Raw genomic sequence first — 113,754 nt, 5'->3', positions numbered from 1 at the left:
ATGGCACGGAACCTTTTGCGTGCCGGTTACGAGCCCGTCGTCTATAACCGGAGCCGAGGCAAGGCGGAGGAGCTGGGGCGGGAAGGGGCCCGGGTCGCCGCCACACCGGCGGAGGCGGCGGAGGGGGCGGAGGTGGTGGTCAGCATGGTCTCCGACGACGTCGCGGCGCGGGCAGTGTGGCTCGGCGAGAACGGGGCGCTGGCGGCAATGTCGCCGGGCTCGGTGGCGGTCGAATCGAGCACGGTGTCGCTCGAGTGGTTGCGCGAGCTGCGGTCGGCGGCGGCGAGCCGTCAGGTGGAGGTTCTCGATGCGCCGGTCACCGGCAGTCGCGACCAGGCGGCCGGGGGACAGCTGCTCTTCCTGGTCGGGGGTGAGACGCAGGTGCTGGAGAGAGTGCGACCGGTGCTCGAGCCGATGGCGCGGGAGATCCTGTACGTCGGTCCAGCGGGCAGCGGAGCGACGCTGAAGCTGGTCAACAACTTCCTGTGCGGTGTGCAGGTGGCCTCCATGGCCGAAGCCTTCGCCATGGTGGAGCGAGCCGGCCTCGACCGGGAGCGCGCGATCAACATGCTACTGAACGGCGCGTGCGCGAGCCCGATCATCAAGCAGGTGGGTGAGCGCATGGCGACCCGCGACTACGATCCGCGTTTCGCGCTCAAGCTGATGGCGAAGGACCTGCGCTACGCGGCCGGCGAGGCGCGTCGGGTGGGTGTCGAGCTCGAGACTGCGCCAGCCGCCCAGCGGGTGATGGAGCGCGGCGCTGAGGCTGGCCACGGCGAGCGGGACATGGCAGCGGTGGTCGAGCAGTTTCGGAGCTGATGCTCCATACGACGAATTACGAAGAATTACGAATTACGAATTACCTAGGGCGTCCTCAGGAGATATCGGCTCGTTCTCTGCTCTCTTGCGTTGTCCTGACCCTGTGAACACTCGTCCGTAATTCGTAATTCGTAATTCGTAATCCCTCCCGCCCCGCCTTCCTCCCCCGCACCCCCCCGCCGCCCGCGCTGCACGGTTTTTGCCGCGCTCTGGGGAGCAGTTTTCTCTGCTGCTCTCAAGGTTTGTGAACCGTGAATCTCGAGAACCCCCTTCCCCGCCGGACGTGGGGGCCCGTGGTCGGGATCGCGCTGTTCATCCTCCTGGGCACCCCGCTCGTTGCTTTCCTCTGGGATACCCTGAACCTGCTCTTCGCGGGGATCGTGCGGCCCTGGCGTTTGGTCGGCCTCCTGCCTGCGGGCATTCTCTTCTATCTCCTGCTGCGGGTCATGGGGCGTACCGTGCAGAGCTGGGACGAAGACCGTGAGAGCCTTCGAACCGGGAGGCCGTGATGCGAGACGATCAGGACGAGGCCGGCCTCATTCCGGCCACGGGCTCCAGCGATCCGGCGGATACCGAGCTCCTGCCCGAGGAGGAGCCGACCACCACGGGAACGCTCTTTCTCGTGATGATCATCCTCATGATCATCGCGGCGATCTGGATCATTCTCTACGTCCGGCTGCTCGAGCGGTGAGGAGAGGATGAAGATCCACGTTTACGAAAAGGCATTTCTCACCGTGGGAATCTTCGTGCTGGCGGCATGCGCCCTGGCGCTCGTCTACGCCACCGTGGTGCACGGGCTTCACCTGCCGGGAGAGGCCGGACGCATCGATCCTGCCGAGGTCGCCACGACGCCGCCCTTCGACCGGCCGGGAGTCTACCAGCGTGGCGAAGGGCAATACGAGGTGGTGGTGGTCGGGCGCGCATGGAGCTTTCACCCGGCGGACATCCGGGTGCCCGCGGGCGCCGAGATCACCTTCACGGCCACCAGCGCGGACGTGATTCACGGCTTCCACATCGAGGGCACGCGGCTCAATCTGATGCTGATACCGGGTCAGATCTCCCGGAATACCTACCGGTTCTCCGAACCGGGGGAGCACCTGCTACTCTGCCACGAATACTGCGGCCTCGGTCACCACGTGATGTACGGTCGGGTGCTGGTGGAAGAACCCGGAACCGACATCCCGCTCGTGCAGACTGCGTCTGCGAGCGACGGAGGCGCCGCCCACCTGGCCACTCACTGATTCTGATTCGCGCGCAAGCATGGCCTCTCTGACCTCGATCGTCCTCGATCCCGAGGGCTACGATCTGCCTGCCGCACAGCGGCGGGTGCTGCGGTGGACAGTGTACATCGGCTATGCGGCTCTGATCGCCGGAGTCTTCCACGGCCTCGCCAACGCCCTTTCCTACGCGGGGATCAGCATCCTGGGGTGGTTCCCCGGGCTGCGTACGTACTATCAGGGACTCACGGCCCACGGCGTGGCCAACGTCCTCATCTTCACCTTCTCCTTCTCCAACGCTTTCCTGCCCTTGATGACGGCGCGCGCTCTGGCTCGACCGCTCCACAGCGGCCTGCTCTGGAGCTCGCTTGCCGCCCTGGTAGCCGGCAACATCCTCGTGATCTACGCGGTCGTAGGGAACCGTGCCAGCGTCCTGTACACCTCCTACGCACCGCTGCAGGCGCACTGGACCTACTACCTGGGCCTGGCTCTCGTGGTCGTCAGCACCTGGCTGGCGCTGGCGAACATGCTCATCGCGCTCAGGGGATGGAGGCGGGAGCACCCCGGTCAGCGGATCCCGTTGCTCGGGTACATCTCCGTGACCTCGTACCTGATGTGGTTGCTCGCCTCCATCCCCATTGCGGTGGAGTTCCTGGTCTTCCTTCTCCCCTGGACATTGGGCCTTCGCGCGGAGGTGGATCCGCTGCTCACGCGGACCCTCTTCTGGTTCACCGGACATGCGATCGTATATGCCTGGTTGCTACCCGCATACGTATCCTGGTATGCCCTGATTCCGCGGCAGGTGGGAGGCGTGCTGATCAGCGATTCCTACACGCGGATCGTGTGGATCCTCTTCCTGTTGCTCTCCATCCCCACGGGATTCCATCACCAGTACGCCGATCCGGGGATCAGCAACGTGATGAAGGCCATTCACGGCGTGCTGACGTTTGGTGTCTTCTTCCCCAGCCTCGCCACCGCTTTTTCGGTGATGGCGGCGCTGGAGATCGGCGGCAGGCGCGCGGGCGGGCGAGGGCTGCTGGGCTGGATCCGTAAGTTGCCCTGGGGTGATCCGTCCGTTGTGGCGCAGCTGCTGGCGATGATCACCTTCGTGCTCGGCGGGGCGACGGGGTTGATCAACGCCAGCTTCACCATGAATCAGGTGGTCCACAATACCACCTGGGTGCCCGGCCACTTTCACATGACGGTGGGAAGCGCGGTCGCCCTCACCTTCATGGGAGTGGCGTACTGGCTGATCCCTTACCTGACTGGACGCTCCCTCTTCAGCCGGCGACTCGCCCTCGCATCCGCGTGGACGTATACGATCGGCCTCCTCATCTTTGCTCGGGGGATGATCTCGGGGGGGTTGGAGGGGATGCCGCGACGGACCTTCATGGCGGAAGCAACCTACTCGAGCGAGGCCTGGCGGCTGCCGGGGATCCTCACCGGCGTCGGCGGCAGCATCATGTTCGCGGGCGTGATGCTCTTCTTCCTGGTCATCGGTCTGACGATCGTGGCGGGCCGCCAGCAGGGTGCTCCGCGCGACGTGCCGGTGTCTCGAACCCTCACCGCTCCAGCGCAGACCGGGTGGGAGCCGGCCCTCGACCGTCTGGGCGTGTGGGTCGCCGCCGCGATCGCGCTCATCCTTATCGCCTACGGTCCCTGGCTTATCGGGTACGACGTCGTGCCGGTTTCTCCCGGGTTCAGGCTCTACTGAGGGTCAGCTGCGGGAGTTTTCTACTGATTTCAGCGGGCGCGGCCACGCCTCTGCAGGGACCTCTGCCGATGGGCCGGTGGTATCCAAGCTCTCGGCGAACGCATATTCATTCGACAGGGAATGGCGCCGGGCGTGGTGGCTGCCCCGGGGCCGCATCCACTCGTCGGAACATCGAACCCCTGCAGGAATGACCCGCTCCGACTTACCGGTGATCCGGGTCCGCGAGCACCCGCTCCTCCGGATCGCGCCGTTCATCACCCGCTTTCCAGCTCCGCTCGGAGAGCTCTCCACGCCAGGTGAGATCCTGGATCTGCTGCGTCTGGACGCCGACGTTCCGCTCCAGCGCGACGAAGCTGTGCGTAAGGCGATCCGGGACCTGCTACGCTTCGGAGGGCATCGTCCCAGCGGAATCGGCAAACCCGCCTCGGAGTACCTCGTCCGGGCGGTCGAGGAGGGCTCGCTGCGGTCGATCAACCTGGCGGTGGATATCTGCAACGTGATCTCCCTCCACAGCGGCTTTCCCATCGGTGTGGTGGACTGCGCGCTCGCCAGGCCGCCATACCGCATCCGCATTGCCCCCAAGGGGAGCTCGTACGTCTTCAACCCTTCCGGTCAGGAGATGTCGCTCAGCGGATTGATCTGCCTCTATGACGCCGAGGGTCCCTGCATCAACCCGGTGCGCGACGCTCAGCGTACGAAGACGCGCCCGGAGACGGTGGAGACCCTCTCCGTGGTGTGGGGAACCCAGGCGCTCGCCGACCGCCTGGCCGAGGCGGAGCACTGGTACCGCTCGCTGCTGGAGGGTGTCGGCGCGCGGACGGAGGCCGTTCCGGTTGAGATCGTTCCCGCGCCTGTCGAGGTTGACAGCTGAGCGCGCCGCGGGCAGGATCTCTCGTCACCTTACAGAGTTCTCACACACGGACCACCATGAACAAGCCAGCTTCGTCGATTTGGGCCAGGGTGCTGATCGTGCCGGCGCTCCTGCTCGTGCCCATCGTTGCGCACGCTCAGCAGCAGGGTCAGAACCGGCCACGACCGGAAGACACGGAGGTGTGGGAGCCGGTACCGCCGGTCGTCACGCCGCCGCAGATCAGCCACGATGGCGTTCCGTCGGATGCGATCGTGCTCTTCGACGGAACGAACCTGGACGAATGGGTGTCGGTGCGGGACAAGGGACCGGCGGGGTGGAAGATCGAGAACGGCGTGCTGGTGGTCGAGAAATCGGCCGGGAACATCGAGACGAAGCGGACCTTCGGGAGCTACCAGCTCCATCTCGAGTACCGGATTCCCGAGGGCACCACGCAAACCGGCCAGTCGCGCGGGAACAGCGGTCTCTTCCTGGCATCGACGGGACCGGGTGACGCGGGGTACGAGCTGCAGATCCTCGACTCGTACCAGAACGAGACCTACGTGAACGGCCAGGCGGGCAGCATCTACAAGCAGTACCCGCCCCTGGTGAACGCGTCGTTACCGCAGGGGGTGTGGCAGACCTACGACGTGATCTGGACCGCGCCGACCTTCAACGACGATGGGAGCGTGAAGACGCCGGCGCGGGTGACCGCCTTCCACAACGGAGTGCTCATCCAGAACAACGTGGAGCTCAAGGGTCCCACCCTGTACATCGGGCAGCCGAGCTACAAGCCGCACGGCCGGACTCCCATCAAACTCCAGGCGCATGGAGACCCCAGCCCGCCCCTGAGCTTCAGGAATATCTGGGTGCGGGAGTTGGATTGAAGGAAGGGGCTGGAAGTCAGGAGTAAAGAAGTTGGGAGAAGGGAAGCCAGGAGCCAGAAGCGAGAATGAACAGGGGCTGAAGTGCGCACCGGGGATTCGTGCCGGCCCCTTCTGGCTTCTGGCTCCTGGCTTCTTTATTCTTAGCTCCTAACTCCTCCTCATAGCGTCCTCAAATACTCCACCAGATCCGCCTTCTGCCTCTCCGTCAATCGCAAGTCGAGCTCGGCATCGTAGTGCTCCACGACCTCCTCCAGGGTCGCGGCGCTACCATCGTGGAAGTAAGGCGGGTGCTGCCATAGCGCCCGCAGCGGGGTGGTGCGGTATCTGCCCGTGGCGGTACGCCGGGCATAGGCCGGATCCATTCCGGTTTCCTCGGGTCGGTGCAGCTTCCCGCGGTTCACGTCGGTGAAGTGATCGCCCGGAAGGTGACAGCTGCTGCAGCGGGCCACGCCTCGGAACAGCTTCTTCCCGCGCTCGGCCGCGACGGGGTCGAAGCTGCCAGGCGGGGGTCTCGGAGTGGTCAGGCTGAGCTGGTACTCCAGCAGTGCCCTCAACTTCGGGGTTACCTCGTCTGGAACGTTGATCACCCGGATTCCCAGCCGCGGGTCGACGAAGGTACCCTTCCCGTGCATCTGGGTCACCGCGACGTAGGCGTTCCAGTAGGAGATCGGTCCGTCTCCGGTGTAGGTTTCGAGCTCCACGCCGCGCAGGCCGAAGGCCGGCGGGATCACGAGCGGTGTGTTCTTGCCATCGATGTTGATGCGTGGGTCGTACCTGCCCGGCCCCCAGCTCTGGAGGATCGCCCTGAGTCCCGGGTCGATTGCCGGTGACAGTGCGACGATCGCTCCCACATTGAGATCGGTGTTCGGCCAGCCGTCCAGCCGCCTACCGATTCCGGCAGTGAACGAGTTGTCTACGGTGGAGTGGCAGAGCGCGCAGGTGATTCCCACGCTGGTAAGCGTGTCCCGGCCGTCGATGTTCTCGACCGTCCCCTGCACTCCCACCACCGAGCCCAGCTTGAGCAGGGTCACCGTGGTTTGCGGATCCTGAAGGTCGACGTCTCCCGAGACAATCGCGTCCAGCACCTCATCGGGCAGTGCGTCCACATCGACCTTCAGCCCCACGTCGAGGGCGAGTGCCGGGCTGACCGTGCTCGCAATCACCTCGTGCAGGCGCAGGGTATCCGTCCAGTAGACGTCGTCTCCGAAGGTGTCGAAGCGAAAGATCTCCTGCCCTTCGGCGACGAGGCGGCGGTTCAATGGGCGGTCTCCGTGCTTCCCCGGGCCTGTTCCCACATCGACACAGCCGGCGGCGACCAGAGATACGGCCGCCGCCGTAATCGAGGTGAGCGAAGCGCGGGAGAGCGCCCTCGGCCGGCGATCACGAGCTGGTCCGCGACGTAATGGGTTCATGAAGCCTCCGTGGATGAGCGTGCCGGCCGTCGAGAGCTATCTGTGTGCGGTCGTTCCTCCCTTCTGCAAGGCCTTTGCGTTCTCCAGATGTGCCGCAACCACCGGTCGCACCTCCTGCAGCAGGGCTTTCAGCTCGGCGTTGCTGGCGCCGGGGATGAGCGTCTGGTCGAGCGCGTCCAGCACCGCCTGGTGGAATTCGACCTCGCGCTGGAGATAGGCGGCGTCGAAGGCGGCACCTTGTAGCGACGACAGCTTCTTCTTCGCTTCCTCCGCTCCTTGATTGAGAGTGCGGCTGACGTCGTTGTCCTGTGGGGTCACGCCCAAGCGCTTTGCCAACGCGGCGGCCTTCTCGTTGACGGCGGTGTGCGTCGAGATCATGACGCGAGCGAACGCCAGTACGTCGTCGTTCGTGGTGCGGCCCTCGGCGAGCCGCGCGATGTCCGCATCGATGGTGTTGGCGGTGACTGCGATGTGAGCGATGGCGGGATCGCCCAACTTGGCTGCCTCCTGAGCATTCGCTCCACGAGGAACGACGAGGAGGAGGAGCGAGCCGGCGAGAGAAAGGAGAATCCTGGCAAACATGACGACCTCCGGTTGAGGAAAGAGCGCCGCCCCTTCGCGGCGCCATCCATCATGCAATGCCTATTCCAGTAAGTCAATAACTTTATTGTGAAAGTAGACAAATGCTGCTTTCCACCTTAGCTTGAAGGGACCGGACGCCTTTCAACGGAGACCTCAATGGACTGGATCGGTCGTCTACTCGGGGGAACGCGCGCGCAGCTCCTGCGACTGCTGAGGCGATCCCGACGGAGCATCAACGAGCTGGCGGCGGGGTTGGGGATCACGGACAACGCCGTTCGCACACACATCGCCTCGATGCAGCGCGACGGGATGGTGCGCTCGGCGGGGGTGGAGCGGGGCACCGGGGGGAAGCCGGCGCAGCTCTACGAGATCACGCCCGAGGCGGAGGAGATGTTTCCGAAGGCGTACGGGACCATCCTGAATCTACTTCTCGATCTCCTGCAGGAGCGGATCGGTCCCGAGGAGGTGCGCGAGCTGCTGCGTGAGGCGGGCATCCGCGCGGCGGGGGTCGCGCCGCCTGACGGGTCGGAGGAGGAGCGGGTGCAGTTGGCGGCGGACGTGCTGCGCCGGCTCGGCGGGGATGTGGAGGTGGAGCGGGTTCCCGAAGGATGGCGAATCCGCGGCTTCGGGTGCCCCCTGTCCGGCGTCGTTAGGGAACACGAGGAGGCATGCTCCCTGGCGGAGTCGCTCGTCGAGCGGGTCAGCGGCCTGCCTGCGCGGGAATGCTGCGAGCGGGGCGAGCGGCCGCGGTGTTCGTTCCTCATCGAGGCCGCCTGATCCTTTTTTATACGGTCTCGCCCGACGCTGGCAGGTAGCCGACGAGAGGCTTGTGCACCGCCCAGCCGGCGGACATAGTAGAAGTACCGTCCACGCTGAGTCGCTTTCCTGCCGGGTCCTGACAATCCGCCGGAAGCCCGGAACCCCCTCCGAACGCGACGAACCGCGACCGCCCGCGCCCCGGCCCGGGGGTTCTTCCCCGTACGCGGCTGGTGCTCATCGTGGCTTGCGGCTGCTTTCTAGCGGCCGTCTGCCTGCGCGGAGGGGTGCTGTGGGAGGCGATCGTGGCCGGTGGGAAGTCGTCAGCCACTGGTTCTCTCCTCACCCTCCAACCCAGGAATGCCCATGAGAAACAGTGCGTACGTTCCGGTGCAGGAGAACCTGCCAGGTATCACCGGGTTGCTGGAGTACCGGCTCGATACCGGCAAGCCGATTCGCGAGCTGACGCAGATTCTGCTTCGAGGGCCCTCGACCCTCACCCAGGCCGAGCGGGAGCTCATCGCCACACTCGTCTCTCACCGCAACTCCTGCCGCTTCTGCACCACCGCCCATACCGCCGCCGCCGAGTTGCTGCTCGGTGAGTCGGACACGGTGGAAGCGGTGAAGCACAATCCGGAAACCGCGCCGGTGAGCCCCAAGATGCGGGCACTGCTGCGGATCGCGGCAAAGGTCCAGGAGAACGGCCGCCTGGTCACCGACAACGACGTGGCTGCGGCACGGGCGGAAGGCGCAACGGACCGGGAGATCCACGATACGGTCCTGATTGCGGCGCTATTCTGCATGTACAACCGCTACGTGGACGGCCTGGCAGCGGTTACCCCCGAAGATCCGGCCTACTATCGGACGCTCGCAGAGCGGATCGTACATCGAGGGTACCTCCGGCCCGAAGGGGGATTCCCCCTGCCTTCTCCGCCCCCAACGCCAGCCTGAGCATGCCGCACATTCCGATCCCGGACGATCTCCCAGGCATCCGCGGCCTGATGGCCTACCGGCTGGAGACCGCGCTCCCCATCAACCAGGATGGCCTGGCCTGATCTTCGCCTCGTGGCACGAGCGGCACCGCCCACCCGTGCCACTGTCACTCCTAGCCTATGCCCATGCGACCCATTTCCAGGCGAGACTTCGTTGTGCGATTGAGCGCCGGCGCGGGTGGGCTGGCCGGTTATGCTACGCTCGCCGGCGCGTGCTCTCCGACCTCGGCGCGGCAGGCAGCCTCGAGCATGTATATCGGCACCTATACCAGAGGGGGCAGCCAGGGTATCTACCGCGCCTCCTTCGATCCGGCCAGCGGGGCCATCCGTCTCGACGGAGTCGCGGCCGAGCTGGAGAACCCGTCGTACCTGGCGGTGAATCCAGATCGCTCGAGGCTCTACGCGGTCAGCGAGGTGGATGACTTCCAGGGGACGGATGGCGGCGGCGTAGTTGCTTTCGCCATCGAGGCCGACGGCGGCCTGCGGGAATTGGGGCGGCAGCCGACTCACGGTGCCCACCCGTGCTACGTGAGTGTCGACCCGGCCGGGGAGTTCGTGATGGTTGCCAACTACTCCAGCGGCAATGCCGCGCTCTTCCGGCTGGAGGCGGACGGTTCGCTCCCTCCAGCTGCGGACGTGGTGCAGCATCGCGGCTCGGGTCCAGATGCGCAGCGGCAGGAGGGGCCGCACGCCCACTGGATCGCGATGGGACCGGAGCACCGGTACGTCTTCGTGGTGGATCTGGGGATCGACCGGGTGGTGGGATACGTGCTCGATCGCGAGGGTGCCCGGCTGGTACCGGCAGCCGACGGCGCGGGCGTGACGACCAGACCGGGGGCGGGGCCGCGGCATCTCGCCTTCCACCCTGATGGTCGCCGGGCGTACCTGATCAACGAGCTCGATTCCACTCTGACGCCGCTGTCGTACGATTCCGAATCGGGATCGATGGAATCGCTCGGGACCGTGTCCACGCTGCCGCAGGAGTTCACTGGTACCAACACCTGTGCGGACGTGCACGTTGCGCCCTCGGGTCGCTTCGTTTATGGCTCCAACCGCGGTCACGACAGCATCGCGGTCTTTGCCATAAGCGACGATGGCCGGCTGACGCTGGTACAGCACCAGTCGACGCTCGGGCGCACTCCGCGCAACTTCGCCATTGCGCCGGGTGGGGAGTTCCTCGTGGCGGCCAACCAGGATTCGAGCTCGCTGGTGACCTTCGCAATCGACCCGGTCAGCGGCCGCCTTTCACCCGTTGGCGACCCGGTCGAAGTGCCGACTCCGGTCTGCGTCGCCTTCCTGTAACCCCGGCTACCTTCCTCTAACCCCTGCCCACGGAGACCACATGTCCGAACCCGTCCTGCGCGATCCCTATGTGGAGGCCCCTGCCCATCGGGTCGAGATCTCCCGCGTATCCCCGCCGGCGGACGGTCGGCTTCAGTCGCTCGACGTCTTTCGCGGGATCACCATCGCCGGGATGCTGCTGGTGAACAACCCGGGGACGTGGTCCGCGGTGTATCCGCCGCTCCGGCACGCGGAATGGCACGGATGGACGCCCACCGACCTGATCTTCCCCTTCTTCCTGTTCATCGTCGGCGTGGCGATGACCTATTCGTTTGGCAAGCTGATCTCTCGGGGGCAGGCCAGAACGGCGATCCTGGCGAAGTCGGCCAGACGTGCGGCGATCCTGTTCGGGCTCGGCCTGGTCCTACACAGCTACCCGTGGATTGGATTCGACTACAGTCACCTTCGCATTCCGGGAGTCCTGCAGCGGATCGCCCTCGCGTTCCTGGCGGCGGCGGTGCTGGTCCTGTGGTTGGCCCCGAGAGGCCGGGCAGTCGCCGCGGCCACCCTGTTGCTCGGCTACTGGGCGCTGCTGAGTTGGGTGCCGGTCCCAGGTGGTGAAGCAGGCGTGCTCGAGCCAGGCCGCGACCTCGGCGCGTATATCGACCGGGCGGTGTTCGGGATCGATCACCTGTACGCGAACAGCCGCACCTGGGATCCGGAGGGATTGCTCAGCACTCTACCGGCCATTGCCACCGTGCTGCTGGGTGTGTTCGCGGGTGAATGGCTGCGCTCGGGGCGGCCGCGCGAGGTGATCGCGCGACGACTGTTCCTGGCAGGGATGGTGGGCGTGATCGCGGGGTTGGCCTGGAATGCCGTCTTCCCCATCAACAAAGGTCTCTGGACCAGCTCCTACGTCCTCTTCACGGGGGGCGCCGGCGCGATTCTGCTGGCGGCCTGCTACTGGGTGATCGACGTGAAGGGGAGCCGCCGCTGGGCATTCCCCTTCCTGGTTCTCGGCATGAATGCGATCGCTGCCTACTTCCTCTCGAGCCTGATGGCAGACGTGATCGACACGCCCTGGATCTCCTCCCCGGACGGTGCAATAGGCATCAAGCCGTGGGTCTACCAGAACCTGTTCGCCTCCTGGCTATCGCCGGTGAATGCGTCGCTGGCGTTTGCGCTGACGTTCGTTGCCTTCTGGGCGATAGTGATGTGGGGATTCTACAAGCGCGGCATCTTCGTGAAGGTCTGAGAGCGCACGAACTCGGGAGGATCGGGGGGTACGAAGGTCGCCGCGGCCGGCGAGCGGATAGAGCCGTCGGATAGAGCCTCTGTCTCCGGCGGGCGATTCGTGATTTCGCCCTGACCCTCGGCTTGCGATTTCACCCGACGCTCGGCGCAACGGTGATCTCGACGGCCGGATGACCTCCAGATATACTGGACGTCACCATCGGCCGGTCGTTCCCATCCCACCGATCCCGCCGGGAGACCTGCGGGACGAAGCCCGCCCCCGTTTCAGGAGCCAGAACATGCTGCTCACACTCGCACTCGCGTCCCTCGTCGGTGCCGTCCCCGCGGATACGATCACCGGGACCTGGCAGATCCAGGGCGACGTATCTGGCTATCCCGTGAACAGCGTCTGCGACGTGGTCGTGGCCGATACCGCGCTGACCGGTCACTGCACCTCGAGCGACGGCTCAACCTACGAGATCACCGGGTCGGTGAAGGACCAGAGCGTGACCTTTCAGCATGCCGGCGACTACGAGGGCCAGCCACTCACCGTGGTGTACACGGGCACCATCCACTCGCCGACGGAGGTCCGCGGCACGATCAATGTGCAACCGTTCGACGTGAGCGGCTACTTCACGGCGCGGCCGGCGCCCAAAGATCCGACGGCAGAAGGATAGAGGAGGGTGACGGCCGGGTCGGAACAACCCGTGGCGCCGCGAAGCACGCTCGTCGGTCGACCCGGCCGTTGGGGATCTCGAGGCAATGGAAAAGGCGGGCCTACGCCCTCTCCAGGCGTAGAGGAAGAGGGGATTCCGGGAGGGCCTGCACAGGTGCGACCTCCAGCGGCTCGCCGCCTTCGCTGGGGAAGAGCCGGAGCCGCCGCGGCGTGAGGTAAACACGCTCGTTCGCCTGCAGGGCCAGGCGGTCGAACTGGTCACGGGAGAGCACTACCTCCACCGTCGCCCCGCCTTCCTCACGCTCCAGCTGCACCCGCGCCATCGGCCCGGCGTTGTGCACGGTGCGAACGCGCGCGGGAATCGCTACCCCGTCGGTCCATTCGCGGGAGATCTCGATCTCGTGGGGGCGGGCGTAGCCGATCTGCTCCCCGTAGGAAGTGCCCGCCCCCGCCGGGACATTCACGGCCTCTCCCGGTGCGATGTATGCCCGCCCGGCGTCGACCCTCGCCGGGAAACGGTTCACTGTGCCCATGAAATCGTAGACGAACGGCGTCGCGGGCCGGTCGTACACCTCCTGCGGCGAACCCACCTGCTCGATCCTACCCTTGTTCATCACCACCACGCGGTCGGCCACTTCCAGCGCCTCCTCCTGATCGTGTGTAACGAAGACGCTGGTGACATGGATCTCATCGTGCAGCCGCCGCAACCAGCGCCGCAGCTCGACCCGCACGCGGGCGTCCAACGCCCCGAAGGGTTCGTCCAGGAGCAGGACCTTCGGCTCGACCGCCAGCGCCCGCGCGAGCGCGACCCGCTGACGCTGGCCACCCGATAGCTGGTTCGGGTAGCGCTGAGCGAAGCCGTCGAGTTGAACCAGCTCCAGGAGTCGCCGCACACGCTCCGCGATCTCCTCCCGCGAAGGCCGCAACCGCCGGGGCATGACCCTCAGCCCGAACGCCACGTTCTCGAACACGGTCATGTGGCGGAACAGCGCGTAGTGCTGGAAGACGAAGCCGACCCGCCGCTCCGCTACCGGGCGCCGTGCCACGTCCTCGTCCCGGAAGAGGATCGTACCGCCGGGGTCCGGATGTTCCAGCCCCGCGATGATCCGCAGCAGCGTGGTCTTCCCGGAGCCCGACGGGCCGAGCAGAGACACCAGCTCGCCGGTCGGAACCTCGAGGCTCACGTCGCGCAGCACCTCGACGGGTCCGAACGACTTGCTGATATGACGAACCGTAATGCTCATGGCTGCATCAAGGGCTCATGGAGTTCTGATGGGGTGAGCTTCCGCTCCACCAGGCTCTTCGCGATCAGGGTGACCAGCGCCAGCATGGCCAGGAGTGAAGCCACCGCGAAGGCCGCGGTGAAGTTGTACTCGTTGTAGAGGATCTCCACGTGCAGCGGCATGGTGTTCGTCCGGCCGCGGATGTGGCCGGATACCACCGAGACGGCGCCGAATTCTCCCATCGCTCGGGCGTTGCAGAGGATCACCCCGTAAAGCAGCCCCCAACGGATATTGGGGAGCGTCACCCTCCCAAACGTCTGCCACCCGCTCGCGCCGAGCACGCGAGCGGCCTGTTCCTCCTCGGTCCCCTGGGACTGCATCAGCGGGATCAGCTCGCGGGCGACGAACGGGAAGGTCACGAAGATCGTGGCCAGCACGATCCCCGGCGTGGCGAAGATGATCTGGATCTGGTTCTCCCTCAACCACGGACCGAGCCAGCCCCCCAGCCCGAAAAGCAGGACGTAGATCAACCCCGAGATCACCGGGGATACCGCGAACGGCAGGTCGATGAGGGTGATCAGCAGGCTCTTGCCGGTGAACTCGAACTTGCTGATCGCCCACGCAGCGGCCAGGCCGAAGATCGTGTTCAACGGTACGGCGATCGCGGCGGTCAGCACGGTGAGGCGGACGGCGGCGCGGGCGTCCGGTTCGGTGATCGCCATCAGGTAGACGCCGAAGCCGCTCTGCAGCGCCTGGGCGAAGACCGCCAGCAGCGGAAGGAAGAGGAAGAGGCCCAGGAACCCCAGGGCGACCGTGATCAGCAGTACCTGCACCGCCCGGCTCTCCGTGGTCGCCGGGCGGGCCACACCCTCCGTGCGGTGGGAAAGGGTCGCGATGCCTCCAGCCATCAGCCCCCTCCCGCGATCTGGTGGCGTAGGGTCAACCACTGCAGCCCGTTGATCACGAGCAGCAGGGCGAAGGAGGCGAGCAGCATCACCACGGCGATGGCCGTGGCTCCCGCGTAGTCGTACTGCTCGAGCTTGGTCACGATGAGGAGCGGCACGATCTCCGTCTTCATCGGCAGGTTGCCGGCGATGAAGATCACTGAGCCGTACTCGCCGAGCGCCCTGGCGAACGCCATCGAGAACCCGGTGAGCAGCGCCGGTAGGACGGCGGGGAGCAGCACCCGCCGGAACGTTTGCCAGCGGTTCGCGCCGAGACTCGCCGCGGCCTCCTCCAGCTCTCCCTCCAGCTCCTCGAGCGCGGGCTGAAGGGTGCGCACCACGAAGGGCAGGCCGATGAGGGTCAGAGCCACCACCACTCCCAGGCGGGTGAAGGCAACCCGGACTCCGAGCGGCTCCAGCCACGGCCCCACCCATCCGTTGGTAGCGAAGATAGAGGTCAGTGCGATGCCGGAGACCGCTGTCGGTAGCGCGAAGGGAAGGTCGACCATCGCATCCACCACCCGTCGTCCGGGGAAGGAGTAGCGCACCAGCACCCAGGCAACGATGGACCCGAAAACGAGGTTCAGGAGCGCCCCCGCCAGGGACGCTCCAAAGCTCAAGCGATACGCGGCCATCACCCTTGGCTCCGTGACGGCCCTCAGGAAGGCGTCCCAATCCAGCGTGGCCGTTTTCAGGATCAGCGCGGATAGCGGGATCAGGACGATCAGGCTCAGGTAGAGTAGGGTGAAGCCGAGCGTCAGGCCGAAGCCTGGCAACACCGACTCTCTGCGCAGGATATGTCTCATCGACTGGCCTCTCACTCGGTACTCGGTGCGTAGACCCGGTCGAACAGACCACCGTCGTCGAAGTGCTCCTTTTGCGCCTTCTGCCAGCCCCCGAAAACTTCGTCGACGGTCACCAGCTCCAGCTCGGGGAAGCGCTGCAGGTCTGCGGGGTCGACGTACTCCGGCAGGACCGGACGGTAGAAGTGCTTCGCCGCGAGCCTCTGGCCGGCGGGTGAGTAGAGGTGTTCCAGGTAGGCGGTCGCGACCTCGCGGGTCCCGTGAGCGTCGACGTTTCTGTCCACCACCGCGACCGGCGGCTGAGCAAGGATGCTCATCGGCGGCACGACGATGTCGAACTTGTCCGGCCCCAGTTCCTCCACCGCCAGGAACGCCTCGTTCTCCCACGCCAGCAGGACGTCGCCGATACCGCGCTGCACGAAGGTGTTGGTGGCACCGCGGGCGCCCGTGTCCAGCACCGGCACGTGCCGGTAGAGCTCGGCCATGAATTCGCGCGCGGCGTGGTGTGCCCGCTCCACCTCCTGGCTGTGCGCCGGATCGTTGAGGAGGCTCAGGTCCCCGAGCTCCTTCTTCAGCGCGTAGGCGTAGGCCGACAGGTGGTTCCAACGCGCGCCGCCCGAGGTTTTCGGGTTCGGAGTGATGACTTCGATGCCGGGGCGAATGAGGTCGTCCCAGTCGCGGATCTGCTTGGGATTCGCCTTGCGGACCAGGAAGACGATGGTGGAGGTGTACGGCGCGCTGCCGTGCGGGAGCTCGCTCTGCCAGTCGGGGTCCAGCAGGCCAGCCTGTTTGCCGATCGCGTCGATGTCGTACGCCAGTGCGAGCGTGACCACGTCCGCCTCGAGGCCGTCGATGACGGCGCGCGCTTGTTTGCCGGCGCCGCCGTGCGACTGCTTCACCGTTACCGTCTGGCCGGTCCGCTCCTTCCACACGCGAGCGAAGTCGGCGTTGAACTCCGCGTAGAATTCGCGCGTCGGATCATAGGAGACGTTGAGGATCTCCACCGACGCGGCTCCATCGCGGGCGGCTCCCTGGCTCTCCGAGGCGCAGCCGGTGAGCACCGCTGCCAGCGATAACGAGAGCAGCGAAGAGAGGTCGTGCAGTTTTCTGGTCATTGCAGTCTCCACGTGAGGTCGATCGTGGTTGAAGCGTACCGTTCGGCCGAGATCAGAAAGCCACCTGGATGCGGCTCGCGAAGACCGACTCGGTCGGCAGATGCGTCCCGCCGGGGGCGGCGTCGAAGCGTGTCCGCTCGTAGTTGGTCAGGAAGCGGACGTTGCGGTTGAGGTACCAGTTGAAACCGAGCGTGAAGCTCTTCGCCCGCTGCGCGGCCCGAAGCGGATCGGCCAGGGCGGGGAAGGCGTCGTCATCGGTCTCGAGAGCCTGGAAGCGGCCGGCGACTTCCCACGCACCCCACCCACCACGGGAGAAATCCAGCGGACGGGACGGAATCACCCCGCGATAGGAGGCATCCTCACCGGTCAGGACCCAGGAAGCGGCAAGTTGCCAGGCGCTCTGGCTCACCTCCGCCTGCTGTGCCTCGAGGCTTACCTCCGTCTGGGAGCGGATGTATTCCCCGAGCACACCGAGATTCCTCCAGTACCAGTAGCCCTGCGGGGAGAGGCGCGTGCGGCGGCCGTCGGCGATCACCGTTCCCGTGGGCGTGCCATCGCCGAGGAAGCGGTGGAAGGTGAGGCGTCCCAGCGGTGTGCGCGGGGCAGCGAGTCCCGGTGAGTCGGCTGTGCCCTCCTGCTCGCCAACGGTCCCCGCGATGCCAATTCCCAGGCCGCTCAGGGCCTCGACTCCTGACCTGGAGAAGGGCTGCAGGAAGATCCGAGCAGCGAGGTCCTTGCTGTCGGAGAGGTCCTGGTCGCCGCTAGCCCCATCAGCGACGCCGTTGAAGACACCGACCTGGTAGCTAGCCATTGATCCGCCCAGAGACCCGGAGAGCTGAATGCCGACATCTCGGTTCGGGGCGAGCGCCGTGGGAAAGCCCCGCTCAGCGAAGGTCAGGGCGAAGAGGCTCTGCAGTCGCTCGAGACCCACTGGAGCCTTGAACTTGCCGGCCCGGATCTGGAGCGCAGGAGCGAAGCGGGCGTCCAGGTAGGCATCGAGCACCTCCACGCGATTTCCCGCGTAGTCCAGGTTCACGCGGAAGTCGTAGATGTGGTAGACGGTACCGCGCAGGTCGGCACGCAGGCGGCGGAGCTCGAAACCATCGATGGCGGCATCCTCCGGGTCGTCGGGGAAGACGCGGCCGTCGTACTGCGCCCCACCGCGGAACTGGAGCGCGAAGGCGCCGTCGCTCGAGCGCAGACCGAAGCCACTTTCATCCGCTGTTGCGATCACCGAAGCTGCGGCTGAGTCCGCGGTGGCCGCGGAGGTCCGCTGCGGCTCCGGCGCGGGGGCCGGGGAAACCAGGGTAGACCGGTCCTGTGCCGCCCCCGGCGTGGCCGAGGCCAGCGTCATCACCGTGGCAAATGCGAGCAGGTGGCGAGCGCGCGGACCCGTAATGAGATTCATCGTCGTTGTCATCGAGGTCTCGGGAGAGCGGGGTTGCACGCGGCCCGGGCTGGCTGTCCCCCACCTTGCCGGCCGAAGCGTTCGCGGCGGCCGGAGTGACGCACCGGCTAAGTCAACCGCCGTGCCGGCTCTGCTCGATTTTCATAACCCGTTCATATGACGCCTCTTGGGCGATCGCCTGAAGTGAGAGGGCCTGGTGCCCCGTGATATTTCGCGGATATTTTCCGGGATATTTCATGGCCCTTGCTCGACGCCAGGATATTTCACGGGAGAGCGGATGCTGCTGCTGCTCGATGCATGGAGGGAGGCGAGCGCCTCCAGGCCGCTAGGGGAGACGGCGGAGCGGATCGCTCAGCGGGTGGCGTCGGAGCTACCGTTGCGCGCTTTGGTGATCCGCCGCCTGGAGCCTGAGAGGCAGCGACTGGACACGGTCGCGATCGGCCTGGTGGGGTCGGCGCGTCCGCTGCGCGTTCCGCGCACGGAGCTCTCGGCCGGTCAATTGGAGGCGCTGGTGGCGTGGGGTCGGAGAGGGAGCCCCCCGGAGCCCGGGAAGGAGGAGCTGGAGGCCCTGGTGGTGGCGGTGGGATCCGCGGGGGAGAGGCTGGTGGAGCCGCTGCTCAGTGAGGATCGGGTGATCGGCTTTGCCGTCGCGCTGGCGTCGGTTGGGCCCTTTCGCAATGCACACGCGGAGCTGTGGAGGCAGCTGCGTGAGCCGCTCGCCGCGGCGCTGCGCGCGGACCTGCAGCGCAGTGAGCTGATCCGCTATCGGGAGGCGCTGGAAGCAGACAAGCAGGCGCTGCTCACTCGCCTGGGCCGGCAGGAGATCACCGAGGCGATCATCGGGGCGCAGGGTGGTCTGCGCGATGTGGTGGACCGTGTGGAGCAGGTGGCGGCCACCGACGTACCGGTCCTGCTCCTGGGAGAGACGGGCACCGGCAAGGAGGTGATTGCCCGCGAGATTCACCGTCGCTCGGCGCGTGCCGCCGGGCCGGTGGTCCGGGTGAACTGCGGCGCCATCCCTCCCGGACTCATTGATTCCGAACTGTTCGGACACGAGCGGGGGAGCTTCACAGGCGCCATCGCCGACCGGGCCGGCTGGTTCGAGCGCGCCGACGGCGGGACCCTGTTCCTCGACGAGGTCGGGGAGCTACCCCCGGATGCGCAGGTGCGGCTGCTGCGCGTCTTGCAGGACGGCACCTTCGAGCGGGTGGGGGGACGCCGGACGCACACGGTGGACGTGCGCATCGTGGCGGCCACTCACCGGGACCTCCACGCCATGGTGCGCGAGGGCACCTTTCGCGAGGATCTCTGGTACCGCATCAGCGTCTTCCCCATTCCGCTTCCTCCGCTCCGCGATCGCCCCGGCGACATTCCTGCACTGGCCGAGCACTTCGCTCAACGAGCGGGCAAGCGTCTGGGTGGGTCCGGTCTGGTCCCGACGCCCCAGGACCTGGAGCTGCTGCTGCAATACAACTGGCCGGGAAACGTGCGTGAGCTGGCCGCGGTGATCGAGCGTGCCGCCATCCTGGGGGGAGGTCATCGGCTGGAGATCGCAGCGGCGCTGGGTGTATCCGGCCGGACATCCACTCCTGCCGGGGATCGCAGCGAGCCGATCGCGGAGGCCGCGACCCGGCGATTCGCCACGCTCGACGAGGCGGTTCGCCGGCACATTGAGACGGTATTGGCGGAGACCCGCGGCCGAATCGAGGGTCCGTCGGGCGCGGCGGCGATCCTCGGGGTCAACCCGCACACGCTGCGATCGCGTATGCGGAAGCTGGGGATCGACTGGAACCGCTTCCGCGGTCGCTGAGAGCCGCGGCGGGGGAGAATGCCGCGCCGACGTGCGCGCCGCTGGCGGGGCATGTGCCCGAGGATCATCGATTCGAGGCCGGCACCCTCAAACGAGCTGGTGCTCATAGGCATACGCCGTCGCCGCCGAGCGGCTGGCAAGTCCCAGCTTAGCGAAGATGTTGCTTACGTGGCGCTCCACGGTGCGCTCGCTGAGATGGAGCTGGGCGGCGATGGCCCGGTTGGTGTGGCCGGCCGCCACCAGGCGAAGCACCTCCAGCTCGCGGGCGGTCAGCCTACGGCCGCGCATCGGGTCTTCGCTGCGCGTCAGCCGGGCTAACCAGGCGAGATCGGGAGTGGCGCCCAGTCGCTGGAAGGTGGCTCGCGCCGCCTCCAGCTCCAGCTCGGCGGTGGTGTGGTCCTCCAACGCGCGGCTCGCAAGCCCGCATAGCGCCCGAGCCCGCGCGCTCTCGTAAGGCGCCCCGAGCTCCTCCCAAAGGGCCACCGATCGGTGCAGGAGGGGGAGGGAGGCCATGGCATCGCCCCCGGCCATCAGTACGGCCCCGGTCGACCGACTGGCGTGGGCGTGCAGCAGAGGCGTATCGAACTCCTTCGCCATCTCCGCAAGCTCCTCGGAGGCGAGCCTCGCGGTCTCGAGATCGGAGTTAGCAACCGCGATCTCGACGGCCGCGGGCAGTAAAGCGCACCGGTCGCGAGGCTCACGCGCCTGGTCGAGGGCGACCCGAATGGTCGAGGCTGCCGCCTTCACCTCGCCCTGCTCCAGACGAAGCAGTGCCATTCCCGGTTCGGGGCGTCGGCCCCACCGGCTCGCCTCCCTGTAGGCGACCTCCGCAGCACGCTGCTCACCGCGCACGCGGTGGAGCTCACCGAGCTGGTAGTACGCGGCCCCGACGGCGCGCTTCGGGGGTGGATTGAGCAGCCACTCGCGCGCACGGCTCGCCTCGGACGCGGCGTCTTCCCATTGCCCCCGCAGCCGTAGGATCTCCGCGCGACGGATCAGGCACTGACCACGGTAGGGAACCAGATCGGGTTGGGCCTCACACCAGCGGGTCAGGGCGCTCGTCCACTCCGCCGCGCGCCGCACGTCGAAGCTCTCGTGGCACGCCTCGATGACACTGCAGTAGATGTCACCGGCGAAGATCGGGCCTACTTCCCCGGCCTCCACCGCAGCCATGGCCTCGTCGAGCAGGGCCACCCCCTCCTCGCGCCGGCCCATCCGCAAAAGCGCGCGCCCCTGCCCGTGCCGGGCAAAGGCGACCAGCTCCGGATCCGCGAACCGCTCACCCAACTCTGCCGCCGCGACGAACGTGTCGAAGGCGCGCGCATAATCGCCCTCATACACGTGGCGCACCGCCGACGGTAGCAAGAGATAGCCCTGCTCCACGCAGCCCTCGACTTCATCGAGGATGCGGCTGGCGCGAGCGATCCACCCGCTCGCCGGGGCGGATTCGCCGCGCTCCATGAGGAGGAAGGCCAGCCGGAGGGCGCAGGAGGCGGCGCCTGCAGGCTCTCCGGCCTGTAGCCGCTCCTGGTGTGCCCTCGCCCAGGCCGCCTCGCTCTCGACCTCCTTGCCGACGAGGTAGGCAGCCGTGGCGAGCCGCTCCACATCCTCCGCATCGAGCCCTCGCTCCCGATCGACGTTGGAGAGGGCACTGAAGGCCTCCGCCCACTGACGGCCGGCGAACGCGGTGCGCGCACGCTCGAGCAGGTCCGATCCGGTCACGTCGCCTCCCGGTGGCTGGATACGCCCTCCCCACCGCGACGTGGGTGGAAATACCCACGGTCGATCCCACTTGCAAATTGGGGGATTTCGCCGATGTGCGCGATGCTGCCGTGCACTAACCTCCGCGAGCGGGGCGGAGCGGTCACCCCGCCTCGACAAAATCACCGCGTTGCCAGCCTCACCCAACCGCCGGCCGAATCAAGTTCCGGGAGGCTGGCGAGCCCCCCGAGCAAGGAGGTGTTTCGATGGGCATGCAAGCGCTGCGAATCTCCACACGGGACGGTGAATTCAGGGAGGTTCCTGCCACCGAGATCGAAAGACTGCAGGGACGGATCGCGGGCAGGCTGCTGCGCCGCACGGAGCCGGAGTGGGCCGAGTCGGTGCGGCTCTGGAACGGGATGGTTCGGAAGGAGCCTGCCCTCGTGGTACGGCCTGGTTCCACTCGGGACGTTGCCGAGGTCATAGACTTCGTCCGCGAGCGGGGCCTCCTTCTCTCGGTCAAGGGTGGAGGGCACAACATCGCGGGCACCGCCATCGCCGAGAACGGCGTGCTGCTCGATTTGATCGGGCTCCGTGAGGTGCGCGTACGTCCGGCAGCGCGCCTCGCAGACGTCGGTGCCGGCTGCCGCATTGCCGACGTCGACCGGGCGACCCAGGAACACAGCCTCGCGACCGTACTTGGCTTCATCTCTGAGACCGGCGTCGCCGGGCTGACGCTGGGTGGGGGCCTCGGTTACCTCGCACGGCGGTTCGGCTGGACGGTGGACAACCTCGAGGAAGTCGAGATCGTCACCGCCGACGGCAGGGTGCGCCTGGCAAATCGCCGGGAGCACGAGGACCTGTTCTGGGGAATTCGTGGGGCCGGCGCCAACCTCGGTGCGGTCACTCGCTTCACCTTCCGGCTGCACCGGGTGGGACCCACGGCCTTCGGTGGGCTGATCGCGTGGCCTTTCGACCGCGTCCGGGAGGTGCTGGACGTCTACCGCGAGACCACCGCTCGGGCTCCAAGAGAGCTGGCGGTCTGGATGGTACTACTCCACGCTCCGCCCACTCCCTTTGTCCCCGCCGACTGGGTCGGCAAGAAAATCTGCGCGATGGCGGTGACTTACACGGGCGACCCCGCGAGAGCAGACGCGGCGGCCGCGCCGATACGTCGGCTTGGAGACCCCGTCTTCGACCTCCTGCGCGAGCAGCCGTACACGGAGCTGCAGTCCTACCTGGACGGCACCGAGCCGGCGGGGATGCACAACTACTGGAAGACCGAATTCCTGCCCGGTCTCAGCGACCAGCTCTTCGACACCATCGTTTCGGAGTTCGCCGCCTGCGAGCTCGAAGGGGCGGAGGTGGGCATCCTCCACCTCGAGGGAGCGCTCAACGAGCGCCCGGAAGACGACGGGGCGGTCGGCAACCGGAACGCCAGGTACGTGATCGGCGCGAAGGCGTTGTGGGCACCGGACGATCCGGCCGGGAGCGAGTACCCGGTCTGGGTGCGGAATTGTTGGACACGCGTTCGACCCTTCTCCACCGGCCGCACCTACATCAACTTCCAGACGGCCGACGAGGGGGACGAGAGGATTCGAGCGACCTACGGCAGCAATTTCGAACGCCTCCTCGCCTTGAAGGAGAAGTACGATCCCGACAACATCTTCCGCAGCAACCGCAACGTCACGCCAGCGCTGCATCGCCCGATAGCGGCCAGCGGCAGCTCCTGATGCGCGCGGCTCGGTTGTAGATGGAGGCCGCCCAGCGCCCTGGTGGAACTGGGCGGCCGGCCACGCTGTTCAGCCCGCCTCATCCGCCGCACGTACGGACGTCACTGCGTGCCCTGCCCTGCCGGAATTACCCGGTACACCCCACCCGCCCGCGTCTCGAATTCCAGCACCCCCGGCTCGGTCGAACGTGTCTCGATCTCCTTCCCCTCGAGCGTGACGCGCACCGGCTGGGCGGCCCGCAGCCGCAACGGCTCTCCAGCGTCGGAACGGATGATCGCCTCCACGAGACGGCCTTCCTGCCAGCGCATGTCCACGCCGAAGCCCCCGCGGGCGCGCAAACCCGTCACGTACCCATTGCCCCATGCGGAGGGGAGCGCCGGCAGCAGGTGGACCTCGCCGCCGTGGCTCTGCAGCAGCATCTCGGCGATGCCGGCCACGCCTCCGAAGTTTCCGTCGATCTGGAACGGAGGGTGATTGTCGAAGAGGTTGTCGAGCGTGGACTTCTGCAGCAGGAGCTGCACGTTCTCGAAGGCCTTCTCCGCGTCCTCCAGGCGTGCCCAGAAGTTGATCAACCAGGCCCGGCTCCAGCCGGTGTGCCCCCCGCCGTGGGCGAGGCGGTATTCCAGCGTGCGGCGTGCGGCGGCCGCGGCCTCCGGGTCACGGCGCGGGATGATCTGCTCGCCCGGGTGCAGGGCGTAGAGATGAGAGACGTGGCGGTGTCCCGGCTCCGCCTCCTCGAAGGGCTCCGGCCACTCCATCAACCGACCGTCCGGGCCGATGCGCACCGGATCTGCCAGTTTCTCCCGGGCTTCACGGACCCGGCGTAGCAGCTCGTCGTCTTCTCCCAGCTCAGCCGCGGCGGTGAGGGTGTTGGTGAAGACGTCCCAGGCGATCTGCTGGTCCATCGAGGGACCCATCACCAGGTGCGACTGCTGCCCGTCCGGGGTGATGAAGGTGTTCTCCGGCGAGACGGCCGGGCCGCTGACCAGCTTGCCGGTTTCCGGGTGGGGTACCAGCCAGTCGAGCAGGAAGGCGGAGGCCTCCCGCAGCACGGGGTAGGCGCGGTTGCGGAGAAACTCGCGGTCGCGCGTGTAGAGCCAGTGCTCCCAGAAGTGGCGCGTGGACCAGGCGCCACCCATCACCCACATCCCCCACTGGGCACGCCCCTCCGGCTCGGTGTTCCACCAGGCGTCGGTCGTGTAATGAGCCACGAAGCCGTCGGCGCCGTAGGCCTCGCGCGCGGTGCGGCTGCCACTCACCCGCAGACTGTCCACCAGGTCGAAGAACGGGGCCTGCAGCTCGCCGAGGCCGGTCACCTCGGCGGGCCAGTAATTCATCTGGATGTTGATGTTGACGTGGTAGTCGGCTCCCCATGGGGCGTCGAGGTGCTCGTTCCAGATCCCCTGGAGGTTGGCCGCCAGGTCTCCCGGGCGGGAGCTGCCGATGAGCAGGTAGCGGCCGTACTGGAAGTAGAGCTCCACCAGGTCGGGATCGAAGGCACCTTCCCTCACCCTCGCGAGGCGCTCGTCGGTCGGAAGGGCGGCAGTGATTGAGTCGGTGGTGCCCAGCGAGAGGTGAACCCTGTCGAAGAGGCGCTGATGGTCGGCGACGTGCCGCGCGCGCAGCTCCGCGTAGTCGCGCGCCGCGGCCTGCTCCAGCGCAGCCTCGGAGTCGGCTGGATCACCCCCACCGTAGTCGCTCGCGGCGGCCAGGAGGATGGTCGCCGAGCGGGCGCCCTCCACGCGAAGGGATCTCCCGGTCGCGGTGACGTGGCCTCCGTCCGTGTGCGTCCGCAGGCGGGCCTCGAAGTGCACCCCCGGGGGATGACCTTCGTTCGTGGCGCGGCCGTACATGCGCAGACCATCCGATCCGACGGCCTCGACTGTTGCGGTGGCCTCCGGCCGGCTCAGCTCGATGTCGAACGCCGGACACCCCGGGTCACCGCACTCCACCCGCACCACCAGCACCTCGTCCGGTTTGCTGGCGAACACCTCGCGTCGGACTTCCACGCCGCCGGTGCGATAGGTGGTCCGCGCAATCGCGGAATCCAGGCTGAGCTCGCGTCGGTATTCGGTGATCTCCCCTGCGTCCCCGAAGTCCAGCCAGAGATCCCCCAGCGTCTGGTGGGTGCTGCGAGTTCCTCCCGGGCGGAGAATGCTGTCGTTGACCAGCGTCTCCGCCTCCACGTAACGGCCGGCAAAGAGCAGCCGCCGGGCCTCGTCGATGAGCTCGCGGGTGCGCGGGTTCAGCTCATGGATGGGCGCCCCGGTCCAGATCGTCTCCTCGTCGAGCTGGATGCGCTCGCGGCCGGTATCGCCGAAGACCATGGCGCCCAGGCGTCCGTTGCCCACCGGAAGGGCCTCGATCCACTCGTGTGCGGGCTCGGTATACCAGAGGACCCGCGCCTCCCGGGGTGGCTGCGAAGTCAGCGATACGCTCCCGGCATCCTCGCCGCAGGCCGAAAGGAAGCCCCAGACTGCGACAGCGTAGAGGCTCCGAAGCGTATGCCGGATGCCAGGGCCTGGACGCGCGGTAAGCCCGCCTCCGCCGGGTGCTGAGCGTCGACCCGACGGCTTGCGGGCCCTGCGCCGAGCCCTGGCCCGCTTCGCGGGCTGTCCCACTCCGTCACCTCGCCGCGTCCGACCGCTGTCGATCGAGCCCATGGATATCGTCGTCCTCCTAGCTGAGCAGTAGCGGCACCTGAGTGTAGGTCGTCAACACGCCGAGCACCGCGAACAGCGGCGTCGCCTGATGCGTCCGACCCGGATTCGGGTCTCGGGCCCGGCGATCTGATCGGTATCCGGCATCAGCCTCTCCCCGGTGAGCGGTGGGTGAGCTGCGGCGCCCGCGACAGACGGCGACGGCGCGGCCGGACCGGACGCGGACTCGCAAGGGGCGCCTGCGGCAGACCGAGCCGATCAAGGCCCGCGAAATCGATGGCTTTCCGATAATCGCCCCGTCGGGAGAAGAAGGGGATGGTACGCGCTAGTGGTACTGGATGTAAACCGGCTCCGGCTCCAGCTCCAGGATCTGCTCGGGCGTCATCAAGGGGTGGCCCGCCTTCGTGTCGTTATGATAGAAGAGCTTGAATCCGGTGAACTGGACCGGATCGTTGGCTACGAACGCCTGGTAGCTCCGCCGCTTGAGCGACGGGGAGCCGAATCCATCCATGTTGATGACCACCTGGACCTCCGGCCGCAGCCGGATGTCGTCCGTGTTGGTGATCATGTTGCGGGTGAAGCGATGCACAACCAGCACCTTGGGAGGCAGGTCATAGCGCCGAACGAGCGCTGCCAGGAAGTCGATGGCCAAGTTGATGTCGTCCGCGCTCATGGTGCCGATGCGAGTGCCCGGCCTGTGCCCCTGCTTCATCGAGAACTCGGGGTCGAGCCCGAGGTGCACCGTCGGCCGCCGCAGGTACTTCTCGAGTCGCGGCAACTCGTCCTGAACGGTGCTCAGCCCCGGCTGAATGTCGAGGAAGAGCAGGGCATCGTGATCCTCGGCCCAGCCCGCCACCCGCTCCACGACCTCGTCCGACACCCGCCCGCGATACTTGCCGTCCCAACCCGGGTCGGCGTGGGCAACCACCGCGATCAGGTGCAGGGCGGGGACGGCGGGCGTGCCAGGATCGGCCGCATTCCACTTTGCAACCTCGCCGTCGAGGCGCGCCAGCATCTGCTCCGGCGGCAGCGCGCCCAGGATCCCCATCCCCCTGGATAGCGGGTTGCCGTAATAGGCGACAATGCGGCGGGCGGGGAGCACTGCGCCTGGCAGAGGCGCCGGGCCTGGGCCCGTCCACGGCTCCGCCGTTGGCTCCCGTCGATCTTCCTCCTGTGGGGGATTAGCGGGCGCTGACGGCACGGCCGGCAGGTCCACCGGGACGGTCGCCACAGGAGGGGCCGGTTCTGGATCGGGCGCTTGAGCGGGCTCGGGTGAGGACGCGCACCCGGCTGTCAGGAGGAGTGTGGCCAACGGCAGTTGTCGCCGTGTGATGGAGCGGAGGAGGATCATGGGGTTTCGCATAGTCCCGCCGGTCAAAGCAATGCAATCCCTTCAACCCGCCACCACGACGATCACTCGCCGGTACCGGGTGAGGGCCGGATCCCCGTCGTCGCTCGCCTCGAGGACGAGGTGGATGGTGTCACCCGGCCGCGCGTCGTCGGGAATGCGGATGATGACCTCGCGCCCTTCGGGGCCGAGGGGAACCGTCCCATCATAGGTGCCCGCATCCGAGTACTGCCACCATCGCAACGACACTCGGTCCCCATCCGGGTCGCTGGCCGCGCCCTCGATTCGCAGAACCTCTCCGGGACGGGCTCGGCGGTCCAATCCTCCTCGCACCCGTATCTCCGGCGGGTGGTTGGCGTCCTCGTACCGCTCCGTCACCGACCAGCGAAGCCGTGCCGCGAAGTCACGCTGCGCCACCGCGAAAAAGCGGGCGGAGGGGTACTGCGAACTGGGCCCCTCCGGCCCGATATCGACTCCCGCACGGCCTCCCCAACCACCGAAGGCAGAATCCTCGTCGGCGCGCAAGCCGTTGTCCAGAAGGTTCAGGAAGGTGGGGGAATCACCCTCGGAAATCCAGGAGCCCGGCTCCTGGACCGGCATCCAGACGATGTAGCCCATGGCGCGGAGCTCCTCCCCGGTGCGGTCGCCGGCCAGGCCGAAGTAGTCGAAGCGATCGCCGGGCACCATCTGCTTGCCGTCGCCCCAGACCCGGTACAGCGCCCCCAGCGGCCCCTGCCTGGACACGTTGTCCCGCGTCCATTCCGCGCTCAGATAGACCTGGTCCTCACGCAGGACGGCCGACCGCGCGCTGTACCCCCACGTCTGCGTGGACACCTCCCGAAACTCGATCTCGGGCCAGTTCGGGCCGATGTAGGTCGCGTAGGTGTCGTCCTGGTCACCAAAGGCGTGGATGACCGCCTTCCGCGAGATCTTCTGATGCAGTGCCGGCCAGTCGGCAGTTCCTTCGAACTCCTCCTGGATCGACTTGAGGGCCCGGGCGATCGTGCTCTGGCCGCCCCAGGCCAGCAGGTGGATGGGTCCCTCCCCTTCGTCGAGCAGGAGCGAGCGGATCAGGTTCGATCCTGGCGAATCGCGCGAGATGTCGCCGTCGAACTCGACGTTGCCGATCCGGATCTTGGATCGCAGCTCCTGCGGGTCAGGGTAGCCGAGGTGATGAACGCGGAGGTTGTCGTACACCTCCGCGTAGGCTTCCACGGCGTCGTGGATGAAGCGTTCCTCTTCCGGCCAGCGCCACGATTCGCACGGGCACAGGTCGAGGCCGAAGCGGGTGTATTCGCGTCCGGGCACGTACCATTTGGTTCCCTTGCCGTCCCCCTTCCAGTGGAACTGGCTGCTCGCGTAGATCAGCCCCTCGATGCGGAAATCGGGGGCGTACAGAAGGAAGCGGATGAGCGAGTTGTAGTCGTCGAGCTCGGGATCGGTGGTGACCACCACGCGAGGTCGGACGCGCGCTTCGGGCGCGTCGTCACCTGTCGGCGCGAGGGCGTCGCATCCGGCGAGGACTGCCACCATTGCCGCAGCCGCAATGCCCACAGCGGTGGTGATCGCGCCACGGCGAACGGAATACGTCCGTCGGCGTCGGGCTCGCAGCTGCGTCATCCGGCAGTCGGGGGAGGATGCGCCGGGAAGATGCGCTATTGGCCGCTGCCCATCTCGGCGAGCACCTGGCCGATGAAGTTTCGCATCTCGTTCTCCCCCACCCGGCGCAGGAACAGGCCCTCGAAGTAGGCGGTGAGGGCATCGAGGAATTGCTGTGCCTCCGGATCGCGGAGCTGCAGGTCGCGGCCCGGCGGGAGGTGGTAGAGCTCGCCGATGGGACCGAGCACGGAGCGTACCTCTTCGCGGAAGATCTCGACGCCTTCCTGCCAGTCGATGCTGCGGTCGTTCAGCACCTGCTCGGCCGCGGTAGCGAAGCCTGCTCGCCCCGCAGCTTCGTCCAGGAAGATGTCGACCTCGTTCACCGAGCGAGGCATCAACATGCAGTCGGAGAACTCGACCACCAGGTGGCGCTGGAGCGCGCGGTTGGTGGTGATCTGGCTGGGAAGCTGTCCGTCGAACAGCAGAAACGAGGGGCAGGTGTGGCAGGCGTTGTACTCGGCTGTGCCCTTGTAGGCCTGCCAGATCGCGCCGGTCGGCTGCACGCTCACGCGGTGTGGTCGCAGGTGGGTCTTCTCCACCTCGCGCACGAGGGCGAGAAGCGCGAGGATTCGCGCCACCGAGTAGTGGCGGGCGTGACCGTACAGGGCGAGGTGCTCTTCCGTGGTGCGGAAGGGGACGCGCCTGGTCCGGGTTCCCGTGGTGTCGATGTGGATGCGGCGCGAGCCGGGCGAGGTCGGCCCGGTCCGGAGGATGCGCTCGATGCGTGCCCGGAAATCACCGACCTGCTGGCGGTACTTCAGCGTTCTGGACATGGGACGGCCGTCCGCTGAGGGAGGAGGGAGTTAGGAAAGGAGATATCGGCGATCGAGCTTTCGCAAGCGCCCTGGTCTCTGAAAGGTAAATCGGATTCGGGCGGCGGGAGAGGTCGCGGGGGGCGCCTCGCTGTATCCGCGTCATGCGACCGGACACTCCGCGGCGTTCGGCGGCTACCGGGCTTCCTCGGATGGCAAGGGCCCGGCGCCTGGCACGAGACCAGCCCGTGGGGACGCCCCTTGTGGGCGCCCGCACTAGAAATCGGCGGGACGGGCACCCTGGGGCGGGTACTGTGGCGGCTCCATCCTCACTGGTAACGCAGAGCCAGAGCGTCGATCTCGAAGGACTCCTGGAACCCGCGCCTTCCGGCGTGCGTCACCCGCAGAATCCGACTTCCGGCCGAGCGCTCGAGCCACCCCAGCTCGAGCAGCCGGCGCAGGAGCTCCGCGCCGAGCGCCCCCGCAATGTGATGCGAGCGCTCGGTCCAGTCGAGGCAGGCACGGGCGAACTGCCGCCTGGAGGCACGCGCTCGGGCCACGTCCACTCCCAGCCCGTCGGCGAGGAACCTGGAACCCGCCTCGGGAAGCTCATAATGCCCGTTGTGGCTATGAAGCACCCCCCGCTCCACGAGGGCGCGGGCGAGGGCGACGCCGAGAGTGCCAGCGAGGTGGTCATAGCAGGCGCGGGCGTGCCTCAGGTCTCGCGCGACGGCGGCGCGTCGATGGGGCAGGGCCGGTCCCGGGCGTGCCAGCGCACCGATGGCCTCGAGCGCCGTGACCACCCGCTCTCCGCTCACGCGGTAGTAGCGATGTCGTCCATGCCGCTCGACCTCGACCAACCCTCCCTCGAGCAACCGGCTCAGGTGCTCGCTCGCAGTCGACGCGCTCACCCCCGCCTCCCGGGCGAGCTCTCCGGCGGGTCTCACCCGCCCGTCCGCGAGGGCGCAGAGAATTACCGCACGCGTCGGATCCGCGATCAACGCGGCTACAGGCGCGATGGAAGCATCACTGATCATCTACCCCTCCCGCTGAATATGCGTGTTGGCCCGCTCGCGACTCTCTTCACCTGACCTCCCGGGGTCCGCTAGTAAGAGGTTCGCGCCCCCGGTGCACCACGAGCGTCCGGGAGACAGCCGGTCCTCAACACCCAAAGATAGGCAGGGACCTTTCGGCCGCGACCGAAGCAAAGCCGGGCCAGGTTGTCTCGTGGGATTGCTAATATCCACACGCCTTTCTGATTTCGGAGGAAAACGTGACCACCACCGCCGTCACTGGCCACTCGTATGCCGCACGCATCACCTGGACGGGCAACCGCGGCAGCGGCACGGAGAGCTACTTCGCCTATGACCGGGAATATGTTGTGGAGATCGAAGGGAAACCGACGATCGCCGGCAGCGCCAACCCCGCTTTCCGCGGTCGGCCCGAGCGACACGACCCCGAGGACCTCTTCGTCGCAGCGGTGGCCTCCTGTCACATGCTTTCCTACCTGTCGCTCTGCGCGCGGGAGGGAGTACGGGTGACCGCCTACCAGGACAATGCCCGCGCAACCCTGATGCTCGAGGCTGGCGGTGGTGGGCGCTTCAGTGCAATCGTCCTACGACCTGTCGTCACAGTCGCGGACGCCCAATCGGTGCGACGGGCGCAGGCACTGACGAGGCTGCACACGAGCGGTGCTTCATCGCTGCCTCGTGTAGCGTTCCCATCCGGATCGAGGCGACGATCCGGGTAAGGTGAGAGCCAGCAATGCCTCTGCCCAGCGTCTCTCTGAATACGGGCACAGGAGTGGTGACAAGCGGCTGCACCGCGTCTACTTTCCCGATCGTGCCCGCCACCGCCCACGCACCCGGTACCGGAGGTGCCCATGCGATTCCTCAGCCGCACCACACTCCGCGGCATCATGCCCGTGATCGGGCTGGTCGCCCTCGCCATGCCCCTGGTAGCTCAGGCTCCCGGCCGCCTGCTGGTACTCTCCAAGGGCGACGAGACCCTGAGCGTCGTCGATCCCGCCACCGGTGACGTCCTCTGGCGGGTGCCCTCGGGGCCCAACCCGCACGAGGTGATCGCTTCCGACGACGGCACGCGCGCCTACATCTCGAACTACACCCCCCACAACACCCTCACGGTCGTCGACCTGGTGAACCGGGAGGTGCTCCCCGTCATCGACCTGGGCGAGCTACGCAATCCGCACGGGCTGGCCTACGCCGACGGCAAGGTCTGGTTCACGGCAGAAGGTGCCGGCGCCATCGGCAGCTACGACCCGGAGACCAACCGCGTCGACTGGACCTTCCGCACCGGCCAGGACCGCACCCATATGATCGAGATGACCGCCGACGCCGGACTGGCCGTGGCCACCAACACCGGGTCCGGGAGCGTGAGCATCGTCGAGCTGGGAGCACCGGGTGGCCCCGCCCAGACCGTCGTCCCCGCCGGGCCGGGGGCCGAAGGCTTCGACATCTCGCCCGATGAACAGGAGGTGTGGGTGGCGAACGCGGGCGATGGAACGATCACGGTCATAGACCTCCCCGGAAAGCGAGTCGCTCAGACGATCGACGCCGACGTCCGCAGCGCCAACCGACTCAAGATCACGCCGGACGGGAGGCGGGCGATCGTGTCCATGCTGCGGAACCCGGAGGTGGCGATCTTCGACGTGGCGTCGCGGCAACCGGTGAAGCGCGTGCAGGTGGGCAGCGGCGCAGCCGGCATCGAGATCCAGCCCGACGGGGCGCGCGCCTACGTCGCGGCCACGCCGGACGACTACGTCGCCGTTCTGGACCTCTCTACGCTCGAGGTGGTGGGTCGGATTTCGGCGGGCCGCCAGCCGGACGGGCTCGCCTGGGTGGCGGGGCGGTAGGGTGCGCCGTTCACCCCATCGCCCTCCCGGGTGCATCCCTGCCCACAACCCTTTCGACACGGCGGTCATGAACGAATCCCTGCGCCCGCGCAGCCAACTCAGCTGCCTGGTCGCACTGGCGGCGATGATCCTCTCCGCGAGCTGCGCCACCACATCCACGCCCGCGCCGCCCTCCGCGGACGCTCCGGCGCCGATGCACCTCTTCCTGCTTGCGGGGCAGTCGAACATGGCGGGGCGGGGTGAGGTGAAGGCGAAGGACCGCGCCACCCACCCCCGTATCTGGATGCTCGACCAGCGCGGTGCGTGGGTACCGGCGGCTGAGCCGCTACACTTCGACAAGCCGGTCGCCGGAGTGGGGCCTGGACTCGCCTTCGCGCGCGTGCTGGTGGAGAGCGATCCAGCGGTGGTGGTGGGACTGGTGCCGACGGCTGTCGGCGGGTCGCCGATCTCGACCTGGGAGCCTGGCGGATGGCACGACCAGACCAACTCCCATCCCTACGACGACGCGCTCGCCCGCGCCCGAATCGCGGCGAGGCGGGGCGAGTTCAAGGCGATTCTCTGGCACCAGGGCGAGAGCGACGCGAATGCCGAGAGGGCGCCACTCTACGGCGAGCGGCTCATCCGGCTGGTCGAACGGTTCCGCGGTGACCTGGGTGCGCCGGACCTCCCTTTCCTGGTCGGGGGGTTGGGGTGCTTCGCCGGTGTGCCGTGGTCACCGTATCGGGCCGCTGTGGATAGCGTGCACCGCTCCCTGCCCACCATCCTCGACAACGTCGTCTTCGTCCCAGCCGACGGGCTGGGTCACAAGGGCGACAGCGTTCACTTCGATTCCCCCGCGACACGCGAGCTGGGCCGCCGCTTCGCCCGCGCGTACCTCGAGTCGACCGACCCGGACGCGGGCGAAGGCCGTCGCCGCGCCGTGCCTTACCCGCCGGGAGAGTGCGCCCGCGCGCGGTGAAGCGTGCGGGCGCGGCCACTCAGGTTCCCACCACTTCCGGCAGATAGATCTCGCCCCCCTTCTCCCGGAACTCCGCCGCCTTCTCCGCCATCCCCGCTTCCGCCGCCGCCCGCAGCTCCTGCGTGATCTTCATCGAGCAGAACTTCGGCCCGCACATCGAGCAGAAGTGCGCCACCTTCGCCCCCTCCGCCGGCAGCGTCTCGTCGTGGTACTCCAGCGCGGTCACCGGATCCAGCGACAGGTTGAACTGGTCGCGCCAGCGGAATTCGAACCGAGCTTTGGACAGCGCGTCATCCCACTCACGCGCCCGCGGGTGCCCCTTGGCCAGATCCGCCGCGTGCGCGGCGATCCGGTAGGCGATCACACCCTGCTTCACGTCGTCCCGATTCGGTAGCCCCAGGTGCTCCTTGGGTGTGACGTAGCAGAGCATCGCCGTGCCGTACCAGCCGATCTGTGCGGCGCCGATCGCGCTGGTGATGTGGTCGTAGCCCGGAGCGATGTCGGTGACGAGCGGCCCAAGGGTGTAGAAGGGCGCCTCGTGGCACCAGTCGAGCTGCTTGTCCATGTTCTCCCGGATCAGGTGCATCGGCACGTGACCGGGGCCCTCGCACATGGTCTGCACGTCGAAGTTCCAGGCGATCCGGGTCAGCTCTCCCTGGGTCCGTAGCTCCGCGAACTGCGCCTCGTCGTTGGCATCGGCCAGCGATCCCGGCCGCAGCCCGTCTCCCAGCGAGAAGCTGACGTCGTATGCCCGCATGATCTCGCAGATCTCCGGGAACTTCGTGTAGAGGAAGTTCTCCTGGTGATGAGCGAGACACCACTTGGCGATGATGCTCCCTCCGCGCGACACGATCCCCGTTACCCGGTTGGCGGTGAGAGGGATATAGCGCAGCAACACGCCGGCGTGTACGGTGAAGTAGTCCACCCCCTGCTCGGCCTGCTCGATGAGCGTGTCCCGATAGATCTCCCAGGTGAGCTCCTCTGGCACCCCGCCCACCTTCTCCAGCGCCTGGTAGATCGGCACCGTGCCGATCGGCACCGGGGAGTTGCGGATGATCCACTCGCGGGTCTCGTGGATGTGCTTCCCGGTGGAGAGATCCATCACCGTGTCGGCACCCCACAGGGTCGCCCAGCGTAACTTCTCGACCTCTTCCTCGATGGAGGAGGTCACCGCCGAGTTCCCGATGTTGGCGTTGATCTTCACCTTGAAGGCCCGGCCGATGATCATCGGCTCGAGCTCGGGATGATTGATGTTGGCGGGAATGATCGCGCGGCCTCGCGCCACCTCGCTGCGGACGAACTCCGGGTCCATCCCTTCCCGCAGCGCGACGAACTCCATCTCCGGGGTGATCTCTCCGCGGCGGGCGTAGTACATCTGTGTGACGGGGCCGGTCCCGCGTAGGGTCCGGCGCGTCAGGGACGGCGGAAGCTCGACGGAGGGCTTGCCCTCGATCGGGCGATAGCTGCGCTCCACCTCCTCGACGCCGCCCCGGGCTCGAATCCACGACTCGCGCAGGGGCGGCAGGCCCTCACGGACGTCGACGCCGAGCGGGCCGCTGGTGTCGTATACACGCAGAGGCGGCTCCCCGCCGCTCAGCTGGATCTCGCGCATCGGCACACGCACCCCGTAGCGTCCTTCGACGTAGACCCGCCGCGATGCCGGGAAGTTCTCCCCGTAGTCTCCGGCAGTAACTGTCGGCCCTTGCCGCTTCCTTCCGCGGACGAGGGTGGCGTTGTCGTTAGTCATGGCATTCCCTCTGGTTGCTGCGAGGAATCCGGTCCCGGGCATGACAAAAGCGCCATGCCCGGGAGGGAGGGCATGGCGCCAAGGGGTTCGGCCGCACGTCGCGGCCGCCTGCTCGTTCTACGCCACCGCGCTCCCTACGCCGGTCTGAACCGGATCAGGTTCCAAGGGACTCTCTCAACCCCGGCATCGACCGGAGTACCCCTGGCGGCTGCTCGCAACATAGCCAAAGGAGGTTGGAAAGGCAAAAAGCTCTATTACTCCGCCGGATCTCCTCCAGCCGCGTCGAGCTCGCGGATGCGCAGCTCGCGGAAGCGCACCTCCCCCGGCGGTCCGCTGTGGATCTGCAGACAGATCAGGCCGCTCTGGGCTATGTCGGGCTCGGTCTCGGTGTAGTCGACGGTGCGCTCGCCGTTGATGAAGAGCTGGATGCGCGGGCCCTGCGCCAGGATGCGGTAGTGGTTCCATCCCGTGGGATCGAGGGTGCGCTCGATCAGGCTGTCCTCGGGCGCGATCAGCACGCGGTTCCGTCGTGATTCGTCGTAGATCGCGCCCCAGTAACCGGCGCCCAGGTCCGCCTGATAGCCGATCGTCTCGTGCGAGTCGGGAATTCGCTCCGAGCGGATCTGCACGCCCGAGTTCACCCCCTCATCCAGTCGGAACTCCAGCTCCATCTCGAAGTCCCCGTACGAATTCTCGCTGCACAGGAACTCGTTCTGCGGTATCGGAGCCGCGGTGGTTCCTCCCACGATGACGCCGTTCTCGACCCGGAAATACTCCTCGTTCCCCTCCCAGCCGCTCAGCGTCGCTCCATCGAAGAGTGAGATCCACTCCTCCTGTCCGGAAGAGCTCGCCGCGCAACTACCCATCATCACCATCAGCAGCGCGAGGGTCGCTACTCTCATCAGCATCTTCTCCGCGTTCTTGGCGACTGGAGGTTCATGGCATGGTCCGGCGGGACGATCAACCCGGCGTCTCGCTTCCCCGGGCCAGCGCCGCCCGGACCGCAGGCGCCACCACCGTTCCCAACAGCTCGATCGACCGCAACACCTTCTGGTGCGGCATCGTGCCGACCGTCACCTGCATCAGGAATCGCTCATGTCCGAACAGCTCGTGCTCGTAGAGGATCTTGTCGATTACCTGCTGCGGATCGCCCACCAGAAGCGCCCCGTGCGGCGAGCACTCCGCCTCGAAGCGTGCACGCGTGGGTGGCGCCCACCCGCGCTCCCGACCGATGCGTCCCATGGTGATCGAGTAAGGCCCATAGGCGTCGTCGATCGCCTGCCGAGCGTCATCGGCGATGTACCCGTGTGAGTTGATGCTGACGGGCACCTTCTCCGGATCGTGCCCGGCTCGCTGGAGCGCCTCGCGATACAGCTCGACGAAGGGGACGAAGCGATCGGGCGTTCCCCCGATGATCGCGAGCGCCATGGGGATCCCCAGCGTCCCCGCCCGCACCACCGATTGAGGCGTGCCGCCCACTGCGATCCACACTGGCAGCGGGTTCTGGACCGGGCGCGGGTAGATCCCCAGCCCCTCGATCGGAGGGCGGTACCGGCCACGCCACGTGATGTGGGTATCCTCCCGGAGCTTGAGAAGCAGCTCCAGCTTCTCCGCGAACAGCGCGTCGTAGTCGTCGAGGTCGTAGCCGAAGAGCGGGAAGGATTCGATGAAGGAGCCGCGTCCCGCCATGATCTCGGCTCGCCCACCGGAGATCAGGTCGAGCGCGGCGAACTGCTGGAAGACCCGAACCGGATCGTCGGAGCTGAGGACGGTGACGGCACTGGTCAGGCGGATCCGCTTGGTGCGCGCGGCGGCGGCCGCAAGGATCACAGCCGGCGCAGAGGAGATGTAATCGGGACGGTGGTGCTCTCCGATCCCGAAGACATCGAGGCCCAACTCGTCTGCCAGCTCGATCTCCTCGAGCAGGTTCCGCATGCGCTCCTGCTCGCTGATCAGCGCGCCGGTTTCCGGATCGGGTGTGCGCTCGACGAAGGAGTAGATTCCGATTTCCATTGCCCGGTCCGCAGGAGTCGCCTACCCGGAGACCTCGTCGCCGCGGAGCATCCGCAGGTAGCTGTCGTAGCGTTCCCAGCTCACTTCGCCCGCCTCGACCGCATCCCGTACAGCGCAGTCCGGCTCGTGCGAGTGGGTGCACGAGTTACCGTAGCGGCACCGCCCGAGGAGAGGGCCGAACTCCGGGAAAAAACGGTCCAGCTCCTCCTGCGGAATTGCCCACAGTCCCAGCTCCCGAAGACCCGGCGTATCGGCGACGTATCCCCCTTCCTTGAGCGGGATGAGCTCGGCGGTGACAGTGGTATGGCGCCCCTTGCGCACCGCCTCGCTGATCGCCCCGACGCGTAGCCTCAACCCGGGCTCGATAGCGTTCAGCAGACTGGATTTGCCGACCCCGGAGGGGCCGGTGAGGGCGGAGACCCGGTCGCGCACCCGCGCCCGCAGATCGTCCAGCCCGAGTCCGCTCACCACGGAGGTATAGAGCACCGGATAACCGATTGTCTCGTAGAGCGAGAAGGTGCGCCGGGCTTTCGCCTCGCCGACAAGGTCGACTTTGTTGACCACCACCACCGCGTCCAGACCGCTGCTCTCGCACAGCACGAGAAAGCGATCGAGCATGCGCAGGTGCGGACTCGGCTCGGCCGTGGCGAAGACCACCAGCACCTGGTCGACGTTCGCCGCGATCACTTTGGGCCGGTTGGCTCGACCAGGAGCGCGGCGAACCAGGGCGCTGTGCCGCTCGTGCACCTTCTCGATCGTCCACGGGGAGCTTTCCCCTGCGTCCGGCGGAGCCACCTCCACCCGGTCGCCCACCACCACTCGCTCATCCGGCCGCTGCTCCTGCTTCAACCTGCCACGCAGCACCGCCTCGCGCACGCCGGTCGGCGTCTCTACCTGATAGACGCCGCCCTGCGCGCGGAGAACGATGCCGGTGGTGGTTCTCATGCGAACGACTTTACCGCCGGGGCGTGGAGGAGGGCAACTGCCGCGTAGACTCCGCGACCGTGTCATCGCTGCAATGACCGGAAGCGATTCCGAGAGTAGCCCCTGCGACGGGCGAGAGCGGCCGCGGGAGGGCGCAGGTCTATCGACAGCGGGGTCCCGGCCAGGTACAGGGGCGTCTCGTTCCGCGGGGACGGATTGCAGGAGACGCGGATTGCAGCAGACCCAATCTCCGGGCGGCACCTGACCGGAAAAAGAAAGCGGCACCCCCTCTCGGAGGTGCCGCAGTCGCGGGAGACGTATCGTCGCTCAGGCCGCGAACGACGCCAGCGCCTCGCCTTCCTCTCCCTCGCGAAGCCGCTTCAGGGCGCGGTCGCGCAGCTGTCGAATCCGCTCCCGCGTGACGCCCAGAATGTCACCGATCTCCTCGAGCGTGTGCTCGCGCCCGCCCTCGAGGCCGAAGTAGAGCCGCAGCACCTTCGCGTCCCGCGGCTGAAGGGTCTCCAGCGCACGGCCGATGCGCTCCGTCAACAGGTGCTCCTCTACCTCCTCCTCGGTGAGGATTGCCTCCTCGGCGATGAAGCGGTCCATCAGCTGCGAATCTTCCGAATCGCCGATCGGCGCGTCCAGCCGGATCTCCGCCGCGTTGAGCGTCTGCAGGCTCTCCACGATCTCGGGAGAGAGACCGGTCGCCTCCGACAACTCCTGCGGGGAGGGGTCACGGCCGATCTCCTGCTTCAGCCGCTCCCTCTCACGGAAGATCTTAGCCAGGTCGGACGCACGATTCAGGGGCACGCGCACCGCCCGACCCTGGTTCGCCAGCGCCGAGAGGATGGCCTGCCGGATCCACCAGACCGCGTAGGAGATGAACTTCACGCCCTGGTCTGGATCGAACTTCCGGGCCGCCGTGACCAGACCTACATTACCCTCCTGGATCAGATCCGAGAGGCTCACGCCCCGGTTCTGGTACTTTTTCGCTACCGAGATCACAAAGCGCAGATTCGCCCGCACCAGCGCCTGCACCGCCTCCTCGTCACCGCTGCGCGCGCGGTGGCCCAGCTCGATCTCCTCCGGCGGCGTCAGCAGGTCGTGCGTGCTGACTTCCTTCAGGTACTGATCGAGGCTGGACTGATCCTCCTGGGCGACCTCTGCGAAGCCCTCGCGCAGGCGCGGGGTCTGCCGCTTCCGTCTCCGGGTTTTCCGTTCAGCCGTTGCCATGTATCAACTCGCCACTTCCGTGGACTTTTTTCAGTGAACGCCCGCGTTCGCAGCGCGTGACGTAGGGTGCAACCCTGCAAGTCTTCTGCCGGGGGGCGCTCGCAAAGGGCGCGCAGTATAGTTGCACGCTTCCTTCACGGCAAGCGGTTTTCGCTCCCCCCTGCAGTCACGCCTCCACCATGTGTGTTTGGGATGCAGGGCTGTGTACCGCTGAAGGTGGGCCAGGTTCCCACGTTACAGCAGTTCTTCCGGCTTGCCAGAATTCGAATCCGGACGTACTATTCATGATACACTTCCGGTAAATTCTCAGCTTCCGGTAATTCTCGGCACAAACGGGTCTCGCCACGAGTAGTAGCCCCTTCCGCTCCTCCCTCAGCGCTGTTCGCGTCAGGCTAAACGTCGTTCCAGCATGAAGATCCGCCTCATCGGCCTGCTTCTGTTAGCGGCCGGCTGTTCGCCGGCGTTTCGCATCGCTCGCCCGGAGCCCCCGCCTCCACCGCCGATTCGCGTCATCGCCGCTGACAGCGCCGAAGCGGAGAACCTCGACCGGCGTCCGCCGGATGAGACCCGTCTGCGTCCGTACCGGCAGGTGATCACCTCCCGCGCCGTCACGCAGGAGGGCCTCTTCAAGGTACATCGAATTGGGGACCGGCTCTTCTACGAGATTCCTCGCGAGGTTCTCGGCAAGGACCTGCTGCTGGTTACGCACATTGCCAAGAACACGCTGGGCGAGGGGTACGGCGGGCAGCCGGTGGGCAACCGCGTCCTGCGCTGGGAACGGCGTGAGAACCGGATCCTGCTTCGCAGCCCTTCCTTTGTGCTCACCGCGGACACTTCACGGGCCATCTACCAGGCGGTGGAGGCCGCGAATTACAGTCCCGTGCTCGCGAGCTTCCCCATCGAGGCGATGGGCCCCGACAGCGCGGCGGTGATCGAGGTGACACGACTGTACACCTATCCGCCCCCCGAGATGAGCGTGAGCGGGGTCCTGCGTGGCAATCTCGACCGTGAGAGATCGTATATAGAACGTGTGTCGGTCTTCCCCACGAACATCGAGGTGGAAGCGACACACACCTTCGTCGTGCCTCCGCGCTCGTCCGGCGCCCCGGGAACCGATTCACAATCCCGTACCGCCAGCGTGCTCGTCCACTGGAGCATGGTGGAGCTGCCGGCCGAGCCGATGCAGCCGCGCCTCCACGACAGCCGGGTGGGCTTCTTCTCCGTCACCCAGCAGGATTACGGCAGCGAAGAGCACCGCACCGCCCAACGCTCCTTCATCACCCGCTGGCGCCTGGAATGCCCGCCTGAGCAGTCGATCCCGTGCCATCCGGTCCGTCCGATCGTCTACTACATCGATCCGGCCACACCGCTGAAGTGGCGCCCGTACATCCGGCAGGGGATCGAAGACTGGCAGGCGGCCTTCGAGGCGGCCGGCTTCCACCAGGCGATCGTCGCGCGCGAAGCGCCCTCCCCCGCCGAGGACCCCGACTGGTCGCCCGAGGACGCCCGCTATTCGGTGGTTCGCTGGCTCCCCTCGACCATCGAGAACGCCGTAGGGCCGCACGTGCACGACCCGCGTACGGGCGAGATCCTCGAGGCGGATATCATGCTGTATCACAACGTCCAGAACCTGTTACGGAACTGGTACTTCGCGCAGGTGGCGCCGCTCGACCCGCGGGCGCAGCGCCTGCCCCTCCCTGACAGCTTGATGGGGCGTCTGATCCGCTTCGTGGTTGCGCACGAGGTGGGGCACACGCTCGGCTTCCCGCACAACCAGAAGGCGAGCTCCATGTACCCCGCCGACAGCGTCCGCAGTCGCTCGTTCGTCGAGCGGATGGGGCACACGCCGTCGATCATGGATTACTCGCGCTTCAACTACGTTGCCCAGCCCGAGGATAGCCTTCCTCTCCACACGCTCATTCCGGGCGTGGGGCCGTACGACCGCTTCGCCACCATGTGGGGCTACCGTCCGGTTCCGGGAGCCCGCACGCCCGAGGAGGAGTTGCCGACGCTCGATGCCTGGGCTCGTCGCCAGGACCATGAGCCGTGGCTTCGGTTCTCCACCACCGATACGAACGGCGCGGACATCGCCGACCACACCGAGGCGGTGGGCGACGCCGATGCGGTCCGGTCCACCGAGCTGGGGCTGCGCAACATCCGCCGGACCGTGCCGATGTTGATCCCGGCCACGGAGCGGCCCGGATATGACTATTCGGATCTGGCCGAGCTGTACGAGCGACTGATCGGCCAGTGGACCACCGAGCTGAGCCACGTCGTCAGCCTGGTGGGAGGCGTGGAATCGCAGGAGAAGTACTGGGGGCAGGAGGGTCCCCGCTTTGCCCCGCTGCCGCGAGAGCGTCAGGAGGAGGCAGTGGAGTTCCTCAACCGCGAGGCATTCACCACCCCTGATTTTTTCCTCGACCCGGACGTGCTCCGGCGGATCGAGGTCGATGGAGCGCTGACTCGGATCGGCAGGGCGCAGGCGCGGCTGTTGTCGCAACTGCTGAGCAACCCGCGGCTGCAGCGGATGACCGAATTCGCCGCGCTAGCCGAGGATCCGGAAGAAGCGTACACCCCGGCCGAGATGCTCACCGACCTGCGGCGCGGCATCTGGAGCGAGCTGCGTTCCCGGTCGGTGAAAATCGATCCCTTCCGGCGGAACCTGCAGCGGGCGTACCTGGACGAGGTGGATTCGAAGCTGAATCCTCCCGCCGGCGGTAACAGCTCGTCCATGCCCCTGACTGCTTCGCCGGCGCCGGGAGACATCCCCGCGCTGCTACGCGGAGAGCTGCGCACGCTGGACACGGAAATCCGCAACGCGATCTCCCGCTCCGCCGATCGGACTACCCGCCTGCACCTCGAAGACGCACGCGTGCGCATTCAGAGGATCCTGCGCCCTACGGCGTGAATGACGCCGTCAGGAACCCCGGGGTCCGCAGTCGGCAACCAGATCCGCCTGTAGGGGCGTCACCTTGTGGGCGCCCGCACTGCAGGAAATGAGGGTTCCGGGACGCCATCTCCAATCCGGTCGACCGCCCAAGGGCTCGCCGCCCGGGCAAGAGCCAATCTGCGCTCGCCCCCAGCATCTCCGTGGGGGCACCCACAAGAGGCGCCCCTGCAGAGTAACCCGCACCCGCACCCCCAGCCGGTATCCGGCAATTAGTAATTCGTAATTCGTAATTCGTAATCCCGGCCGCGGCGCCGGCAGCCGCCGTGAGTGCTGCTACTCCTCCTCCCAGCGCAGCACGATCTTGCCGAACGTCTGGTTGGCCTCCATCACGGCGTGGGCCTGACGGATCTCCTCAATCGGGTACACGCGGTCTACGACCGGCTTGATCCGTCCGGACGCAAACAGTGGTAACACGCTGTCCGAGAACTCTCGCGCAAGAGCGATCTTCTCCTCGACCGGGCGGGTGCGCAGAACGGTCCCCATCAGGGTCAGTCGACGCCGCAGGAGCAGCCCGAGATCGAGCTCGGCAGAAGCTCCGCCGACCAGTCCCACCACGATCGCCTTCCCGCGCGGCGCGAGCACTCTCAGGTCGTCCTGGATGAACCTGCCGCCCACCAGATCCAGGACCGCGTTGACCCCTTCCCCTTCGGTCGCCACCTTCACCTGCTCCCTCCAGTCCTGCTGCGAGGAGTCGATCCCCACGTCGAGGCCGAGCTCGAGCACACGCTGCAGTTTCGAGGCGGTGCGCGAGGTCCCGATCGTGCGCACCGAGGCGGCCCTGGCGAGCTGCACCGCGGCGGTGCCGACCCCGCTCCCGACGGCGTGGATCAGCAACCGGTCGCCCATCTGCACTTCGAGCTGTCGGAAGAGGGCGTCGTACGCGGTGAGAAAGGCTTCGGGAATTGCGCCGGCTTCCTCCCAGGAGAGGTTGTGGGGGATCCGCATCGCTTCTCGTTCGTGCACGCAGACGTATTCCGCGTGTCCGCCCCCACCGACGATGCCCATCACCCGACTCCCGACCGCCCACAAGCCTGCTCCAGACCCGAGCGCGTCCACGACGCCCGCGTACTCCAGCCCCGGAATGTCGGGTGGAAAATTGGCCGGGGCGGCATAGCCGCCCCGGCGCTGCAGAAGGTCGGCCCGGTTGAGCGCCGTCGTGCGTACCCGCACGCGGATCTGCCCGGGCCCCGGCTCCGGCACCTCCCTTTCCTGGATCTCCAGGACCTCCGGCCCACCCGGCCGGGTGATGACGACGGCTCGCATTCCGATCAGCGGATTACCATCGCATCACCCTCTCGGGCCGTGCAGACGCGGCTCCGACTCGGCCGCGCGCGGGCCGCCACTCCCCGCCAGCGGCGGGAAGCGGAGCGTCCCCTCGGCGCTGAAGGAGGCTCCCTCCAGCGCCAGGGCCAGCACCTCATCGATCGTCTCGACGGGGTGGATCTCCAGAGCCTTCAGGACCTCAGAGGGCAGATCCTCCAGGTCCGCGGTATTCGCCTTGGGGATGATCACCGTCTTGATCCCCGCGCGATAGGCGCCCAGCAGCTTCTCCTTCACCCCGCCGATCGGCAAGACGCGCCCGGTGAGCGTGATCTCGCCGGTCATGGCGACGTCCGAACGCACCGGACGGTCGGAGAGCGCCGACACCAGCGCCGTGGCCATGGCCACACCGGCGGACGGTCCGTCCTTCGGAATCGCACCGGCCGGCACGTGGATGTGGATCTCAGATCCCCAGGCCTTCCGGGGATCGATTCCGTACCGCACGGCGTGCGCCCTTGCGTAGGTAAGTCCTGCACGCGCGGACTCCTTCATCACGTCCCCGAGCTGCCCGGTGAGCACCAGGTTACCCATGCCGGTCGCACCGCTCTCGGCCTCCCCGGCAACCTGAGCACTCCGCTGCGAGGCGCTGACCTCGATGAACATGATGTCACCACCCATGGGCGTGTAGTACATGCCCGTAGCCACCCCGACGAGGTTCTCCCCACCGGCCTTCTCGGGGTGCACGCGCGAGCGACCCAGGAATTCCCGCACCTGCTTCTCACTGACGCGCACGCGCTTCGTCCGCCCGGCGGCGATGCGACGGGCCGCCTTGCGGGCCAGCTTCCCGATTTCCCGCTCGAGCTGCCGCACGCCCGCCTCACGGGTGTACTCCGAGATCACCAGACTCAGTGCCTTGGGGCTGATGCTGAACTCGTCGGCCTCGAGCCCTGCCTCCTCACGCTGGCGCGGAATCAGGTACCGCTCGGCAATCTGCTGCTTCTCCTGCTCCGTGTAGCCACGGAAGTCGACCGTCTCCATCCGGTCCAGGAGCGGCGCCGGGATGTTCTGGACGTAGTTCGCCGTGGCGATGAACAGGACCTCGGACAGGTCGAACGGCACGCCCAGATAGTGATCGGTGAACTCGTGGTTCTGCGCCGGGTCGAGCACCTCGAGCAGGGCGCTCGACGGATCGCCCTGCAGCGACACACCCAACTTGTCCACCTCGTCCAACAGGATCACTGGGTTGCGCGACTTCGCCTGCTTCAGCGCCTGCACGATACGCCCCGGCATCGCACCCACGTACGTCCGCCGGTGGCCGCGGATGTCTGCCTCGTCACGCACACCGCCCAGAGCGATGCGCACGTACTTTCGTCCCAGCGCGCGGGCAATGCTCTTGGCGATGGAGGTCTTACCAACGCCCGGAGGCCCCGTGAAGAGCAGGATCGGCCCCTTGGCCGTGGCCCGCGAAGTGGCCTCGACGCGCTCCCGGGTACCGTCGCTCGGCTCGGACTCTGCCGCCGGAGCCTGCTCTTCCACCGGCTGGTCCTCCTTCTCCGCCTCACTGTAGGCGCCATCCGAGCGGTCCGCGGAAGCCGCCGCTTCGGACGCTGCCGCTTCGCCAGCCGCATCGGCAGCCTCGGCCTCCGCCCGGGCGCGCTCTTCGTCCACCTCCTCGACCGCCCGCCGCGCGGCGAGCTGCCGCACCGCCAGGAACTCGAGCACCCGGTCCTTGACGTCCTGCAGGCCGTAGTGATCCTCCTCGAGGATCTCCTCGGCGGCTTTGAGGTCCAGCTTGTCCTCGGTCCGCTCGTTCCAGGGCAGGTCGGCGACGGTCTCGAGGTAGGTGCGGATGACCTGGTATTCCGCGCTCTGCGGACTGGTGCGCTCCAGGCGCCCGAGCTCGCGCTCGACCTCTTCCCGCGCTGCCTCGGGGAGCTGCAGCGCCTCGAGGCGACGACGCAGCTCCTCTGACTCGCGTCCCTCCTCGTCCTCACCCAGCTCGCGCTGAATGGCCTTGAGCTGTTCGCGCAGCAGCATCTCTCGCTGCCGCTCGCCCAGCTCCTCCTGCACCTGCTGCTGGATGTCCTCCTGCGCCTCGATCAGGGCGAGCTGCCGCTCGATCAGGACCAGCAAGGTGCGCAGCCGCTCCTCCACCGAGAGCATCTCCAGTAGACGCTGCTTGGTCGCGGAATCGACCTCCAGGTAGAACGTGACCAGGTCCGCAAACGGTCCCGGCTCCGTCACCCCGTCCAGGAACTGCTGGAGCATCTCGGGCGGAATTCCCCTCCGCTTGCCCAGCTCGGCCGCGCGCTCGCGTACCTCGCGGAAGAGCGCCTGGAACGCCGCGTCCTCCGGCGCCACCGGGTCGAGCTGCTCCATCGGCACCACGCCCGCGCGAAGCCCCTGGTCCGGCGTATCGGTGTAGTTGAGGGCCAGCGCTCGCTCCTCGCCGTGGATGAGGAGCTGCATGCCGCCGACGCCGCGCTGGACCTGAGCGATCCGCACGATGGTACCGACGGTGTAGAGGTTGTCGATCTCTACCTCGTCGCGATTCTCCTTCTGAGCCACGGCGAAGACCCTGCGATCCGCGCCGAGTGCCGCTTCGATCGCCTTCAGCGTCCCCGGCCGGCCGGCCGAGATCGGCACGGCGACCCCCGGGAAGACCACGGTCTCCCGCAGAGGCAGGACGGGAAGCATTATTCTTTCGCTCATGATCTATCCTTTCTCACAGTCGACTTCCGGCAACCTTCACCGGACGTCGTGTGCACCTTCGCCATTCTTTCTGGCCCGGGCGGCGTGTCCCGGAGCAAGTGCATAGCACAATCGCTGCCACCGTCGTACCCTCCCTCACAGGTGTTGTGCCGGGCCGAAACACACTGATTTTCTTGAATTTAAGTGCATTCCCGCCGGTTCTGCCGTATCGGCGGAACCAGCAAGATAACCGTGCCGCAACGGCATGGAAGCGCGCGTTCGTGGCAGGCCGGTCTCCGCGAGCCGCGCGCGTTTGCAAGCGGACAGCGCTGCGCCTATCCTGTCCCTGGAACCTGTTCGCCGCTGCTCGAAGGGAGAGCGATTGCGGAACGACTTCGTCCGAAACGATTCGCGCCCGGACACGATCGTACCCTGAACCGATTCGCTGATGCGTCCCACCACTGTCGGTGAGCTCCGTCGATCCGGATATCGTCCGCGCACGGTCAAGCAGGAGCTGCGCGAGAACCTGATCCAGCGCCTCCGGTCGGGGGAGCCGGTCCTGCCCGGCATCATCGGGTACGAGGACACCGTGGTGCCGGCGCTCGTCAACGCCATTCTCTCGCGGCACAACTTCATCCTCTTGGGGCTCCGCGGGCAGGCCAAGAGCCGAATCCTCCGCCAGCTCGTCGATTTGCTCGACCCCGAGATCCCGGTGCTGGCCGGCTCGGAGGTGAACGACGACCCCTTCAACCCCATCTCCAAGCAGGGCAGATTGCTGCTCGAGCAGCAGGGCGACGACGCTCCCATCGAGTGGATCGGGCGCGACTCGCGCTACGTGGAGAAACTCGCCACCCCCGACGTGACCGTGGCCGACCTGATCGGAGACGTGGACCCGATCCGCGCCGCGCGGGGAGGCCATCTTCTCTCTGACGAGCTCACCATCCACTTCGGCCTCCTCCCGCGCGCGAACCGGGGCATCTTCGCCGTGAACGAGCTCCCGGACCTGGCCGGGCGCGTACAGGTGGCCCTGTTCAACGTCATGCAGGAAGGGGATATCCAGATCAAAGGCTATCCCGTTCGCCTACCTCTGGACGTGCTGCTCGTCTTCAGCGCCAACCCTGAAGACTACACGGCGCGCGGAAAGATCATCACTCCCCTCAAGGATCGGATCGGAACGGAGATCCTCACCCACTACCCGCGCTCGATCGAGGACGGGATCGGGATCACCCTGCAGGAGGCCTGGCTCGATCGCGACGGTCGGCACATCGACATTCCGCCCTTCATTGCCGAGCTGATCGAACGCACCGCCTTCCTCGCCCGGGAGGACAAACGCATCGATCGCCGGAGCGGCGTCTCGCAGCGGATGCCGATTACGATGATGGAGACCGCCGTGTCCAACGCGGAGCGCAGGGCGGTAATCACCGGCGAAGAGGTCATCGTCCCGCGCGTGGCCGACGTCTATGCTGCACTGCCGGCCATCACCGGCAAGGTGGAGCTGGAGTATGAGGGGGAGCTGCAGGGTGCCGACAGGATCGCCCGCGACCTGATCGCCGCGGCGGCCAGGGATCTCTTCGACCAGTACTGGGACCCCGATCTACTCGGGGAGGTCATCGACTATTTCGACCGGGGCGGCGTCCTCCAGATCTCGGATACTGCCGGCGCTGAGGTTTGCTGGAAAGCCCTGGTTGCTGTGCCGGGGCTGGAGGACGCGTACCGCGAGTCCGCTCTCTACCCTCAGGAAAGTCGAGCCGCCGACGTTGCCGCGGTAGAGCTGATACTGGAAGGCCTTGCCGCGCATCGGCGCATCTCCCGGGCGGACAGCGGGGTCTTCACCCGCGCCCGGCAGGAGCGGCGGGGCAAGGGCGGAAGCTCAAATTTTCCTTACGGCCTGGATCTGGAGTGAGGGAGGATCAACTCAGGGCCGGGTAGAAACCTTCATCGCAGACCAGACACCACTTGGCTCCGTCGGCGGGGCGGAGCTTGACCGGGTGGGTCAGATCCCGCGGGCAGGTTTCCGAAAGGGCGAAGCCGCTCGGCTCAGGCGCCTCCTCGGGCGGGGGCAGGAAAGCACGACCTCGGGCGAGGGCCTCCCGCCGCGGTGCGAGGCTGGCGGCATCGAGGTAAAGGTACGCGAGCGCGAGCAGACCGACGAACCAGACGTCGCGATGATTCATCCCATACTTCTCCAACACGGGAATGGTCGGGGGAGCGGATGCGGATTCTACCCACCCCCATTGGAGAAGTTTCGGACGGCGCCCTCACTCCCTGTAGAGATCCGCTCGTGACCAGGGGAGCCCCGCGCGCCCATCCACCGGGCGCACCAGCAGGGACTGATTGACGCTGATGAGGGCGGTGTCGAAGTGGTAGATGCACCCCGCCAGGTACAGCTCCCACAGCCGGTAGAGCGGCTCGCCCGCGATCTCGATCGCCTCTTTCTGGCGCTGCCGGAGCCGTCGCAGCCAGTGCCGGATCGTCTCGGCGTAGTGCTCCCGCAGATTCTCCACGTCGCGGACCTCGAATCCGGCTGTCTCCGCCTCCAGGTTCGCTTCGCTTACCGGCATCAGCTCGCCATCCGGAAAGATGTAGCGCTTGCGGAAGTGCTGCTTCCCGACCATCACCGTCTCCAGCGCTCTGGAGACCATGTCGGTCAGACCCCGCGGCGGAATGTGTGGGCGGTCTGAGATCGCGTGGTTCAGGAAGAGGCCACCGGGCTTCAGCAGTCGAAACGCCTGCGAAAAGTACTCTGCGCGCCCCTGCCGACCGACGTGCTCGAACATTCCGATGCTCACGATCTTGTCGAAGGGCGGGCCGGTGAGGTCGCGGTAGTCGAGCAGCTCGAGGCGAATCAACTTCTCCAGACCCGCCTGCCGGACCCTCTCCCTTCCCAGCTCCAGCTGCGCGCGACTGAGCGTAACCCCCACGCCTTCCACGCCGTAGCGCTCCGCGGCGTAGATCAGCATCCCACCCCATCCGCAGCCGATGTCGAGCAGCCGCTCGCCAGGCTTCAGCCTGAGCTTCCGGCAGATCAACTCGAGCTTGGCTTCCTGAGCGGCGTCGAGATCCTCCGTTCCTGTGGGAAAGTAAGCGCACGAATACACCATGCGCCGGTCCAGGAAGAGCTGGTAGAAGTCGTTGCCTACATCGTAATGGTATTGGATCGCCGCCTGGTCCCGGCTCCGCGTGCCACGACGGCCTCTCAGCCGCGCCGGCGGATGAATTCCGTACTCTATGTCATTCCTGCCATCCGGGAGGCGTAGCCACCGCACGGCTAGTGAGGCGACCTCGGAGGGCGAGCTGAAGGCAGCCCGCGCCGCGGGGACGATGTCGAAGGCGGCGCTCATGTCCCCTTCGACATGAAAATCCCCCCGCAGGTACGCTTCCCCCATCGAAAGCTCCACAGGCGGGGTGAACATGCGCCGAAGGCTGCCCGGCGAGTTCAACACCAGCGTGAAGGCAGGCGTCCCTTCGACCGGCAGTGTCTCACCCGTCCAGAGGCGGATGCCGAATCTGCGAGGGGGCGGAAAGACCCGGTTGAGGAAGGCCGTGGTGGTGCGGATGGCTTTCGTGCTCGCGGCGGGAAGGGCCACCAGCGATGTCTCACTCATCGATTGCCTCCGTGCCCAGTCGGTGATGGGAATCGCGGGGGGACGGCGAGGGAGATCAGGCGACGCGGCGATCTCCAGTCGAGTTACGCGCTGCTTCGGCAATGGCAGCAGACGACGCCGCCCGCGGGTGGACCGTCACGCCCGCGAGCTGCATTCCCCATTGTGTGGCGGGCCCGATTGTCAGCGCGAACACGATGGTTCCGATACCAACCTGAGCGCCCATCAACCAGCCCGCGACCAGAACGGCCAGCTCGATGAAGGTGCGCACCCGACGGACGCTCAGCCCTCTGATCTCGCTGACGGCGATCATGAGCCCGTCCCGGGGGCCGCTTCCGAGCCCCGCGCCGAGATACATCCCCGTGGCGAGCCCGAAGACGATGATCCCCGCCCCGTAGTAAACGAAAGCCGTCAGGATGCCTCCGGCCTCAGGGGTGACCAGCAGCAGCAGGTCCATGAAGACGCCGATCATCACCATGTTCACCAGCGTCCCCAACCCGGGCCGTACTCCCAGAAACCAGGTTCCGAAGAGGATGGCCACCCCGACCAGGATGCTGACCGTGCCGACGGTAAGGCCAGTGATCCGATGCAGCCCGACGTGGAACGCGTCCCAGGGACCGAGCCCCAGGCGGCTCCGAATCATGAGCGCGACGGCGAGGCCACACCCGAATAGCCCGGCCATCAACTGGATCCACCGTTTTACCAGCTTGCGATCCACGGCGGATCCTCCGGGTTTTGCGAGCGTAGCCATCCACCTCTCTCGTCGATTGTGAAAGTACCAAGATATTCCGCCACCTCGCCACGATAAAGGGACGCCGGACGTTCGCCGTGGATGGCCGAGAAGTTGCGGCCGCGCGAAGTCGGGCGAAGTCGGACGAAATCGAGGCTTCGGAGGTGGCGATGCAGCGCTATGCGAGAGACTATCGCGGTCGGTACGACGAGTCTTTCAGCGGCCGCGCTCGGTTCGGACGGAGCCGTGAAGCGGGGCCGTGGCAGGAGTACCATCGGCGTTGGCAGGAGTACGATCGGCCGTTCCGGGGCGCCCTGCGGCGAGAGAGGTTCGGCTACGCCGCCAGCTACGATGCGCCCTTCCGGACGGGCAGCCGATCGCGCTACGAGGCGCGGTCACATGGACCGGTCCGCGATCAGGCGTTCGAACCCGAGCCCGGAAGGATGGAGTGGTATGGAGGGGGAGGATGGCGTCGGAAGCTGGAGGAGCCTGTCCGGGGCGAAACGGCGGACACGGTTCGTGCCGCTGAAATCATGACGCGCAATCCGGAGGCGGTCACAGCGGACACTCCGGTTCAGGAGGTTGCCCAGCGCATGCGCGACCTCGACGTGGGGGTGATGCCGGTGATCGAGAGCGAAGAATCGCAGCGCCTCGAGGGAATCGTCACCGACCGGGACATTGCCATCCGGGCCGCCGCGGAAGGGAAGGACCTGAAGAAGACGGCGGTCCGCGAGATCATGTCGAAGGATCCGCACACCGTCTTCGAGAACGATCATGTGCGGGATGTCTTCGCGCTGATGAAGCGCGAGCGCGTGCGTCGCGTTCCGGTCACCGGCAGGGACGGGTCGCTGGTGGGCATCATCTCACAGGCCGATCTGGCCGTGAACTACGCCGGTCTCGATCTGCAGCGCGAGACCGAAGTCGAAGAGGTGATCGAGCGGATCTCCGAGCCGGCGCGTCCGCGGTGGGGACGAGAGGGTGCGCCCGACGACCGCCGCGTCGGACGACGCCTGAGGCACACGATCGACGTGGATCTTCCCGGTCGGGTGCGAAGTGGTTGGCAGGCGTTGCGGCGCGAGGCGCGCGGGTTGATGCGGCGCGGGTACGACGCGGGGTGGCGCTGATGCCGCGGGGCTGACCCTGATTCGGCCATCGATTCTGGTCCGACACTTCTCGACCGTCGCTGGTGCGGGGCGCGAGTAAGCGCCCGCACCGGTTGCCGGCTCCCTCCCTCCTGCCAACATTAGCCATGCGTTGCGTGTACCACTAGCGGAACGCCCTCGCGGCAATGTGCGATCTGACGATTCGAGGGAGGAGATGCGACAAGCCTGGTGGTGGCTCGGTATCGCGCTGCTCGTGGTGCTTCCCATAGAGGCGGAGGCACAGAGGGGCCACAGCGAGCCACACCGGGGGCTGAACGGAGCGGTCGAGAAGCTCATCGAGCACCGTCAGGAGCTCGGAATGACCGACGCGCAGCTCGCCCGGGTACAGGAGATCAAAGACACCGCGGATGCGCGCAAGCAGCCGCTCTGGCAGCAGATCATGGCCATCCGGCGCGAGCTGAAGGAGCGTCGCAGGGCCGAGCCCAACATGGCGGAGGCGGAGAAGGAGGCTCTCCTCCGGCGCAGCGGTGAGCAGATCGAAAGCCTCCTGAATCAGGTGCGCGCGATCGATCACGCCGCCATGCGAGAGGTTGGCGATGTGCTCACCGACGCGCAGAAGGAGAAGATCCGCGACATGGTGTCGAGGGACCGACGCGATCGCGACCACTCCGAAGAAAGACGGAGGCGTGAGGGCGCTCGCGACTGAGGTGGGGCGCGGCCCCGCGGTGCTGTCCGTCGCGAGTGAGGACGGACGCGCGGCTCCGGTCGTCGAGCTCGACGACACCGAGCTGGTCGAGCGCGTGCGTGCCGGCGACGTGGAGGCCTACGACCTGCTCGTCGTGCGGCACATGAAGCGCGCCTACTCGGTCGCGTATCGTTTGCTCGGGCAGAGAGAAGACGCTGAGGATCTGGTCCAGGACGCCTTTCTGGCCGCGCTCGAGAAGATCGACACCTTCAAGCAGGGACGCAGCTTTGCTCCCTGGTTTTATCGGATTCTGGTCAATCGCGGGCTGAATTCCCGCAAATCGCGGTCATTGCGCAGGATGGACGCACTCCCGCCGGAGATCTCCGACGCCAGTCGGTCTCCGCTGCGGGATACCGAACGAGCCGAGCTGAAGGAACGGCTCGCGGAGGTTCTCCGAACACTCCCGCCCCGGCAGAAGTCGATCGTGGAGCTGTTCGAGCTGGAGGGGTTCAGCAGCCTCGAGATCGCGGAAATCCTCGGGCTCTCGGATGGTACCGTGCGGTGGCACCTGCATCAGGCGCGGGCGAAGTTGAGGGAGGCGCTGGGGCCTTTCGTCCGGAGTAACAGAGAGGCATGAGATGAATCACCACGAGGAGCTGAAGCCGGATCCCTTGATCGGAGCCGCGTTGCGCTGGGTGGAGGGGGAGGTCCCGCTGGAGGAGGTGGACTGGGCGGAGATGCGCTCGAACATCCGGCAGCGAGCATCGCTTCCTCTGGCGCGCCGGCGCGCGCTGCAGGTTGCTTCACCCCGCTGGGTGAAGCCCTTGATCCCCCTGGCCGCGGCGGCGGGGCTCGCCACCGTCTTCTGGTTGGGGATCGGTCGAGAGGATTCCTCGCTGCCCGCGTCGACTCCGGTTGCCGTCGCCACCCCGGTTTCCATCCAGGAAGCTCTGCTCTCGGACGTGTCCGACCAGGAATTTCGGCTGCTGGTCGCGGATCGCGATGCCGACGAGCTTCTCATGATCGCCGCCAGCCAGCGCTGACCCCCGCGGCCCCGACCGTCGCTCCCGATCATCGCTCCCCGCTGCCTCGGGCGAGAACCCGCGCCCCGGGCCACTTTCCTTGACAGGACCGGGGGCCCCGCTTACTCTGCGCCGCTGCGAGCGTCACCGAAGGCGAGGTACCGGGTTCTTCCCCAGGCGTCTCCATTCGTTGCGACTCCGAGTTCCCCGCGCGGCGCCTCCGCCGCGCCATCGAGTCGGGATGTACGGAGACCCGGAACCCGACTTTCTTTTCTCGCCGAGGGCAGCATGCGCAACATCGGTACGGTCAAGTGGTTCAACGACGCCAAGGGTTTCGGCTTCATCACTCCTGAAGGGGGAACCCGCGACTGTTTCGTTCACCACTCCGCGATCCAGATGCAGGGATTCAAGTCCCTCACCGAGGGAGAGCGGGTCGAGTTCGACTTGGTGGAGGGCCCCAAGGGACCCGCCGCCGAGAACGTGGTCCGGCTCGGCTGACCGGGCGGTCATCCTCTCCGCATCCCGAGACGAACGGGCCGCCCCGAGCGAAATCGGGGCGGCCCGTTCGCTTGGCACCCGTCATTCTGCCGACCAGCGATGTCCAGAGACTCGAAGCCGGATTCATCGCCTGACCCCACCCGCGCACCGGGGGCAGCGCCGCTCACCGAGGACCACCGCCTCCTCCACCCGGACGACATCGTGCTCTCCGGCCCCTACGTGCGCCAGCACGTGGACGAGGAGGAGCTGGCGTCCCTGACCGAGTCGATCCTGGCCGGAGGAGAGATCAAGCAGGCGATCGGCGTGCGGGTGGAGGGCCCCGAAGAAGCCCCCAGCTACGTGCTCGTTTACGGCATGCGCCGGTGGCTCGCCTCCAAGCGCGCCGGGCTGGACCGGATCCCGGTGCGGGATCACGGGCGGATCTCGGTGGTGGAGGCCCTTGCGCTGCAGGTCGCCGAGAACGAGGCACGCGTGGATCCTCACCCCGTCGACACCGCGGTGAGCTACCAGATGCTGGTGCAGGAAGGAGGCATGAGCCAGGCGGAGGTGGCGCGAATAGCGGGGAGATCTCCCGCCCATGTCTCCTACATGCGCGCGGTCGGGGAGGCGATCCTGGCCTTGACCGACGAGGAGCGGGCGGCGCTCTATCGCACGCCCGAGGCGACCGTGCCGCGCTTTCAGCGCATTGCTCCCCTCAAGACTGTGGAGGAGCGGGCGGAGGCGCTGCGCTCGCTTCTCTACGAGGCCGGCCCGGCGACGAAGCGCGAGCTGAAGGGGATTGCCCAGGTGCGGGCGGGGGTGTCGAAGAAGACGGGCGCGTGGACGGTGCGTCTGAGCTATCGCGACGAGGATCTGCGTACCGATCCCGAGCTGGCGGCGCGGCTGGAGCGCTTCCTCGAGGACCAGCTACGGCGGGTGCGTCGGCTGCGCCCGGCGCCTCAGCAGAGGCAGCCCGTCACCTGGGAGATCGAGAGCGGCTGAGCCGGAGGGCGCCGATCAGGGCGAGTCGCCGACCAATGCGGGTCGCCGTTCAGCGTGGGTCGAAGGTGAGCGGGACCGCCACCCACACCGCCTTCGGCGTCGTCCCTTCGGGAAAGCGGAACACCATCCGTTCGGCGACCCGTTGCGCCGCTTCGTCGAGGCGCTCGTTACCGCTGCTGCTTACGACGTTACTCCGCTCCACGCTTCCCTCGGGAGAGACCAGCACGGTCAATACCGTCGTTCCGCCTACGCCCCGACGTCGCAAATCGGTCGGATACCGCTCCCTGAGAAGCTGGCCTACGAGGTCGCGGTTCTGCAGTTGCGGCGCAGGCGACTCGCTGGTTCTCGCCTCGAGGGGCTGCAACACCCGCGACGGCGTTACCGACGGCGCCGTATCGGTCGGAACGGTCACGTTGAGTGACGGGAGCAGGGCCGGCGGCGTGGTAGGAAGCTCAGCCTCGCCCTCCTCACCCGCGGGCACGGCCGAGTTCTCGGCGGTCGGCGGGGGCCGTGCCGACGATGGGGACCTTGCGGGTTCCTCTTGCCCCTGAGCAACGTTTCGAGGACGCGCCGGCGGCTCCTCCGGCTGGGTGACGCGCTGGGTCGCAGTGTCGGGCGGTGGCGGATCGGAATCGACGATCGGCTCGACCAGGGCGAAGCTCGGAGTGTCGACGGCGGCTGGCTGCGCCTCGCGGGTGGCCGGCGGCAGCGAGAGCGAGCTCGTCTCGTCTGCAGCATCCCGAAGGGTTCTCAGATCGAAAACCGTCTCTCCGTCCAGACTCCTTCCGGAGAAAGCCAGCGCTCCGGCGCCGCCGCTGAACAGGAGGACCACCACGGCGGCCGCCATGAACCGGCGCCGCCGACGTGGCTTGCGAGCCCGCTGGGCCAGAGCCTCCTCCACCACGATCTGCTCGATCTCGAGAGTCGGATACTCCGAGAGCGGGAGCGAGGACGCCGGCGCGGGCGCCACCGGTTGAGGCGGCACGGGGATCGGTAGCGAGGACGGAGCGGAACCCCCGAGCGCCGCGAGGAACTCGGATGCGTCGGACCAGCGCAGAGCCGGGTCCTTCTCCGTCGCCTTCTCGATCAGGCGCCGGAGCTTCTCCGGCGTGTCTGGCCGTCGCGCGAGCAGAGAAGGAAGCCTCTCCGTCTTCTGTTTGTAGATGACGTTGAAGAGATTCTCTCCCTCCCAGGGGCGCTCGCCCGTGAGCATCTCGTAGCCCACCATCCCCAGGCTGTACAGGTCGCTTCGACCCGTCAGCTCCCCACCGTCGATCTGCTCGGGCGACATGTAGGCGGGCGTGCCGATCACCACGCCCGTCAGGGTCACGCTCGTGGCCGCATCTCCCGATTTCGCAATGCTGAAGTCGGAGAGCAGGGCACGCCCGCTGTCGCCATCGATGAAGATGTTCTCCGGCTTGACGTCACGGTGGATGACGTTGTGCCGGTGGAGGTAGTCCAGCGCCGAGGCAACGTCCCTCAGTACCCGCTCCACCAGCTCGAGGGGAAGAGCCCCCTTCTCGAGAATGACCGACTTGAGCGTGGCCCACCCGCCGTGCTGCATCACCAGGGCAAGCGTACCGCCAGGGAGCTGCTTTGCAGCGTAGAGCATCACGATGTTCGGATGCTGCAGCGAGGCCAGCATACGCGCCTCTCGCTCGAAACGAGCAACCGCCTCGGCGTCCCCCGCGTGCGAATCCCGGATGACCTTGATGGCGACTTCTCGACCCAGAACGCGATCACGCCCGAGGTAAACCACGGACGCACCCCCGCGGCCCAGCTCCCGCACGATCTCATAGTCGGAGCCGAGAGCCAGCGCGACGTCATCGCGGACGGAGTGTTCGATGCTCATCGTTTCACCAGCAGACGGACAGGGGCGCAATCAGCGGGGGCTCAACTGGCGAGTAGCCGGAGGGCTAACCACATCACCAGGATTCCGGTGCACAGGCCGAACAGCACATTCTCGCTCAGGATGAACTTCATGATTCGCCGCAGGTCGGTACGGCGACTCGAGCTGCGCCGACTCCCGGCCACGATCTGGCTCTCCGGACCGGCGGTCAGTGATGCGGAGGGAAGCACCCGCGGCGCCTGTGCACGCCCTCGCATCTGTCCCATCGTGCTCCCGATCCATCCGGGTTGAAGCGGGGAGGCAGTGCCCGAAAACTGCACCACGGCGACCGACACGTTGTCGTCGCTACCGAGCCGCAACGCCTGGTCGATGAGGATGCGAGCTCCCGAGGCCGGATCAGGCGCGGCGATCAGGTGGTGCCAGGCCGCGTCATCGCTCAGCGCCCGATAGAGCCCGTCGCTGCACAGGAGCACGGTGTGGGCACTGCCGGAGATCTCGAACGGCCCGAAGAGATCGACCTCCACCGACTCCTGCGTGCCGATCGAGCGGGTGAGCGCGTTGCGCCAGGGCGAGCGCGCGATCTCTTCGGGGCCCATGAGCGATTTGCTTGCCGCTTCCTCGGCAAAGGAGTGATCGCGCGAGATCCGCTTGATGCCGTGCGTGTCGATGCGATAAGCGCGGCTGTCGCCGACGTTGGCGATCTCGTACACCGCGTCCGTTCGCAGCAGGGCCACCAGCGTGGTTCCCATTCCGGCCCGCGTGGGGTCCCGCAGGGCCTCCTCGTATACGGCCTGGTTGGACGCGATCACCGCTTCTTTCAGCCGTGCACCGGCGCGCAGCTCACGCGTAAGGACCTCCAGCGCCAGTGCACTCGCGATCTCTCCCGATTGGTGGCCTCCCATGCCGTCCGCGACCGCCACCACGTGCCGCCCATCGGGGAGCTTCAGGTCGAGCACCGCATCCTCGTTTCTGAGTCGACGGCCCTGCACTGTGGTGGCCGCGCTGCGGCAGTGGAAGAAATTCATCACGACCCCTGCAGGTAGCTCAGCTCCACCTCACCGAGCTGAATGCGATCTCCGTTCGCCAGCGGTGCATCCTGCATCGGCGGAAGCTCGCGACCGTTCAAGCGGAGCGGGTTCGTCGTGGAGAGGTTGGCGAGGAGCCACCTCCCGTCCTGATATCGGATGCGGGCATGCATCCGGCTCACCGTCGCAGCCGTTAGCTGGATGTGCCGGTACGGGGGCCCGCTCGCACGCCCGATGGTCACCTCGGGGACGGGTTGGTTACCGACCCGCAGAAAGCGAAATTCCCGGCCTACCTCCGGGCCTTCCAGCATCACCAGCCGACCGGGCAGCAACTGGATCGTGCCGTCTGCCGCAGTCGGCAGACGGATCGTCTCGCTGGCCTCGTCCACCCCCCTCGAGCCGTTCCCTCCGTCCAACGGCTGCCGCTTCCAGAGACCGGGTTCGATCGGCGCCGGGGTGTTCGGGCGACGCACTTTGCTGTCGGGGAAGACCAGTAGTGGTTCCGGCTCGGCCGATCGTTGGCTCCGGTTCCGGCGACGAATCGCCACCCCCACGAGCGCGGCCCCCATCACCACCACGACCCCGCCGAGGAGTGAGACCTCGATGACACTGCGTCCGAAGATGTCAGCGAATCCCACGTGAGCCTAGCGTCAGAGGAGTCGGCAATCAGAGCGCCTCCCCGCTCCAATCCAGGCAGCTGCGCAGGATCGTTCGTGGAATGCCGTTCGTTGCGGGGAGGGTGCAGGCGTTGCGCGGCGGCTACATGCTCGGGCGGCCGCGATCGCATGTGCAGCACCGGGGGCCGCTCGCGAAACCCCGGACGTGGCCGGAATCCGCCCGGGAGTGGGCAATCCGCATGCCCCCCATTCCGGCGGAAAGGCGCGCGAGGATGACTCGTCATTGAAGTATCGGCTGAGTCGGTCGGGATTCCGATGCGCGATCCACTGCAGCGGCCCACTCCGGGTGTCGGGTGAATCCCGCAAGCGGCGTGGCGCCCAGAAGACGCAGGTCCTCGTTCGCCGGGTGATCCAGGCAGTGCACGGGGATTTTCCAGGAGGCGCATTCCCGCGCGAGGCGCGCGAGCCGACCCCCGACCGTCGCGTGCAGGATCAGCAGGCGAGCAGAGAGCGCCGCCGCGAAACGGTTGCGCAGCTCGGCGGTGGCCGAGGTAGGGCGGATTGTGCCTGGTGGGAAGGGCGAGACGATCAACAGCCGACCAGCGCCCAGCGCCCGGCGCCAGCTCCTCGGCACTGCCGTCGGTGTCGATCGACGCGCGGGACAGATGATCACACTGGCAGATCCCTGCAGCAGGTAACTCAAGAGCTCTCGCTCCATGGGGGAGTGGAAGCCTCCCACCACCACCTCACCCGAGCTGGCCAGCGCCCTGGCAACGTCGTAGCTCTCGACGATGATTCTCCCGGGCGCGCGTTGTGAGCAGAACAGCCCGAGCGCCGGCTTCAACATCAGCTGCTCCGCCCCGACGACCTCGAGCCCGACGGGCGCCTCCGCACCGAGCCGCTGGAGCCCCGCCGGCCAGCCGGGATCGCCAGGGCTCAGCCGCCGCACCGCCTCGACGCGACGCATCGATCCGCCCCTCACCTTGCCGCGGGCTCGGCCCGCACCAGGTCGAACCCTCCGCGCCGAGCGATCTGAAGATACTCCAGCCACGGGTGCGTCCGGCGCCCGTCCCCGTCACCAAGGCCCGTTCCCAGCTCGGCCCGGAGGCGAAGCCGACGTGCCTGGATCTCCTGCTTACCCTCCGCGACTTCCTCCAGGGTGCCCCCCAGCTCCAGCCGGAGGCGCGTCAGCTCGTTCTCGGCTCTCGCCAGGTCGCTCGCCCGTCCCCCAGCCTCCCGGAGGGCTTGCTGCCGCTCTCGGTGACGCCCATTGCGGCCCGCTGGCACCCGCGGCCTTGTCAGGAACGGCGCTCCGCTTCCAACCCGCACATCGATGAGCGCGCTACTGATCCAGGAGGCATCGGCTCCGCCTCGGGAAGGCACGCAGGCCGCCAGGCGTGTGCGGCACACCCGCGCCTCGTCTTCGGTTGCAGCCACCCCGTGCAGGCACCGCAGGAGCACGGTCTCGTAGGCCAGCCGCTCGCGTCCCCCTTCCGATCGCAGCTCGTCGCGCCGGGCGAGCAGCCGGCGAAAATCGGGGCAGCAGCGCCTGCCTCTGCCACCTGCCCGGTCGATCTCCCACTCCAACCACGCCTGCATACGCTCCAGGCACGCAAGCGCCAGTGTAGCCAGAGCCTCGAGACACCCGACCAGCCACTCACCACGACCGCACCGCGGGTCGAGCACTGACAGCCGGCCGAGCTCGCGCCAGCAGGATCTCACCCGCTCGGGATCCTCGGAGGTAGTGACCGCACGCAACAGGGCCCCGCACGCCGACTCTCCCCGCCGCCGCTCCGGGCCGGGCAACCACCGACCTCGCGTCTGCAGGCGCCGGAGCATCACCACGGAGACCTCCTCCGCACCAGCAATCGCCTGCGCAACGGGCTCAGGCGGTTCGCGCTGGCTACCGTCCCGCCAGGGAACCGGGAGCCGATCCGCCAGCCCTCCGGCGCGATACTCCTCGACCTGAATCGGCGGAGCCAGAGGCGAAGCTCGGCGCCAGCTCCAGACCTCCCTCGCGCCCGCCGCGTCGGTGCAGACGATCGCCGACCACGGCGCCCGCTCCGCCATCCGTGATCCGATGGCTTGCCGCGCCTGCCACTCGGGAGGACCCGTCCCGCGGGCGGGTCCGACCGGCTCCGCCAGGAACACCGATCGCCCTTCGCCTCGCGCCAGGGGGGTCAGGCGATAATCCCTCCCCCTCACGCGCAGCCGGATCTCGTCGCCGATCAGCGGCTCCCACCCGGGCCGGCCGAGCAGCGCCTCCGCCAGAGCGCGTCCGTGCCGAGGGAGCCGCACGGCTGCGGCGACAGACGTTCCGTCGGATGGCGCGCTCGTCGATTGCACGGCCGCGGACTGGAGCATGATGCACCTCCGGGGCAAGCCGGCCGGCTGATTCCTTCTCAGGGCTCGAGCGGTGCGCCCATTGTACGCGGCGCCCGCTCGCTCTAGCCCCACTCTAGGTGGTGGGCCGTAGCGGGGGCAACGCACGGTCACACAGGCGCTTGGTTATGCTGGGACTAGCCACGAGGGGGCTGTGGGGGCGTGAGAAGCGCCTGCTGCCCACGACAGGCATCGGCCGTTCGGACCCCTGCGGTCCTGCCGGGTGCGAAGACACTGCGGACGCGGTCTTGGCGCTGCCTCCGATCCCATTCCTTCCTTGCGGATCGCGACCCAGCGGTCACCCGCGGATGCGCATGAGCCCTTCCTGAGCGACGGATGCCACCAGCTCTCCGTCACGTGTGTAGACCAATCCACGGGCATAGCCGCGCGCTCCCGCAGCACTGGGACTGTCCATCACGTAGAGCAACCACTCGTCCGCCCGGAAGGGACGGTGGAACCAGATGGAGTGATCGAGCGAGGCCACCTGCAGGTGGGCCATGCGGATGGAAAGGCCGTGCGGCAGGAGGGCGGTAGCCAGGAGGCCGTAGTCCGAGGCGTAGGCGAGCACCGCCTGGTGCTCGAGCTGCGCCCCCGGGACCTCGCCCTGGGCGCGCAGCCACATCATCTGCCGGGGCGGGCGTGGCTCCGGTAGGAAGAAGTCGGTGGGGTCGACGGGGCGGAAATCGATGGGCCGATCCTGCGTGAGCACCTCGCGCAGGCGCGGCGACAGGCGATCGGCAATGTCGCGGATCATGTCCAGCTCGCTCACCAGCGATTCGGGCGGTGGCGCCTCGGGCATGGGTGCCTGGTGACTCTCCCCCTCCTCACTGCGATGGAAGGAGGCAGTCATGCTGAAGATCGCCTGCCCGTGCTGTATACCGGTCACCCGGCGCGTGGTGAAGCTCTTCCCATCCCGCAACCGGTCGACGAAGTAGACGATGGGCGTGCTCACGTCGCCAGGAAGGATGAAATAGCCGTGGAGCGAGTGCGCCTCGCGCGGTTCGTCGACCGTCCTGCGCGCCGCTACCAGCGCCTGTGCCAGGACCTGTCCGCCGAATACACGTCCGGAGCCGATTTCGTGGTTGTAGCCGCGATAGATGTTGTGCTCCAGGGGCTCGAGATCGAGCAGGTCCAGCAGCTCCTTCAGCGGATCGGACATGGATCGACGTAGACGAGAGTGGGTCGATGAGTTCGCCGAAAGCGGCGCGAGTGCGCCCTCCGCCATGCAAATCGCCCGCCCGCCGCACCGGCACGCGGCCGGATGGGCGGGCGGGCGCACAGGACGGCACCGCTTGAATTCTACCAGATCTTCATCGAGCCTGTCGTGCTGAGGTGGCAAGCTCTGGCGACCTCAGGCGCGGGAGCCCCCGCGGGGTCACTCGGAAGCGGCCACCGCAGTCGATTCGGGCAGGACCACCGGAATTTCCTGCGCTGCACCGGCGTACGCCGGCGTCGCGATCGGCTCCGTGAACGCCGCGCGAACCGGGGTCCCCGCATGTTCGGGGGGAAGGCTCAGCCCCAGGAGGCCGAGGGCGGTCGCCGCGGTGTCGAAGGTTCGGATGCCCTCGGGCAGCTCCACACCGGGCTTCACGCCCTTCCCCCAAGCAATCCAGGGAATGGTAACATCCGATTCGGCATCCGTCCCGTGCGTGCGGCCATGGCCTCCATGATCGGCGGTGACGATCACGGTGTAGTTCCCCTCACCGAAGGCCTCGTCGGCCTTGCGCAGCACGCGCTCCGCGGCGCCGTCCGCGCGCCGTACGGCCCAACGGTAGACGAAGGTTCCCCAACCAATGGTATGGCCGGCGTAGTCCGGTTCACCGAAATGGACGAACAGCAGGTTCGGTCGGTGATCCTCGAGGTAGCGCTCGACCGATTCGGCGGTGTAGCCCGCGTACCAGCGACCGTTGCCCTCCGGCGCCTGACCGTAGTCCAGGGTCCCCGGAGCCATCAGGTGCTGGAACTTCGGCTTGGAGAAGAAGGCGGCGGTGTGGTAACCTGCCTTCCGGGCGATCGCGAACATCGTGGGCGTCTGGATCACGCCCTCCTCCTCCACCCGCTCATCGTTCCAGTCCACGCCGTGCATCGCCGGCGTCGCACCGGTGAGCATGGAGGTGTGGGAGGGCAGGGTGATGCTCGGCAGGATCGTGCGAGCCTCCAGCGAATAGGCGCCTTCGCGCATCAACCGCTGGAGCGTCTCGGCGTCTGCCCTCTCGATGGCGTCGGCACGTAGGCCGTCGATCGAGATCACGATGACGTGTTCGGATACCGCGCGGTTCTGTACTTCCGGCGCGGTGGAAGTGAGCGACACATAGGAGGGGCCGCTCGCCGGCGCCTGCATGAGGTAGGCGGGGGCCGGAGCGCACATCGCGAACGGAACGGCGGCGGCAAACACCGCGGCTCCGCGCGCCAGGCGTCCGAAGCTTCTCGGTGGCGTCATACTCCCTCCCCGGTAGCCAGCGGACGAAAGAGAGCACACCGAACGACCAGCCACCCTCTGGGAAGACAGCTTCGCCCGGCGGCGTAACTGATTGTCGATCTTGGATATCAGCGTACCCTTCCAAAGGGGCGTGGTTCCCGCGAGGGCTCAGAAGGGAAGGCCGAAGTCGACATAGAACTCGTGGTCCTCACCGCGGGCGTAGGTGAAGGAGACGGAGACTGCCGGCGTCATGAACCAGATGGACCCTCCCTGGGCGTGGTGCCAGCCGCCCGGGGATTCACCGTCGACGAAGACCCGTCCCGCGTCCACCAGCCCGGATATCCCCAGATCCCCGCGGAGCAGCAGCTCCAGCTCCACCAGGGGGACCCGCAGCTCCGCGTTCCCGAAGACCATCGCCTCCCCCGCAAAACGCTCCCGCTCGAAGCCGCGCAGGGAGTGCGAGCCACCGAGAAAGGCGGATTCCTGGAAGGGGAAGTCGCCCCAGGCGCGTGCGCCACCGCCACGCAGCGCGAGCACCGGACCCGAGCCAAGCGGCAGGGGGAGATAGGTGGCTGCGCTGGCCTCCAGCCGGCTGTACGGGCTGGTGATGTCCCACACGGGTGGAGCGAAGGTGGCGATCACCTCCGCGTCGAAGCCGCGCGTGGGGAACCACCGCGAGTCCCGGCTGTCCACCTCCAGTCCGGCTGTGGCGTGCGCCCTGCCCAGTGACTCTGAGCCGAAGGGGCGCGCGGCCGCCACGGGTGAGCCTGGCATATAGCGCGGATCGGTATGCAGCAGCAGGAGACCCGTAACGAGCTCCGTCGCGGGGCTGAGTGGAACGTGCCACACGGGCCCGAAGGAGAGCTCCCGGAGCCACACTCGCGACACCGAGCCCGCGCCCTCGCTGTTGTTCCCAAAGCCGTTGAAGCGCACCGCGTTCATGGTTGTGAGGTCGCCGCGCAGCTCCAGCCAGCGAGCACTTCCCTCGCGGGGCAGGGCTGCCCGGTATTCGAGGGCTCCCCGGCCGCTGAGCGGCGAGACGAGCGCGGTCAGGCTGTGTTTCGCTTCGTACGGTCGGTGCCGGAAGGCGTAGCGAGTGCGGCTCAGCTCTGCCCCCACGACAACCCCTACATGGGAGCGCCAGTCCCCCGTCGGCCCGATGGAGAGGCTCGACCCCCAGTCCTCGTCGCGGGACGGGAGCAGCCCGAGGGACCCACCGACCTCTTCCGGCGGCTCGTACGATCGCGTGTCGACGCGCGTGCGCCGCCCACCCTCGAACCGGTTCTCACCGCGATCATCGTAGAACGCTGATCGCCCGCGCCCCTTGTCCGCCAGATGGTCATCCCCTCCTCCTCCCATCACCCGCACCACCACCTCACGGCCGGGGCCGTCGATCACTGCCTGGTCGTCTCCCCCGTGAAGGTCGATCCGGAGCTCTGCTGTTTCCGTGGGATGGAATCGGCGTCGGTACACCGCCGTGCCCTCGCGGGTCTGAATGTCCACCTCCACTGATCCATCGGCTCGACGCTCGATGTGAGCAACCTCGTCCGCGTCGGTGGCGTGGATCTCCACCATTTCGGTCATGGAGGCATAGAAGGCGTCGGCGAGCTCGTGCAGGCGGTCGCGTCGGGCTCGCAGATGGCTCCGCATGGCTTCGGCGGTTTCCTCGCCATATCCCGACGGAAGGCGTGTCAGCGCATCGTCGATCACTTTGTCGGTAATGCATCCCTGCACGAATGCGGCGACGGAATCCCAGGCGGAACGCGGCAGCTCAGCCAGAATCCTCCGGTTGAGATCGACCGAGTTCGCCATCAGTGCCTCGACGGAAGGGTACTCCGGATCGAAGCTGATGAGGCGGTCGACGCCGATCATGCGTGCGCCGCGTGCCACGAAACCACCATAGTCCACGAACGCGTAATCGCGATCCTCCGGGATCGGCACCCACCACCGCTGGCCGTCGCGATCGTAGCGGGCCCACCTCCATTGGCCGTCGTGCCGATCCCAGTCGCCGATCAGCATGTCGACCAGGCGGGCCGTGAGGAACGTGCGGGCATCGACGCGGTTCGACGGATCGTCCTCAATCTCCTCGAGCATTCCTTCCGTGTCCTCGACCTCGACGGAGCCGGCGAAGCCCTTGCCCTCGTCCACCTCGTCCGGGTGAGCCTCGAATGTGCCGAGCATCCCTCCATATTCCTCGCGGAACTCGCCCAGCTCCGGGACGTCGGCGAGGACCACGAGCTTCGGGGCAGGGTTCAGCACGCCCACTGCGTCCAGCAGCGGGGTAGCTATGATGGGGGCGAGGGGCATCTGCGCGCTGGTGATGTCCTGGCGCACCCAATCCGCCACCGTTTCGCGCGCGTACTCAGGAAGGGCGGGGGTCAGCTCCTTGTCGACGGAGCGGAAGTTGTACTCCGTACCGTCTGGCGCGCGAAAGCGCAGCGCCTTTGTCTGGATATTGCCGCCACGCTCCACCGGGACGAGGCCGCCGTGCACTCGGCGAAAGTCGAACACCTCCACGCGGATGGGCTGCGTCCACAGCTCGCGGTACCCGTCTCCCAGTAACCATCGCTGGAATTTGCCCGCCTCGTACTGTGGGCCGGGCACCACGGTAACCGAGTCCTGTGAATGGAGAGGGGTCGCACCGAACGCCGCTGCCAGGGAGGTGGCGAGGCAGGAAAGGGTACGGCGGCCGGTCAGGTGGGTGCTCACGATGGTTCGCAGGGGTTGGTCGTCGTCGCGCGAAGCGGCGACTGACCCCTTCGAAAAAACCAGGCCAGCGACGGATCGTCGCTGGCCTGGTGAATGTGCCTCAGGCTGCCGCGGGGGGCTTCAGTCGCTTCACTTTCACCCGCCAGACTTCCGGACCGTTCTCCAGGTACTCGAAGGTGAACGTTTCCTCTCCGTGCAGTGCTCGGAGCGTGTAGTACATGCAGGAGGGTTCGTGGTCGACGGTCAGATCCAACACCCCGTCCAGCGGCAGTTCCTCGTACGCCGCCATGATGGTGGTGAAGCGGTCCTTGGGCTCCACTGGACGCACATCCAGGGTACGGTGCAACGAGTTCGTCATGAGAGGTTCTCGGTCGTGGTTGGGACGCCGCTCGCCGGTAAGGTCGTCAGCCCCGGGTCGGACTGCTTGCTTCCACATCCCCAGCCGCCGGCCCGGCCTAGCCAGGCGCTCCAGGCATAGTGGTAGCTGGGGGTACTGGGCGTGAGCACGATCGGACCTTCGTAGCGCGCGAGCGTGAGCCTTGCCATCACCGCTCCGATCCCCATCCCTGATTGGGCGTGGGACTCGGGCCCTCCGCCGTGCAGCCGCACGTACCGCAGCGCATCACCCGCCGCATCGATCACATCAGCCAGCTTTGCAACTTCGTCCACGCCAGGGCGGATTTCCCAGGCGAGCCCGATGACCTCGGTGTGCGGCAACGGGGTCAGCAGGTAGCGAATCGCCTCGACCACCCGTGCGTCGGACCCGTGTGCCAGGTAGAGTCGTCCGCCCGCGGACTGGAATAACTCCGCCGCGCGGGGAACCACCGGCCGGTCGAGCCCGCCGATCGGGACCACCACCGGAATATTCGCGAGGCCGCTCAGGCGCGCGGCGTCCTCCAGGAGCTCCGGCTCCAGTCGCGGGCAGTAGAGCCCGGTCACCGCGAGGCCGACCGATGTGGCGGCGGAGTTTGCCTCCGCCGCCGAGAAGCCGTGAGCAAGGTGCAGCCCGGGCCCGTCGGTTCGCACCAGTTCCAGGCCGGAGAGGCCACGCCGCACGCAGCCGGCGAGCAGCTCCCGGAGCGAGGCGTCGCGAACTGCTGCGGAGCTGAGGGCAAGACGCATCAGAGCTTCGAGATCTCGACTCGCCAGACCTGCGGGCCCTTCTCCAGGTACTCCCAACCGAACTGCCCCGGCCGCTCCGCCTCGAACTGGTAGCGCAGCGGGAAGGGATCGTGGTCGTTCACCAGGATGAACGACTCGCCAGAGGCGAGTGCCTCGAAGGTCTGGAAGATCGTCGGATGCTTCTCCCGCGGTGGAATGACCCGCACGTCGAGCTGCATCGGAGTCCGTTCTGACTGCGCCATGGTCTGTCTACCTGTGTTGGTCTGGTGTTGTTGTTTCCGGCGTCGAGCGGCCGTGCCACTCCGCATCCCGCCGCCCGTTACGTCATTCTGCGTCACGTCTGCGGATGAAGACCCGCACGATGCCTTCAGCCTGCTCCCTGATGTCGTAGGCGTAGCCGAGCTCGTCGAGGCGCGGCAGCAGGAAGTGCGGAATCCGCTCGTTGATCTGGAGGAGTGTCTGGCCCGCGCCGAGGGTCTCGAGGGCCGCCAGCGTCCGCACCATGGGCTCCGGCGGTTCGAGGCCGCGGACGTCCAGGATCACGAGGTCGTTGTCGGCTTCCGCCGAGGTTGGGGTGGCCTCGCCCGCCGAAGCCGACCGGGGCGGGGCACTCCCGGCCGCGTCGGCTCCGCCTGGGGCGGAGGCGGTCGACGCGGCGTCCGCCACGTCGGCCATGCCTCGCGGGTAAAACCACACCCGCCAATCGTCCTCGGCGAGCCGCTCGGTCCAGTGATCGAAGCCCTGCTTGCCGAGGACCGCATAGAGCGGCACGGGCTCGAAGGTCGCCCGTAGCCGCAGCACGCCACCCTCCGGCAACGCGGCCTTCGCGGCCATGATGCGGCTGAAGGGTTCGCGTCCGTTGCGAAGATCCTCCCGCACGTCGAGGTCGAAGAGCCGCTCCGGTGCGAGGCCGGCGAGGTGCGCCGGAAGGGAGGCGCCGGTATCGATCATTTCGCTTTCCTGTTTGCTTATCTCTGGCGGTTCGGGCTCCCGGTCCGGCGCGGCCGCGGCGGTCGCTGGTTTCGGTTCTCTCGTACCCGAGCCCTCTCCCGCGAGGGCGGCGTTGATCCGTCGCACCAACAGGTCGGGCTCGAGCCCGGCCATTCTGGCCACTTGCTCCACCGTCGCGAGCCTCCCCATCACTTTGCGGGTTACAGGGTTACGAAGCCCCTTCAGGCTCGGAGTGGTGGCGAGGATCACCTCCAGGACGCGCTCGTCCCGAGCCAGAACCTCGATCAGCCGGTCCGATGCCTTGATCACCACGCACCCTCCTGGATCATGCCTGGATGCCAGCGAGGCTCCCAGACGAGTTGCGGAATTACTTCCTCCACCCCCTCCACGTACGAGACGGCATTCAGCACACCGCTGGTGATCGCCTCTTCCATCGGACACCCCGGCGTGGTGAGGGTGAAGGTGACCTTCACGGTCGAGCCCTCGATTTCGAGGCTGTACACGAGCCCGAGGGTCACGATGTCGAGACCGATCTCGGGATCGATCACCGTGGAGAGGGCGTCCCACACCGCCCCACGATCGACCTTCTCTTCTCTAGCCTCCGAGCTCGCCTCCGAGCTTTCCCCCGCGACCGGCGGCGGGTCACTTGCTCCCGTGGGCGGTGAATCGAGGGCGGCCGCGGCCCGGAGGAACGCGTTTCGTCCGCTCATAGGGGTCTCTTTCGTGAGATGTGGATCATCTGGATGAGCAAAACGCTCACGCCGAGCAGCAGCAGGGCTGCACCGGTCCGCACCACCGCCTGCGCCGCCAGCAGGATCCCCAGCCCCATGGCCAGGATCCCCGCGGTGGCCGCCACGACCACCACCTCCGCTGGGCGATGCGCATACAGCTCTGCCACACGGGGGACCTGCTGCTTCCCGACCAGCGGGCCGAAGCGGTGGAACCAGATCAGGAAGGGGAGGATCTTGTAATAGTGGCCGCAGACGAAGAGCGTGATCCCGCCCAGCAACGCGACCACGTACGCGGTTGCGATCCGAGGGGCAGCCAGGCCGCTCGCCAGGTGAACCGGGGCGATGAGGAGCGCCACCCCGAGCAGTGAGAGGCCGCACGCGGCCAGGCGCATCCCGGGATCCAACTGCGGCTTGCGGCGATGACGGAAGAAGAGCGCGCCCTGGAGAAGCAACGCCACCAACCCTCCCCCGAGCAGCGCCGCAATCGTCCATACCAGCCAGGGATGCAGCGCGTGGTGGCCGGCCAGCAGCACCGCTACGCCGGTGCTCAGCAGGATTGCGGCGATCTTCCCGGGCACCTCGGAGGCACCGTGCGCGAGCAGGAACATCGGCAGCAGCCGGTGCGCGACGCCGACGATCGTGAGCAGCACCCAGCCGGCGATCGCGACGTGCAGGTGCACGGCGACCGCGAGATAGCGGTCAGCTCCCAGGTAGCCCCAGCGAAGGTTGCCGGCGAGCGAGATGCCCAGGATGACGGTGCTGGCGAGCGCGGTGGCCGAGCCGACCAGGCACCACCAGGTGAGGTTCCGCTGTGTCGCGCGCTTCAACGTCGCGGCCAGGTTGCCGACAAACGCAAGCAGGGCGGTGCCGAAGAGTGCCGCGCCCACCAGCGCCAACGGCACGCGGCCGAGTATGAGCCCGATGACGAACAGCGCGAGCCCCGGTGCATAGAGCAGGAGACCCGCGGCCGCCAGCCGGGTGGAGCGGATCGGCGTCTGCAGCGCGACGGGAAGGAACTGGTAGAGTGCGCCCTTGATGCTCGTGGTGATCCAGCCGAGCGTGAACAGGTGGGTGATCGCCACGACGCGCGGCATACCGAAGCTCCCACGCGCTAGATCGGGTGCGGCCCACACCAGTCCCAGCGTGCCGGCCAGCAGGAACCCTCCCGCGACGGCGAAGTGCGCTCCCGGCAGGCGCAGCGGCGGCGCCATACGCGTCGCCAGCGAAGGCGCAGGCGGCACGCTGGGAGGAGCCGTCGTCTGGGGGCGCAGCGAAGGCGTCGCACCCGATCCGGGGGAGACTTTCTGCTTCATGAGAGGAAAGGTGCGCGGCGGGAGAGGGTGCCGCTGTGACAGAGATCACGGGAGGGAATCGGGCGCGACCACGAAGGCCGCGCCCGGCAGGTCGACCTCTAGACTACACCTCTAAATTACCCCCTGCGCGACCATGGCTCGCGCCACCTTGAGGAAGCCCGCGATGTTCGCCCCCACCACGTAGTTCCCCGGTGCGCCGAACTCCTCCGCGGTCTCATAGCAGAGGTCGTGAATGTTGACCATGATCTCCTTCAGGCGCCCCTCGGTGTACTCGAAGCTCCAGCTGTCGCGCGAGGCGTTCTGCTGCATCTCGAGCGCCGAGGTCGCCACGCCACCGGCGTTGGCGGCCTTGCCCGGGCCGAAGGCGACGCCCGCTTCGTGGAAGACGCGAATTCCCTCCGGAGTGGTGGGCATGTTCGCCCCCTCCCCGACGGCAATGCAGCCGTTCTCCACCAGGCGCGCGGCGTCCTTGCCGTTGAGCTCGTTCTGCGTCGCGGACGGCAGTGCTACCTGGCAGGGCACCTCCCAGATGTTGCCCCGCTCGGTATAGCGGGCCTTGGGGCGCTCGCACACGTACTCTTTGATGCGCGCCCGCTCTTCGAGCTTGATCCGCTTGAGGAGCTTCAGGTCTATCCCGTCTTCGTCCAGGACGTAGCCGTTCGAGTCGGAGCAGGCCACCACCAGCCCACCGAGCTGGTGGACCTTCTCGATCGCATAGATGGCCACGTTCCCGGACCCCGAGACCACACAGCGCTTTCCGGACAGCCGGTCGCCGCGCACCTGCAGCATCCGGTCGACGAAGATGGCGACGCCGTAGCCGGTGGATTCAGTGCGTACGAGCGATCCTCCCCAGTCGAGGTCCTTGCCGGTGATCACCCCCGACTCGTGGCGGTTGGTGATGCGCTTGTACTGCCCGAAGAGGTACCCGATCTCCCGGCGCCCCACGCCGATGTCTCCCGCCGGCACGTCGGTGTATTCGCCGAGGTTGCGATACAGCTCGGTCATCAGGCTCTGACAGAAGCGCATCACCTCGTCGTCCGAACGGCCCTTGGGATCGAAGTCGGAGCCGCCCTTGCCGCCTCCCAGCGGCATCCCGGTGAGGGAGTTCTTGAAGACCTGCTCGAAGCCAAGGAACTTGATCACCCCGAGGTTCACGGACGGGTGGAAGCGGAGGCCGCCTTTGTAGGGACCCAGGGCACTGTTGAACTGGACGCGGAAGCCCCGGTTGATGTGCACCTCGCCCCGGTCGTCCTGCCAGGGAATGCGAAATATGATCTGCCGTTCCGGTTCGCAGATCCGCTCGATGATCTTGTGCTGCGTGAATTCCGGGTACTTCGCCAGCACCGGTCCGATCGTCTCGAGGACCTCCCGAACCGCCTGGTGAAATTCCGGCTCGCCCGGGTTCCGGGCGAGGATGTCGGAGTAGATCGCCTCCACCTTCTCGTCGAGTTGCACCACTGGCTGCCTCCTGGCGTGCAGGACGCCGCGCTACGGACGTCGGCACATGTGCGTGCATCCGCCGTGAGCGCGGCGACGTTGAACTATCGAATCAGAACCGCTCCCCCTTTGCCTCCCGGATCTGGCTGCCGACCGGCCGGATCCGGCTCCACATGGTCCAGAAATAGACGGCGAGGCCGACCGCCTGTCCAATTCCACCCGCCAGCACCACCCACCCCAGCCAACCGGCGTCACTGCTGGCGCGAGCGACTTCGCCCAGGAATCGGCCGGCGGTGGAGGGCATGAGGATCCAGTACGCCGCTTCCGCCCTCTCCGGGCGATAGCGCTCGTCGCCCTTCTCCGGCCGGGGGAAGAGCCAGAGCCCCACACCCAGGATCAGAAACATGACGAACCCGACCAGCACCGCGTGCGCGTGGGCGGAAACCAGATAGGGGTTGGGCCACACGCCGGCCAGCTCACGGCGGGCGAGCATGTAGACCCCCAGGGTCAGCCCGACCATGAGGAAGGCGATGCCGGTTTTTATGAAGCGGCGGACGAGAGTGTACATTCCTCCGGTGGTTTCAGGAAGAGGTGGCGTCGGCACACCGACAATGCGAAGCTCTTCGCAGGACTGATGTGACGTCCGTCACAGCAACACGCGGATTGCTGGTGCAGCTTCCGCCTGCGGAAGCAGCGAGACGCCTTGGTCCGCGGCCCGAACGCGAAACGGAATGCCACTACTCTATTATGTCAGCGTCACCGTGCACGTACTGGCCGCTCTCCTCTGGTTGGGCGGGATGTTCTTTCTCGCCGTGGTCGGGGCGCCGGTGCTCCGTACGGTGGACCCTCCCCAGCTGCGCAGCGAGCTTTTCCGCCGGCTCGGAGAGCGGTTCCGCAGTGTGGGGTGGGCGGCGATCGCGGTCCTGCTGGTGACGGGGATCGTCAACCTTCACTACCGGGGGCTGTTGACCCGGCAGGTATGGGGGAATGCCGACTTCTGGAGCACGTCTTTGGGCCAGGCGCTCGCCTGGAAGCTCGGTGCCGTCGCAACCATGCTGCTGATCAGCGGCATTCACGATTTCGTGACAGGTCCGGTGGCGTCTCGCCTGCGACCGGGCACGCCGGCCGCGCTGACTGCCCGTCGTCGGGCAGCCTGGCTGGCTCGCATCAACGCGCTGGTGGGGCTGGTGGTGGTGGTCGCGGCGGTTAGGCTCGCTCGAGGAGGCTGAGATGAGTTCTGAAGCGGTCGCCCTGCTCCGTCAGCTGTCGATCTTCAGCCGACTGAGCGACGACGCGCTGGGAGCGGTCGCCCGCCGGACGGTGATCCGCTCGCTCCCGCGCGGGCGCCAGCTCTTCCGGCGTGGGGATCCCTGCCAGGGCCTGTACGTCGTGGTGTCCGGAATGGTGCGGGTCTACCGCTCCAACCAGGACGGGAAGGAGCAGACGCTGCACGTGCAGGGGCCGGGGCAATCCATTGCCGAGGTGCCCCTGTTCGACGGTGGCCCCTACCCCGCCTCGGCGCGGGCCGACGTGGACTCGCGCATCCTCTTCCTGCCGCTGAACGACTTCCAATGGCTCTACCGGCACCACCCGGAGATCGCCGACTCCGTGATCCAGGAGCTGGGCAGGCGGTTGCGCAGGATGGTGCGTCTGGTGGAGAAGATCTCGCTGCGCGATGTGCCGTCGCGCGTGGCCATGACGCTGCTGGAGTACGCGGAGAGGCAGGGGGGATCTGGGGAGCTGGAGTTCGAGCTGCCGCGTACCCAGGAGGAGCTGGCGGCCGAGCTCGCCACCACCCGGGAGAGCGTCGCCCGCGCCCTCTCGCAGCTCAGGAAGTCAGGAGCGATCGCGCAGAAGGGCTCGCATGTCCGCGTGTTGGACCTGCGCCGGCTCGAGTCAGTGGCCTTTTCCGGAGGGAGAGAGTGATGGAGCCGTTCGTAAGAGGCTTCATTCGAGCCAGCCTGATCTGGCTCGCGGTCGGGGTGACGATCGGTGTCTCGATGGCCTTCTGGCCCCAAGGAGCACTCGTCTACCGCACGGCTCACATACACGCCAACCTGCTTGGCTTCGTGAGCATGATGATCTTCGGTGTCGCCTACCACGTGATGCCGCGCTTTACCGGCAACCCGCTGCACTCGCGGCGCGAGGCCGCGGTTCACCTCTGGTTGGCGAACCTGGGCCTCGTGCTTCTGGTGGGTGGCTGGATCACCCGCGTCTGGACCTGGCCGGCGGGGGACGTGGCGCTGCGCGCGGGCGCCGCGGTGAGCGCGCTCGGAATCCTCCTCTTCATCCATAACCTGTGGCGCACGCTGGGACCGTCCGTGGCCGGAACCGGACGGCGCGCACCGGTGCCGGCTGTCGCGCAGCCTCCGGCCGTTCACAGTTGAGGCGCCACCATTTCGATCACGCCAATACCGTTTCAACCATACTGATCCATGAGCTCGACAATTTCCCCCGCCGACCTACCGGCATCGCTGACGGTAAACGAAGTGATCCGAGCCGTGCCCGAGTCGGTGGAAATCTTCAATCGCTTCGGCATCGACGCCTGTTGCGGAGGAGGCGTCCCGGTCCGTGAGGCGGCGGAGCGCGACGGTGCGGACCCCGACGCGCTGCTGGCTGCCCTTGCAGAACTCATTCGCAACGGCCGATGAATCAGCTTTCCGGGCGCGCGGCGCCGTTCCGGACCGACCGTCCCTCTACCCAGCTCCTTCACGATTCGGAAGACCTGCGCGTCGTCGCCTTCGCCCTCGAGCCCGGCCAGGAGGTGAGGCCGCACCGCAGCACCTCTGCCGTCCTGCTCCAGGTGATCGAGGGGGAGGGGGAGTTCTCCGGCGCCAATGGGATCCAGCGCGTGGTGGCGGGAGACGCCGTGGCTTACGACCGCGAGGAACTGCACGGGATCCGCGCAAATGCGGGGCGGCTCCGCTTCCTCGCGATCATCACCCCTCGTCCGGGCTGATAACAGGTCAGGCACCGAGGCGCCACCCCGGCTCGGCTTCGGCCGGGCCGGAGGATCCGGCCCGTTCACCGGCCACAGGTTTCCTACGATTCAAGCGTGTGCGGTGAAGAGGGCGTCGCGCACCTTCATGCGGGCGCGGTGCAGTAGCACGCGCTGGTTCGCGGGGGTGAGGTCCAGCGCTTCGCACACCTCCTCGGCGCTCCACCCTTCCAGGTCCCGCAATGTGATCACCTGCTGCTGACGCGCGGGGAGCGCCCGAATCGCTTCCTCGATGCGTTCGCGTAGCTCGTTGGTGGCGAGCCGGGTGTGCGGGTCCGCCCCGTCCAGTGAGGAGCCGTGCCACGCCAGCGGTTCCACGCGCTCCAGGTCCACCAACCAGTCGCCCTGTCCGGCCGACGTGCCGCCTCCCCCCGATAGTTCGGGCGCGGGCAGCGACGAGAGCGGGACCGTCCGGGCTTCGCGCCGCGCGCGCGTGCGCGCCCGGTTGACCAGGATGCGGAAGATCCACGTTCGGAGAGAGGATCGGGCCTCGAATCGCTCGATGCCCGAAAGCACGGCAAGCCACGTGTCCTGCACCACCTCTTCGGCGTCGGCCCGGCTGCGGACGTAGCTCCGGGCAAGACGCAGCATGGGGGAATACCAGCGGTCGAGGAGCAACTCGAACGCCCGCTCGTCGCGCTCGCGAAGAGCGCGAATGAGGAGGTGCTCCTCGTTGTCCGGCGTCGAACCGAGGGCGGGGGGAGGTAGATCGGCATGAGAAAGCGTACCGACCCGTTCACTGGGGCTGCGGAGCCACTTGCGGTTGTTCGAGCTCACGACCCGATCTCCAGGGAAGAGGGCGCATGAAGCAAACGAATCGTGGTCCCGCTGGGCGGTTCCACGATCCTCCATCGACCGGCTGCAACGGGCCGGTGCCACGCAGCACCGACCCCGCCGGCTCCGAAGCAGCGATAGCAGGAACCGGACCGGTGGGCAGGCTGGAGGGAGTTTGCGAACGATCCCGGAGGAGACGAAACGAATGGGCGGATAAAGTACGGTATTGTCAGCGGCAATTTCGTTACGGCGCGGCGTGGGCCGGACGAATGTGACGAGTGTAACGCGAGCGGAGGTTCGGAGACAGAGACCTGTGCGCTGAACGGAGGGCTTTTGGAGCGCCTCCTCCTGAGTTGACCCGGGTCGACGATGATCGGATGATAGAGCCGCTCTGCTGCGAGCGCGTCGAGATCGCGCTGGGAGATTATCTCGAAGGGGATCTTCCACCGCAGCTCCGAATGCGAGTGGAATCGCACCTGGCCGCCTGCCCCGAATGCTGGCGGGAGGTCCAGAAGCTGCGCCACACCGTCACCTACCTGGCCGACCTCCCCCGCCGCCGGATGCCGCAGTACCTGAAGGAATCTCTCCTCCGCGCCCATCGAAACGACCGCTCTACTCGATCGCTCCAAGTCGGATCAGGCCTTCTTCCCCTCTCGCAGGGCTCGTAAGAGTGTTGCTTTGGTATCTGGTGGCATGGGTTCGGGGGGAATGTCAGCCGCGGCGGCGATGATCAGCCGCAACTGATCCAGGTGGGCTCGGCAGGACGCGCATTCGGCGAGGTGTCGTTCCAGGCCCTGCCGCCGTGCCGGCGACAGGGCGCCTTCCAGGTACTCGGTCAATCCCTCACGCGAGCGTCGGCAGGGCGCAGGTTCCGTCATCGCAACTCTCGGAGGTTGGGGTCGACCGATCTCCCGGTCATGCGGTTCGTGCTTCGCGCATCTGATCGATCACCCACTGCATCTCTCTCGCGACCGCAGTGACGACGCCACCGGCGCGGAATTCTTCGGGAAGCACGTCCCAAGTATACGTCTCCACCTCCCAGTGCTGCCCCGCGGAGCCCCCCTTGAGCAACCCGATGAGCTCGCGCAGATAGGGCTGGGTGCTCTGGAAGACGCCGAGCTCCTCGCGGAAGAGAGGGACGTGGAAGTGGATTCGCCACTCGCGCGGGCCGTGCTCGTCCGCGGTGGCGTGCAACGCTTCCGGCAGGTCGACGTAGCGCCGGACCTGCCCGTCGGGTCGCCGCTCCACCACCTGGTGCAGGTAGACCGGGTCGGCGAATCTCTCCAGGTGACCTCGGAGCTCGGCGTCGCCTGCACGGTCGCCGCTGAACTCTACATGCAACCCCGCGCTGATCTGGAACTTGCCGATGCCGATCCCCGCCTGGCGAAAGGCGGCCAGCGCCTCGCGGGGCTCCTCGAACTCCACGGCCATGTGACAGGCGTCGAAGCAGACGGTCAGGTGCCGGCGGAGAATGGCCTCCGCGTCCTCGCGCCGCACGCCGACCTCGTTGACCAACGTCTCCACTGCGCGGTCCCCGAAGAGGTAGCGCTCGAAGAAGCGGACCGTCTGGGCGACCGTTTCCAGGTAGCAGCATGGCTCCGGTTCCAGAGCCAGCGAGATCTCTTTCCCCGAGCGTTCCCGAATTCCGTAGAGGTGGCCGGCGTGCCGCGCGAGCTGCACCACCATCCGCTCTATGTCTTCGTCCGACGCGACGAGCGGAGCGTAGGCGCCGGGTACGGTACTGATGGTTCCCTTCACGCCGTCGGGCAGGAGGGTCTCCAGCAGGGTCGCCAGGGCATCGGTGTAAGTGAGGCGCTCCGGCTGCATCCAGTTGGGAAGATAAACGTCTTCCTTTACCGGCTGCCCGTGGAAATGACCGTAGGGGAAACCGTTGATGGTGAAGACGTAGAGGTCGTGCTGGCGCAGGAAGTCGCGGAAGGCGGCGAGCTGTTCCGGCTCCCGCAGGGTCTCGGTGGCCTCGGCGGAGAGACGCAGCCCCACCCCGAAGCGTTGACCGGGAGCGACCTGCTCACGAACCGGAAGCACATAGCGGTCGAAGTTTTCGCGAACCGTTGCCCAGGTCTGTCCGGGGTGGATGTTGGTGCAGTAGGTGAGGTGGGGGCCTGCGACTCCGTCCGGCTGCATTGCTCTCCGTGGTCGGGGGGAACCTCTGGTCAGGCCGGGAAAGCTACGGCAGCCGCGGGCGGAGGCGCAAATTCGGCAGATGGGGGATGGCCGCTGGCGGTCCGCTTCAGAGTGCCTCTCCCTGGCACTCCGGGCACTGGATGGCCAGGAAGCGGAGCCACTCGACCACCTCGTCCGGCGCGGGGAAGTCGTGCGAATCCGGTTCTCCGGCGTAGACGTGGAAGACCTCGCCCCACTGATCGGCGATGATTATCGATCCCCCACCCACGCCGCACGCCTCCCGGCAACGGCCGTCGGGGTCGGCGAGCACCAGGAACGAGGGCTCGACCGCCTCGCGCACGCGGCCCGCTTCCGAGACTCCCGCGGGTACGACCGCGACCACGCGTCCGTCCCAGTCCTGAAGTCCCTCGCGCGCCGCGACAAGGGAGCGCAGATAGTCGATGCACCCTCGGCAATCGGCCGAATGCAGGAGGATGAGCACGGTATTCTCCCGGCCCGTCGTTCGAAGCCGAGTCGGGACGCCGTCGCTCCCGCGGGGAAGGGTCAGGTCGGGGATGCTGCGAAGTGCCGTATCCGAAGTCATGAGGTCCTTCCAGGGTTGAGCGGATCCGAGCGATGGGACAGTTTGCGAAACGGTTCGGATTGTCCCTCCCATCGTAGTTGCTGTACCCCGGGTGTCGAGATCGGCTCCGCAGGGGGGAGCGCTGCCGGCTTGTAGGTCCTCGTAGTCATCAGCTGCGGGTGTCGCGCCCAAAGATGGCTCACAGAGCACCTCGGTTGCGAACCGATACAAGGCGCCATTCCCGCGAACCGATTCAGACTCCCTCCGGGCCGCCGACATTATAAATAAGAGAAGCCCCGGGAGCGTTCCCGCTCCCGGAGCTTCCAATCACCACCAAGCGCCCGCTCCAGGACTCGAACCTGGGACCCTCTGATTAACAGTCAGATGCTCTAACCAACTGAGCTAAGCGGGCAGGCGTAGACAATAAGACTAACCGCTACGCGACCGCGCTGTCAAGCCCGTTTCCGCGCCATCTGTTTACCGGCCGGAAGGAACAAGCGGGGTGATTTCGAGTAGACGTAGGTGCAATCCTCCCCTGAGGTTGGGCAGTCTCCAGCCATTCCGCAGTACACCGCTTCGACATGAAAAAGAGAGTTCCGGCCTCGTTGTACCTTTTCGCCGCGGCGGGCATGCTCACCGGCGCGCTGGCGAGCACGCTCCTCTCGGAGGAGCGGCCGCATTGGCCCGGATCGCTCTTCACAGAGATGCAGCAGCTCACCCGCCTAGAGCCGATCCGCGTTCTCCCGCACCTGGAGGCGGCCGCGGTGGCCCTTGAGGCCCGCAGCGTGTTGGAGGCTGGCAGGCCCTGGGCCGCGTGGCGCATGCTCCGTGGCCTCCTGGACGAGGCAGAGGTCACCTCGAGCTATGTTCTGCTCACCGCCCGCGCCGCGGCGGAGTGGGGAGGGTGGGACCACGTCCGTGAGGCTCTGGAGGGTCGGGAGTGGCTGGAGACGGCCGAGGGTGGCGAGGGGCTCTACCTGTTGGCGCGGGCGAGCGAGGAGCTCGGACGCGACAAGGAGGCGGCGGAGGCGTACGCCCGCTACGCAGAGCTGCCCGCCGCGCGACACGTCGCCTCGGCGCTGGCCCGTCTCGGGGAAGTGCTGGCCGAAGAGGGGCAGCACGCCGAAGCGGCGGAAGCGTTCGGCCGGGCCGCCGCGGCCGCGCCGGAGATCGCGGACTGGCTGCGCACTCTGCAGATCGAGCAGCTCGCCGCCGCCGGCGAAACGCTGCCGGTGTCGCTGACCGCGGCGAGCCCGCCCCGGAGCGCGCCGGTGCGCCTTCGCCGGGTGCAGGCGGAGGTGACCGCACGGCGCACGGCGGGCGACCTGGCCGGCGCCCTCCGCAAGCTGGAGTGGGAGGAGCGCGTGCTGCGGGCGCAGGGGGCGGTCGCGGAGGCCTCGGTGCTGCGCCTCGATGCGGCTCGCCTGCTGCTGGAGCAAGGACGGGAAGGCGAGGCGCGCGAGCGCCTGCGCACCGTAGCGTGGGAGGTGCGCGCCCTCGCTTCCACCCGCACCGAGGCGGCAGACCTGCTCGGTCGCATCGACTCCTCTGAGCCGGCCGACGCGCTGGCTCGCGCCTCTGCTTACGAGGCGGCCGCCCGACCCGGGCTCGCCGCTCGCGCGCTCCGGGACGCGATTGCGCGCGGCGCCGCGGACGTCCCGGCACTGCGGCTCAAGCTGGCCCGCCTTCTCTACCTGGAGCGAGACTATCCGCAGGCACGGGAAGCTTTCCAGCGAGCCGCCGCGGAGCTCAGGGATGACGAGCAGGTTGCCGAAGCTCACCTGTACGCGGCTCGCTCGCTCTACCGTACCGGCTCGCGCAGCGCCGCCGTTCGGGAGCTGAAGCAGGTGGCGGAGCGATATCCCCGCACCGCCGCGGCGGGCACCGCGTTGTTCCTGCTCGGGGACGACGCTCCCTCGTTGCGGGAAGCACTCTCCTATTACCGTCGCGCGGCCGCGGTCGAGCACTCTCCCGATGCGCGCGAGGCGCTGTATCGGGTGGGCGATCGGAGCCTGAAGCTGAAGGATCCGGCCGGCGCCATCGAGGCGTGGGAGCGCTACGTCAGCCGCTATCCGCGGGGGGAGGCGACGGTCCGTGTGGCGTACGAGACCGGGAAGCTGTACGAGAAGGCCGGTCGCACGGAAAAGGCGAAGGCCATGTATCGCGCCGCCCTCGCGGCGGACCCGGTCTCCTACTACGCCCTGCGCGCGGGAAGTCGGCTGGGCACCCATCCGGTGGACGTGATTCTGGCGGAGCCGCGGCCCTGGGTGGGCCTTGCCTCGGACCCCACGGCGGGAACGGAGGTCCTCCGCCGACTGGACGCGCTGGAAGAGGCGGGCCTGGAGCGCGCGTGGGAACAGGAGCTGGAGTCGGCGGTACGGGTGCTGGACAATCGGCCCGCCGCTCTGCTTGCGGTCGCCGAGGGGCTCCGCGACCGCGGGCATTCAGTGGAGGCGATCCGCCTGGGCTACACCCTGCTGCAGAAGCGCAACGGGGAGTGGGATCCGCGTCTGCTGCGCGTGGTCTTCCCGTTCCCCTATCGCAAGCTGGTGGAGGCCGAGGCTCAGCGCGCCGGCGTCGACCCGATGCTGCTGGCGGGGCTGATCCGTCAGGAGTCGACCTTCCGGCCGAAGATCCGCTCCTGGGTGGGAGCCACCGGATTGACCCAGATCATGCCGGGCACCGGCCAATGGCTCGCTTCGCGGCTCGGCATTGGCGACTTCGAAGAGCGGCTGCTGGAGGTTCCGGAAATCAACCTCCGACTGGGCGCTCGCTATCTCGGCGACCAACTCCGCGCCTACGACGGCGCCAGAGATCTGGCGCTTGCGGCATACAACGCCGGACCGGGCCGCGCGAATCGCTGGAGGCGGACGCTGGGCTACGGAGGCGACACCGACGAGTTCCGCGAGGCGATTCCCTTTGACGAGACCCGGAACTACATCAAACTGGTGCTCCGAAACGCCGCGATTTACTCGCGACTGTACGCGGAAGAGCGCCCGGTCGGCCTGGTTCTTGACGAGAATCGCTGACCGCGTCGAAGTCAGAAGTTAAAAAAATCTTGATCTGGCCCGACCCCGGGAGTACTTTAGGTGTCTCCCGGGGCGTTTCCAATCCTCGCCGGCTCCCCGCCGGCGCGTTTTCCGTACAGCAGACAGATGTCCAGATTCGTCGCGGCGCTGGTGCTCGGGTTCACCCTCACCTTCCCGACTGCGAGCGGAGCACAGTCGCTTCGCGGCTCGCGCTCCAGCGTCGACCGGATGTACGAGACCGCCCAGCGGCAGAACCTCTACTTCTACCAGACGTCCAGCGGAGTGCGCCGCGCCGCAGATCGCGGCACCTTCGTGCGGCTCACCGGGAACGACAACTACCAGCTCGCCGCGGTGAGCCATCCGTATGTGCTTCCCGCTACGCGCACGTTCGTGGAGCGGCTCGCCGCCCAGTATCGTCGCGCATGCGGCGAGCGGCTCGTCGTGACCAGTGCCGTCCGCCCCAAGTCCCAGCGGCTCATCAACAGCGTCGATCGGTCGGTGCACCCCACCGGCATGGCCATTGATCTGCGACGTCCCCGCTCGTCCCGGTGCCTCGAGTGGCTGCGTTCCACGCTGCTCTTCCTCGAGCGCAAGGGGGTGCTGGAGGCCACGGAAGAGCGCAACCCGCCCCATTTTCACGTGGCGGTCTTTCCTGCCGAGTACCGCACGTACGTGAACGGCGGCGACACCCGCCTCGCCAGCGCTGCGAGCTCAGCAGGGGGAGCAGAGCCGGAGCGCTATGTGGTCCGCAAAGGCGACTCCATCTGGTCCATCGCGCGCCGCATGCAGGTCAGTATGGAGGACCTCCAGGTCTTCAACGGTCTCACTTCGTCTCGCATTCTGGCGGGGCAGGTAATCCTGATCCCTCGCTGATTTTTTTTCGGATCTACAATCTGTCGGTACGGTCTCCGAGGCCTCGGAGGCCGATGGCTCGCGCCGCGTCCGGACGCGGCTGCGATGCCCCCGCGTGGCTATGCCTTCCTCCCGGCGACAAACGAGAGGAGTGGGCGGGGATGTCGTGTGCCGGAGACGGTGCGCCGCTTCGAGCGCGAGGTCTGCTACCGCGGTCGGGTTCTCCTCATGCGATGCTTGTAACCAGCGGCTTGACCCGTTACCCTGCCCGCGAGCCGGTCAGCGTGTAGGTGTGGTGCTCGCGGGTGCGGGCAAGGTCGCGGAGGAAGGCGCGCGCCGCCGTGGCGAAGGCCCCCTCACGGCGCAGGGTCGTGGGGGTGGTATCGAGGAAGTCCTGTAGTGCGCGCCGCAGGCTGTTGTCGGACGAGTACCCGCATGCGTGTGCCACGCTCGATACCGTGCGGCCGGGGTCATCGAGCAACTCGGCCGCCATCAGCACGCGCATCCAGACCAGGATGCGACGCGGGGGCGGGAGCTCCGCTCGTTCGCACCAGCGGAGGAGCGTGCGGGGGGAGAGGTAGAGCATGCGGGCGAGCTCGCGCGCCTGGCCGCCGGTGGAGACGACTTCTGCGGCGGCCATCAGCAGTGCGCGAGCCTGCCCGGAGGTGTTGGCGGGGAGGGAACGCTCGAGCAGGCTCTGCAGAGGGCGACCTTGAATGCTGCGGATGCGGCGGCCGATCGCCTCTGTCGTGTCGTCCTCGCCGCGCACGATGATCTCTGCCACCCCCCAGGCGCCCAGGGTGCGCAGATCGCGATAGCGATCGGGGTGCAGATCGAGCGCCGCCACCACCGTGATGGACGGAAACTCCAGGAGTAGCGCGCGCAGCGGCGAAGCCAGCTCGTCGCGCGACTCGTAGGGGTCGACGACAATCAGGGCAGCAGGGGGTGAAGTCCGGACGAGCTCTCTAAGCTCGTTCCAGTCCTTCACTTCCACGTACTCAAAACGCTTGCCTCCCGCCCTCCGCACCTGATCGCGAAAGCGCGCATCAGGATGCAGGACCAGGAGAGGTCGGAGAACCTGGCGCATAAATCAGCGGGAAATATGTGGTTACGTTCCGCTCGCGCCGTGGCCGGCTTGGTGGAAAGGTTTCAAATTGAGAGCAGATCCCCCGACATAATCGGTTCACTGCACTCCTGCACAGACCCAGGACGATCTATGAAGCGCTTCCGCCTGCTCATCGCCGCTGCCCTTGTTGGCCTCGTGACCACTGCCTGCTCGTCGGACCTGGTTGGTCCCGATCCGAGCGCGCCGAGCTACGACGCGGTTCAGGGGCCGACCGGCCAGGGCGGCTTTGGCTCCGGCGGCTGAATCAGCTTAGCTGAGGAAGCGCCCGGTGGGGGCGGAAGGCCAACTACTAGGCCTCCGCCCCCACAGCTGTAAGTGCCTGCAGAAACTCCTCAACAATCTCTGCATCTTCTGGCAACTGATTGTCCGGAGCACTAACGGACGCGGCTGCATGATGGTGAGTCTGAGCGCAGGAGAGAACGGCTTCGGCCTCGAAGACGATCTGCGCTTCTCCACGCATCGTTGCCTGCTCGAGGGCAGCGCGCGCGGCGCTTTCCGCGCGATCCCACAAGCCCAGCCCCGTGGCTCCTCGAGCCAGGTTGAGCAACGCCTGGGCTCGACGCGGTGCGGTTTGAGGAAGAAGCATGAGATTGTGAGCATTGTTCCAGGCCTGCTCGAACAGCTCCATCTGACCGAGACCGCCGGCCGCACGGGCAACGTTGGCCTGGACGAGCAACTGCTCGTCCACCGAAGTAAAGCGTGGCATCAACGCCTGGAGTACCGGCAACGCCTGCTGGAACTGGCCTTCGCGCATCCAGAGGACCGCAAGGTCGTGAGCCAGGTAGGGTATCCGGTCGTGGGTCGGGCCATAGGCTCGGAAAGCCTGCCGGGCGTAGCGCTGGGCCGTTGCAGCTTCACCGCTGTCGAGAGCAATCAGGAAGAGGTCGTGCAGCGCCATCCCCATCACCTCGCCGAGGGCGTGGCGCTTGGCGGCACGGTATGCCTTGATCTGGCAACGCCGGGCCAGCGGGAAGTTACCGCGGTGGCTGGCGAGGTTGCCCAGGCTGACGTAGGAGCGCGCGTACGGTTCCCAGGCGCCGGTCTGCCGTCCGAGCATGATCGCCCGGCGGTGCCAGCTCTCGGCCCGAGCGTACTCGCCCTCGGCGCGGGCGAGCCGGCCCACCTCGTGGGCCAGCTCCGCGTCCGCGGGGCAGACGAGCGCAGCCGCTTGCGTGAACGCCAGCGCGGTTCCGCTGTAATCGTGCGCCATCGCCCACTGCGCCACCTGGCGACAGGCGAGAGCCACCGGCTCCCGCCGCATCGTGCTCGCCTGGCCGAGTACCGCCGCAAAGGTGCGTAGCGGCTCCACCAGCTCCTCGTCCATCTCCGTCACCAGGATCTCGGCGATGCGGCGCTGTTCCGCACCCTCCGTGAACAGCTCGCCCAGCTCCCGCGGATTCGCCGACGCCCACAAGGTGATGCTGCGTAGGGACTTCCATAGCAGCACCGCCACCTCCCCGCTCATCTCACGCAGAATGTCGGCTCCTTCGAGGAGCTCCGCTCCCCTGGTGAGCGGCGGGGGGACCCGCCACCTTCGTGTACGGCCGGGCGCCGGAACGGCGTGCGATGGGGTCATGGCTCTTCCCTGCGGTTCTCGTGATGGGCCTGGAAGGTGGACAGCCTGGTGTACTGTAGTTTACGGCGAAAAGCCGAAAAACGCCACACTCCCCGTCTCTCGGTCCGTACTCGCCCGTGGCCAGAGTATCGGCAAGGGTGGCGCAACGCTTGAGCAGGAGAAGGGTGCACCCGGGTATGGAGCGTGCAAGCCTCTCGTGCCGGATCCTCACCCGCCCACGGGCGGTCAACAAACCGGATGGGAACCACGGCTTCTCCTGACGACCGACGCGCGCAACGAAGTCGGGTCGCGCATGACCTTCCGTTGCAGCGCTTCCTGCAGCCGGACGATGTGACCTGCGGCCCGACCTGCCTCCGCAAGGTCTACAATTTCTACGGAATCGACCCCGGGCTCGAAGAGATCCTGCGCGAGATCGACCGCAACGAGGATGGCGGAACGCTCGCCGTCTACCTCGCCATCTCGGCATTGCGTCGCGGATTTCGTGCCCGGATCTTCTCCTACGACCTGCGAATCTTCGATCCCACCTGGAAGGGACTCGGACGCAGGGAGCTTCGGGCGAAGATCGACGCCCGTCTGCCCTATCTCCGTCAGGCGAAGGCGCGGCGGGCGGGCGAGGCCTATCTCGAGTACCTGCGGCTCGGTGGCTCGCTCGGCTTCAACGAGCTTACCCCCCGCCTGCTGAAGCAGATCCTCGACCGCGATCACCCCATCCTCGCGGGACTTTCCGCGACTTACCTCTACCGCATGCCGCGGGAGCGCCATCTGCCCGGAACGCACGAGATGGTGGAAGACGACGTCGCTGGCGATCCGGTCGGCCACTTCATCGTCGTCTCCGGTTACGAACGCTGGGGAAGGCGCTTCATCGTCCGGGACCCGTCTGAGCATGTGCCCGTAAGCCCTGACGGCCGGCTGGTGGTGGAGGCCCAGCGTCTCATCAACGCGATCCTGCTGGGGGACCTCACCTACGACGCAGTCCTCCTGGAGCTGTGGCCGGGACCCGAGCTCGCGGGAGCCGAGTGAGCGACACAGTTGTGATCGTCGTCTCATCCCTCGACGACCTCCCGGAGCTTCCGGCTGAACGCTTGCTCACCGCCGACCGCTACCTCGCGGGCGTGGAAGGGATCGCGCGAGGAGCCACGGTGGTGAACCTCTGCCGCTCCTACCGCTACCGCTCCAAGGGTTACTACGTGTCGCTGATCGCGGATGCCCGCGGGCAGCAGGCGCTTCCCACCGCGGAGGGCCTGGAAGGACTCTCCGAGCGCTTCGGCGTGCTGCGCATCCTGCACGAGGCCGGCGTGCCCACTGTGGAAACGAGCGAAGGTCTCGCCCGGCGTCGCGCACCGAACGGGGGGAGCGGTCCCTCGGGAAAGCGCGCGAAGGAACAGAACGGCGCGCGGAACGAGCTCGAGGTGCTCGCCTACTTCGGCCGCTGCGCAGACCCCCGTGCGAGGGCGGCCGCCCAGGCGATCTATCGCGAGTGGCCTACCCCGGTCCTGCGTCTCACCCTGGTGGAGGACGGCAACTCCTGGCTGGTCGACCGCGTGGTCGCGGTACCGCTGTCCCAGCTCGACCAGGCGGAGCGCCCGCCGCTCATCAAGGCGCTGGAGGACGAGCGTCGCGTGCGTCGCCGCGGCGCCGTCGTCGCGCCCGAGCTCAAGCGGGCATCGATGGCCATCCTTTTCGATCCTGACGATCCCTTCAGCCCCTCGACGCCCGAGACCCTCGAGCGACTCGAGCGCGTGGCCGGCCGCTTGAGAGTGCACGCCCACCGCATCGGCATCGACGAGCTCGATCGGCTGGGCGAGTACGACGCCCTGTTCATCCGCACCCTCACCGGCGTGCGTGAGCCTTCCTTCCAGTTCGCGCTGCGGGCGGAGATGCTCGACATGCCGGTGATCGACGATCCGCAATCGATCATCCGCTGCAGCAACAAGGTCTTTCTCGAGGAGCTGCTGCGGCGCGAGGAGATCCCCACCCCGCGAACCCAGGTGATCACGCCGCGGACCGGTTGGAACGGTCTGGAATCGCTCGGCAGCCCGGTGGTGATCAAGCTCCCTGACGGCTCCTTCTCGGCGGCGGTGTACCGCTGCTCCACTCCGCGGGAGTTCGAACAGGTGACCGCGGATCTGTTCAGGCGCTCTCCCCTCCTGATCGCGCAGGAGTACCTTCCCACCGACTTCGACTGGCGGGTGACGGTCCTGGGCGGCCGCGTCCTTTTCGTGGCGCGCTACTTCATGGCGCGGGGTCACTGGCAAATCCGAAGCGAGCACGAGGGTCACGAGCGGTTCGGAAAGGTGGAGGCGGTCCGACGGCAGGATGCGCCTCCCGCGGTCTGCGATCTCGCGATCCGCGCAGCGGCCCTCATAGGCGCGGGCCTCTACGGGGTCGACATCAAAGAGACGTCGCGTGGCCCGGTCGTGATCGAGATCAACGACAACCCGAATCTGGACATCGGCTACGACGACGCCGCTGACGGAGAGCAGATCTATGAGGATATCGTAAAATACTTCCTGCATCGTATCGAGGAGCCTTCAGGAACCGCTCCCGCACCTCTTTCTTCCGAGCCTGCCCCTGCCTTACTCGCCCACGCGGCATCGGTCCGCGCGGACGACCGTCGGCATTTCCGGCCCTTCGAAGTCGCCGGGCTGGAGATCGAGTACGCGGTGGTGGACCGGGACCTGAACGTCGTCTCCATGGTGGCGCCGGCGCTGCGCGAGCTCGCCGGTCGTCCCACTTCTGACGTGGATCTGGGGCACGTGGCGTTCTCCAACGAGATCGCCGATCACGTCTTCGAGGTGAAGACGCCGCAACCCACCCGCAGCCTGCGCGATGCAGAGCAGCGGCTGGTGGAGGGCGTGCAGAGGTTCACGGCGGTGCTGCGCGATCGGTTCGGAGCGCGACTCCTGCCCACCGGCATGCACCCCTGGCTGAATCCTCGCCGCGCCCGGCTCTGGTCCCGCTCCAACACGCGAATCTACGGGACCTACGCCCGCCTGTTCGACGTCCACACCCACGGCTGGCTCAACGTCCACTCCACTCACCTCAACCTGCCAATGGGCCGGAGCGAGGAGGCGGTGGCGATGCTGAACGCCGTGGCTCTGGTCATCCCCTATCTGCCGGCGCTGGCCGCCAGCTCCCCCATGTACGACGGGGAGCTGCAGGAAGCGGTAGACAATCGTCTTGCCTGGATCCTGAAGCACCAGGCGCGGATTCCTGAATCGCAGGGGTGGATCGTTCCCGAGTTCGCTTCCAGCCTGGCCGATTATCGCCGTAACGTACTCGGTCCCATGTACCGGGCGCTCGATGCTCTCGAGGATGCCGGCGCGCTGCGCCACGAGTTCTTCAATGCCCGTGGCGCCGTGTTCAAGTTCTCCCGCCGGTCGATGGAGCTCCGCGTGCTGGATACGCAGGAATGTGTACGCATGGACGTCGCCATCGCCGTGTTCGCCCGGGCAGTCCTTCGCGCGGTCACCAGGGCGCTGCGGGCTGGACGGCTCGAGCTGCCTCCGCATGCGCTGCTGGTGGACGACTTTCACGCCACCATCGGTGCCGGCAGCGAGGCGCGGGTATGGGCGATGCACCTGGCGGGAACCTCGGATCGCGACAACGAGGGGAAGGCCTCCGTGCGCGACGTGCTCCGTGGCCTGCTGGAGCGCGCGCGCCGCGACGCCCGTAGAGACGAGGGGGAATACCTGGACCTGGCCGAACGAATCATCGCCAGCGGGAGCCTTTCCGAACGCATTCGTGATGCCCTGCTCCCCCTGACCCACGATGACGACGCGTTCACCGAAGCTGCCCGACGGGTGTACATAGAGCTCGCCGACTGTCTCGACGCGAACGAGCCCTGGCGCGGACGCGACCTCTAAGACGCTCGCACGAACGGATTCGGGGGTCGCTATTGCCGTCGATCCGAGCCCGCCCGCACATTGGCGATGGCGACCGCATTGCTCGCAAACCTCTGGCCCGTAGACACATGCTTCGCTGCGCCCTGATCCTACTGCTTACTGCCGGTTGCTCCGGTGCGCTGGATGCCGACGACGATCCTGGTAGCCCAAACAACCCGCCAGACAACACCCCGCCGACCGAGGTGGGTGTTCGTCTGCAGGAAGTGGTGGATGGCCTGACCCGGCCCGTGCACATTGCTTCGCCCCCGGGAGACGACCGCCTCTTCATCGTGGAACAGCCGGGGCGGATTCGCATCGTCCAGGATGGACAGCTCCTGCCCGAGCCCTTTCTCGACATCGACTCGAAGGTAGAGAGCGGCGGCAACGAACAAGGGCTGCTCAGCGTAGCCTTCCACCCGGACTACGCGACCAACGGGTACTTCTTTGTAAACTATACCGACTCCAACGGGGACACGCGGGTCGAGCGGTACTCGGTGAGCTCCAGCGATCCGAATCGCGCCGACCCATCCTCAGCGAAGCTCGTAATCGGCTTCGATCAGCCCTTCCGAAACCACAACGGTGGGCACCTCCTCTTCGGTCCGGACGGGAGGCTCTACATCCCCACCGGTGACGGCGGCAGCGGGGGCGACCCGCAAGGGAACGGTCAGAATCTCAACACGCTGCTGGGCAAGATCCTGCGCATCGACGTCGACGGAGGAGATCCTTACGCGGTCCCGCAGGATAACCCCTTCGCCAACCGCTCGGACGCGCGCCCCGAGATCTGGGCCCTGGGGCTCCGCAATCCCTGGAGGGTCGCCTTCGACCCCGAGGAGAACCTGCTCTACGTCGCCGACGTGGGGCAGAACGCCTGGGAGGAGGTATCGGTGGTACCGGCCGACGAAGGGGGCCTGAACTTCGGCTGGGACCGGATGGAGGGAACGCACTGCTTCGAGCCTGAAACCAACTGCGATCAGGAGGGCCTCGTCCTGCCGGTCGTGGAGTACCCCCACTCCCAGGGAATTTCCATCACCGGGGGTGTCGTCTATCGCGGAGAGGCCATTCCGGAGCTGCAGGGGCGGTACCTGTACGCCGACTTCGGGCGCGACTGGATCCGCTCTTTCCGCTACGAAGACGGTGAGGCGCGCGGCGACGCTCCGCTCGACCTCGACGGCGTGTCGAACATCTCCTCCTTCGGGGTGGACAACGAGGGTGAGGTGTACGTGGTGAGTCTCTCCGGCAGCGTCTACAAGCTGGTGCCCGACGCCTGAACCCTGATGGATGCTCTGGCTCCCTCGTCGCTGCCGACCTCCAGACGGCCGCGCCGGATCCTCCACGTCGACGTGGACGCGATGTTCGTCCAGTGCGCGAGCCTGGAGGATCCGGAGCGACTCGCGAATGAGCCGCTCATCCTGGTCGGCGGCAGCCCGACCGGCCGCGGCGTGGTCACCTCGGCGAGCTACGGCTGTCGCGCGTTCGGCGTGCGGAGCGCGATGCCGATGGCGACCGCGCTCCGGCTCTGCCCGAAGGCGGTTGTGGTTCGGGTCCCGGGAGCCATGATTCGACAGAAGAGCCACGAGCTGCGCGAGGTGCTGGCGGACTGGACCCCGGTGATGGCCGTCGCCTCGGTCGACGAAGCCTACCTGGACCTGACGGGCACGGAAGAGCTCTACCGCCACGAGTCCCTCGAGGCGATTGCCCGTGCGCTGCAGCGACAGGTGAAGGAGCGCACGGGGTTGGACGTCTCCATCGGCGGAGGGACCAATCGCCTGGTAGCGAAGCTCGCTACCGGGTTTGCGAAGCCGCGCGGGGTGTTCGTCGTGCCTCCCGGCGAGGAGGAGAGCTTCGTCGCGCGGCTGCAAATCGGTGATCTCATCGGGATCGGTCCTTCCTTCGAGGCGGAGCTCCGTCGGCGCGGAGTGACCTCGATGGAGGCGCTTCGCGCCCTGGACATCGCCACGATGGCGGGTTGGTGGGGACGCGAGCGGGCGGAGTGGCTGTGGCGGCGCTGCCGCGGCATAGACGAGGCTTCGATCGGCGGGCGCGGGGTTGGCTCGCGCAGCATCTCCAGCGAGAGGACCTTCGGCCGGGATCTGAGCTCCGTGGTGGAGCTCGAGGAGGCGCTGCTCGCGCTGGTGATAGACGTCTCCTCGTCGCTGAGGAGGAAGGGATTGTTTACCCGGACCGTCACGGTCAAGCTGCGCTACGCCGACTTCCAGGACCGCTCTCGGAGCCGGACGCTCGATGCGCCGATACAGACCGAGCGAGCGATCTTCACCGTCGCCCGCGAGCTCCTGCACAGCTTGCGAGCCCGGCGGGACGATCCGGTGCGGCTGATCGGCGTTGGCCTTACCAACCTGGACACGCACGGAGAGAACGCGCAGGGCCGCCTGGTGGACCTGATTCCTCCTCCGGAGAGCGCGCGGGATCGCGCGCTGGCCAGCGCGGCCGATCGCCTGCGCAGCCGATTCGGGGCGGATGCCCTGCGTCCCGCGCGGCTGCTCTACCGCCAACGGAGCGAGCGGCCCGGCGGGTCTCGTGGAGGGGCGAGTGGGGGGCGGCCGAAAAGGGAGGGCAGGGGGAACGATCCACCGAAATCGTCGCCATGAACTCCTCGATTTCCCTCCCCGTCTGGCTCTTCCTCCTGCTGGTCCTGCTGTCGCTCTGGGCTCTCTTCGACGGGCTCTTCGTGCCCGGGGTCCGCTGGTTCGTGCGGCAGCGGACCAACCGCATCATCGATCGGGTGAACACCCGCCTGCGCATCCGTATTCCTCCCTTCGAGCTCACCCGGCGCGAGGTGCTGATCGAGCGCGTCATCTATCATCCGCGCGTCATGGAGACGGCGGAAGAGTATGCCCGCGCGCAGGGCATGCCGCGCGATGTGGTGGTCGCCCGAGTCCGGCGCTACGCACAGGAGATCGTTCCGGCCTTCAACGCCTATCTCTACTTCCGGGTGGGGTACGCGATCGCTCGCAAGATCGCCCGGATGCTCTATCGGGTTCGGCTCGGTTACTCGGACGAAGCGGGGCTGGCGCGCATGGCGCCGGGGGCGACGGTGGTTTTCGTCATGAACCACCGCAGCAACATGGATTACATCCTGGTGGGTTACCTCGCCGCCAAACGTGCCGCTCTGAGCTACGCGGTCGGCGAATGGGCGCGCATCTGGCCGCTCCGTAGCCTGATCCGTTCCATGGGCGCCTATTTCGTACGGCGGAAGTCGGGCGACGAGCTATATCGCCGCGTGCTCGAGGTGTATGTGCACATGGCCACCGTGGGGGGCGTCACGCAGGCGGTCTATCCGGAGGGAGGCCTCACCCGCGACGGGCTCTTGCGCGAGCCCAAGCTGGGCCTGCTCGACTACATGCTGCGCTCCTTCGACCCGCAAGGGGTGAAGGACGTGGTCTTCATCCCGGTTGGCATCAATTACGATCGCACCCTCGAGGACCGGACGCTTCTGGCCGAGCTCGATCCCGGCGCACCTCGCCCCTCCCGCGTGACCGCGGTCGCTCGCACCGTCCGCTTCATCCTCCACAACCTCGCCCTGATGGCGCGCAACCGCTGGCACCGCTTCGGCTACGCTTGCGTCAACTTCGGCGCGCCGATCTCGGCAAGGGAGTTCATGCTCCAGCGAGGACTCGACTTCCGTCGCATGACTCGAGACGAGCGCGCGCCCCACATGGAGGCATTGGGCCGGACGCTGATGAGAGCGGTAGGCGCGGTGATACCCGTGCTACCGGTGCCGGTGCTCGCGACGGTTCTGCTGCGCAACGCGGGGTGTCCCCTGACGTCCATGGAGCTGAAATCGCAGGTTCAGTCGCTGTTCAGCGAGCTGGAGGCGTCGGGGGCGCACGTTTACATCCCCCGCCGAGACCGGGAATACGCGGTGGAGGTTGGCCTGCGCATGCTGCGCCTCCGCCATCTGGTGGACGAGAACGAGGGCTTCCTGCAGGCCCGTCCCACCGAACTTCCGCTGCTGAGGTACTACGCGAACTCGATTGCGCACCTGCTCGCCGGGTCCGCTTCCAGCTCCCGGCCCATCCAGGTCGTGCTCGCTTCGCCGAAATAAACGGTGCGTCTGCCGGGCAGGGCCTCGGCGGCTTACCTCGGGCGCCCCGAGGCACGGGCGATTGGACGCTGGCCTTCAAGCTAGCCCTCCGTCGGACGTCGCCCCGAGGTACTGCCAGTCCCTGAACCCGTCGTCCCGGAGGACCTGGCGGTTCACGCGGAACGACCACTCGGTGTCGCTCGTGTCCTCCCAGGTGACGTCGATTCGGGTCGGTGAAACCGCCGTCGCCACGATCCCGGTCGGTGGTTCGGGAAGGTTGAGCACGGCGGTCCCCGTCTCCCCAGCACTCGGTCACGCCGTCGCTCCGCAGCGCGCAGCTGCGGCAACCGGCCCGGTCAGGGAGGTCAGGCCCTTCCGCCGCGGCGGGTCCTCGCGCGCTGTGCCCCCGTTCTTTCGACATTTAGATTGCATCCGCCAGGATGCCGGGTGACCGCAATCGCGGCGCTGCTCGCTGCCGGCTCTCGCGAGTGTGGGGCTCTGATCGAAACTCCGCGGCCGCCGTCCTCGTCAGGGACCGCGCGGCATTCTGGCGCACGAGCTACCGGCCGATACGTCCGGTCCGCACGTCGGCTCGCACCTTCGTCACCAGCCAAACGGGGAATACGCTGGGCAAGCTCTTCGTTTTGATGATCACGGCGTTCATGGACATGGTGGGATTGTTGATGGTCATCCCACTGCTTCCGTTCTACGCCGTGGAGCTCGGCGGTAGCGGGATGATCGTCGGGGTGCTCGTCTCCGCGTATTCCGTCGCGCAGCTCCTGAGCGCCCCTTTCTGGGGGCGGGTCTCGGACCGGCGCGGGCGGCGTCCCGCCCTGCTGATCGGCCTGACCTTCTCCGTACTGGCGTATGTGATCTTCAGCTACGCGACATCGCTGTGGCTGCTGCTCCTCTCGCGTGTGGTGCAGGGTGCGGGAGGAGGGACGGTGGGGGTGATCCAGGCGTACGTGGCGGACGCAAGCGAGCCCGAGCACCGGGCGCGCAGCCTCGGCTGGATCTCAGCCGCAACCAACCTCGGCGTGGCCATCGGCCCCGTGCTGGGGTCCGCCACCTATGCCTGGGGCCGCGAGGCACCCGGTCTGGTGGCAGCAGCTCTCTGCCTGTTCAACATCGGCTTCGCCTGGCGCTTCCTCCGGGAGTCCCACGATGTCCGCTCCCGCCCGGAGGGGACGCGCCAGCGTCGCTCCGTCGAGGCCATCTGGGGGGTCATCCGGAACAGCCGGGAGCCCGCCTCCCGCCTGATCTGGATCTACGCGATCGCCATGGGCTCGTTCCAGGCGATGACGGCCATACTGGCCCTCTTCCTGGCGTATCGCTTCGAGGTCACGGAGCAGACGATCGGGTACTTCTTCATGTACATCGGCACGATCTCCGTCCTCACGCGGGCCGGCATTCTCGGCCCGCTGGTGGACAGGGTGGGGGAGGCGCGTCTCTCCCGGATCGGCATCGTCTTGCTGGCGACCGGCCTGGCCACGATTCCCCTGACCTATGGGTACGTCCCGCTTGCTCTCGCGGTGGCGCTGGTGCCGCTGGGTACCGCGTTCACCTTCCCCTGCATCACCTCGCTCCTCTCCCGCATCATCGAGCGGCACGAGCGCGGACTCTACATGGGGGTTCAGCAGACATTTGGCGGAGTGGCGCGCGTGCTCGGCCCGCTATGGGCCGGTTGGGCGTACGATCACCTCGGTGTGGGCGTACCCTTCTGGACCGGAGCGGTGCTGGTGATCGCCACCCTTCTTCTCGGGACGGGCATGAAGAACTACGTTCGCCCGAAGGAAGCAGTGGCCCACCAGGTCGCCTGAGCGCTCGCGCGCATCAAACGCTGAATCCGTGATCCGATGAAAAGATGAAAAGACGTCACGTTCGCTCGACGGCGCTGCTGGTCGTCCTGGCTCTGGGAGGTTGCGCGACCGGCCGCGAGGTGGAACTCAGTCCGGCGGACCCCGTCGCGACCGCGCTGAGGGCGCTTTGGGCAACCCCGGTGATCGACGGCCACAACGACTTCCCTTCGCAGGTGCTGGAGCGGGGCGGCAGCCTCGACGTGGTGGACCTGGCACGCCCGCAGCCGTTTCTGCACACCGACCTGCTGCGGCTGCGAGAGGGTCATGTGGGTGCGCAGTTCTGGTCGGCGTACGTCAGCACCGATTCAATGGAGAATGGAGCGCTACGCCACGCCCTGCGCGAGATCGACATGGTCCACCGGATGGTCGAGCGCTATCCCGACCTACAATGGGCGCGAACGGCCGACGACATCGTCGCAGCGCAGAGCAACGGGCGGATTGCCTCTCTCATCGGGGTCGAAGGAGGGCACGCGATCGAGGGCTCGCTCTCGGCGCTTCGCCTCTTCTACGCGCTGGGCGTGCGGTACATGACGCTGACCCACGGCCGAACGACCGACTGGGCCGACTCCGGCACCGACGAGCCGCGGCACGGCGGCCTATCTCCGTTCGGAGAGGCCGTGGTCCGGGAGATGAATCGGCTTGGGATGTTCGTCGACCTCAGTCACACCAGTCCGGAGACCATGCGGGATGCGCTACGGGTGAGCCGCGCCCCTGTCATCTTCTCACATTCTTCGGCCCGCGCTGTGACGGACCACCCGCGCAACGTGCCCGACGATGTTCTGCGGGAGCTCGCCCGTAACGGCGGGGTGGTGATGGTCACCTTCGTCCCGGAGTTCGTCAACGTGAGCGGGCACGCGACCCTCGGCGACGTCGCCGATCACATCGACCATATCCGCGAGGTAGCCGGCATCGACCACATCGGGATCGGGGGAGATTTCGACGGTATCAGCTCGGTGCCGGTCGGGTTGGAGGACGTGAGCAGCTATCCGGCACTCTTTGCGGAGCTCGCCCGCCGCGGATACACCGTCGAGGAGCTGCGCAAGATCGCCGGGTTGAATCTGCTGCGGGCGATGCGCGAGATGGAAGCGACCGCGCGTAGGCTGCGGCAGGTCGAGCATCCGCACCTTGTCGACATGGCTTCGTGAGCACACCGGTTCCGCCCGTGAGCCGCTCTTTGAGGTGTGGCTGACCCCCTCCGAGGTGTAGATGATCTTCGACACGCTGGCGAACCGCGCCCACTACGACCACCTGCATCCCCGCCTTCGTCTGGGGTTCGACTTCCTGGAGGCGTTCGACCCGAACTCTCCCGACGGCCGCTTTCCTATTGAAGGAGAGCGGGTCTTCGCGCTGGTGCAGAGCTATGAGACGGGCCCCTCCGCCGACCGCAGGTTCGAGATTCACCGTCGCTATATCGACCTCCAGTACGTGGTCGCGGGGCGGGAGCGGATCCTGCGGGCTCCGGGTGAGGGGCTGGAGGTGGAAGTGCCGTACGACGAGGAGCGCGACGCGGAGTTCTACCACGATCCGCCGGCCAGCAGCTCGGTGCTCCTGATCCCGGGTGATTTCGCCATCCTTTTCCCGGGCGAGGCCCACAAGAACGGGTGCATGGCCGGGGCGCGCGATCCGGTGAGGAAGATCGTGATCAAGATCGAGGCTGGTGGGTGAGTGTCGCCTGCGGCGGGCTGGTGCAACGCGATGTGCCCGAGCGGGGCCGCGCTCCTCGGTACTGTTGCCCTTTCGTCGCGCAGCCTCGCCCGGGCCGCAACACTCCGCGGGGAAGTGGTAGGGGGATCAGATCGGATCGTGCCGGTTCGGGAATTCGCCTGCTCCGTTCAGACGTCCCTGCGAGCGAGGTGGATCCACCGAAACCGCAATCACCTCGGGCCGTAGTAGGAGTAAACACCGACCGACCGGTCGGGCTCACGCACGCCACTCGGGAGGGAGCGATGGAGAACGAAAGCGGACCGGGACGGAAGCGCGACGCGTTCGACGAGCTGCAGTCGCGGATCGAGCGCGCGATCGACGAGATCCGACCGAAGGTGAAGCGCGCACTCGAGGAGCTCGACGCCACCGTAGATTCGGCCCTGGCCGACGTGAAGCCCAAGGTGGACGCCCGTATGCGGCAGGCACAGCCCAAGGTGGAGGAGTTCATCAGCGAGATCCAGCCACGGCTGGACAACGTGCTGCGCCGGATGCAGACGAAGCTGGAGGAGCTGCGCTCGGAGCTGGAGAGCCGGGCTCGCCGTTCGACTGAGGAAGGCGCATCTGCCGCGGCTGGTGGAGAGGCGGGATCCGCGGAAGGGGCCTCCGCGGGTGAAGGCTTTTCAGCCGGCGGTGCGAGTGGCGGGATGGGCGGAGCGGCAGGAGGCGAGGCCTCCGGTGGGGGCGCGGGGTGGAGCACCGGTGGCACCTCCTCCGGCGGTGGGTCGGACGCAGCGCCCGGCTCGGAGGAGGGTGGAGGACGTCCCGGCGGGGACGCGGCCTGAACGCCTGGTCCACTATGCAGCAGAGGGGCCGCCATTCGGCGGCCCCTCTGTTTTTGGCTCACTACGAGATGGTGGCTTACAGCACTGCAGCAGGAACGGTAATCGCTCCGGCTCCGGCTCGCTTCAGAAGTCCGAGTACTCGCGCGGACGGCTGAGGAAGCGAATCAGCTTCACCACCAGCCAGCCGACCAGCAGGATGGGTCCGATGGTGAACAGCAACCAGGTGCCGATTCCAAGCGCCGCCCCAAAGACCCAGAATGCGAGCTTCAGCCCTGCGATCACGAGCAGAGCCACGAAGAACCACGATATGATCGTTCCGAGCAGGGAGCGATCGCCTTCATTCGTCGACATGGAGTCCTCCGGTGGTGTGAGTCGCGCTTTCCGGTTCGTACGGGAAACTCGAGGCGGCGGTTTCAGGCAGAGTAGTCGCTCGCAGGAAAAGGGCAGAAGACCGATGCCGGGGGCTGGAGCGCTGGCAACGGCCCCGGTCCCGGCATATTATACGTCGCTCCGGACCTGAACCTGAGTAAGATCTTCCAAAATGGCCAAACTGCTGCTACACGCCGGCGTCTTCGCACTGTTCACCCTGATCGTCTATTTCGTCTGCATGTGGTTCGTGCGGGTCGAGGAGCGCAAACAGGAGAGGAGGAGCCAGGCCCGCCGCTGAGCTCGCTGCCGGCACCGGCACCCGACCTCCCGCCGACCGCCACGGTTCGCGCCCTCTTCGCGAGACTGAAACGTTTTACGCTCCTGAAACGTTTCTCATCTGGGAGAGACGCGTTTGCCAGGAGCGCGTGAACCTTCCGGCACGGCTCTGGCACCATGGGTCCCGCGGTCCCGTGGAAAGCGGTGATCCCGTGAGCAGGAGGTCTGCAAATGATCCTTTACTGGTCGGTGACGTTGCTGGCGGTTGCGGCGATGGTCGGCTGGTCGGCGGTCACCAACGGATATCTGGTACTGATGCGATTTCGCCGGCGCGGGCTGGTCATGCTGGAGCGAGGCGCCGACGGTCTGATGCACCTGGTCACACCCCGTGCACTGCCCGGGGTGCTGGTGCGATATGCTCTGCTGACTTCTGCCTGTTCGATACTCGCTCTCTACGAGCGGGCGCACGCCTACGTTCGGGCGCGGAAGAGCGTTGCACTGCCGGCCAAGGCTTGATACGCCACAACCAGCGCGGGCGCTTAGCGTGCGAGTGTCCGGCGGGACAGGGCAAACGGCACCCCAGGCGGGGTGCCGTTTGCGTTGATGGTCACCGCTGGAACCCCCCCGGTCGCCGGCTGCGTAGAGGCTTGATCGAACCTTAACGGGCCTCCAGCATGCCTTCCGTTCTTTCCATCGCACTGCTTGCATTCCAGCTCGGTACGTCGTCCGCCCAGGCCGCTCCGGCCGACGCCTATCTAGACGACGGCGCCCGGCAGCTGGTGGAGAGGGCGCGCAATCGTCGTTCGGCGGTCGAGGGGCGGATCGAGCGGTACACCACGGTGGCTCGTAGCCGGATCTCGATCGGCCTCCACGCCCTGCGTCGCAACCGGACACTCTACCGGTGCGAGGCCGCCAGCCGCGTCGAGTGGGTCCGCGGCGATACCATCCGGATCGATCTGCTCGGCGCGCGCGAAGCGGTTCCGATGTTCAGCAGGGAGGTACGCGCAGGCGACGACGACTGCGGCGGTACCTTCTTCGACCCGACCGCCGACCGCCTCGCCCTCGCACTCGGCGATGGAATGAGTCTCGAGGACTCCAGCTTCCTCCATCACCCTCTAGCACAGGGTAGCGAACGGCACTACCGCTTTCGCTCCGGCGAGACGACCACCATGCGCCTGCCGGACGGGACCGTGATCCGTCTGCTGGAGCTGGAGGTGCTTCCGCGTCGGAGCGAGCCGTTTCTGGTGCGCGGTTCGCTCTGGCTCGAGGATCGCAACTACGCGGTCGTACGGGCGATCCTACGTATGGCCCGTCCCTTCGACTACGACCGCGACGCGCGGCACCTCGCGGACGATGACAACGAGCCGGATGATGACGATGACGAGGTACCACGCATCCTGCGGCCTCTTCGGGGCGACCTTCGGTTCATCACCATCGAGTACGGGCTCTGGGACCAACAGTGGTGGCTGCCCAGGTTGATTGCGCTCGAAGGGGAGGGTGAAGCGGCCAACCTCTTGAAGGTTGGTCTGCGGATGGAGCGGAAGTACGACTCTTACGAAATCGCAGCCCTGCCTGCGGACGTGCCTTTGCCAGAGCTGCCCGCGCTGCCACCCGATAGCCTATGCGGGGGTGGTGGCGACGCCGGCGAGGAGTCCTGGGAAAGGGAGGAGCGCCGGCGCCGGGCGGAAGTCAGGCGCGAGGATAGGGACTCGTCCGGCCCGGGGATCGTCCGGATCGGATGTGAGTGCGCTGGGGACCGTTGCCAGGTGGTGGTCACCCGTGCGGCGGTCGACTCCACGGAGCTGGTGGCCAGCGCCTTGCTGCCTCCCTCGATCTTCTCGGCCGAGGATCCGATTGTCACCGACCGGGAGATGGAGGAGCTCCTTTCGCGCGTGCAGGATATCGCAAGCCCTCCGCTGGCGCTCGCCCCGATCACCTGGCGCGCAGGGCTGCAGGGCTTCGATCTGGTTCGCTACAATCGCGTGGAGGGGCTCTCGCTGGGCGCTGCCGCCAACATGGAGATGGGCGTGGCTTCGCTGGACGCCACGGTTCGTCTGGGTCTGGCCGACCTCGCGCCCAACTTCGAGGTCGCGGCTACGCGGAACACGGCGCTGTCGAGACAGCGGCTCGCCGCCTACCGGAGGCTGGACGCGGTCGGCCCCGGTGAAGGGATGATGGGTTTCGGCAGCTCCCTGGCGGCCTTCTTCCTGGGACGCGATGACGGCGATTACTACCGATCCTGGGGCGTGGAGGTGACCCGCGAGCCGGCGCGCACGGCCGACGGTCTGCAATGGCGGCTCTTCGGCGAGCTGCAGCGCCCGGCCGAGAAACATACCGACTTCAACCTGCCTAACACGTTCGGAGAGCAGGATTTCCGTCCCAACTTCACGGCGGAGGAGGCGGAACAGGTCGGCGGGCAACTGGCGCTGACCGGGAGCATCGGCGCCGATCCGGCCGGATGGCGCGGTCAGGCTACGGCTTCTCTTCTCGGCTCCACCGGGAGCTTCAGCTTCGCCCAGCCGCAGCTGACCCTGCGTGGCGCCGCCCCTCTTCCGTTCGATCTGCTGGGAGGGCTCGAGCTGGACGGGGGCACGACCTTCGGTACGGCGCCGGTGCAGAGCCACTACTTCCTCGGCGGCGGCCGGACGGTCCGGGGCTACCAGGGCAGCGCGGCCATCGGGGAGTCGTTCTGGACCGCGCGGGCAGAGATCGCCACCTCCGCGCCGGGTGCGCGCGTGGTCCTCTTCAGCGACGCGGGCTGGGCTGGCGACGCGGCGGACGTGGAGCTGGACCCGATCCTCCTCTCCGCCGGCGTGGGCGTGAGCTTCCTCGACGGAATCCTGCGCTTCGATCTCGCGCGGGCGCTACGGGAAGTGCAGGGGAGTGAAGGGTGGCGATTCGAGGTTCAGGTGGACGCGGGTCTCTGAGGCTGCGTTCGGCGGCGATTCCGCTGGACTTCCGGGGCTTCGTACGTAGATTGTCGAGCCTGAATTCAGCCTGCCGCCATCTCCCAAAGGAGGAACCGATGCTCGAATCCCGGTTGACTGTCGCCGGAGTCATGCTGACGCTGGTCGCCTGCGCCCCCTCACCTGCAAGTGACGGCCAGGGATCGTCCAGTTCCGCGAACGCCGACTCGGTTCAGCAGGTCGCTGTGGCCTGCACTCCTTCGCCGAACATGCCGGTGGAAGGGCGGCCCAGCCCCTACGATTCCACTGCCTTCACGCTGGGCGGGCAAAGGTCACTGGTGTGCTACGGACGTCCGTCCATGCGTGGACGCACGATCTTCGGGGGCCTCGTTCCCTATGGCCAGCTATGGCGTACGGGTGCCAACGAGCCGACCACCATCCATCTGCCGGTCGCCGCGACCATTGCAGGCATCCAGGTGGAGCCGGGCTCGTATTCGCTCTATACCGTTCCGGGCGAGCAAGAGTGGACGGTGATCGTCAACGCCTCCACGTCTCAGTGGGGGATCGAGAACCAGTACACGGAAGAAGTTCGCGCGCAAGAGGTTGGTCGGGCGACCGTTCCCTCCGAGCAGATTGACGCGCCGGTGGAGACCTTCGTCATCCGCGCGGAGCCGCAGGGAGAGGATGCGGTGGACCTCGTGCTCGAGTGGGAGACTACCCGCGTGAGGATCCCCGTGCAGCGAACCTGAGGCGGCGGTACGATCGGGGCCCCTTCTCGGGGGCCCTTCCTTCCGAAACTTTCCCTCCTCTCCCCCCGTAGTCCGGGCGGCAAGCGCCTGACATAGCCGTCGAGGCTCTCCAGACCTACCTCACAGCTCCGCACCTGGCATTCCGGAGTTTTCCATGAAGAAGCGCAACCGGTTCATACTCGGAACCGCGGGTATCCTTGTTCTCGTCGCGGGCGGTCTGGCAGTGTCCAGTGCCCGCGGGGCCGACGACGAAGGAGTCGCGGCGGTAGTGGTGTCACGTGCCGACGTCGTCGACAAGGCGCTGGCTGTGGGCACGATCGAGCCGGACGTGGAGGTCAGCGTCAAGTCGAAGGTGTCGGGGGTGGTGGGAAGGGCCTACGCGGAGGAGGGTGACTTCGTGGCCGCCGGTGATCCCCTGCTGGAGATCCGGCCGGATCCGACTCCGCTCGAGATGGTGGAGACCCAGCGCGCCCTCGAGATGCAGGAGCTGCAGCTCGAGAATTATCGGCGGGAAGCCGAGCGTCAGCGGGCACTGGCAGAGCGCGGCTTGATCTCCCAGCAGGAGTTCGAGGTGGCGCAGCGACAGTTCGAGCAGGCCGAGCTGGAGGTGCGCACCGCGCGTGAGCGCCTGGAGCTGCTGAAGAGCGGCCGCATCGAGGATTCCAACGTCGAGTCAGTCGTGCGCGCCCCGATCAGCGGTTACATCCTGGATCGCACCGTTGAGCCGGGCGATCCGGTCGTCCCCCTTACCTCCTACCAGGAGGGGACGGTCCTGATGACCATGGCAGACATGGAGCACCTGGTCTTCCGCGGCACTGTGGACGAGATCGACGTCGGACGGCTGAAGGAGGGCATGCCGGTTCAGGTGAAGATCGGGGCGCTCCCCGACGCGAAGGTGACCGGTCGCGTCGCGCGCATCTCTCTGAAGGCGACCAAGGAGGAAAACGCCACCAGCTTCCCGGTGGAGATCGAGCTCGACGCGGCCCCCGACGTTAAGCTGCGTGCCGGACTGTCGGCCAATGCCGAGGTCATCATCAACGAGCGCAAGAACGTTCTGGCGATTCCCGAGCGGCTCGTCACTTTCGAGGACGGCGGAGCGTGGGTGACGGTGCGCCGCCCTGATGGCACGACGGAGCGTCGCGCGATTCGGACCGGGCTGAGCGACGCCATGCAGGTCGAGGTGCTGGAGGGCCTGAGCGAGGGCGAGCAGGTGCTGGAGAAGCCTACCCAGACCATCGACTGATATCCCATGCCCGGGCTCACCGTCGTCCGCGAGTTCCTCGTGGACCTGCAGCGGCAGAAGCTGAGAACCAGCCTGACCATCATGGGGATCACCTGGGGAACGGTGGCGGTGGTGGTCCTCCTCGCCTTCGGGACGGGGCTGGCGAAGCAGATGAAGCGGAATGCACGTGGGATCGGCGAGTACGTCGTTATCCTGACGCCAGGGGTGACCACACTGCCCTACCAGGGATTTACCGAGGGACGGCAGATACGCCTCGACGAGGGGGACGTGGCGGCATTGCGATCGGAGGTACCGGGGATCCTGCGTGTGAGCCCTGAATACGGCGACTGGACGCCGGTGCGTCGTGGTCGGCAGGTCGCAAACCCGTTCGTTTCCGGCGTCTATCCCGAGTACGCCGGGATGCGCAACGTCTTCGCGGCTCCGGGTGGGCGCTTCTTCAACCAGCGAGACATGGAGCGGCGCCGGCGCGTCGCTTTCATCGGCGACGAGCTGGCCAACCTCCTGTTCGCCGGCGCCGACCCGATCGGTGAGACCATCTACATCCGCGATACGCCGTTCATCGTCGTGGGGGTGATGCAGCCTAAGACGCAGAACTCGTCCTACCAGTCGCAGGACAAGGACCGGCTCTTCATTCCGTCGACGACCTACACCTCCATGTTCGGCGACCGGTACGTGTCGCGAATCCTCTACCAGCCCGCGGATCCCACGCAAGCCGGGGAGGTGCGCGCTGCGGCGACCCAGGTGCTCGCGAACCGCCACAGCTACGATCCCGCCGATCGGGATGCGGTTTACGTCTGGGACACGGCTGAGAACATGAAAATGTTCAACTACCTGTTCCTCGGCTTCAATCTCTTTCTGGGTGTGGTGGGGAGCTTCACCCTGATCGTGGGCGGCGTGGGGGTCGCCAACATCATGTACATCGTCGTGCGTGAGCGAACCCGGGAAATCGGTATCAAGCGAGCACTGGGGGCCCGGCGGAGCGACATCCTCGGACAGATCTTTCTGGAGACGACGATGATCGTGGCCATCGGCGCCACCATCGGGCTCATCATCTCCATCGCCATGGTCAAGGTCGCGGGCCTGCTACCCATCCAGGAAGAGGTGGGCACGCCGGAGATGTCGCCGATGGTGGTGGGCGTTACGCTGACGCTACTGGCGATCGTCGCCTTCTTCTCCGGTCTCTTCCCGGCTCGCCGCGCGGCGAACCTGGACCCCGTGGAGAGTCTGCGTTACGGGACCTGAGGATTCACCGATGTGGAAGAATCTGCTGCAGGACTTCGTCGGTGACCTGAAGACGCAGAAGACCCGTGCCTTCCTCACCATCTTCGCCGTGGGGTGGGGTACCCTCTCGATCGTCCTGCTGCTCTCGTTCGGGGAGGGGTTGAAGCACGCGATCCTCAACGGCCAGCTCGGCGCGGGCGAGCAGATCTTCATCATCTATGGCGGCACCACGACCCGGCCTTATCAGGGGCTGCCTACGGGCCGGTACAATCCGCTCCATGAGGAGGATCTGAAGCTGCTGAAGGACAACATCCCCGAGATCGACCTGGTCAGTCCTAGCTACGGGAAGTGGGGAGCAGTGCTGCGTGCGGGATCGATCCAGACGACGACGATGATGGAGGGGGTGGATCCGAGCTTCAGCATCCTGCGGAACATGTACCCGGCCGCTGGAGGCCGCTTCCTCAACGCGCAGGACGTCCTGCAGCGCCGCCGGGTCGCTTTCCTCGGGGACTCCATCGCGAAGCGGCTCTTCCCGGACACCAGTGCGGTGGGGCAGACCCTCTTCGTGGATGGGGTTCCGTTCACCGTGGTCGGGACGATGGTTCCCAAGTTTCAGACCTCGATGAACAATGGCCCCGACGCGGATCGAATCATCATCCCTTCGTCGACCATGGCGGCGCTGTACGGTCGCACCACCGTGAGCTCGCTGATCGTTCGCCCGCGTGACGCGACCCAGGCGGAGTACGTGAAGCGACGGATCTATGAGGTGCTGGGTGCCCGCTACCAGTTCGACCCCGACGACGAGGGGGCGCTAGGGATCTGGGATTTCATCGAGAACCTGCGCATGTCTCGCCTGATCGCGGTGGGGATTCAGATCTTCCTTGGCGTGGTGGGGGCGCTGACGCTGACGGTAGCGGGGATCGGGCTGGCGAACGTGATGTACGTAGTGGTGCGCGAGCGCACTCGGGAAATCGGGATCAAGCGCGCGCTGGGTGCCCGGCGGAAGCACATCGTCACCCAGTTCGTGGCCGAGGCAACGCTGCTGGCGATGACCGGAGGGTTGATTGGACTAGGGCTGGCGGCGACGCTGGTCGTGGCCGTGGCCAGCATACCGGACGCCAACACGGCAATGACGTTCATCGCCAACCCACAGCTATCCTGGTGGATTGGCCTGGGGACGGTGGGGATCCTCACCGCCATCGGCATCTTTGCCGGAGTCCTTCCGGCTCGCCGCGCGGCCACGGTGGATCCGGTCGAGGCGCTGCGCTACGAGTGAGCGCCCGCCGGTATCGGCGACTCGCGAATCCAGCACGGACGAGGCGTCGGTCGGAGCATACTCCGCCCGCGGAAGCCGGAAACCCGAGGCTCTCCCGGACGTTCTGTGGCGGCAAGCCCGAGCCGAGGCCTCGTCCGATGCTTTCCTTCTCCTCACTTCATTCGCGAATCTCTCCGAACTCCCTCAGCTGGTCTTCGATCTTTGACCGGTCTCCGACCACCACGATCGTCATGCGTGAGGGATCGAGGTACGTGCGGGCAATGTGCATCACCTCCGCAGGTGTGACCTCATAGACCCGCGGCACGTAGCTCTCCAGCCAGTCGCGGCCGAGGCCGTGCAGGTTGATGAAGGAGAGCTGCGAGATGATCCCGCCGCGTGAGGAGTTCTGCAGGACGAAGGTGCCAGCCAGGTAGTTCTGGATGCCGCGCAGCTCCTCTTCCGATGGAGGCTCTCCCCGCAGCCGGTCGATCTCGAAAAAGATCTCCGTCAATGCCGGCCCGGTCACGTCGGTCGTGACGTCGGCGATCTCCGCCCAGTAGGCATCCCGGTAGCGCGAGGACAGCGTGCTGAACGGCGAGTAGGTGTAGCCCTTCTGCTCGCGAATGTTGCTGGTGATTCGCGAGGCGAAGGAGCCGCCCAGAAGTGCGTTCGTAACCTGCAGCGGGATGTAATCGGGGTTGGACGGGTCGATCACCGGCAGTCCGAGGTAGATGGTGGACTGCACCGCACCCGGCGAGTCGACGAGGTAGACCGCGCGACCGCTCTCCGGTGAGGGAATGCTCGGCATCGACTCACTCCCTGCCTCCCATCCCTCGAAGGCGGCCCGAATCGCCTGTTCGGTAGCCACCTCGTCAAAGCGCCCGGCGACGTAGAGGTGCGCGCGCGCGGCGGAGAAATTCTCCTGGTAAAACGCACGCACCTGCTCTGCGGTGAACCCCTGGAGCATCTCCGGAGTGGGGAAGGGCCGTCCGTACGGGTGCGACGGGTAGAGCACGGACACGAACTTCCTGAGCGCCTGCGCTTGCGGCTGGCTGAGCTGGATGGAGAGCTGGCGCAGCCGGTCGGCCCGAATCCGCTCGAGAGCCTCGGCCGGGAAGGAGGGGTTCTGCGCAATGTCGGCAATCAGCTCCACCATCTGCGGCACGAACTCGGACAGCGCATCGCCCGAGATGTTGGTGAGCGCCGACGAAACGCCGATCCCGATCGAGCCACCCATCGAAGCGGCGTCGCGGGCGATCTGCTCGGCGGAGCGGTTCGTGGTTCCTTCCTGCATCAGGTCGCCCGTGACGTCGGCCAGCCAGACTTCATCGGCCCCTTCGTCCACGTTGCCGACCCGGACGATGAGCTGCACCTGCGCCTTGGGGACCTCTCCGTACGGCACCAGGGTCACCTTCATCCCGTTGGAGAGGGAAAACTCGCGCGCGGCCGGAACGGAGAAGGGTCGCGGGGTGCCGGGCGTCGGGGGAGCCTGCTGCGCCCTGGCCGGCACGCTGACGACAGCGATGGAAGCGACGGCAGCGAGCGCGAGGGCTGGGCGAACCGAATGGATGCGCATCACTGTCCCTCCTGGCCGGGAGCAGCCCCGGGCTCGATGGTCAGGATCGTTCGATTGGTCGGTCGCAGGTATTCCTGTGCGGTGCGCTGGAGCAGCTCGGGGGTCACGCTGCGGAACTCCTCCTCCAGCCGATTGATGCGCGACGGATCGTCGTCGAAGAGGGCGAAGGAGGCGAGCAGATCCGCTCGGCCGAAGCCGAACATCGATTCCACCTCGTCGTAGAGGGCGGAGCGGACCTGCACCAGCGCTTCGTCCAGTTCCTCCTGGCTGAGCGGAGTCGTCATCAACTCGTCGATCACCTCGTCGATTACCGCCACGATGGAATCCGCCTCGACGTTCTGGTCGTGGAAGAGGTAGATCGTCATCAACGTGGGGCCGTTGATGTTGAACATGTTGCCCAGGAGGTTTATCCCACCGCTGACGTCACCGGTCAGACCGCGCTCCTGGACGAGCGCCTGGTAGAGGCGGCTGTCCCGTCCCTGGGTGAGGATCTCGTTCAGGACCCCGAAGGCGAAGTACTCCGGCGTGTTGCGCGGAGGTGCATGGTATCCGAGGGCGAGCGCCGGCCGGGTTGCCTTCTCGTCAGTGCGGGAGGCGCGCTTCTCCTCGGTCTGCCGCGGCTCGGAAATGTCGGGCATTTCCGCCGGGGGCGCGGCCGGGATGTCGGCGAAGTACTGCTCGATCCAGCGTCGGGTCTGCTCGGGATCGAAATTCCCGACGACCACCAAGGCGGCGTTGTTGGGGGCGTAGTAGGTCTCGAAGAAGCTGCGGGCGTCTTCCAGGGTGGCCGCCTGCAGGTCTTCCAGCTCACCGTAGAAGTTGTGGGCGTTGTACCAGTTCGTGTTGGCGTGCTGGGGAAGGTCCAGCCAGGGGAATCCGCCGTAGGGCTGGTTGATGACGTTCACGAGCACCTCGTTCGTCACCACCCCTTTCTGGTTCTCCAGGTTCTCCTCGGTGATGTCGAGCCCGCGCATGCGATCCGCTTCCGCCCACAACACAGTCTCGAGGGTGTGCGAGGGGACGATCTCGAAGTAGTTGGTGAAATCGAACCGGGTCGATCCGTTGAGCACTCCGCCGTTGCTCTGCACCAGCCGGATGAACTCCATCTTCCCCAGGTTTTCCGAGCCTTGGAACATCAGGTGCTCGAAGAGATGGGCGAAGCCGGTACGGTCCCGGGGTTCGATCCGGAATCCGATGTTGTAGTACACGCCCACAACGACTTTCGGGGCAGTCGTGTCCCGCGACAGGACAACCCGGAGTCCGTTGTCGAGCTTGTAATAGTCGACCGGGATCTGGAACGGCGCCGCGGTCGGCGCTTGCTGCGCTGCGGTGGGCGCTTCCTGTGCTGCCGGCTCCCCGGGCGAAGCGGGGGCCTGACGCGCCGCTGTCGAAGCGCAGGCGCAGGTGAGCGAGGCCAGTGCGACGGTGAGTACCGGACGCGCTAATGGTGTCATCCGCTGAGCTCCTCGGAGGGAACGGGAGGATGGATGCCCTGTTGATCGGAGATCTCCGTAGGGCGACCGACTGCAGAGATTTGCGGCGCTGCTCCTCTGCACGCAACAGGCCAGGGAGGGCAATCGTCGGAGTCTTCGGGGTGACCGCCACAATCGATGGTGTGAGCGGAGAAGCCGGCGTCAGGCAACGGCGTCTCCGCTGAGGCGTAGGGGCGTACGGGCGATCCGATCTTCGCTGATTCGACGCAGCAGGATCAGCAGCCGATCGACATCCTCCTCGTTGCTGGAGAGGCCGAGCGAGGCGCGGACGGCTCCGACCGGCGCCCCGCCCATACACTCGGAGAGGCCCCGGTGGGTGAAAGCCTTTCCGAGTTGCTCGAGGCACGCCCGCAGCCGCACCGCGTCGTAGGCAAAGGCGGCCTCGGATGCGCCTGGGTTACAGAAGCAGCCCCCGCGGAGAGAGATCCCCTCTGCGCCTGCCGCTTCCACCAGTGTCTCGTACGGAACCACGTCTCCGTCGGGATCGAGCAGGTTGAACGCTACTGTCGCCCCTCGTGCCTGGAGCGATGTCGGGCCATAGATGCGCACCGCCGGAGACCCGTTCGGATATCGGATGGCCGTGAGACCCTCCAGCATACGTGCGCAGAGGCCGAGCACGTGTGCTTCGATTGCCTCGACGCCGATCTCCGATAGGAAAGTGAGGCCATCGGCCACTGCGCCGAGGCCCAGGAAGTTCGGCGTGCCGTCCTCGAACCCGGGCTCGCCGTTGCGCAGCTGGTGCATCCCAGCGCCCACCGACACGAAATCCACCGCGCCTCCCGAGAACCACGGCCGCTCGAGCATTTCCAGGGCATCGCGTCGGGCAATCAGCGCGCCGACGCCGGTCGGGTAACCGAACATCTTGTAGAACGAGATCGCCACGAAATCCGCCTTCACGCGATCCAGGTGAAGAGGGTGGGTGGGAGCGAAGGCGGCGGCGTCGAGCAGGACCGAGTAGCCACGCGCGTGGGCGGTGTCGACCAGCTCCAACGGGTGCACCACTCCCGAAAAGTTCGACTGGGCGGGATAGGCGAAAAGCGAGGCTGGCCGACCGCGGCAATCGGGTATGTAGGCGAGAGGGTTCGCCAGGCGGAGCCCGCGTGTCAGGGGCAGGTAGATCACGTCTGCGCCACGCCGCGCCGCGAACTCGCGGATGCCGTTGACCGAATTGTGGTTGTCGGCGCTCAGCACGAAGCGAGAGTCAGGCCGGAAGGGGAAGCTCTCCCCGACCAGCTTGATCGCTGCCGTGGCGTTCGCGACGAAGCAGACGGCGTACTCAGTGGGATCCGCGGCGAAGAAACGGAGGACGGCGTCGCGGGCCAGCTCGATCTCCTCCGTGCTGTCGAGGGAGGCGGGATTCTCGGAGTGCGGATTTCCGAGAATGCCGCTGCCCAGCCGTGCGGCGTGGCGCCGGACCAGCGACTCGGGATAGAGCGTGCTACCGGTGTGATCGAGGTAGGCATGGTGGGACTCAACGAGCCGGCTGAACTCGGTGGCCCGGATGCGGGCGAAGAGCTGGGTGGCGGGCATGATACCCCCAGGGGGTGAGGGCGGCGGCGGATGGAGCGCCTCCGGCGGGAGGAGTGGGCGCGCCAGCGGTCATAATCTAATGGCGTCGGAAGGCATTGACGATGGACATCTTCCCGACGATGGGCACCTACGTGACGATGGCACCTACTTGACGCCAGCCACCTACCGGACGCGGGCCTCCGACGAGACGGCATCTATGGATGATGGCAGGTACGTGGCGATGGACATTTTTCCCGCGGCGCTCCCTCTCACCCGCCTCCGCTGGCGCCCCAGGCAATGGCGACTCATTTGGCGATGGTTCCGGAGGGCACGGCTCGGCGGCCGGGTCAGGCCGGCGGTGCGGGCTGCTGCTGGGTGAGACAGTGCAGCGTGCCCAATCCCCAGACGAGGTCCACGGAGTGGATGCCTACGACCTCCCGTTCCGGGAAGAGGCTGGCGATGATGTTCAGGGCGTGGCGGTCCTGCGGGTCGTTGAAGGTGGGTACCAGGACCACGCCGTTGGCGATGTAGAAGTTAGCGTAGCTCGCCGGAAGGCGGGTGCCGTCCATGATCACGGCGCGCGGAAAGGGCAGCCGGACCACGTTGATCCCGGCACTGAGCAACCGCTCCTCGTTCTCTACTGAGGCGGCGTGGTTCTCGTCCGCGGGGTTCGGCTCGTACGCCAGGGCAACCGTATCCTCGGACACGAAGCGGGCGATGTCGTCGACGTGACCGTGCGTATCGTCGCCAGCGCATCCGCGCCCGAGCCAGATGGTGCGCTCGATGCCCAGGTAGCGGGCGAAGGCCTCCTCGTATCCCTGTCGGGTGAGGCCGGGGTTGCGCTCCTGGATCGGTGAGAGGAGACACTCCTCCGTGGTGAGCATCACCCCCGCCCCGTTCGTGTCGATCGCCCCGCCCTCGAGCACGAGCCTTCCGGCGCCGTCGGGCCGCTGCGCCTCGATCGACGGAATTCCGGAGAGCTCCGCGATCCGTTCGCCCACCCGTTCGTCACGCGTATAGTTGTCGTACTTCGCCCAGGCATTGAAGCGCCAGCGAATCCACCGTACCCCCTCCTCTGTGACCACCCCGCTTCCGCCGGAGTCGCGCGTCCACACCCGGTCGGTCTCCACCCGGTGGAGGCGGAAGTTCTCGCGCACATCGTGGAGCGCGAGGGCGCGGGCGGCGTTTTCCCAGGTTGCCTCGTCGTGGCAGAGGATCTCGACCGGTTCGTACGCCGCCAGCACGCGCACGATCTCGGCGTAGACCCACGGAATCGCGGCTATCTTCCCGGGCCAGTCCGGCTCGTGGTGTGGCCACGCGATCCAGGTGGCGGCGTGCGGCTCCCACTCCGCCGGCCAGCGGATGCTCACGTTTGTGCCAGGTAGCGGTTGAGGATCGGGGCGTAGGCGTCGATGCGACGGTCGCGGAGGAACGGCCAGTTCCGGCGGGTCTCGTCGATCAGTGCGGGGTCGCATTCCACCACCAGCACCTCCGGCTCAGTGCCCGCTTCGGCGATAATGCGACCGAACGGGTCACAGACGAAGGAATGCCCGAAGAACTCGATCCCATCGGTCCCGGGCTCGTCCTCGTGTCCGACCCGGTTGGGCGACGCCGTGAACACCCCGTTGGCGATGGCGTGGCTGCGCTGGATGGTACGCCACGCTTCGACCTGCGCCGTTCCGTGCTCCTCCTTCTCGGAAGGGTGCCAGCCGATGGCGGTGGGGAAGAAGATCACCTCCGCCCCGAGGAGCGAGGTGATCCGCGCGGCCTCAGGGTACCACTGGTCCCAGCAGATGAGCACGCCGATACGGGCATAGCGGGTATGCCAGACCTTGAACCCACCCGTGGCGTCGTTCGCGTCGCCGGGTACGAAGTAGTACTTCTCGTGGTACAGCGGGTCGTCGGGGATGTGCATCTTCCGGTACACGCCCAGAAGAGACCCATCCGCGTCGATGATCGCCGCGGAGTTCCGATAGACGCCGGGCCCCTGGCGCTCGAACAGCGGGACGATGATGACGATCTGCAGCTCCTTCGCCAGCTCCTGCATGCGGGTGGTGGTGGGGCCGGGAATGGGCTCCGCCAGGTCGAAGCGGTCCGCATGCGTGGATTTGCAGAAGTAGGGGGAGTTGAAGAGCTCCTGCAGGCAGACGATCTGTGCACCCCGCCCAGCCGCCTCGCGCACGTTCGCGATGGACGCCTCGAGCTGCTCCTGCCGATTACTGCTCACCGCCTCCTGGATCAAGCCCAGGGTGAAGGGGCCTTTGCTCATCTAGAGTCCTCCAGAACCGTGACCGGTCTGAACACCGGGTAAGGAAGAAGCTAGGTACGCCGAGTGACCGCAGTCGTTCCCCCGCCCGCGCCCGCCCCCGGGGGCCGACTCGGGCGGACGGCCCCTGGTGTCGGTACCGAGGCGCGAGATGCATACCGCTCCACCGATGATGCCTCTAAGCCGCGGGTGGAGCAAGCGGGGGGGGTCGGCTTGCTTCGCCAGTCGGGTGCGGACATCTTGAGGATTCCTCGCGTCCGGCGGTGCCGGCGCGACCGAGAACCGTCTTCAGGAAGGGCAGAGCATGGCCGGACCGGAGTTCATCTACGTCATGAAGGGGCTCACCAAGGTGGTGCCTCCCAACCGGGTGATCCTCAAGGATATATGGCTCTCGTTCTACCCGGGGGCGAAGATCGGGGTAGTGGGCCCCAACGGGTCGGGGAAAAGCTCGCTGCTGAAGATCATGGCGGGGCTCGACAAGGACTTCAACGGCGAGGCCTGGCCCGCGGCCGGCATCAAGATCGGATACCTGCCGCAGGAGCCGGAGCTCGATCCCGCACTCGACGTGCGGGGCAATGTCGAGGAAGCGGTCAAGTACCAGCGGGAGCTGCTGCGGCGCTTCGAGGAGGTCAGCATGGCCTTCGCCGAGGTGAGCTCGGACGAGGAGATGAACCGGCTCATCGAGGAACAGGCGGCCCTCCAGGACCAGATCGACGCGGGCAACCTATGGGAGCTCGACCGCAAGATCGAGATCGCGATGGACGCGCTGCGCCTGCCTCCCCCCGATGCACGGGTGGACACCCTATCGGGCGGGGAGAAGCGCCGCGTGGCCCTCTGCCGCGTGCTGCTCGAGGAGCCCGATCTGCTTCTGCTCGACGAGCCGACGAACCACCTGGACGCGGAGTCGGTGGCGTGGCTGGAGCACCATCTTTCAGAGTTCCGGGGCACCATCGTCGCCATCACCCACGACCGCTACTTCCTCGACAACGTCGCCGAATGGATTCTCGAGCTCGACCGGGGTGAAGGGTATCCATTCAAGGGGAACTACACCTCCTGGCTGGAGCAGAAGCAGGAGCGCCTGCGCCGGGAGGAGAAGCAGGCCTCCGCGCGCCAGTGCACGCTGGAGCGCGAGCTGGAGTGGGTGCGCATGGCGCCGCGGGCGCGCCACGCCAAGGGGCAGGCACGCATCAACGCGTACGAGCAGCTCCTCAACGAAGACCCTCGGGAGAAGCTGAGCCGCGCCGAGATCGTGATCCCGAACGGCCCACGGCTGGGCGACGAGGTGGTCATCGCCAAGAACGTCACCAAGGGCTACGGCGACAAGCTGCTCATCGAGAACCTGAGCTTCAGCCTGCCGCGCGGCGGCATCGTTGGCGTGGTAGGGCCGAACGGGGCCGGGAAGACGACCCTCTTCCGCATGATCACCGGGCAGGAGAAGCCCGACTCGGGCGAGCTGAAGATCGGATCCACGGTCGAGCTCGCCTACGTGGACCAGAGCCGGGACTCCCTGGATGGGGAGAAGACGGTATACCAGGAGATCAGCGGCGGGAGCGACGCAATCCGCCTGGGCCGGGGCGAGGTGAACGCGCGGGCGTACTGCTCCTGGTTCGGCTTCAAGGGGAGCGATCAGCAGAAGCTGATCAAGGTGCTCTCCGGCGGAGAGCGAAACCGCGTGCACATGGCCAAGACGCTCCAGAAGGGCGGGAACCTGATCCTCCTCGACGAGCCGTCGAACGACCTGGACGTGGATACCTTGCGGGCACTGGAGGATGCGCTGCTGGAGTTCGCCGGCTGCGCCCTGGTGATCTCGCACGACCGCTGGTTCCTGGACCGGATCGCCACCCACATCCTGGCCTTCGAGGGCGACAGCCAGGTGCGCTGGTTCGAGGGGAACTACCAGGAGTACGAGGCGGATCGCAAGAAGCGGCTTGGCGCCGAGGCCGAGCGGCCGCATCGGATCAAGTATCGGAAGTTGATTCGCGCCTGATGGCGTGGGCTATTCGTTATTCGTTATTCGTTATTCGTTATCCGTTATCCGTTATCCGTTATCCGTTATCCGTTATCCGTTATCCGTTATCCGTTATCCGTTATCCGTCGGAAGACGCAGGCAGTAACCAAATCCGGAAAATCAAGTGGGCCGGCGCCGAAACCTGGCGCCG

At 67.0% G+C, this 113,754-nt stretch carries 102 protein-coding genes, 1 tRNA gene and 1 riboswitch (1 of these 104 only partly in view); of the genes, 51 read left to right on the top strand and 52 right to left on the bottom strand.

Annotation, left to right across the window (positions count from 1 at the left end):
* The 7 genes from VF167_17750 to VF167_17720 all read left to right on the top strand — a co-directional run.
* Positions 1–819, top strand: the 3' portion of a protein-coding gene (locus VF167_17750; GenBank protein ID HEX6927274.1) for an NAD(P)-dependent oxidoreductase. 54 nt of this gene lie to the left of the window's left edge; the window shows 819 of its 873 coding nt (coding positions 55–873); its start codon lies beyond the left edge, outside the window; it ends in the stop codon at positions 817–819.
* A 251-nt stretch (positions 820–1,070) separates the two neighbouring features.
* Positions 1,071–1,328, top strand: a complete 258-nt coding sequence (locus VF167_17745; GenBank protein HEX6927273.1) for a hypothetical protein — start codon at positions 1,071–1,073, stop codon at positions 1,326–1,328.
* Complete coding sequence (locus VF167_17740; GenBank protein HEX6927272.1) at positions 1,328–1,510, top strand: hypothetical protein; 183 nt, start codon at positions 1,328–1,330, stop codon at positions 1,508–1,510. Before VF167_17745 ends, VF167_17740 begins: the two co-directional genes overlap by 1 nt.
* A 7-nt stretch (positions 1,511–1,517) precedes the next feature.
* A complete protein-coding gene (locus VF167_17735) occupies positions 1,518–2,060 on the top strand; it encodes a cytochrome c oxidase subunit II (protein HEX6927271.1) in 543 nt (180 codons plus the stop codon).
* A 19-nt stretch (positions 2,061–2,079) separates the two neighbouring features.
* Complete coding sequence (locus VF167_17730; protein ID HEX6927270.1) at positions 2,080–3,750, top strand: cbb3-type cytochrome c oxidase subunit I; 1,671 nt, start codon at positions 2,080–2,082, stop codon at positions 3,748–3,750.
* Positions 3,751–3,937: 187 nt separating this feature from the next.
* Positions 3,938–4,621, top strand: coding sequence for a phenylalanine--tRNA ligase beta subunit-related protein (locus tag VF167_17725; GenBank protein ID HEX6927269.1), 684 nt, complete (start codon positions 3,938–3,940; stop codon positions 4,619–4,621).
* 56 nt (positions 4,622–4,677) lie between these two features.
* Complete coding sequence (locus VF167_17720; protein HEX6927268.1) at positions 4,678–5,484, top strand: DUF1080 domain-containing protein; 807 nt, start codon at positions 4,678–4,680, stop codon at positions 5,482–5,484.
* A gap of 158 nt (positions 5,485–5,642) precedes the next feature.
* Here the strand turns inward: VF167_17720 and VF167_17715 are convergent, their stop codons facing one another.
* Together VF167_17715 and VF167_17710 are read right to left on the bottom strand one after the other, a co-directional pair.
* A complete protein-coding gene (locus VF167_17715; protein ID HEX6927267.1) occupies positions 5,643–6,743 on the bottom strand; it encodes a hypothetical protein in 1,101 nt (366 codons plus the stop codon).
* A 189-nt stretch (positions 6,744–6,932) separates the two neighbouring features.
* Positions 6,933–7,391, bottom strand: coding sequence for a DUF4142 domain-containing protein (locus tag VF167_17710; GenBank protein ID HEX6927266.1), 459 nt, complete (start codon positions 7,389–7,391; stop codon positions 6,933–6,935).
* 243 nt (positions 7,392–7,634) lie between these two features.
* Between VF167_17710 and VF167_17705 the strand changes: the two genes are divergently transcribed.
* The 5 genes from VF167_17705 to VF167_17685 all read left to right on the top strand — a co-directional run bounded on the left by VF167_17705 (position 7,635) and on the right by VF167_17685 (position 12,417).
* A complete protein-coding gene (locus VF167_17705) occupies positions 7,635–8,255 on the top strand; it encodes an ArsR family transcriptional regulator (protein HEX6927265.1) in 621 nt (206 codons plus the stop codon).
* A 345-nt stretch (positions 8,256–8,600) separates the two neighbouring features.
* A complete protein-coding gene (locus VF167_17700; GenBank protein HEX6927264.1) occupies positions 8,601–9,185 on the top strand; it encodes a peroxidase-related enzyme in 585 nt (194 codons plus the stop codon).
* Between the two features lie 167 nt (positions 9,186–9,352).
* Complete coding sequence (locus tag VF167_17695; GenBank protein HEX6927263.1) at positions 9,353–10,528, top strand: lactonase family protein; 1,176 nt, start codon at positions 9,353–9,355, stop codon at positions 10,526–10,528.
* 40 nt (positions 10,529–10,568) lie between these two features.
* Positions 10,569–11,762 carry a heparan-alpha-glucosaminide N-acetyltransferase domain-containing protein gene (locus tag VF167_17690; protein HEX6927262.1) on the top strand — a complete coding sequence of 398 codons (1,194 nt, stop codon included), beginning with the start codon at positions 10,569–10,571 and terminating at the stop codon, positions 11,760–11,762.
* Positions 11,763–12,039: 277 nt separating this feature from the next.
* Positions 12,040–12,417, top strand: a complete 378-nt coding sequence (locus VF167_17685) for a hypothetical protein (GenBank protein ID HEX6927261.1) — start codon at positions 12,040–12,042, stop codon at positions 12,415–12,417.
* 100 nt (positions 12,418–12,517) lie between these two features.
* Here VF167_17685 and VF167_17680 read toward each other — a convergent pair whose 3' ends face one another.
* The 5 genes from VF167_17680 to VF167_17660 are packed head-to-tail and all read right to left on the bottom strand — an operon-like array spanning position 12,518 to position 17,921.
* On the bottom strand, positions 12,518–13,660 hold the full coding sequence (locus VF167_17680) for a sulfate ABC transporter ATP-binding protein (protein ID HEX6927260.1): 1,143 nt from the start codon (positions 13,658–13,660) through the stop codon (positions 12,518–12,520).
* Complete coding sequence (gene cysW, locus VF167_17675) at positions 13,657–14,547, bottom strand: sulfate ABC transporter permease subunit CysW (GenBank protein ID HEX6927259.1); 891 nt, start codon at positions 14,545–14,547, stop codon at positions 13,657–13,659. Before cysW ends, VF167_17680 begins: the two co-directional genes overlap by 4 nt.
* A complete protein-coding gene (gene cysT / locus VF167_17670) occupies positions 14,547–15,389 on the bottom strand; it encodes a sulfate ABC transporter permease subunit CysT (protein ID HEX6927258.1) in 843 nt (280 codons plus the stop codon). The genes cysW and cysT overlap by 1 nt, the downstream gene beginning before the upstream one ends.
* A gap of 11 nt (positions 15,390–15,400) precedes the next feature.
* Positions 15,401–16,501, bottom strand: coding sequence for a sulfate ABC transporter substrate-binding protein (locus VF167_17665; protein HEX6927257.1), 1,101 nt, complete (start codon positions 16,499–16,501; stop codon positions 15,401–15,403).
* Between the two features lie 52 nt (positions 16,502–16,553).
* Positions 16,554–17,921: a porin gene (locus tag VF167_17660; protein ID HEX6927256.1), complete on the bottom strand. Its 1,368-nt coding sequence runs from the start codon at positions 17,919–17,921 to the stop codon at positions 16,554–16,556.
* A 265-nt stretch (positions 17,922–18,186) separates the two neighbouring features.
* Between VF167_17660 and VF167_17655 the strand changes: the two genes are divergently transcribed.
* Positions 18,187–19,719 (top strand): sigma 54-interacting transcriptional regulator, encoded by a 1,533-nt coding sequence (locus VF167_17655; GenBank protein ID HEX6927255.1) that lies wholly within the window; start codon positions 18,187–18,189, stop codon positions 19,717–19,719.
* 87 nt (positions 19,720–19,806) lie between these two features.
* Here the strand turns inward: VF167_17655 and VF167_17650 are convergent, their stop codons facing one another.
* Positions 19,807–21,441, bottom strand: a complete 1,635-nt coding sequence (locus tag VF167_17650; protein HEX6927254.1) for a response regulator transcription factor — start codon at positions 21,439–21,441, stop codon at positions 19,807–19,809.
* 245 nt (positions 21,442–21,686) lie between these two features.
* On the opposite strand from VF167_17650, the gene VF167_17645 reads away from it, so the two are divergent.
* Positions 21,687–23,153, top strand: a complete 1,467-nt coding sequence (locus VF167_17645; GenBank protein ID HEX6927253.1) for an FAD-binding oxidoreductase — start codon at positions 21,687–21,689, stop codon at positions 23,151–23,153.
* A 101-nt stretch (positions 23,154–23,254) separates the two neighbouring features.
* Here VF167_17645 and VF167_17640 read toward each other — a convergent pair whose 3' ends face one another.
* The 5 genes from VF167_17640 to VF167_17620 form a co-directional block, all read right to left on the bottom strand.
* The gene (locus tag VF167_17640) at positions 23,255–25,816 is read right to left on the bottom strand and encodes a glycoside hydrolase family 95 protein (protein ID HEX6927252.1); all 2,562 of its coding nucleotides are present in this window, start codon (positions 25,814–25,816) and stop codon (positions 23,255–23,257) included.
* Between the two features lie 322 nt (positions 25,817–26,138).
* On the bottom strand, positions 26,139–26,915 hold the full coding sequence (locus VF167_17635; protein ID HEX6927251.1) for a hypothetical protein: 777 nt from the start codon (positions 26,913–26,915) through the stop codon (positions 26,139–26,141).
* 291 nt (positions 26,916–27,206) lie between these two features.
* Complete coding sequence (locus tag VF167_17630; protein ID HEX6927250.1) at positions 27,207–28,781, bottom strand: DUF1593 domain-containing protein; 1,575 nt, start codon at positions 28,779–28,781, stop codon at positions 27,207–27,209.
* Positions 28,782–28,816: 35 nt separating this feature from the next.
* Entirely contained in the window at positions 28,817–29,593 is a 777-nt protein-coding gene (locus VF167_17625; GenBank protein ID HEX6927249.1) for a hypothetical protein, read from the bottom strand.
* 308 nt (positions 29,594–29,901) lie between these two features.
* Positions 29,902–30,609 carry a winged helix-turn-helix domain-containing protein gene (locus tag VF167_17620; GenBank protein HEX6927248.1) on the bottom strand — a complete coding sequence of 236 codons (708 nt, stop codon included), beginning with the start codon at positions 30,607–30,609 and terminating at the stop codon, positions 29,902–29,904.
* Between the two features lie 236 nt (positions 30,610–30,845).
* Here VF167_17620 and VF167_17615 point away from each other — a divergent pair, with 236 nt between their 5' ends.
* The 3 genes from VF167_17615 to VF167_17605 all read left to right on the top strand — a co-directional run bounded on the left by VF167_17615 (position 30,846) and on the right by VF167_17605 (position 33,402).
* On the top strand, positions 30,846–31,322 hold the full coding sequence (locus tag VF167_17615) for an OsmC family protein (GenBank protein HEX6927247.1): 477 nt from the start codon (positions 30,846–30,848) through the stop codon (positions 31,320–31,322).
* Positions 31,323–31,454: 132 nt separating this feature from the next.
* Positions 31,455–32,444 carry a cytochrome D1 domain-containing protein gene (locus VF167_17610; GenBank protein HEX6927246.1) on the top strand — a complete coding sequence of 330 codons (990 nt, stop codon included), beginning with the start codon at positions 31,455–31,457 and terminating at the stop codon, positions 32,442–32,444.
* A gap of 67 nt (positions 32,445–32,511) precedes the next feature.
* Entirely contained in the window at positions 32,512–33,402 is an 891-nt protein-coding gene (locus tag VF167_17605) for a sialate O-acetylesterase (protein ID HEX6927245.1), read from the top strand.
* Between the two features lie 19 nt (positions 33,403–33,421).
* Here the strand turns inward: VF167_17605 and thiC are convergent, their stop codons facing one another.
* The 5 genes from thiC to VF167_17580 form a co-directional block, all read right to left on the bottom strand.
* Entirely contained in the window at positions 33,422–35,149 is a 1,728-nt protein-coding gene (gene thiC, locus VF167_17600; GenBank protein HEX6927244.1) for a phosphomethylpyrimidine synthase ThiC, read from the bottom strand.
* Between the two features lie 113 nt (positions 35,150–35,262).
* A riboswitch (TPP riboswitch) is annotated at positions 35,263–35,362 on the bottom strand.
* A gap of 41 nt (positions 35,363–35,403) precedes the next feature.
* Positions 35,404–36,051, bottom strand: a complete 648-nt coding sequence (locus VF167_17595; protein HEX6927243.1) for a DUF1080 domain-containing protein — start codon at positions 36,049–36,051, stop codon at positions 35,404–35,406.
* 58 nt (positions 36,052–36,109) lie between these two features.
* Entirely contained in the window at positions 36,110–37,162 is a 1,053-nt protein-coding gene (locus VF167_17590; protein ID HEX6927242.1) for an LLM class flavin-dependent oxidoreductase, read from the bottom strand.
* A 21-nt stretch (positions 37,163–37,183) separates the two neighbouring features.
* On the bottom strand, positions 37,184–38,107 hold the full coding sequence (gene rsgA / locus VF167_17585) for a ribosome small subunit-dependent GTPase A (protein ID HEX6927241.1): 924 nt from the start codon (positions 38,105–38,107) through the stop codon (positions 37,184–37,186).
* Positions 38,108–38,413: 306 nt separating this feature from the next.
* A complete protein-coding gene (locus VF167_17580; GenBank protein ID HEX6927240.1) occupies positions 38,414–39,322 on the bottom strand; it encodes an RNA polymerase sigma factor RpoD/SigA in 909 nt (302 codons plus the stop codon).
* Between the two features lie 409 nt (positions 39,323–39,731).
* Between VF167_17580 and VF167_17575 the strand changes: the two genes are divergently transcribed.
* The gene (locus tag VF167_17575; GenBank protein HEX6927239.1) at positions 39,732–42,230 is read left to right on the top strand and encodes a zinc-dependent metalloprotease; all 2,499 of its coding nucleotides are present in this window, start codon (positions 39,732–39,734) and stop codon (positions 42,228–42,230) included.
* Between the two features lie 315 nt (positions 42,231–42,545).
* Here the strand turns inward: VF167_17575 and VF167_17570 are convergent, their stop codons facing one another.
* Both VF167_17570 and lon read right to left on the bottom strand, forming a co-directional pair.
* Positions 42,546–43,535: an NAD(P)H-quinone oxidoreductase gene (locus VF167_17570; GenBank protein HEX6927238.1), complete on the bottom strand. Its 990-nt coding sequence runs from the start codon at positions 43,533–43,535 to the stop codon at positions 42,546–42,548.
* A 24-nt stretch (positions 43,536–43,559) separates the two neighbouring features.
* Positions 43,560–46,244, bottom strand: coding sequence for an endopeptidase La (gene lon / locus VF167_17565; protein ID HEX6927237.1), 2,685 nt, complete (start codon positions 46,242–46,244; stop codon positions 43,560–43,562).
* A 427-nt stretch (positions 46,245–46,671) separates the two neighbouring features.
* Here lon and VF167_17560 point away from each other — a divergent pair, with 427 nt between their 5' ends.
* A complete protein-coding gene (locus tag VF167_17560; GenBank protein HEX6927236.1) occupies positions 46,672–48,126 on the top strand; it encodes a hypothetical protein in 1,455 nt (484 codons plus the stop codon).
* A 7-nt stretch (positions 48,127–48,133) separates the two neighbouring features.
* On the opposite strand, the gene VF167_17555 is transcribed toward VF167_17560, so the two are convergent.
* The 3 genes from VF167_17555 to VF167_17545 form a co-directional block, all read right to left on the bottom strand.
* Complete coding sequence (locus VF167_17555; protein HEX6927235.1) at positions 48,134–48,397, bottom strand: hypothetical protein; 264 nt, start codon at positions 48,395–48,397, stop codon at positions 48,134–48,136.
* Positions 48,398–48,481: 84 nt separating this feature from the next.
* Positions 48,482–49,828 carry a cyclopropane-fatty-acyl-phospholipid synthase family protein gene (locus VF167_17550; GenBank protein HEX6927234.1) on the bottom strand — a complete coding sequence of 449 codons (1,347 nt, stop codon included), beginning with the start codon at positions 49,826–49,828 and terminating at the stop codon, positions 48,482–48,484.
* Between the two features lie 55 nt (positions 49,829–49,883).
* Positions 49,884–50,543 carry a hypothetical protein gene (locus tag VF167_17545; GenBank protein ID HEX6927233.1) on the bottom strand — a complete coding sequence of 220 codons (660 nt, stop codon included), beginning with the start codon at positions 50,541–50,543 and terminating at the stop codon, positions 49,884–49,886.
* 182 nt (positions 50,544–50,725) lie between these two features.
* Here VF167_17545 and VF167_17540 point away from each other — a divergent pair, with 182 nt between their 5' ends.
* From VF167_17540 to VF167_17515, 6 genes are all read left to right on the top strand, one after another.
* Complete coding sequence (locus VF167_17540) at positions 50,726–51,679, top strand: CBS domain-containing protein (protein ID HEX6927232.1); 954 nt, start codon at positions 50,726–50,728, stop codon at positions 51,677–51,679.
* A 193-nt stretch (positions 51,680–51,872) separates the two neighbouring features.
* On the top strand, positions 51,873–52,364 hold the full coding sequence (locus VF167_17535) for a Spy/CpxP family protein refolding chaperone (GenBank protein HEX6927231.1): 492 nt from the start codon (positions 51,873–51,875) through the stop codon (positions 52,362–52,364).
* Positions 52,345–52,980 (top strand): sigma-70 family RNA polymerase sigma factor, encoded by a 636-nt coding sequence (locus tag VF167_17530; GenBank protein ID HEX6927230.1) that lies wholly within the window; start codon positions 52,345–52,347, stop codon positions 52,978–52,980. Before VF167_17535 ends, VF167_17530 begins: the two co-directional genes overlap by 20 nt.
* A 1-nt stretch (position 52,981) precedes the next feature.
* Entirely contained in the window at positions 52,982–53,386 is a 405-nt protein-coding gene (locus VF167_17525) for a hypothetical protein (GenBank protein HEX6927229.1), read from the top strand.
* Between the two features lie 267 nt (positions 53,387–53,653).
* On the top strand, positions 53,654–53,863 hold the full coding sequence (locus VF167_17520; GenBank protein ID HEX6927228.1) for a cold shock domain-containing protein: 210 nt from the start codon (positions 53,654–53,656) through the stop codon (positions 53,861–53,863).
* A 99-nt stretch (positions 53,864–53,962) separates the two neighbouring features.
* Positions 53,963–54,844, top strand: a complete 882-nt coding sequence (locus VF167_17515) for a ParB/RepB/Spo0J family partition protein (protein ID HEX6927227.1) — start codon at positions 53,963–53,965, stop codon at positions 54,842–54,844.
* 49 nt (positions 54,845–54,893) lie between these two features.
* On the opposite strand, the gene VF167_17510 is transcribed toward VF167_17515, so the two are convergent.
* From VF167_17510 to VF167_17435, 16 genes are all read right to left on the bottom strand, one after another.
* Positions 54,894–56,696, bottom strand: coding sequence for a TonB family protein (locus VF167_17510; protein HEX6927226.1), 1,803 nt, complete (start codon positions 56,694–56,696; stop codon positions 54,894–54,896).
* Positions 56,697–56,737: 41 nt separating this feature from the next.
* Positions 56,738–57,718 (bottom strand): protein phosphatase 2C domain-containing protein, encoded by a 981-nt coding sequence (locus tag VF167_17505; protein ID HEX6927225.1) that lies wholly within the window; start codon positions 57,716–57,718, stop codon positions 56,738–56,740.
* The gene (locus VF167_17500) at positions 57,718–58,356 is read right to left on the bottom strand and encodes an FHA domain-containing protein (GenBank protein HEX6927224.1); all 639 of its coding nucleotides are present in this window, start codon (positions 58,354–58,356) and stop codon (positions 57,718–57,720) included. Before VF167_17500 ends, VF167_17505 begins: the two co-directional genes overlap by 1 nt.
* A gap of 259 nt (positions 58,357–58,615) precedes the next feature.
* The gene (locus VF167_17495) at positions 58,616–59,302 is read right to left on the bottom strand and encodes a hypothetical protein (GenBank protein HEX6927223.1); all 687 of its coding nucleotides are present in this window, start codon (positions 59,300–59,302) and stop codon (positions 58,616–58,618) included.
* Positions 59,303–59,313: 11 nt separating this feature from the next.
* A complete protein-coding gene (locus VF167_17490; protein HEX6927222.1) occupies positions 59,314–60,699 on the bottom strand; it encodes a hypothetical protein in 1,386 nt (461 codons plus the stop codon).
* 316 nt (positions 60,700–61,015) lie between these two features.
* Entirely contained in the window at positions 61,016–61,876 is an 861-nt protein-coding gene (gene tesB / locus VF167_17485; GenBank protein ID HEX6927221.1) for an acyl-CoA thioesterase II, read from the bottom strand.
* 216 nt (positions 61,877–62,092) lie between these two features.
* Positions 62,093–63,157 carry an ectonucleotide pyrophosphatase/phosphodiesterase gene (locus tag VF167_17480; protein ID HEX6927220.1) on the bottom strand — a complete coding sequence of 355 codons (1,065 nt, stop codon included), beginning with the start codon at positions 63,155–63,157 and terminating at the stop codon, positions 62,093–62,095.
* 147 nt (positions 63,158–63,304) lie between these two features.
* Positions 63,305–65,845 (bottom strand): BamA/TamA family outer membrane protein, encoded by a 2,541-nt coding sequence (locus tag VF167_17475; protein ID HEX6927219.1) that lies wholly within the window; start codon positions 65,843–65,845, stop codon positions 63,305–63,307.
* Between the two features lie 100 nt (positions 65,846–65,945).
* Entirely contained in the window at positions 65,946–66,203 is a 258-nt protein-coding gene (locus tag VF167_17470; GenBank protein ID HEX6927218.1) for a DUF2249 domain-containing protein, read from the bottom strand.
* Entirely contained in the window at positions 66,200–66,967 is a 768-nt protein-coding gene (locus tag VF167_17465; GenBank protein HEX6927217.1) for a hypothetical protein, read from the bottom strand. Before VF167_17465 ends, VF167_17470 begins: the two co-directional genes overlap by 4 nt.
* On the bottom strand, positions 66,967–67,209 hold the full coding sequence (locus VF167_17460; protein ID HEX6927216.1) for a DUF2249 domain-containing protein: 243 nt from the start codon (positions 67,207–67,209) through the stop codon (positions 66,967–66,969). Before VF167_17460 ends, VF167_17465 begins: the two co-directional genes overlap by 1 nt.
* An 82-nt stretch (positions 67,210–67,291) precedes the next feature.
* Positions 67,292–68,227 carry a DUF2249 domain-containing protein gene (locus VF167_17455; protein HEX6927215.1) on the bottom strand — a complete coding sequence of 312 codons (936 nt, stop codon included), beginning with the start codon at positions 68,225–68,227 and terminating at the stop codon, positions 67,292–67,294.
* Positions 68,224–68,628 carry a metal-sulfur cluster assembly factor gene (locus tag VF167_17450; protein HEX6927214.1) on the bottom strand — a complete coding sequence of 135 codons (405 nt, stop codon included), beginning with the start codon at positions 68,626–68,628 and terminating at the stop codon, positions 68,224–68,226. Before VF167_17450 ends, VF167_17455 begins: the two co-directional genes overlap by 4 nt.
* The gene (locus VF167_17445; protein ID HEX6927213.1) at positions 68,625–69,962 is read right to left on the bottom strand and encodes a hypothetical protein; all 1,338 of its coding nucleotides are present in this window, start codon (positions 69,960–69,962) and stop codon (positions 68,625–68,627) included. The genes VF167_17450 and VF167_17445 overlap by 4 nt, the downstream gene beginning before the upstream one ends.
* Before the next feature lie 111 nt (positions 69,963–70,073).
* The gene (gene gdhA, locus VF167_17440) at positions 70,074–71,420 is read right to left on the bottom strand and encodes an NADP-specific glutamate dehydrogenase (GenBank protein HEX6927212.1); all 1,347 of its coding nucleotides are present in this window, start codon (positions 71,418–71,420) and stop codon (positions 70,074–70,076) included.
* Positions 71,421–71,511: 91 nt separating this feature from the next.
* Positions 71,512–71,967 carry a cbb3-type cytochrome c oxidase subunit I gene (locus tag VF167_17435; protein ID HEX6927211.1) on the bottom strand — a complete coding sequence of 152 codons (456 nt, stop codon included), beginning with the start codon at positions 71,965–71,967 and terminating at the stop codon, positions 71,512–71,514.
* 163 nt (positions 71,968–72,130) lie between these two features.
* Between VF167_17435 and VF167_17430 the strand changes: the two genes are divergently transcribed.
* From VF167_17430 to VF167_17410, 5 genes are read left to right on the top strand one after another with little or no spacing between them, the layout of a single operon-like run.
* Entirely contained in the window at positions 72,131–72,628 is a 498-nt protein-coding gene (locus VF167_17430) for a DUF4149 domain-containing protein (protein ID HEX6927210.1), read from the top strand.
* A 1-nt stretch (position 72,629) separates the two neighbouring features.
* Entirely contained in the window at positions 72,630–73,325 is a 696-nt protein-coding gene (locus tag VF167_17425) for a Crp/Fnr family transcriptional regulator (GenBank protein HEX6927209.1), read from the top strand.
* A complete protein-coding gene (locus tag VF167_17420; GenBank protein HEX6927208.1) occupies positions 73,325–73,786 on the top strand; it encodes a cbb3-type cytochrome c oxidase subunit I in 462 nt (153 codons plus the stop codon). Before VF167_17425 ends, VF167_17420 begins: the two co-directional genes overlap by 1 nt.
* Before the next feature lie 48 nt (positions 73,787–73,834).
* A complete protein-coding gene (locus VF167_17415) occupies positions 73,835–74,050 on the top strand; it encodes a DUF542 domain-containing protein (protein ID HEX6927207.1) in 216 nt (71 codons plus the stop codon).
* Complete coding sequence (locus VF167_17410; GenBank protein HEX6927206.1) at positions 74,047–74,358, top strand: cupin domain-containing protein; 312 nt, start codon at positions 74,047–74,049, stop codon at positions 74,356–74,358. The genes VF167_17415 and VF167_17410 overlap by 4 nt, the downstream gene beginning before the upstream one ends.
* A gap of 90 nt (positions 74,359–74,448) precedes the next feature.
* Here VF167_17410 and VF167_17405 read toward each other — a convergent pair whose 3' ends face one another.
* Entirely contained in the window at positions 74,449–75,174 is a 726-nt protein-coding gene (locus VF167_17405; protein HEX6927205.1) for a sigma-70 family RNA polymerase sigma factor, read from the bottom strand.
* Positions 75,175–75,548: 374 nt separating this feature from the next.
* Here VF167_17405 and VF167_17400 point away from each other — a divergent pair, with 374 nt between their 5' ends.
* On the top strand, positions 75,549–75,839 hold the full coding sequence (locus VF167_17400) for a zf-HC2 domain-containing protein (protein HEX6927204.1): 291 nt from the start codon (positions 75,549–75,551) through the stop codon (positions 75,837–75,839).
* Between the two features lie 247 nt (positions 75,840–76,086).
* Here VF167_17400 and eboE read toward each other — a convergent pair whose 3' ends face one another.
* From eboE to VF167_17385, 3 genes are all read right to left on the bottom strand, one after another.
* Positions 76,087–77,316: a metabolite traffic protein EboE gene (gene eboE / locus VF167_17395; GenBank protein HEX6927203.1), complete on the bottom strand. Its 1,230-nt coding sequence runs from the start codon at positions 77,314–77,316 to the stop codon at positions 76,087–76,089.
* Between the two features lie 106 nt (positions 77,317–77,422).
* Positions 77,423–77,899, bottom strand: a complete 477-nt coding sequence (locus tag VF167_17390; protein HEX6927202.1) for a redoxin domain-containing protein — start codon at positions 77,897–77,899, stop codon at positions 77,423–77,425.
* Between the two features lie 317 nt (positions 77,900–78,216).
* Positions 78,217–78,290 (bottom strand) — tRNA-Asn (locus tag VF167_17385).
* 169 nt (positions 78,291–78,459) lie between these two features.
* On the opposite strand from VF167_17385, the gene VF167_17380 reads away from it, so the two are divergent.
* Both VF167_17380 and VF167_17375 read left to right on the top strand, forming a co-directional pair.
* On the top strand, positions 78,460–80,907 hold the full coding sequence (locus tag VF167_17380; protein HEX6927201.1) for a transglycosylase SLT domain-containing protein: 2,448 nt from the start codon (positions 78,460–78,462) through the stop codon (positions 80,905–80,907).
* Between the two features lie 126 nt (positions 80,908–81,033).
* On the top strand, positions 81,034–81,780 hold the full coding sequence (locus VF167_17375; protein ID HEX6927200.1) for a DUF5715 family protein: 747 nt from the start codon (positions 81,034–81,036) through the stop codon (positions 81,778–81,780).
* Positions 81,781–82,018: 238 nt separating this feature from the next.
* On the opposite strand, the gene VF167_17370 is transcribed toward VF167_17375, so the two are convergent.
* Positions 82,019–82,846, bottom strand: coding sequence for a helix-turn-helix domain-containing protein (locus VF167_17370; protein HEX6927199.1), 828 nt, complete (start codon positions 82,844–82,846; stop codon positions 82,019–82,021).
* 129 nt (positions 82,847–82,975) lie between these two features.
* Between VF167_17370 and VF167_17365 the strand changes: the two genes are divergently transcribed.
* Complete coding sequence (locus VF167_17365) at positions 82,976–83,128, top strand: hypothetical protein (GenBank protein HEX6927198.1); 153 nt, start codon at positions 82,976–82,978, stop codon at positions 83,126–83,128.
* A 46-nt stretch (positions 83,129–83,174) separates the two neighbouring features.
* On the opposite strand, the gene VF167_17360 is transcribed toward VF167_17365, so the two are convergent.
* Positions 83,175–84,461, bottom strand: a complete 1,287-nt coding sequence (locus tag VF167_17360; GenBank protein ID HEX6927197.1) for a hypothetical protein — start codon at positions 84,459–84,461, stop codon at positions 83,175–83,177.
* A gap of 303 nt (positions 84,462–84,764) precedes the next feature.
* On the opposite strand from VF167_17360, the gene VF167_17355 reads away from it, so the two are divergent.
* From VF167_17355 to VF167_17335, 5 genes are all read left to right on the top strand, one after another.
* Complete coding sequence (locus tag VF167_17355; protein HEX6927196.1) at positions 84,765–85,481, top strand: hypothetical protein; 717 nt, start codon at positions 84,765–84,767, stop codon at positions 85,479–85,481.
* On the top strand, positions 85,478–88,327 hold the full coding sequence (locus tag VF167_17350; GenBank protein ID HEX6927195.1) for a glutamate-cysteine ligase family protein: 2,850 nt from the start codon (positions 85,478–85,480) through the stop codon (positions 88,325–88,327). Before VF167_17355 ends, VF167_17350 begins: the two co-directional genes overlap by 4 nt.
* Positions 88,328–88,434: 107 nt before the next feature.
* Entirely contained in the window at positions 88,435–89,613 is a 1,179-nt protein-coding gene (locus VF167_17345) for a PQQ-dependent sugar dehydrogenase (GenBank protein ID HEX6927194.1), read from the top strand.
* A gap of 6 nt (positions 89,614–89,619) precedes the next feature.
* On the top strand, positions 89,620–90,951 hold the full coding sequence (dinB, locus tag VF167_17340; GenBank protein HEX6927193.1) for a DNA polymerase IV: 1,332 nt from the start codon (positions 89,620–89,622) through the stop codon (positions 90,949–90,951).
* Positions 90,948–92,408 (top strand): 1-acyl-sn-glycerol-3-phosphate acyltransferase, encoded by a 1,461-nt coding sequence (locus VF167_17335; GenBank protein HEX6927192.1) that lies wholly within the window; start codon positions 90,948–90,950, stop codon positions 92,406–92,408. Before dinB ends, VF167_17335 begins: the two co-directional genes overlap by 4 nt.
* A gap of 75 nt (positions 92,409–92,483) precedes the next feature.
* Here the strand turns inward: VF167_17335 and VF167_17330 are convergent, their stop codons facing one another.
* Positions 92,484–92,672 carry a fibronectin type III domain-containing protein gene (locus tag VF167_17330; protein HEX6927191.1) on the bottom strand — a complete coding sequence of 63 codons (189 nt, stop codon included), beginning with the start codon at positions 92,670–92,672 and terminating at the stop codon, positions 92,484–92,486.
* A gap of 362 nt (positions 92,673–93,034) precedes the next feature.
* Between VF167_17330 and VF167_17325 the strand changes: the two genes are divergently transcribed.
* The 4 genes from VF167_17325 to VF167_17310 all read left to right on the top strand — a co-directional run bounded on the left by VF167_17325 (position 93,035) and on the right by VF167_17310 (position 96,732).
* Positions 93,035–94,207 carry an MFS transporter gene (locus tag VF167_17325; protein HEX6927190.1) on the top strand — a complete coding sequence of 391 codons (1,173 nt, stop codon included), beginning with the start codon at positions 93,035–93,037 and terminating at the stop codon, positions 94,205–94,207.
* Between the two features lie 44 nt (positions 94,208–94,251).
* Positions 94,252–95,391 carry a dipeptidase gene (locus VF167_17320; protein ID HEX6927189.1) on the top strand — a complete coding sequence of 380 codons (1,140 nt, stop codon included), beginning with the start codon at positions 94,252–94,254 and terminating at the stop codon, positions 95,389–95,391.
* Positions 95,392–95,452: 61 nt separating this feature from the next.
* Positions 95,453–95,911: a YhcH/YjgK/YiaL family protein gene (locus tag VF167_17315; GenBank protein ID HEX6927188.1), complete on the top strand. Its 459-nt coding sequence runs from the start codon at positions 95,453–95,455 to the stop codon at positions 95,909–95,911.
* A 281-nt stretch (positions 95,912–96,192) separates the two neighbouring features.
* Complete coding sequence (locus VF167_17310; protein ID HEX6927187.1) at positions 96,193–96,732, top strand: hypothetical protein; 540 nt, start codon at positions 96,193–96,195, stop codon at positions 96,730–96,732.
* Positions 96,733–96,855: 123 nt separating this feature from the next.
* Here the strand turns inward: VF167_17310 and VF167_17305 are convergent, their stop codons facing one another.
* Positions 96,856–97,083, bottom strand: a complete 228-nt coding sequence (locus tag VF167_17305) for a hypothetical protein (protein ID HEX6927186.1) — start codon at positions 97,081–97,083, stop codon at positions 96,856–96,858.
* 190 nt (positions 97,084–97,273) lie between these two features.
* On the opposite strand from VF167_17305, the gene VF167_17300 reads away from it, so the two are divergent.
* The 7 genes from VF167_17300 (at position 97,274) to VF167_17270 (ending at position 104,772) form a co-directional block, all read left to right on the top strand.
* The gene (locus VF167_17300; GenBank protein HEX6927185.1) at positions 97,274–97,399 is read left to right on the top strand and encodes a hypothetical protein; all 126 of its coding nucleotides are present in this window, start codon (positions 97,274–97,276) and stop codon (positions 97,397–97,399) included.
* A gap of 209 nt (positions 97,400–97,608) precedes the next feature.
* The gene (locus VF167_17295) at positions 97,609–97,893 is read left to right on the top strand and encodes a hypothetical protein (protein ID HEX6927184.1); all 285 of its coding nucleotides are present in this window, start codon (positions 97,609–97,611) and stop codon (positions 97,891–97,893) included.
* 158 nt (positions 97,894–98,051) lie between these two features.
* The gene (locus tag VF167_17290) at positions 98,052–100,304 is read left to right on the top strand and encodes a BamA/TamA family outer membrane protein (GenBank protein ID HEX6927183.1); all 2,253 of its coding nucleotides are present in this window, start codon (positions 98,052–98,054) and stop codon (positions 100,302–100,304) included.
* 98 nt (positions 100,305–100,402) lie between these two features.
* Positions 100,403–101,032 carry a DUF2911 domain-containing protein gene (locus VF167_17285; GenBank protein ID HEX6927182.1) on the top strand — a complete coding sequence of 210 codons (630 nt, stop codon included), beginning with the start codon at positions 100,403–100,405 and terminating at the stop codon, positions 101,030–101,032.
* A gap of 154 nt (positions 101,033–101,186) precedes the next feature.
* A complete protein-coding gene (locus VF167_17280; GenBank protein HEX6927181.1) occupies positions 101,187–102,275 on the top strand; it encodes an efflux RND transporter periplasmic adaptor subunit in 1,089 nt (362 codons plus the stop codon).
* A 6-nt stretch (positions 102,276–102,281) separates the two neighbouring features.
* Entirely contained in the window at positions 102,282–103,517 is a 1,236-nt protein-coding gene (locus VF167_17275; GenBank protein ID HEX6927180.1) for an ABC transporter permease, read from the top strand.
* A gap of 10 nt (positions 103,518–103,527) precedes the next feature.
* Entirely contained in the window at positions 103,528–104,772 is a 1,245-nt protein-coding gene (locus VF167_17270; GenBank protein ID HEX6927179.1) for an ABC transporter permease, read from the top strand.
* 157 nt (positions 104,773–104,929) lie between these two features.
* Here VF167_17270 and VF167_17265 read toward each other — a convergent pair whose 3' ends face one another.
* From VF167_17265 to VF167_17245, 5 genes are all read right to left on the bottom strand, one after another.
* Complete coding sequence (locus tag VF167_17265) at positions 104,930–106,327, bottom strand: pitrilysin family protein (GenBank protein HEX6927178.1); 1,398 nt, start codon at positions 106,325–106,327, stop codon at positions 104,930–104,932.
* Positions 106,327–107,781 (bottom strand): pitrilysin family protein, encoded by a 1,455-nt coding sequence (locus tag VF167_17260; protein HEX6927177.1) that lies wholly within the window; start codon positions 107,779–107,781, stop codon positions 106,327–106,329. Before VF167_17260 ends, VF167_17265 begins: the two co-directional genes overlap by 1 nt.
* Positions 107,782–107,961: 180 nt before the next feature.
* Positions 107,962–109,350 (bottom strand): aminotransferase class V-fold PLP-dependent enzyme, encoded by a 1,389-nt coding sequence (locus VF167_17255; GenBank protein ID HEX6927176.1) that lies wholly within the window; start codon positions 109,348–109,350, stop codon positions 107,962–107,964.
* Positions 109,351–109,676: 326 nt separating this feature from the next.
* On the bottom strand, positions 109,677–110,699 hold the full coding sequence (locus tag VF167_17250; GenBank protein HEX6927175.1) for an agmatine deiminase family protein: 1,023 nt from the start codon (positions 110,697–110,699) through the stop codon (positions 109,677–109,679).
* Positions 110,696–111,598, bottom strand: coding sequence for a carbon-nitrogen hydrolase (locus VF167_17245; GenBank protein HEX6927174.1), 903 nt, complete (start codon positions 111,596–111,598; stop codon positions 110,696–110,698). Before VF167_17245 ends, VF167_17250 begins: the two co-directional genes overlap by 4 nt.
* Before the next feature lie 301 nt (positions 111,599–111,899).
* Here VF167_17245 and ettA point away from each other — a divergent pair, with 301 nt between their 5' ends.
* Positions 111,900–113,582: an energy-dependent translational throttle protein EttA gene (gene ettA, locus VF167_17240; protein ID HEX6927173.1), complete on the top strand. Its 1,683-nt coding sequence runs from the start codon at positions 111,900–111,902 to the stop codon at positions 113,580–113,582.
* The last annotated feature ends 172 nt before the right edge of the window (positions 113,583–113,754 follow it).

The organism is Longimicrobiaceae bacterium (assembly GCA_036375715.1).
In the GTDB taxonomy this organism is placed as follows: domain Bacteria; phylum Gemmatimonadota; class Gemmatimonadetes; order Longimicrobiales; family Longimicrobiaceae; genus DASVBS01.
Note: the sequence above shows the minus strand (reverse complement) of the source record. Positions and strands in the feature narration are given on the sequence as shown.

What these genes read in the sequence shown, in the direction of transcription:
- VF167_17740 (HEX6927272.1), top strand. Translation starts at nt 1,328, where the DNA reads ATGCGAGACGATCAGGACGAGGCCGGCCTCATTCCGGCCACGGGCTCC.
- VF167_17735 (HEX6927271.1), top strand. Translation starts at nt 1,518, where the DNA reads ATGAAGATCCACGTTTACGAAAAGGCATTTCTCACCGTGGGAATCTTC.
- VF167_17730 (HEX6927270.1), top strand. Translation starts at nt 2,080, where the DNA reads ATGGCCTCTCTGACCTCGATCGTCCTCGATCCCGAGGGCTACGATCTG.
- VF167_17725 (HEX6927269.1), top strand. Translation starts at nt 3,938, where the DNA reads ATGACCCGCTCCGACTTACCGGTGATCCGGGTCCGCGAGCACCCGCTC.
- VF167_17720 (HEX6927268.1), top strand. Translation starts at nt 4,678, where the DNA reads ATGAACAAGCCAGCTTCGTCGATTTGGGCCAGGGTGCTGATCGTGCCG.
- VF167_17705 (HEX6927265.1), top strand. Translation starts at nt 7,635, where the DNA reads ATGGACTGGATCGGTCGTCTACTCGGGGGAACGCGCGCGCAGCTCCTG.
- VF167_17700 (HEX6927264.1), top strand. Translation starts at nt 8,601, where the DNA reads ATGAGAAACAGTGCGTACGTTCCGGTGCAGGAGAACCTGCCAGGTATC.
- VF167_17695 (HEX6927263.1), top strand. Translation starts at nt 9,353, where the DNA reads ATGCGACCCATTTCCAGGCGAGACTTCGTTGTGCGATTGAGCGCCGGC.
- VF167_17690 (HEX6927262.1), top strand. Translation starts at nt 10,569, where the DNA reads ATGTCCGAACCCGTCCTGCGCGATCCCTATGTGGAGGCCCCTGCCCAT.
- VF167_17685 (HEX6927261.1), top strand. Translation starts at nt 12,040, where the DNA reads ATGCTGCTCACACTCGCACTCGCGTCCCTCGTCGGTGCCGTCCCCGCG.
- VF167_17680 (HEX6927260.1), bottom strand. Translation starts at nt 13,660, where the DNA reads ATGAGCATTACGGTTCGTCATATCAGCAAGTCGTTCGGACCCGTCGAG.
- cysW (HEX6927259.1), bottom strand. Translation starts at nt 14,547, where the DNA reads ATGGCTGGAGGCATCGCGACCCTTTCCCACCGCACGGAGGGTGTGGCC.
- cysT (HEX6927258.1), bottom strand. Translation starts at nt 15,389, where the DNA reads ATGAGACATATCCTGCGCAGAGAGTCGGTGTTGCCAGGCTTCGGCCTG.
- VF167_17665 (HEX6927257.1), bottom strand. Translation starts at nt 16,501, where the DNA reads ATGACCAGAAAACTGCACGACCTCTCTTCGCTGCTCTCGTTATCGCTG.
- VF167_17660 (HEX6927256.1), bottom strand. Translation starts at nt 17,921, where the DNA reads ATGACAACGACGATGAATCTCATTACGGGTCCGCGCGCTCGCCACCTG.
- VF167_17655 (HEX6927255.1), top strand. Translation starts at nt 18,187, where the DNA reads ATGCTGCTGCTGCTCGATGCATGGAGGGAGGCGAGCGCCTCCAGGCCG.
- VF167_17645 (HEX6927253.1), top strand. Translation starts at nt 21,687, where the DNA reads ATGGGCATGCAAGCGCTGCGAATCTCCACACGGGACGGTGAATTCAGG.
- VF167_17640 (HEX6927252.1), bottom strand. Translation starts at nt 25,816, where the DNA reads ATGGGCTCGATCGACAGCGGTCGGACGCGGCGAGGTGACGGAGTGGGA.
- VF167_17630 (HEX6927250.1), bottom strand. Translation starts at nt 28,781, where the DNA reads ATGACGCAGCTGCGAGCCCGACGCCGACGGACGTATTCCGTTCGCCGT.
- VF167_17625 (HEX6927249.1), bottom strand. Translation starts at nt 29,593, where the DNA reads ATGTCCAGAACGCTGAAGTACCGCCAGCAGGTCGGTGATTTCCGGGCA.
- VF167_17620 (HEX6927248.1), bottom strand. Translation starts at nt 30,609, where the DNA reads ATGATCAGTGATGCTTCCATCGCGCCTGTAGCCGCGTTGATCGCGGAT.
- VF167_17610 (HEX6927246.1), top strand. Translation starts at nt 31,455, where the DNA reads ATGCGATTCCTCAGCCGCACCACACTCCGCGGCATCATGCCCGTGATC.
- VF167_17605 (HEX6927245.1), top strand. Translation starts at nt 32,512, where the DNA reads ATGAACGAATCCCTGCGCCCGCGCAGCCAACTCAGCTGCCTGGTCGCA.
- thiC (HEX6927244.1), bottom strand. Translation starts at nt 35,149, where the DNA reads ATGACTAACGACAACGCCACCCTCGTCCGCGGAAGGAAGCGGCAAGGG.
- VF167_17595 (HEX6927243.1), bottom strand. Translation starts at nt 36,051, where the DNA reads ATGAGAGTAGCGACCCTCGCGCTGCTGATGGTGATGATGGGTAGTTGC.
- VF167_17590 (HEX6927242.1), bottom strand. Translation starts at nt 37,162, where the DNA reads ATGGAAATCGGAATCTACTCCTTCGTCGAGCGCACACCCGATCCGGAA.
- rsgA (HEX6927241.1), bottom strand. Translation starts at nt 38,107, where the DNA reads ATGAGAACCACCACCGGCATCGTTCTCCGCGCGCAGGGCGGCGTCTAT.
- VF167_17580 (HEX6927240.1), bottom strand. Translation starts at nt 39,322, where the DNA reads ATGGCAACGGCTGAACGGAAAACCCGGAGACGGAAGCGGCAGACCCCG.
- VF167_17575 (HEX6927239.1), top strand. Translation starts at nt 39,732, where the DNA reads ATGAAGATCCGCCTCATCGGCCTGCTTCTGTTAGCGGCCGGCTGTTCG.
- VF167_17570 (HEX6927238.1), bottom strand. Translation starts at nt 43,535, where the DNA reads ATGCGAGCCGTCGTCATCACCCGGCCGGGTGGGCCGGAGGTCCTGGAG.
- lon (HEX6927237.1), bottom strand. Translation starts at nt 46,244, where the DNA reads ATGAGCGAAAGAATAATGCTTCCCGTCCTGCCTCTGCGGGAGACCGTG.
- VF167_17560 (HEX6927236.1), top strand. Translation starts at nt 46,672, where the DNA reads ATGCGTCCCACCACTGTCGGTGAGCTCCGTCGATCCGGATATCGTCCG.
- VF167_17555 (HEX6927235.1), bottom strand. Translation starts at nt 48,397, where the DNA reads ATGAATCATCGCGACGTCTGGTTCGTCGGTCTGCTCGCGCTCGCGTAC.
- VF167_17550 (HEX6927234.1), bottom strand. Translation starts at nt 49,828, where the DNA reads ATGAGTGAGACATCGCTGGTGGCCCTTCCCGCCGCGAGCACGAAAGCC.
- VF167_17540 (HEX6927232.1), top strand. Translation starts at nt 50,726, where the DNA reads ATGCAGCGCTATGCGAGAGACTATCGCGGTCGGTACGACGAGTCTTTC.
- VF167_17535 (HEX6927231.1), top strand. Translation starts at nt 51,873, where the DNA reads ATGCGACAAGCCTGGTGGTGGCTCGGTATCGCGCTGCTCGTGGTGCTT.
- VF167_17525 (HEX6927229.1), top strand. Translation starts at nt 52,982, where the DNA reads ATGAATCACCACGAGGAGCTGAAGCCGGATCCCTTGATCGGAGCCGCG.
- VF167_17520 (HEX6927228.1), top strand. Translation starts at nt 53,654, where the DNA reads ATGCGCAACATCGGTACGGTCAAGTGGTTCAACGACGCCAAGGGTTTC.
- VF167_17515 (HEX6927227.1), top strand. Translation starts at nt 53,963, where the DNA reads ATGTCCAGAGACTCGAAGCCGGATTCATCGCCTGACCCCACCCGCGCA.
- VF167_17510 (HEX6927226.1), bottom strand. Translation starts at nt 56,696, where the DNA reads ATGAGCATCGAACACTCCGTCCGCGATGACGTCGCGCTGGCTCTCGGC.
- VF167_17505 (HEX6927225.1), bottom strand. Translation starts at nt 57,718, where the DNA reads ATGAATTTCTTCCACTGCCGCAGCGCGGCCACCACAGTGCAGGGCCGT.
- VF167_17495 (HEX6927223.1), bottom strand. Translation starts at nt 59,302, where the DNA reads ATGCGTCGCGTCGAGGCGGTGCGGCGGCTGAGCCCTGGCGATCCCGGC.
- VF167_17490 (HEX6927222.1), bottom strand. Translation starts at nt 60,699, where the DNA reads ATGCTCCAGTCCGCGGCCGTGCAATCGACGAGCGCGCCATCCGACGGA.
- tesB (HEX6927221.1), bottom strand. Translation starts at nt 61,876, where the DNA reads ATGTCCGATCCGCTGAAGGAGCTGCTGGACCTGCTCGATCTCGAGCCC.
- VF167_17480 (HEX6927220.1), bottom strand. Translation starts at nt 63,157, where the DNA reads ATGACGCCACCGAGAAGCTTCGGACGCCTGGCGCGCGGAGCCGCGGTG.
- VF167_17470 (HEX6927218.1), bottom strand. Translation starts at nt 66,203, where the DNA reads ATGACGAACTCGTTGCACCGTACCCTGGATGTGCGTCCAGTGGAGCCC.
- VF167_17465 (HEX6927217.1), bottom strand. Translation starts at nt 66,967, where the DNA reads ATGCGTCTTGCCCTCAGCTCCGCAGCAGTTCGCGACGCCTCGCTCCGG.
- VF167_17460 (HEX6927216.1), bottom strand. Translation starts at nt 67,209, where the DNA reads ATGGCGCAGTCAGAACGGACTCCGATGCAGCTCGACGTGCGGGTCATT.
- VF167_17450 (HEX6927214.1), bottom strand. Translation starts at nt 68,628, where the DNA reads ATGAGCGGACGAAACGCGTTCCTCCGGGCCGCGGCCGCCCTCGATTCA.
- VF167_17445 (HEX6927213.1), bottom strand. Translation starts at nt 69,962, where the DNA reads ATGAAGCAGAAAGTCTCCCCCGGATCGGGTGCGACGCCTTCGCTGCGC.
- VF167_17435 (HEX6927211.1), bottom strand. Translation starts at nt 71,967, where the DNA reads ATGTACACTCTCGTCCGCCGCTTCATAAAAACCGGCATCGCCTTCCTC.
- VF167_17430 (HEX6927210.1), top strand. Translation starts at nt 72,131, where the DNA reads ATGCCACTACTCTATTATGTCAGCGTCACCGTGCACGTACTGGCCGCT.
- VF167_17425 (HEX6927209.1), top strand. Translation starts at nt 72,630, where the DNA reads ATGAGTTCTGAAGCGGTCGCCCTGCTCCGTCAGCTGTCGATCTTCAGC.
- VF167_17420 (HEX6927208.1), top strand. Translation starts at nt 73,325, where the DNA reads ATGGAGCCGTTCGTAAGAGGCTTCATTCGAGCCAGCCTGATCTGGCTC.
- VF167_17415 (HEX6927207.1), top strand. Translation starts at nt 73,835, where the DNA reads ATGAGCTCGACAATTTCCCCCGCCGACCTACCGGCATCGCTGACGGTA.
- VF167_17410 (HEX6927206.1), top strand. Translation starts at nt 74,047, where the DNA reads ATGAATCAGCTTTCCGGGCGCGCGGCGCCGTTCCGGACCGACCGTCCC.
- VF167_17400 (HEX6927204.1), top strand. Translation starts at nt 75,549, where the DNA reads ATGATAGAGCCGCTCTGCTGCGAGCGCGTCGAGATCGCGCTGGGAGAT.
- eboE (HEX6927203.1), bottom strand. Translation starts at nt 77,316, where the DNA reads ATGCAGCCGGACGGAGTCGCAGGCCCCCACCTCACCTACTGCACCAAC.
- VF167_17390 (HEX6927202.1), bottom strand. Translation starts at nt 77,899, where the DNA reads ATGACTTCGGATACGGCACTTCGCAGCATCCCCGACCTGACCCTTCCC.
- VF167_17380 (HEX6927201.1), top strand. Translation starts at nt 78,460, where the DNA reads ATGAAAAAGAGAGTTCCGGCCTCGTTGTACCTTTTCGCCGCGGCGGGC.
- VF167_17375 (HEX6927200.1), top strand. Translation starts at nt 81,034, where the DNA reads ATGTCCAGATTCGTCGCGGCGCTGGTGCTCGGGTTCACCCTCACCTTC.
- VF167_17370 (HEX6927199.1), bottom strand. Translation starts at nt 82,846, where the DNA reads ATGCGCCAGGTTCTCCGACCTCTCCTGGTCCTGCATCCTGATGCGCGC.
- VF167_17365 (HEX6927198.1), top strand. Translation starts at nt 82,976, where the DNA reads ATGAAGCGCTTCCGCCTGCTCATCGCCGCTGCCCTTGTTGGCCTCGTG.
- VF167_17360 (HEX6927197.1), bottom strand. Translation starts at nt 84,461, where the DNA reads ATGACCCCATCGCACGCCGTTCCGGCGCCCGGCCGTACACGAAGGTGG.
- VF167_17345 (HEX6927194.1), top strand. Translation starts at nt 88,435, where the DNA reads ATGCTTCGCTGCGCCCTGATCCTACTGCTTACTGCCGGTTGCTCCGGT.
- dinB (HEX6927193.1), top strand. Translation starts at nt 89,620, where the DNA reads ATGGATGCTCTGGCTCCCTCGTCGCTGCCGACCTCCAGACGGCCGCGC.
- VF167_17335 (HEX6927192.1), top strand. Translation starts at nt 90,948, where the DNA reads ATGAACTCCTCGATTTCCCTCCCCGTCTGGCTCTTCCTCCTGCTGGTC.
- VF167_17325 (HEX6927190.1), top strand. Translation starts at nt 93,035, where the DNA reads ATGATCACGGCGTTCATGGACATGGTGGGATTGTTGATGGTCATCCCA.
- VF167_17320 (HEX6927189.1), top strand. Translation starts at nt 94,252, where the DNA reads ATGAAAAGACGTCACGTTCGCTCGACGGCGCTGCTGGTCGTCCTGGCT.
- VF167_17315 (HEX6927188.1), top strand. Translation starts at nt 95,453, where the DNA reads ATGATCTTCGACACGCTGGCGAACCGCGCCCACTACGACCACCTGCAT.
- VF167_17310 (HEX6927187.1), top strand. Translation starts at nt 96,193, where the DNA reads ATGGAGAACGAAAGCGGACCGGGACGGAAGCGCGACGCGTTCGACGAG.
- VF167_17305 (HEX6927186.1), bottom strand. Translation starts at nt 97,083, where the DNA reads ATGTCGACGAATGAAGGCGATCGCTCCCTGCTCGGAACGATCATATCG.
- VF167_17300 (HEX6927185.1), top strand. Translation starts at nt 97,274, where the DNA reads ATGGCCAAACTGCTGCTACACGCCGGCGTCTTCGCACTGTTCACCCTG.
- VF167_17295 (HEX6927184.1), top strand. Translation starts at nt 97,609, where the DNA reads ATGATCCTTTACTGGTCGGTGACGTTGCTGGCGGTTGCGGCGATGGTC.
- VF167_17290 (HEX6927183.1), top strand. Translation starts at nt 98,052, where the DNA reads ATGCCTTCCGTTCTTTCCATCGCACTGCTTGCATTCCAGCTCGGTACG.
- VF167_17285 (HEX6927182.1), top strand. Translation starts at nt 100,403, where the DNA reads ATGCTCGAATCCCGGTTGACTGTCGCCGGAGTCATGCTGACGCTGGTC.
- VF167_17280 (HEX6927181.1), top strand. Translation starts at nt 101,187, where the DNA reads ATGAAGAAGCGCAACCGGTTCATACTCGGAACCGCGGGTATCCTTGTT.
- VF167_17275 (HEX6927180.1), top strand. Translation starts at nt 102,282, where the DNA reads ATGCCCGGGCTCACCGTCGTCCGCGAGTTCCTCGTGGACCTGCAGCGG.
- VF167_17270 (HEX6927179.1), top strand. Translation starts at nt 103,528, where the DNA reads ATGTGGAAGAATCTGCTGCAGGACTTCGTCGGTGACCTGAAGACGCAG.
- VF167_17265 (HEX6927178.1), bottom strand. Translation starts at nt 106,327, where the DNA reads ATGCGCATCCATTCGGTTCGCCCAGCCCTCGCGCTCGCTGCCGTCGCT.
- VF167_17260 (HEX6927177.1), bottom strand. Translation starts at nt 107,781, where the DNA reads ATGACACCATTAGCGCGTCCGGTACTCACCGTCGCACTGGCCTCGCTC.
- VF167_17255 (HEX6927176.1), bottom strand. Translation starts at nt 109,350, where the DNA reads ATGCCCGCCACCCAGCTCTTCGCCCGCATCCGGGCCACCGAGTTCAGC.
- VF167_17245 (HEX6927174.1), bottom strand. Translation starts at nt 111,598, where the DNA reads ATGAGCAAAGGCCCCTTCACCCTGGGCTTGATCCAGGAGGCGGTGAGC.
- ettA (HEX6927173.1), top strand. Translation starts at nt 111,900, where the DNA reads ATGGCCGGACCGGAGTTCATCTACGTCATGAAGGGGCTCACCAAGGTG.